Origin of the sequence: Pseudomonas sp. IT-P74, assembly GCF_949768175.1 — a bacterium.
Classification (GTDB): Bacteria; Pseudomonadota; Gammaproteobacteria; order Pseudomonadales; family Pseudomonadaceae; genus Aquipseudomonas.
This window is the reverse complement of sequence record NZ_CATKQD010000006.1, coordinates 1-112,146: the sequence shown is the minus strand read 5'-3', so window position 1 is coordinate 112,146 and position 112,146 is coordinate 1. Positions and strand designations below refer to the sequence as shown.

The following is a 112,146-nucleotide window of genomic DNA, read 5'->3' as shown; positions in this document are numbered from 1 at the left end:
CTTGCCCGACGCCTGATGCCCGCCGCACCGAACCACAAGCTCGGCACCCTCACCACGTTTGCCAACCTGCCGCACACCGGCAAGGCCCACCGGGCCATGGCCGATGCCGAGATGGCGGCCAACCTGACCGCGCACCTCGCTGACGAACTGCGGCAGAAGCATGGCTTGCGCGAGTTGTCCCATGACTTGTTGTGCAAGTTGCAGAAAGTGCCTGCGGCGAAAGTGGGCGAACACCTAAAGCGCTATCGCTGATCCCGAAAACACCACAAGTCCCCTGTAGGAGCGAGCCTGCTCGCGATGAACCCGAGAACGGTGCGGGGTGTCAGGTTTCTCGCGTTATCGTTGGCGACCATCGCGAGCAGGCTCGCTCCTACAGGTTCCGCGTTCGATCAAAGCTTGCCGTTGCCTTCGATATGTCCCAACGGCACCCGCTTCTCGATGGCGCTGGACAACACAATCGACGTCTTGCTGAACCCGAACGTGGCGATCCGGTTGATCAGTTCTTCCAGTTCCGGCATCGAGCCCACCGCCGCTTGCATGATCACGCACGGGTCGCCGGTCACCCGATGGCATTCGGTCAATTGCGGGATTTTGATCAGGTCGTCGTAGGCTTTCTGGTTGCCGTGCTGGTTCAGGCGCAATTCGATCACGCACTGGATCGGCAGGCCGAGCTTGGCCATGTCGACCTTTGCCTGATAACCGGTGATCACGCCGCTGGCTTCGAGCTTGGCCACGCGCTCGGCCACGGCCGGGGCAGACAGGTTGACCTTGCGCGCCAGGTCCGCGTAGGACGCGCGACCGTTTTCCAGCAGGGCGCTGAGCAGCATGCGGTCGTACTTGTCCATCGGGGTGACTCCTGAAAATGGCCGACTTTCGAAAACACGGTTTATAGCGCTGAACTCCGTGTTTTGAAAAGTGTACTGGCGCTTTAAACAGGTTTTGTAACTTATTTTCCGACGCCAGCCTTTCTAGAATAGCCGTTCACTTGTCTTTGCCTGTGAGCTGCCCCCATGTCCGGCCTTCGTCGCTTTCCCTTACCCTTGATCGCTGCCTTCTTTGCCTTGTACGTGATTTGGGGCTCGACTTACCTGGTGATCCGCATCGGCGTGGAGTCCTGGCCGCCGTTGCTGCTTGCCGGCATCCGCTTCGTGATCGCCGGAACCTTGATGTATGCCTTCCTGCGCTGGCGCGGAGCGCCGGCGCCGACCTGGGCGCAGTGGAAAGCCGCCGGGATCATTGGGATTCTGCTGTTGGCGTGCGGCAACGGCGCGGTGAGCGTGGCCGAGCACACGGGCGTGGCCTCCGGGGTGGCGGCGTTGGCGGTGGCGACGGTGCCGCTGTTTACTTTGCTCTGCGGCTATTTCTGGGGCACGCGTAATACCCGTCTGGAATGGGCCGGGATCGTGCTCGGGCTGATTGGCATCGGCATGCTCAACCTCGGTTCCAACCTGCAATCGAGTCCATTGGGTGCGGCGTTGCTGATTTTTGCAGCGGCGACCTGGGCCTTTGGCTCTGTTTGGAGCAAACACCTGCCGTTGCCTCAGGGCGCGATGGCCAGCGCTGTGGAAATGCTGGTGGGCGGTGTGGTGTTGCTGATTGCCAGCGCAGTCAGCGGTGAGCATCTGGAAAAGGTGCCACCAATCGAAGGCTGGGCCGCGTTGGCGTATCTGACCGTGTTCGGTTCGATCATCGCCTTCAACGCCTACATGTACTTGTTGAAGCACGTGCGTCCGGCTGCTGCCACGAGCTATGCCTACGTCAACCCGGCGGTGGCGGTGTTGCTGGGGATCGTGTTCGTCGGCGAAACCATCGGTATCGAGGAAGCCCTGGCGATGGCGGTGATCATCAGTGCCGTGGTGTTGATCGGCTTGCCACAATGGCGCCGCACGCCAGAGCGGCCAGTGGTAACGACGGCAGTACCGACAGAATCCCGTGTGAATTAGGGTAAACTGCGCGGCATTGCATCTTGTATTGCACACTTGTTTTGAACAACCCGCGCTGAATTTTCCTACGGTACTCCCATGACTTTCGCCACCCTTGGCCTGATCGAACCCTTGCTGCGCTCCCTCGAGACGCTCGGCTACCAGACTCCGACGCCGGTTCAGGCGCAAGCCATTCCGGCGGTGCTGGCCGGTCGTGACCTGATGGCCGCCGCCCAGACCGGCACCGGCAAGACCGCCGGTTTCGCCCTGCCGCTGTTGCAACTGCTGGCCATGGAAGGGCCGAAAGTCACCGCCAACTCGGTCCGCGTGCTGATCCTGGTACCGACCCGCGAGCTGGCCGAGCAGGTTCACGAAGCCGTGCGCCAGTACGCCGAAAACCTGCCGCTGCGCACCTACGCGGTATATGGCGGCGTCAGCATCAACCCGCAGATGATGAAGCTGCGCAGCGGTGTCGACCTGTTGGTGGCGACCCCGGGCCGCTTGCTCGACCTGTTCCGCCAGAACGCGCTGAAGTTCAACCAGTTGCAAACCCTGGTGCTGGACGAAGCCGACCGTATGCTCGACCTGGGCTTTTCCGAGGAACTGGCGAACATTTACCGCGCGCTCCCTAAGAAACGTCAGACGCTGTTGTTCTCCGCAACCTTCTCCGATGACATCCGCCTGCTGGCCGGGCAGATGCTCAACGATCCGCTGACCATCGAAGTCAGCCCGCGCAACGTCGCGGCCAATACGGTCAAGCAATGGATCGTGACGGTGGACAAGAAGCGCAAGCCGGAGCTGTTCGTTCACCTGATGCGCAAGGGCAAGTGGAAGCAGGTGCTGGTGTTCGCCAAGACCCGCAACGGCGTGGATGCGCTGGTGGATAAACTTCAGGGTCTGGGCATCAATGCCGACGGCATCCACGGCGACAAACCCCAGGCGACCCGCCAGCGTGCGCTCGACCGCTTCAAGGCGAGTGAAGTGCAGATTCTGGTCGCCACCGACGTGGCGGCTCGTGGTCTGGATATCGAAGATCTGCCGATGGTGGTCAACTTCGATTTGCCGATAGTCGCTGAGGACTACATCCACCGTATCGGTCGTACTGGCCGTGCGGGTTCGACCGGCGAGGCGATTTCCCTGGTCTGCGCCGATGAAGTGAATCTGCTGTCGGCCATCGAGATGCTGACCCGCCAGACCTTGAAGCGGCAGAACGAGCCGGACTTCGAACCGGAGCACCGCGTGCCGGACACCGATGCCAGCGGCCAGGTCGTGAAGAAGCCGAAGAAACCGAAGAAGCCCAAGGCTTCCGGTGGTGGCGGTGGTAAACGCAATCTGGGCAAGTGGGTGGATAGCGGGGAAGTTGCGCCGGCGGAGCCTTCGATCAAGCCTGTGCGCAAGGTGCCGGTGTTCAATACCGGGCCGCGTAAGCGCAAGCCTTGATTACGCACTGCGTCCGTTAGGCCGTCATCGCCAGCAGGCTGGCTCCCACAGGTTTTTTGTGAGCGACACAAATCCCGTGTGGGAGCCAGCCTGCTGGCGATGGGAGCTGCGCGGTCATCAACCCTTGCGCCGCAACCACTCTACCATCCCCAACCCCGCCGCCCGCCCGCTGGCGAAACACGCGGTCAGCAGATAGCCGCCGGTCGGCGCCTCCCAATCGAGCATTTCCCCGGCGCAAAACACGCCAGGCAGTTGCTTGAGCATCAATCGCTCATCCATCGCTTCGAACAACACACCGCCAGCGCTGCTGATGGCCTCGTCCAGTGGACGGGTTTTCACCAATGTCAGTGGTAATGCCTTGATCGATTGGGCCAGCAGGCTCGGGTCGGTAAACGCTTCGACAGGCGTGAGTTCACGCAATAGCGCCGCTTTTACGCCATCGATGCCCAACTGACTGTGCAGGTGTTTGGCCATGGATCGCGATCCCCGTGGCTTGCTCAACGCTGCTTGAATTTTATCCACAGGCCGGCCGGGCAACAGGTCCAGATGAATGGTTGCCGAGCCGTGCCGGTTGATCGCCTCGCGGATCGGTGCCGACAGGGCGTAGATCAAACTGCCTTCGATTCCGGTGGCAGTAATCACACATTCGCCTAGTCGCGGAACGTCATCATTAAGACCGATGGCGATATTTTTCAGCGGGGCGCCGGCGAATTTGCTGACCATCAATTCGCTCCAGGCCTGCACCTCGAAGCCGCAATTACTGGGTTGCAACGGCGCCAGTCCTACACCGTGCTGCTCCAGTGGCAGCATCCACGCGCCATCCGAACCCAGTCGCGACCAACTGCCGCCACCGAGGGCGAGCAGGGTGGCATCGGCTTGCACGGTCTTTTCGCCTTCCGGACTGTCGATGCGCAAATCGCCACGCTCGTCCCAGCCGAGCCAGCGGTGGCGGGTGTGGATAACTACGCCGCTGTCGCGCAGGCGCTTGAGCCAGGCGCGCAGCAATGGCGCGGCCTTCATGTCGGTGGGGAATACCCGGCCGGAGCTGCCGACGAAGGTATCGATGCCCAGGTCATGAATCCACCGGCACAACGCTTCGGCGCCGAAGCCGCGCAGCAGCGGGGCGATCTGCGGGGCGCGTTCGGCGTAGCGCGAGAGAAACGCCGGATAGGCTTCGGAGTGCGTGATGTTCATGCCGCCGACGCCGGCCAGGAGGAATTTTCGTCCGACCGAGGGCATGCCGTCGTACAGGTCGACCTTGATCCCGGCCTGGCTCAACACTTCGGCCGCCATCAGTCCGGCGGGGCCGCCGCCGATGATGGCGACGTGAGGGGGAAGGGCTGGCGAAGATTGGGTCATGGGATGCGCTGTGGTCTGGCGGGATAAGCCGGGCATTCTACCAGCCCCGCCCCCTGTAGGAGCGAGCCTGCTCGCGATGGCGGCGGTACATTCAACATCTGTGGGCCTGACAGACCGCTATCGCGAGCAGGCTCACTCCTACAGGGTTTAGAGGTGTCTTTGAAGGGTGGTTAAAAAACAGTCAGTGTTCTGTAGCCTATACGCCGTGTGGGCTGTAGGCCCTTTCACTCAGGTTATCCACAGGCAGTTCCACAGGCATTGTGGGTAAAGCATCCACAGTTCAGTGACAACCTGATGACTGCCAGACGCGCTGCGCGCTGTGATGGAGGATGCCGTGACGGCGGGCCAGGGCCTGGCGGTCCTTGCTGTAGCCGCCGCCGATTACCCCGACGAGCGGAATGTCACGGCCCAGGCAATGGCGCATCACGCTTTCATCGCGGGCAGCGACGCCTTCGTCTGTCAGTTGCAGATAACCCAGGGCGTCGTCCTTATGCACATCGACCCCGGCGTCATACAGCACCAGGTCCGGTTGGTAGAGCGGCAGCAGGTAGTTGAGTGCATCGTCCACGACCTTCAGGTAATCGGCATCGCCCATGCCGTTGGGCAGTGGAATGTCCCAGTCGCTTTCGGCCTTGCGTGCGGGAAAATTCTTTTCGCAGTGCAGGGAAACGGTCACTGCTTCCGGGGTGTTGTGCAGTATTCGTGCAGTCCCGTCGCCCTGATGCACGTCGCAATCGAAGATCAGCACCCGGTTCACCCTTCCACTTTCCAGCAGGTAATGGCTGATCACCGCCAGGTCATTGAAGATGCAAAATCCGGCCGGATAGTCGTAGTGCGCGTGGTGGGTACCGCCCGCCAGGTGACAGGCCAGGCCATACTCCAGCGCCTTTTCGGCCGCCAGCAACGAACCGCCGACCGCCCGCACCGTACGTCGGGCCAGGGCTTCGTTCCAGGGCAGGCCGAGGCGGCGCTGGTCTTCGCGGGATAATTCGCCACTCATGTAGCGCTCGATGTACGAAGGGTCATGGGCGAGGGCGAGAATATCTGCCGGACACAGATCCGGGCGCAGCAAGTCGACGTCGCGGGTCAGACCGCTGTCCACCAGGTGATCGCGCAACAGGCGGAACTTGTCCATGGGAAAGCGGTGATCCGCCGGAAACTCGGGGCTGTAGTCTTCGTGATAAATCAGCGGCAGTGGCATGGTCATTTCATGTAGGAATGAGAGAGGGATCCTACCAGCGTTGTAGACTTGCAGCATGCAAACGGAGGGGCGGTGAGCAATGGAGCCAATACTGGAACTTGAAAGCGCTCGGCTGCTGTTGCGCCAGTGGCGCGATGAAGATTTAGCGGACTTTGCCGCGATGTGTGCCGATCCGCAGGTGATGCGCTATTTCCCGGCAACCTTGAGCCGGCTGGAAAGCGCATCATTGATCGGGCGAATCCGTGGTCATTTCGCCGAGCATGGTTATGGTCTCTGGGCTTTGCAGCGCAAGGATTCTGGCCAGTTCATCGGGTTTACCGGGCTTGGCGTGGTCGGTTTCGACGCACCCTTTACCCCGGCCACGGAAATCGGCTGGCGCCTGGCCCGCGAGCACTGGGGCTTGGGTTACGCCAGCGAAGCGGCGTGGACTGTTCTGCGCTGCGGGTTCGACCGCTTGTTGCTGCAAGAGGTCGTGGCCTTCACGACGCAAACCAATCTGCCGTCAGAGAAAGTCATGCAGGCCATCGGCATGCACCATGATCCGGAAAATGACTTCGATCACCCGCGACTCGAGGCCGATCACCCGTTGCGTCGGCATGTGTTGTATCGCATCAGCCGCGAGCAATGGCTGCAAACCTTGCATGGATAACCTGACACGGACGTTTACAATGGCCCTCATGGGCAGAGTCCCGAAACTGAATCGACCGTAGCAGCCAAGGCTGCGCGGCCATGTTTTGCCTGAGGAGCATCTGAATGAGCCAAGTGTTGGATGATCTGGTCGACCTGCTGACCCTGGAACCGATCGAAGAAAACCTGTTCCGTGGTCGTAGCCAGGACCTGGGGTTTCGTCAGCTGTTCGGTGGTCAGGTGCTCGGCCAGTCGCTGTCGGCGGCCAGTCAGACGGTTGAAGAGGCGCGCCATGTGCATTCGATGCACGGCTATTTCCTGCGTCCGGGCGATGCCGGATTACCGGTGGTGTATCAGGTTGACCGGGTGCGTGACGGTGGCAGTTTCAGCACGCGCCGGGTGACGGCGATCCAGAAGGGCCACCCGATCTTCACCTGCAGTGCGTCGTTCCAGTACGACGAAGAAGGCTTTCAGCACCAGACCGAAATGCCGCAAGTGGTCGGTCCGGAAAACCTGCCATCGGAGCTGGAGATCACCCAGCAGCGCGCGCACCTGATCCCTGAGAAAATGCGCGAAAAACTGCTGTGCCCGAAGCCGATCGAATTTCGACCGGTGACCGAGAAGGATCCTTACAACCCGCTGCCCTCCGATCCGGTCAAGTACGTCTGGTTCCGCGCCGACGGGGCGTTGGCCGATTCGCCGGCGCTGCATAAATACCTGCTGGCCTACGCCTCGGACTTCGGTCTGCTGGTCACCTCGATGCAGCCCCACGGCAAAACGGTCTGGAACAAGGACATGCAGGTGGCCAGCCTCGATCACGCGCTGTGGTTCCATCAGGACCTGCGTGCCGATGACTGGTTGCTCTACGCGATGGACAGTCCGTGGGCCGGCAACTCCCGTGGATTCTCCCGTGGCAGCGTGTTCAACCGCGCGGGGCAACTGGTGGCCTCGGTCACCCAGGAAGGCTTGATCCGTCACCGCAAGGATTGGGCATGAGCCTGGCCGACGTGCGTCACTGGGTGTTCGACATGGACGGCACCCTGACGGTGGCTGTGCACGACTTCGCGGCGATTCGCGTGGCGTTGGCGATCCCTGCCGAACACGACATCCTGACCCACCTCGCCGCGCTGCCAGCCGATGAGGCCGCAGCCAAACATGCCTGGCTGCTGGAGCATGAGCGGGACCTGGCCCTCGGTTCGCAACCGGCACCGGGTGCGGTGGAACTGGTGCGCGAGCTGGCCGGGCGCGGTTATCGCCTGGGCATTCTCACGCGCAATGCCCGGGAGCTGGCACATGTCACGCTGGAGGCCATTGGCCTGGCCGACTGCTTTGCGCTGGAGGATGTGCTGGGTCGCGATGATGCGCCGCCCAAACCGCATCCGGGCGGGTTGCTGAAACTGGCCGAAGCGTGGAAGGTGCCGGCGAGCGAGATGGTGATGGTCGGTGATTACCGCTTCGATCTCGATTGCGGGCGAGCGGCGGGGGCGCGGACTGTGTTGGTGAATTTGCCGGATAATCCATGGCCGGAATTGACCGATTGGCATGCAGCGGATTGTGTTGAGTTGCGGCAGATGCTGTTGGCTTGAGTGCTTCGTTGCCTGGTCAACCGCCATCGCGAGCAGGCTCGCTCCCACATGTGATCTCTGGTGTCCACAAATGATGTGTTCACCGCAAAATCCTTGTGGGAGCGAGCCTGCTCGCGATGGCGTCAGTTCAAGCCCCGGAAATCTTACTGACCAAACAAAGCCTTCTGCCCCTGCGGCGATGTAAACATCCCATCCCCGTCATGCCCGACCCCGGGTACTTCTATCAGCTGCTGCTTCAACCCTTGCGGTTGCAGCCGCTTCAGATAATCGAAGTAAAAACGCCCACGGGTCAATCGAGACGGCCCTTGCGCCCTGGCCTCACAACTCTTGTCCAGCGCCGGATGATTCGGGTCAGTATCCTGCTGCCCCAGCAGATAAACGACTTCACGCTTGAGGTAACTTTCCTGCAACTGCGCCGCGGTTTGTCCTTCGGCATAGGTCGGTAAATCTGCCAGCCCGTACTTCCAGCGATTGAATTGCGGGCAACCGGCGTGGCTGAACGCCACGGGCCGGCGCTCATCGAAATAAGCGTAGGAGGACGGATTGGCAATCACATAGCGCACCTGCACGCCGGCCGCATCGAGCTCTGACTGCGCGTGACCGAGCAATGCATAGCGCTGAACCACCTGCGCGCCACCGGAATGCCCGGCGATGACGATTTGCTTCACCTCTGGAAACTGCTGACGGTCACCCACGCGGGCGATGATTTCGTCGAGCGCCGCGTAGGAACTCAGCCGAAACGGTGCCGTGGATTCTCCGCCGGCCATCCATTCATTGCCTTGCCAGCGCAAAACGGTGTCGGCCACCGGATGGACCGCAACATCGGTTTCATTGAGAAATTGCGGGGCGATCACCAGGGTCGTTGCGCTTTGCCCGGCCAGTTCGGCCGCGTGCTCACCGCTCTGCAGATAGGTTTGCGCATTGCGCAAGCGACCGTGGAGGATGATCAGCACCCGTTCGATTTTTGCCGGGGCGGGGCTGATGCCCACCGCGATTTCACCTGATTTCAACAGCAGGCGCCCCGAGCTGAGGTCTTTGACCCCCTGCTCGGCGGCCTGGGACGTTGCGCAAGTAAACAGAACAACCAACAACCACTTCTTCATTTACAGATTTTTCGCCGCAAAGGTATCGCACTGGCCAACCTGGCCTTGGGCGAAACCGGTTTTGAACCAGCGCACCCGTTGCGCCGACGTACCATGGGTGAACGAGTCCGGGACCACACGGCCCTGACCCTGTTGCTGCAAACGATCGTCGCCGATGGCGTTCGCTGCGTTCAATGCTTCTTCGATGTCGCCCGGTTCCAGCCAGTTCAGGCGCTTCTGCGCATTGTTGGCCCAGACACCGGCCAGGCAGTCGGCCTGAAGTTCCTGGCGAACCAGCAAACCACCGTCGCCCTCCATCTGCCGACCCTGCTGGCGCGCTGCCTGAATTTTTGCGGACACCCCAAGCAGGGTCTGCACATGGTGTCCGACTTCGTGGGCGATCACGTAGGCCTGGGCGAAGTCGCCCGCGGCGGAAAAACGTTGGGACATCTCCTGGAAGAACGCCATGTCCAGGTAGACCTTCTGGTCGGCCGGGCAATAGAAGGGGCCGGTCGCCGAGGTGGCCAGACCGCAGGCCGAATTCACGCGGTTGCTGAACAGCACCAGGGTCGGGTCCTTATATTGGCGGCCGACCTGCTGGAAAATCGCACCCCAAGTGTCCTCGGTATCGCCAAGGATTGAACGCACGAACTCCGCGCTTTCATCATTGACCGGCGGTGCCTTGCGACTCTGGTGGGTGGCGGGCGCCGATTGCTGGTCCATTTGCCCGGCCAGTTGTCCGAGGATCTGCAGCGGATCCTGGCCGGTGATCCAGCCGATGCCGACGATCAGGAGGATCGCCGTCAGGCTCAGGCCCTTGCCACCGCCAAAACGCATGCCGCCGCCACCGCCGCCAACATCATCGCCACGGGCGTCGACCACGTTGTCGCTGCGTCGGCCTTTTTTCCATAGCATGTGGGAATCCTCTTCTGTTCCGGGTAAAGCTCCGTGCGATGAGTGTTGCTGCCAAGTGGGAGCGGCGCCAGTCCGGCCGTCCGTCTTTTTTCCGCGCACAGGTTGATTCCCGGCTACCCGTGAAGGGCTGCCGAGAAGGTTTCAGGCTTGTATTGAACACGGATAACCCATCGAATTCCGTCGGGTGATGGTTTTTTATCGTGAGGGCGATCGCCGGTCTCGCGGATTATTCATAAGCAGTGACGCCTGCGATATGGCGCGCGGCGATGTAGCCGAAGGTCAGCGCCGGGCCGAGATTGATGCCGCCAGCGGGGTAGTGGCCGCCCATGATGCTGGCCATGTCACCGCCCGCGGCGTACAGGCCGGTGATGGGTTGCGCCGCGCCATCCAGGACCTGGGCATGTTGGTTGACCTTGAGCCCGGCGAAGGTGCCGAAGCAGCCCGGCTGGACTTTCACGGCATAGAAGGGGCCCTGGTCGATCGGCGCGACGCATGGGTTGGGTCGTTGCAGTGCGTCACCCTGCTTGCGGTTGTAGGGCGTGGAGCCACGACCGAACTGCGGATCCTCGCCGTTGCGCGCGTGGCGGTTGTAGTCCGATACGGTGCTGAGCAAGCCAATCGGGTCGATGCCGCAGGCTGCCGCCAATTCCTCAAGAGTGTTGCCGGTTTTCAGATAGCCGCTTCGGATGAAGGATGACAGTGGCACCGGAAATGGCCGAGAGATGCCCAAGCCATAACGACGTTGAAAGCCATGGGTGCAGATCAGCCACGACACTACTTCTTCACCCGGCGGGGCAGCGGCGACCATGGCTGTGACGTAGTCGTAGTAGCCGTTGGCTTCATTGACGAAACGCTGGCCGTTGCTCAGCACACCGATGATGCCGGGTTTGCCCCGCTCGATGATGTGCGGGAAGTGTCCCGTGCTGCCGTCGCTGTGCGGCACCTGCGAGACCGGCGCCCAGGCGACGGCGGACGCCATGTCGCTATTGATCCGGGCGCCGGCACTTTCGCCCAGGCGCAGGCCATCGCCGCAAACGCCGAGGGGCGGCAGGGCCAGATGCTCATGCCCGGTCGGTGTGCGGGGGAACAGTGCCTTGCGGCGTTGGACGTCATTGGCGAAACCACCTGCGGCGAGCACCACGGCCTTGCGTGCATGGATGCGCACAGAGCCTTTGGCGGTGCTGATCACCGCACCTCGTACCTGATCATTCTCGCGCAGCAATCGGGTCACGGGCGCTGATTCCCAGAGCAACACGCCGAGGTCATCGGCGGATTTCGCCAGGCGCGCCACCAAGGCCACACCGTTGACCAGTTGCATCGCCCGGCCATGCATGGCGAGGTCTAACAGATGACGGCTGAAACGCCGCGTAACGTGCCAGGCCGCCGACAGCGAGCGGGTCAGGTTGAGGAATGCCGTGAGGTCCGCCCCCGCCATGATCGGCATGCCCATGAACGAAGTTTCCCGCATGGTTTTGCGCAGACGCTTGAGCAGTGTTCCGACTTTTCGTGCGTCGTAAGGGGCGGCGATCACCGAGCGTCCACCGGTGCCTGCCCCGGGCGTGTCGCCATGAATGTCGGCAATGGCGTTGCCGTCGGCGAATTGCAGCGAGGTGTGCTGCTCGAAGAACGACACCATCCGCGGGCCGGCTTCCAGGAATGCGTCGATCATCGCCGGATCAAAGCGCTCGCCCAGTTCGTTTTTCAGGTAAGTGCGGGGCAGTTCAACGTCTTCGACGATGCCCGCGCGCCGGGCCAGCGGGTTGCAAGGCACCCAGGCCCAGCCACCGGACCAGGCCGTGGCACCGCCGAACACCGGGTCCTTTTCCACCACTATGACTTTCAGCCCGTGCCACGCGGCGGTCACGGCCGCCGACAGTCCCGCCGCACCGGAGCCTACGATCAGCACATCGCAGTCGATGTCGGGAAGAACGTGCGCTTGGGCAGGCATTGTTTGAGCTCCGGTGTTTTATTGTTTTGGAATCTGGTTCCAAAAAATATAAGAATCAAGTGGAGCCGTACAAGTCTGGAGGGCGTAAAGCGGGCGGTTATCGAACGCTCAGTTCCAGATTTCGCATTCGTGCGGTTGTCTTCTAGAATCGAGCAAATTTTGCGTGGAAGCGACCATGGCCGGCAGTCAGATCGAACGTGTTTTCAGTGTGCTCGAAAGCCTCACCAGCGATCCCCGTGGCCTGCCGATGCAGACCCTGGCGGAGCAACTGGACATCCCCAAGAGCGCGACCCATCGCCTACTGGCCGAGCTGATTCGCCTCGGTTACGTGCGGCAGAATCCGGATAATTTGCGTTATCACCTCTCGACCAAACTGGTGGCGATGGGCTTCCGTTACCTGTCGAGCAGCGGTGCCGATATCGTGCAGCCGGTGCTTGACCGCCTGGCTCAGGAAACCGGCGAACTGGTGCGTCTCGGGGTGATCGACGGTGAGCGTCAGACCTGGATCGCCAAATCCCAGGGCGCGCGTTCCGGTCTGCGTTACGACCCGGACATGGGCCGCGATGCGCCGTTGTTCTACACCGCCTCGGGGCATGCGTGGCTGGCGTGCATGAGCGATGCCGAAGCCTTGTCGCTGGTGGAACGGCAGGGTGCGCAGGTGCCGGAACATGTGGGGCCGAACGCGCCGCGCTCGAACATCGAATTGCTCGAACGCCTGCGTCTGGCGCGGGAGCAGGGCTACGCCTGGGTCGAGGAGAGCTCGGCGGTAGGCACTTCGGCGATTGCGGCCGTGGTGCGCCATCCCGCCGATGGGCGGGTGATCGGCGTGCTCAGCATCGCCGGGCCTAGCGCGCGGATGCCGGGGGTGCGGCTGCATGAGCTGGCGCCGTTGTTGCTGGCGTACACCGAGGAGTTGAGTGCCGCGAGCCTGGCGTCGGAGTTGTTCAGTTAAGGCCACTGCAAATCCCTTGTGGGAGCGAGCCTGCTCGCGAATGCGGTGTGTCATGCGATCTGGATGGCGACTGACACACCCTCTTCGCGAGCAGGCTCGCTCCCACATTTTGAACTGCGTTCAACTTGAGAAGCTGTGCGCTGTTCGAACACTTTCAGGACAGGTCTGTGTAAGAATCTGGAACCAGGTTCTAAATTATTGGAGATTCATCGCTCCAATAATATTCACAAGAGGACCGCACCTTGAATTCGCCACTTCGCATCGCCCTGATCGGTGCTGGCAACATGGGCCAGCAGCATTACCAGCATCTGCAATCCCTGACTGAAGCGACGTTATGTGCCGTGGCCGATCCGGGACCGCAGGCGGCCAGCCTTGCGGCTCAATGGGGCGTAGCCTGTTTCGCCGATCATCGTCAGATGCTGGAGCAGGCGAAGCCGGACGCCGTGATAGTCGCCAACCCGAACACGCAGCACGTCAACACGGCTCTCGATTGCCTCGCGGCCGGTGTGCCGGTGCTGCTGGAAAAACCGGTGGGCGTGCACCTGGATGAAGCCCGGGAGCTGGTGGCTACCTCGAAGGCGAGTGGCGTTCCGGTACTGGTCGGACATCACCGCCGGCACAATCCGCTGATCGTCCGCGCCCACGAACTTGTCCACAGCGGCGCATTGGGTCGGTTGACCACGGTCACGGCGCTCTGGCAGTTGCGCAAGCCCGACAGTTATTTTGAAACACCCTGGCGTCGCGAGGCCGGTGCCGGGATGCTGTTGACCAACCTGATCCACGACCTCGATCTTCTGCGGCACTTGTGCGGTGAAGTGCGTCAGGTTCAGGCCATCACCAGCAATGCCATTCGCGGGTTTGCCAACGAGGATTGCGCGGCGGTGTTGCTGCAATTCGACAACGGCGCACTGGGCAGCCTGACCGGCTCCGATGCGGTGGCCGCGCCTTGGAGCTGGGAGCTGGATTCGGGGGAGAACTCGGTGTATCCGCGCCATCCTGATCAACCGTGTTACTTGCTGGCCGGGACAGGTGGGGCGCTGAGCATTCCGCAGCTTAAACACTGGCACTACAACGAAGTCGACGGAGGCTGGCATCAACCGTTGCTGGCAACCCAGGAAAGCTTCAGTACTGATGAAGCCCTGCGTTTGCAGTTGCAGCACTTCGCGCGAGTTGTGCGTCGGGAGGTCGAGCCGCTGGTGAGTGCCGCCGATGCCGCGCGTACGTTGGCGCTGATCGAAGCCATCCGCGAAGCCGCCGAAACCGGGCGTGCCTGCGCGCCATCCTTGATCGAGGGTTGAGCATGAGCGAGCGTATTTTCTCCCTGGCCAGCCTGACCGTGCTGGAGTTGTCGCCGCCCGATATGGTCGAGGTCGCCGCGCGGGCCGGCTACAGCCATGTCGGCTTGCGCTTGGTGCCGGCGACTCCTGAGGAGCACCATTTTGCCCTGGTGGGCGACCATCAATTGCGGCGCCAGACCCTGGCGCGTCTGCGCGATACCGGAATTCGGGTGCTGGACGTCGAAATCCTGCGGCTCAAGCCGGAAACCGTCGTCGCCGATTTCGAGCAAATCCTGGCAGTGGGTGCCGAGTTCGGCGCCAGTGAGTTGCTGGTGGCCGGTAACGATCCTGACGAACAGCGGCTGACGCAGCATTTTGCCGAACTCTGTGATCTGGCTGCAGCCTATGGGCTGCACCCGCACCTGGAGTTCATGCCCTGGACCGATGCGCGCAATCTTCAACAAGCCGCGCGAATCGTGGAAAACGCCGGGCGTGAAAACGGCGGCGTACTGGTGGACGCCTTTCACTTCGACCGCTCTGGATCGCGGTTGGAAGAACTGGTCAAAGTTGCCCCCTCACGGTTACGGTATGCACAGTTGTGTGACGTCGCAGGACCACGACCGTCCGATATGGCGGAGATCTTGCGTCAGGCACGTAACGAACGGCGTTTTCCCGGCGATGGCGATTGTGATCTGCAGGGGTTGTTGCGCGGTTTGCCGGCTGACATTCCATTGAGTCTGGAGATTCCCACCGTGCAGTTGCTGGAGCAGGGCGTGAGTGGATTGGACCGGGCGCAGATGGCGCTGGATAAAACCCGGGAATTGTTGGCGCGGCTGTAATCGGTGCTGCGCACCTTTCGCTTGTAGGAGCGAGCTTGCTCGCGAGGGACGTGAGGGCGCCGTGTTTATCCAGGCGGCCATCATCATCGTTGACGACCATCGCGAGCAAGCTCGCTCCTGCATGTGATGCTTTTGACTTCAGTAAGGAAACCCCATGACCGTCAGCACCCCGCTTTCCGGCGTCAATCAGCCCTTCAAAGGGATCCTGCTGATCGTTGTCGCAACCTTCCTGTTTTCCAGCCACGACGCCTTTTCCAAATACCTCTCCGGTTTCTATCCCATCGTCATGGTGGTCTGGGCGCGTTACGTGGTTCACACCTTGCTGATGGCCGGGATTTTCCTGCCGCAGTCCGGGCTGCGGGTGCTGCGTACCAAACGGCCATTGCTGCAGGTGATCCGGGCGCTGTGCCTGCTGGGCACCAGTCTGTTTTTCACCACGGGGCTGATGTACATCCCGCTGGCCGAGGCGACGTCGGTCAACTTCCTCGCGCCGGTACTGGTCACCGCGCTGTCGGTACCGCTGCTTGGCGAGCGGGTGACCCGGGGGCAATGGCTGGCGGTGATTTTCGGTTTCAGCGGGGTGCTGATCATCGTTCACCCCGGTGGTGATCTGTTTACCCCGGCGGTGTTGCTGCCGTTCTGCTCGGCGCTGTTTTTCTGCTTCTATCAACTGCTGACGCGCAAGCTCAGCGAGATCGACAGCCCGACCACCAGCAACTTCTTTGCAGGCTTGTGCAATACGCTGGTGATGAGTGCGCTGGTGCCGTTCTTCTGGCAGACGCCGAACCTGGTGCATGGCGCGATGATGCTGGCGCTGGGGGCCTGCGGGATGACGGCACACCTGTTCCTGACCCAGGCGTTCCGCCTCGCGGCACCGGCACTGCTGGCACCGTTCAGCTATTGCCAGATCATCTTCGCCGGCCTCTTGGGCTGGCTGCTGTTTTCCCATACACCGACACTGACCACCGTGCTCGGCATTGCCGTGATCTGCTGCAGCGGGTTGGCGGCCGCGTGGCAACAAAGCCGCCGGTAAAAGCCCAAAGAGAAACGACCTGTAGGAGCGAGCCTGCTCGCGGTGTTCGTCAACGATGACACGGGTTGTCTGGATACCCGCGTCGCTCTCAGGTTTTTCGCGAGCCTGCTCGCTCCTACAGGGGGTAGTGCGGCGATCTTTAGTCAGTGACGGTCGGAATCTTGCGCGGTGCCATGAAGTACATCCAGGTCAGCGCAATGAAGTACATCGCCGGAATCATGGTGAACAGCACGGTGTAGTTGTTGTTGGTAATGGTCAGGATGTGGCCGACCAGTTGGGTCATGAACATCCCGCCAATCGCCGCACACATGCCGCCGAAGCCGAACACCGTACTCATCATGTGCTTGGGCGTGTAGTCCATTACCAGGCTCCAGATGTTCGCGGTCCAGGCCTGGTGCGCGCCGATGGCCAGGGAGATGGCGAACACCGCGACCCACAGGTTGCTGGAGCCGGCCGCCATGATCACGCCGATGATGCAGCAGGCGAACAGGAACATGGACATCAGTCGCGCCTTGATCGGGTTGACGCCGCGACCGATCAGGAACGAGGAGAGGATGCCGCCGCCAACGCTACCGAAGTCGGCAGTGAGGTAGATGATGATCAGCGGGATACCCATCTGGGTGACATTGATGCCCAGGTTGTATTGCTGGTTGAGGAACGGAGGCAGCCAGTACAGGTAGAACCAGAACACTGGCGCTGTGATCGAGTAGGCGAGGGCGAAGGCCCAGGTGCCACGCATGCGCAGGATTTTCGAGAACGGTACGCGGGTTTGTTCCGGTTCGACTTCGTTCTGGATGTAGTCCAGCTCCGACTGTTTGACGCTCGGGTGATCTTCCGGGTTGAAGTACTTCAGGCCCCAGAACAGCAGCCAGATCCCGCCCAGTGCCGACATGCACAGGAACGCGGCCTGCCAGCCCCAAACGTGCAGGATCAGCGGCAGCAGCATCGGGGTGAACATCGCGCCGACGTTGGTGCCAGCGTTGAAAATGCCAGTAGCCACGGCGCGCTCGCCGGCCGGGAACCACAGGCGGGTGGTTTTCACGCAGGCCGGGTAGTTGGCAGCTTCGGTGAGGCCGAGGATGAATCGGCAAACCATGAAGCCGACCGCCGAAGTGGCCAGGCCATGGGCGCCGGTCGCCAGGCTCCAGAGCAATACCGCGCAGAAGAACACGCGCTTGACGCCGACCCGGTCGATCAAGCGGCCTTGCAGCACGAAGCCGATGGCGTAACCGACCTGGAACCAGAAGTTGATGTTGGCGTAGTCCATCGCCGTCCAACTCATTTCCTTGGCCAGGATCGGCTGCATCACGCCCAGGGCGGCGCGGTCGATGTAGTTCAGGGTGGTGGCGAAAAACACCAGTGCCAGCATCCCCCAACGGGTTTTGCCGACAGCCATGGCGCCGCGAATTTTGTCGCCGATGCCACCGGCAGTGACGTTCATGGCCGGAGCCATGCGTGAGCTTTGGGAAGGAATCATGTGTACCACCCGTTTTTTGAATTTGTTATTTGGTGTTTTGGACATCGCGACCGGTGTTGCGTGTCCGGACTTAATGTGAGGACGATGTTGGGCAGTGGACAAAAAATCGTCAATTCGCTAATCACCATTATGTTCGATAATCGAACACAAAACTAACTGGGTAGTACACTTTAAATTGCTCAATGCACCAACCGCCTCAATAATCCCCTCACTCTTTTAAAAGCGGCGCAAATTCCCTGTAGCCGAAGCCTCCACCGGGAGCCGAAACATGCAGCGTTCCATTGCCACTGTATCCTTGAGCGGTACCCTGCCGGAAAAGCTCGAAGCCATTGCCGCCGCCGGTTTCGACGGCGTCGAGATTTTCGAGAACGACCTTCTCTACTACGACGGTAGTCCGCGGGAAATTAAACAGATGTGCGCCGATCTCGGGATCGCCATCACCCTGTTTCAACCGTTCCGTGATTTCGAAGGCTGTCGGCGTGATCGATTGTCGCGCAATCTGGAACGCGCCGAGCGCAAATTCGACCTGATGCAGGAGCTGGGCACTGACCTGGTGCTGGTGTGCAGCAACGCCTCGGCCGAGTCCATCGGTGATGAACAGATTCTGGTCGACGATTTGCGGCTGCTGGCTGAACATGCTGGGGCACGCGACCTGCGCATCGGTTATGAAGCGCTGGCCTGGGGTCGGCATGTGAACACATATCAACAGGTGTGGAACATCGTGCGGCAGGCCGATCACCCAAGCCTCGGCGTGTTGCTGGACAGCTTTCACACCTTGTCGCTCAAGGGCGATCCGAGCGCTATCGCCGAGATTCCAGGCGACAAGATTTTCTTCGTGCAAATGGCCGACGCGCCGATCCTGGCCATGGACGTGCTGGAGTGGAGCCGGCATTTTCGCTGCTTCCCGGGCCAGGGTGAATTCGATTTGCCGGGGTTCCTCGCGCCGATCATCAAGAGTGGGTACACCGGGCCTTTGTCACTGGAAATCTTCAACGATGGTTTCCGCGCCGCGCCTCCACGGGCCAACGCCGCCGACGGCTTGCGCTCGTTGTTGTACCTGGAAGAGAAAACCCGCGAGCGTCTGGCGCAGGAAGCCAAGCCTGCGGCCAACCCCGGGATTCTGTTCGAAACGCCCAAGGCCAGCGAGTACGACGGCATCGAGTTTCTTGAATTCGCCGTGGACGAAAGCCTCGGCGCCAAGCTCGCCCATTGGCTGGCGCGACTGGGTTTCGTCAAGGCCGGGCAGCATCGCTCCAAGAGCGTCAGCCTGATGCGTCAGGGCGATATCAACCTGATCCTCAACTCAGAGCCTTACTCCTTCGGCCACAGCTTTTTCGAAGCCCACGGCCCTTCGTTATGCGCGACCGCCGTGCGGGTCAAGGACAGCGCCAGTGCGCTGGCCCGAGCCGTGGCCTACAAGGGCCAGCCCTATCGCGGGCTGGTGGGCCCCAATGAATTGGAACTGGCGGCGGTGCGTGCGCCGGATGGCAGCCTGATCTATCTGGTGGACCAGGATGCCGACGTCTACGGCACCGACTTCAATCTGTTGGCGGATGCGCCGGTCAGCGGTGGCCTCAAGCGCATCGACCACATGGCCATGGCGCTGCCGGCCGACAGCCTCGACAGCTGGGTGCTGTTCTATAAGAGCCTGCTGGATTTCGAGGCGGACGATGAAGTCGTGCTGCCGGATCCTTATGGTCTGGTGAAGAGCCGTGCCTTGCGCAGTCGCGACAGTTCGATCCGCCTGCCACTGAACATTTCCGAGAACCGCAACACCGCGATCTCACACGCGCTGTCGAGTTATCGCGGCTCCGGTGTGCATCACATCGCGTTTGATTGCGATGACATCTTTGCCCAGGTCAGCCGTGCCAAAGAGGCGGGCGTGCCGCTGCTGGATATCCCGCTCAACTACTACGATGACCTGGCGGCGCGGTTCGATTTCGACGACGAGTTCCTGAGCGAACTGGCCTACTACAATGTGTTGTACGATCGCGACGCCCAGGGCGGTGAACTGTTTCATGTGTACACCGAGCCGTTCGAGGGGCGATTCTTCTTCGAAATCATCCAGCGTAAAAACGGTTATGCCGGCTACGGCGCGGCCAACGTCGCGGTGCGCCTGGCGGCCATGGCCAAATCCCGTAGCGGCGCATTGCGCCAGGCGAAGTTGTAGGTAATTCGTAAACGCGGGATTAAACGTGGGCCGCGCGGCTTCCTTCACCGTGCCGCGCAGCCCATAATCGCCAGCCTGTGCAGTGATGGCCGTGAGCCCGCAATGACAATGACTTCAGAACTCCCCGCAGCCTCCGTAGAACCTGGTGCCGAGCCGCGCAAGAGTCGCAAGAACAACCCGGAAAAGACCCGCGAAAACATCTTGCAGGAGGCGATTGTCGAATTCGTCCAGCAGGGGCTTTCCGGGGCTCGCGTCGATGCAATCGCCGAGCGCATCCACACCTCCAAACGCATGATCTATTACTACTTCGGCAGTAAGGAGCAGCTCTACGTCGAGGTGCTGGAGAAGCTCTACGGCGATATCCGCAACACCGAAAACCGCCTGCACCTGGCGGAACTGGCGCCGGTCGAAGCCATTCGGCGGCTGGTGGAGTTCACCTTCGATCACCATGATCGCAACGTCGATTTCGTGCGCATCGTCAGCATCGAGAACATTCACAACGCCGAGTACGTGAAGCGCTCCGATGCGATCAAGGCGATGAACAACACTATCCTCGATTCACTGGGCGAGATTCTGCGCCGCGGCGCCGAGCAAGGGCTGTTCCGTACCGGTCTTGATCCGCTGGATGTGCATCTGCTGATCAGTTCGTTCTGCTTCTATCGCGTCTCGAACCGCCACACCTTTGGTGAGATTTTCCAGATCGACCTGCCGGACGAACGCATCAAGCAGCGTCATCGGGAGATGATTTGCGAGTCGGTCCTGCGGTACCTGCAAGCCTGAATCCATCGCGGGCAAACACCGATCCTGTGGGAGCGTGGCTTGCCCGCGAAGCTTTTCAGTCATTCATGCTCTGGAAATGCTCAAGCATCCGCTGGGCATCCGGCACCACGCCGCTGAACAACTCGAATGCCTTCACCGCCTGAAACACCGCCATGTTGCCGCCGTCCAGCGTCCGGCAACCGAGGGCGCGGGCGTTGCGCAGCAGTTCGGTTTCCAGCGGGAAGTAGACGATCTCCGCCACCCACATTTCGGCCCGCAGCAACTCCACCGGCACCGGCATGCCCGGCAGCTTTTTCATGCCCATCGGCGTGGTGTTCACCAGGCCGTCAGCCTGGGCCATGGCGCTGGGCAGGTCATACCCGGCTACCGCCCGACTGACGCCGAAATGCTGATTGAGGTTGTCAGCCAGATCCTGGGCGCGGCGGATGTCCACGTCAAAAATGCTTAGCTGTTGTACGCCTTCGCTCAGCAACGCGTGGGCCACCGCCGCACCTGCGCCGCCGGCACCCATTTGTACGACACGCTCAACGGCAACGCCTTTCAAACCCCGGCGAAAACCCTCGGCAAAGCCCAGGCAATCGGTGTTGTGGCCGATGCGTTTGCCGTCCTTGAGCACCACCGTGTTGACCGCACCGATACCGCGGGCCTCCGGCGAGAGTTCGTCGAGCAGCGGGATGATCGCCTGCTTGCAGGGAAAGGTGATGTTCAACCCGGTGTAGTTCATGCGCTCGGCGGCCATCAACAGGTCGGGCAGGGCGTTGATGTCGAGCTTCAACTGATCAAGATCAATCAGGCGATACAGGTAGCGCAGCCCCTGGGCATCGCCTTCATGCTCGTGCATGGCCGGTGTGCGGGACGCCTGGATGCCGGCGCCAATCAGCCCGGCCAGTATCACGTGGTTCTGAGTCAAGGCGATCACCCCTTCAAACGATGACTGAAGTGTTCCAGCGCCAGGCGATAGCCATGACTGCCAAAACCGGCCATCACCGCCGTTGCAATGGCGGAGACGAACGAGTGGTGGCGAAAGGGCTCGCGGGCGTGCACGTTGGACAGGTGGACTTCGATCACCGGTAGTTCGCTGGCGACCAAGGCGTCGCGGATGGCAACGGAGGTGTGGGTCCACGCGGCAGGATTGATGACGATCCCGGCGCAGCGACCGCGGGCGGCGTGAATCCAGTCGAGCAATTCGCCTTCATGGTTGGTCTGGCGAAACTCAACTGCCAGGCCGAACTCTTCGGCGGTACGTGCGCACAAGGCCGAGATGTCTGCCAGGGTTTCGTGGCCGTAAGTCGCTGGTTCACGGGTGCCGAGCAGGTTCAGGTTCGGGCCGTTGAGCACCAGAACGATAGGGGACATCGGAATCTCTCCACTTATTATTTTTGGAATCGGCCGAGGATCCCGGCCTGTGGAGATAAATTGTACTAACTGGTTAATTTGGTCAATTGAAGTGAAGGCACACTGGCGGTTTGTGTGCGGTGATCGGACACTTTTGCAGTTCAGCGCGGCAAATGCTCCACCAGAAAATCAATGAACGCCCTCAAGCGCAGTGGTACATGGCGACTTTGCGGATACAGCAAGGTAAACGGCCGCGAGCGCCCGCCATAGGGTTTGAGCACTTCCACCAGCGAGCCGTCGGCCAGTTCCTTTTCCACGATAAAACGATAGGTCTGAAACAACCCCGCCCCATGTTTGGCCAAGGTGACACCGCCCAGCACATCGTCGGAACAGCTTAGGCTGCCCTCGGCCAGAATCTCCCTGGGCACGCCTTCATCGTTGAACAACCAGGCAATGCGCCGGCCGCTGCTGGGCAGTTCGTACTGAATGCACTCGTGCTTTTCGAGATCGTCGAGGGTTTGCGGAGTACCGGCCTGTTTCAGGTAATCAGGGCTGGCGATCATTACCAGGGCGGCATCTTCCAGCGGTCGGGCGATCAGGCCGGAATCCGGGATGGCTCGCACGCGAATCGCCATGTCGTAGCCTTCGCCGACGAAATCGATGTTGCGATTGCTGATGTGCGACTCGACCTTCACCGCCGGATAGCGCGCCCGAAATTCTGGCAGCAACGGCAAGATTCGATGATGTGCGTAGGTGGTCGGAATACTGATGCGCAAGGTACCGGATGGCACTTGCTGCTGGCCCATCACCTCACGCTGGGCCTCGATCAGTTGTGCCAGGGCCAGGCGACACTCCTCGTAATAGCGGCGGCCACTGTCGGTCAGCTTCACGCTGCGGGTGGTGCGTGCAAACAGACGCACGCCCAGGCGTTCTTCCATGCGCGACACCGAACGGCTCACGGCAGCGGGAGTGACACCCGCCACCAGCGCCGCGGCAGTAAAACTGCCGGCCTCGGCGGCCAGGCAAAACAGCTCGATGCTGCCCAACTGAAGATCGTCGAACTGTCGCTGCATGATTGATTACACCGGGGATCAGATGAAGTACTCGACCCAGTATTTATCAGTCTCCCGTGCACGAATACAAAAAAACCGTCACGAGGACGGCTTTTTGTGGTGGCGTTTGAAATCAACGCCGGGTCAGCATCACCCCGGATTCCATGTGATGGGTCCACGGGAACTGGTCGAACATCGCGCATCGGGAGATGCGGTGGGTGTCGTGCAGTTGGGCGATGTTGGCTGCCAGGGTCTCCGGATTGCAGGAGATGTACAGGATGTTGTCGAAGCGTCGGGTCAGCTCGCAGGTGTCCGGGTCCATGCCGGCGCGGGGCGGATCGACGAACACGCTACCAAACTCGTAGCTCTTGAGGTCAATGCCGTGCAGGCGACGGAACGGACGCACCTCGTTCAGGGCTTCGGTCAGCTCTTCGGCGGACAAGCGCACCAGGGTGACGTTATCCACAGCGTTTTCGCTGAGATTGCTCAGCGCCGCGTTGACCGAGGTCTTGCTGATTTCGGTGGCCAGCACCTTGCGCACGCGGGTGGCGAGGGGCAGGGTGAAGTTGCCGTTGCCGCAATACAGCTCCAGCAAATCATCGGAGCGATCGCCAAGCGCATCGTATGCCCAGTTGAGCATCTTCTGGTTCACCGTGCCGTTGGGCTGGGTGAACGCGCCTTCAGGTTGGCGATAGCTGAAGGTGCGACCGCCGACTTCCAGCTTCTCGACCACATAATCGTGACCGATAACTTCGCGTTTGCCCTTGGAGCGGCCGATGATGCTGACGTTCAGCTCGGTTGCCAGTTTCGACGCCGCCGCACGCCAGTGCTCGTCCAGCGGGCGGTGATAGCACAGGGTGATCATCGCGTCGCCGGCCAGAGTGGTCAGGAACTCCACCTGGAACAACTTGTGGCTCAGGGGCGCACTGGCTTGCCATGCTGCCTTCAGCCGCGGCATCAACTGGTTGATGCGCAGGCTGGCAATCGGGAACTCTTCGATCAGGATTGGCGTGCGTTTGTCTTCCTGGGAAAACATCGCGTAGTGACGCTCGCCGGCCTCGCGCCACAGGCGGAACTCGGCGCGCAGGCGGAAGTTTTTCAGTGGCGAATCGAAAACGGCTGGCTCCGGTGCATCGAACGGAGCCAGCAGGTCACGCAGACGCGTGACCTTTTCTTCGAGCTGAACGGCGTAGGCCTGGGAATCAAAAGTCATGCGTTGAACCAACCCAGCTTGATCACGAACAGAATCGACAGGATCACCAGTGCCGGATTCAGCTCACGACCACGACCGGACATCAGCTTGATGGCGGTCCAGGAAATGAAACCGAAGGCGATGCCATTGGCGATGGAGTAAGTGAACGGCATTGCCAGCGCGGTGATCACCACCGGCGCGGCGACGGTAATGTCGTCCCAGTCTATTTCGGCCAGGCCGGATGTCATCAGCACGGCGACGAACAGCAGTGCCGGTGCGGTGGCGAAGGCCGGAACGCTGGCGGCCAGGGGCGAGAAGAACAGCGCCAGCAGGAACAGGAACGCCACTACGATGGCGGTCAGGCCGGTGCGGCCACCGGCACTCACGCCGGCGGCGGATTCGATGTAGCTGGTGGTGGTCGAAGTGCCCAGCAGGGAACCGGCCATGGCGGCGGTGCTGTCGGCGATCAGCGCGCGGCCCATTTTCGGCATGTGGCCGTCTTTGCGCATCAGACCGGCGCGCTTCGCCACACCGATCAGAGTGCCGGAGTTGTCGAACAGATCGACGAACAGGAAGGCGAAGATCACGCTGACCAGACCGATGTCCAGCGCACCCTTGATGTCCAGTTGCAGGAAAGTCGGGGCCAGGGACGGCGGCATCGACATCACGCCGCCGAACGGGGTGAAGCCCATCACGATGGAAATGATGGTCACCACCAGAATGCCGATCAGCACCGCACCGCGCACGGCAAGGGCTTCGAGGGCGACGATCAGGGCAAAACCGAGGGTAGCGAGGATCGGGGCCGGTTGTTTCAGGTCACCGAGGCCGACCATGGTCGCCGGGTTGCTGACCACGATGCCGGCGTTGTGCAGGGCGATCAGTGCCAGGAACAGGCCGATGCCGGCGGCAATCGCCGAGCGCAGCGGCAGCGGGATGCTGTTGATGATCCATTCACGGATGCGGAAGATCGACAGCAGGAAGAAACACACCGCCGAGATGAACACCGCGCCCAGCGCCACTTGCCAGGTATGGCCCATGTGCAGGACCACGGTGTAGGTAAAGAAGGCGTTCAGGCCCATGCCCGGTGCGAGGGCGATCGGGTAGTTGGCGATCAGGCCCATGGTTGTCGAGCCGATGGCGGCGGCCAGGCAGGTGGCGACGAACACCGCGCCCTTGTCCATGCCGGTCTCGCCGAGGATGCTCGGGTTGACGAACAGAATGTAGGCCATGGCCAGGAAGGTCGTGACGCCCGCCAGAATCTCGGTCCGCACGTTGGTGTTGTGTGCCTTGAGTTGAAACAGCCTTTCCAGCATGTCTGCTCCCCGTGGCGCGCCGGGCGCCGTGAATGTATCGACCTCAACAGCAAAGCACAGGCAGCAGAACGCGCCTGGAAATTACTGTGGGCCGGAAAAAGCCGCGCATCATACCAGTAGCTTGGGAATATGGCTGCTTTGGCGGTGATCGTCGTCGATGTTTTGCGACAAAGCCAAGTGCGCCATACTGCGCGCTGGTTTTTTGGGGGGATGAGTACTGCATGAAAAAGCGTCTGGTTGCCGCCTTCGGAGTAGGGATGGCGTTGTTTCTCGGGGCTCAAACGGCCGTGGCGGCCTCGGCTCCACCGCTGACGCAATTGAAAGTGCTCAAGGTCGCGTCGCCGTCCTGTGGTGTCGAGAATATCGACGAGGGGCAAGCCCGGACGCGCTGCGATCACAATGGCCCGAACATCATGGTGTACGTGCTGGAAGTGGGTTACGGGCGTGAGGCCCATGTCGCCCTGGACGGTTTCGAAGTGAACGGTACACGGACGCCGGTTTGCGCGTTCAAGAACGGCAACCTGACCAGTTGCACCCCCGGGGAAAAAACCGTCGGCTACGTGTATGCCCTCGATCTGGCGGGCAAGCAGGAAGGAACGCTGACCTTCAGCAACACCTCGATCAATGCGCCCGGCAACACGATGTCGACGCAGCTTTACATCAAGTAACCACGGCTCTCGAACAAGGGTCGGGAAAGCTGACTACGCTTAAAAGATCATTCCGTGGACAGTCCCTGATGACCTTTAGAGCCTTGATTGCCCTCGCCGAGGGTACCGATGACCTGCAAACCGTCACCCTGATAGACGTACTGCGCCGCGCCAAAGTGGAAGTGGTGGTGGCCAGCATCGAAGGGCGACGCATGCTCACCTGCGCCCGCGGCACTCGCCTGACGTCCGATGCGATGCTGGTGGACCTGTTGGCGCAACCCTTCGACCTGATTGCCTTGCCCGGTGGCGCGGTGGGTTCGCAGCACCTGGCAGCCCACCAACCCCTGCAACAATTGATCAAGGATCAGGCGGCGGCCGGTCGTCTGTTCGCCGGCATCGCCGAAGCGCCTGCCGTGGCGCTGCAGGCCTTTGGCGTATTGCGTCAACGACGCATGACCTGTCTGCCATCGGCCAGCCATCAACTGTTGGGCTGTAACTTCGTCGATCAACCGGTAGTGGTCGATGGCAACTGCATCACCGCCCAAGGCTCGGCTGCCGCGTTGGCATTTGCCCTGGCGCTGGTGGAACAACTCTGCGGAAAACCCACACGTGCGGCGGTGGCGGGGGAGTTGTTGGTTTAGATTGCTTAGACTTTCGCCTCTTCCGTCTCTTCATCTTTAGCCATGTGCATGCGATCGCGGCGCGCCAGTGTCGGGAACAGTTTGACCCACACCCCGGTCACCACCAGCGTGCCGATCCCGCCCATGACCACGGCTGGCACGGTGCCGAACCAGTGGGCGGTCAGACCCGATTCGAATTCGCCCAACTGGTTCGAGGCACCGATGAACAGACCATTCACGGCGCTGACCCGGCCACGCATTTCGTCCGGGGTTTCCAGTTGCACGAACGAGGCGCGGATCACCATGCTGATCATGTCTGCCGCGCCCAGCACCACCAACACTGCCAGGGAAAACCAGAACGAGGTCGACAGGCCGAAGGCGATGGTTGCCACACCGAAGATGCCCACGGCGGTGAACATCACTCGCCCGACGTTGCGCTCCACGGCAAACCGCGCCAGGAACAGCGACATCAGCAGCGCGCCCACCGCCGGTGCCGAACGCAGCAGGCCAAGCCCCCACGGGCCGGTCAGCAGAATGTCCTTGGCGAACACCGGCAGCAGCGCCGTGGCGCCACCCAATAGCACCGCAAACAGATCGAGGGAAATCGCCCCGAGAATGTCCGGACGACTGCGGATGAAGCGAATGCCCGCCAGAAGCGAATCCAGAGTGGCCTTGCCCTTGTTCAACGGGGTTTGCCGGGCCGGCAGATTGAGCATCAGCGAACAGGCGATGACATACAGCAGTACCGTCGGGCCATACACCCAGACGCTGCCGAAGGCGTAGAGCAAACCGCCGAGGGCCGGGGCGACGATGGTGGCCGATTGCTGGGCCGATTGCGCGGCGGCGACCGCACGGGGAAACAGCGCGCTGGGCACGATACTGGGCAGCAGGGCCTGGGTGGTGGGCATTTCAAAGGAGCGAGCGGCACCGAGCAGGAAGGCCAGGATAAAGATCATTTCCCGGGTGACATGATCAGTCGCGCTGCCGATGGCCAACGACAGGGCGATCAATGCCTGCAAAGACTGGCAGATCGCCGCGACCTTGCGCCTGTCATAGCGGTCGGCGACGTGCCCTGTGTGCAGCATGAACAGTACACGCGGGGCGAACTCGACCAGGCCGACCAGACCCAGGTCGAGCACGTTGCCGGTCAATTGGTACAGGTTCCAGCCGATGGCCACGGTGAGCATCTGGAAGCCGCTGGCGGTAAATACCCGGGCCAGCCAGAACGCGAGAAAAGGGCGATGGTGACGTAACAGCAAGGGCTCTTGGCTGGGCATCTGCGGGGAAGTCTGGGGGAGAGGGGAACGGCGAGATTATCACCAACCTGTAACAGAAAGTTGCCGTGACAAAAATTTTAGTTAGCCAGACATCGATTTTCTCCAGGTTCCCACAGGGAATGTGTTGCTGAGGATGACAAAAGCCGTGAGGCAACTTGTCACGCGGCAAAAGACCACGCGGTTCATCCCCGAAATTGGGACTACTCTTTCAACGTTGATTGATCCAGGTCAAAACCCACAAAAGGATTTGATCCGGCGGCCGCAAGGCCAGACTCCCTGCGTTGCGATGCGTGCAAAAAAAAAGAACAAACAGAGATTCGCCACACTCCATATCCGTGGGGGCCGTGGGTGCAGGCCTTAAGCCGGCAGCCGTACTACCTGACAGAGGAAGACTTATGTTCGGTTTAGAGGCACTTGATCTCGCCCGAATTCAGTTCGCATTCACCATCTCGTTCCACATCCTGTTTCCGGCCATCACCATCGGCCTGGCGAGTTACCTGGCGGTACTCGAAGGCCTGTGGCTGAAAACCCATAACGACACCTACCGTGACCTCTACCATTTCTGGTCGAAGATCTTTGCCGTCAACTTCGGCATGGGGGTGGTTTCCGGTCTGGTAATGGCCTATCAGTTCGGCACCAACTGGAGCCGTTTCTCGGACTTCGCCGGTTCCGTGACCGGGCCGTTGCTGACCTATGAAGTACTCACGGCATTCTTCCTCGAAGCCGGGTTCCTGGGCGTCATGCTGTTTGGCTGGAACAAGGTCGGGCGTGGCCTGCACTTCTTCGCCACCGTGATGGTGGCCATCGGCACGTTGATCTCCACGTTCTGGATTCTCGCTTCCAATAGCTGGATGCAGACCCCGCAGGGCTTCGAGATCGTCAACGGTCAGGTCATACCCACCGACTGGCTGGCGGTTATCTTCAACCCGTCGTTCCCGTATCGCCTGATGCACATGGCTACGGCGGCGTTCGTCGCCACGGCCTTCTTCGTCGGTTCTTCCGCGGCCTGGCATTTGCTGCGCGGCAAGGACAACCCGGCGATTCGCAAAATGCTCTCGATGGCCATGTGGATGGCATTGATCGTTGCGCCGATCCAGGCGGTCATCGGTGATTTCCACGGTCTCAATACGCTCAAGCATCAGCCGGCGAAAATCGCCGCTATCGAAGGCCACTGGGAAAACAAGGGCGACGAGGCGACCCCGCTGATCCTGTTCGGCTGGCCGGACATGAAGGAAGAAAAAACCAGATTCGCCGTCGAGATCCCGTATCTGGGCAGCCTGATCCTCACGCACTCACTGGACAAGCAGGTGCCGGCACTCAAGGAGTTCCCACCTGAAGACCGGCCGAATTCGACCATCGTGTTCTGGTCGTTCCGGATCATGGTGGGCCTGGGCATGCTGATGATCTTCACCGGTTTGTGGAGCCTGTGGCTGCGCAAGCGCGACACCCTCTACACCTCGCGGCCGTTCCTGTACCTGGCGCTGTGGATGGGGCCGTCCGGCCTGATCGCGATCCTCGCCGGCTGGTTCACCACGGAAATCGGCCGTCAGCCATGGGTGGTCTATGGCCTGATGCGTACGGCGGATGCCTCGTCCAATCACAGCTTCATGCAGATGAGCATCACCCTGATCCTGTTTGTCGTGGTTTATTTCGCTCTGTTTGGTGCCGGTCTTGGCTACATGATGCGCCTGGTGCGCAAGGGGCCGAAGACCGACGAAGGCAAGGAAACCAACGACGGTGGCCCCGGCCAGAAACGCACGCCGGCCCGGCCGTTTTCCGCAGCCGACGACGATCACACCGACGCCGATCACAGCCTGACCAAGGAGATTTGAATCATGGGTATTGATCTTCCGCTGATCTGGGCCGTGATCATCATCTTCGGCATCATGATGTACGTGGTCATGGACGGTTTCGACCTGGGCATCGGCATTCTCTTCCCGTTCATTCCGGGCAAGACCGATCGCGATGTGATGATGAACACCGTCGCCCCGGTGTGGGACGGCAACGAGACCTGGCTGGTGTTGGGTGGTGCGGCGTTGTTCGGCGCGTTTCCGCTGGCCTATTCGGTGGTGCTCTCGGCGCTGTACCTGCCGCTGATCCTGATGTTGATCGGGCTGATCTTCCGCGGCGTGGCCTTCGAGTTCCGCTTCAAGGCCAGAGACGACAAGCGTCACCTGTGGGACAAGGCGTTCATCGGTGGCTCGGTCACCGCGACATTCTTCCAGGGCGTTGCGCTTGGCGCGTTCATCGACGGGCTGCCGGTGGTCAACCGGCAGTTCGCCGGTGGTTCACTGGACTGGCTGACACCGTTCACGATGTTCTGTGGTGCGGCGCTGGTGGTGGCGTATGCCTTGCTCGGTTGCACCTGGCTGATCATGAAGACCGAAGGCAAGTTACAGGAACAGATGCATGATCTGGCACGGCCATTGGCTTTCGTGCTGCTGGCGGTGATCGGCATCGTCAGCATCTGGACCCCGTTGGCCCACACGGATATCGCCGCTCGCTGGTTCACCATGCCGAACCTGTTCTGGTTCATGCCGGTGCCGATTCTGGTGCTGGTGACGATGTACGGCCTGATCCGTGCCGTGGCCCGCAACGCGCACTACACGCCGTTCCTGCTGACCCTGGTGCTGATCTTCCTCGGTTACAGCGGATTGGGCATCAGCCTGTGGCCGAACATCATCCCGCCGTCGATCTCGATCTGGGATGCCGCCGCGCCGCCGCAAAGCCAGGGCTTCATGCTGGTGGGCACGCTGTTCATCATCCCGTTCATCCTGGGCTACACCTTCTGGAGCTACTACGTGTTCCGCGGCAAGGTCACCCATGAAGACGGCTATCACTAGTCCTGTGCACCACGAACCTTTGTAGGAGCGAGCCTGCTCGCGATGGCGTCCTCACAGACGCCATCCACCTTAAACGGAGTAATGAGCCATGTCCGGTAAACACACCCTGCACGACATTGAAGAAGCCGAAAAAAAGCCGCTATGGCAGCGGCTCGGCTGGTTGGCCTTGATCTGGGTCGGCAGCGTGGGCGCCCTGTTCATCGTCGCCAGCCTGATGCGCCTGTTCATGAACGCGGCCGGCCTGACCACGCACTGACATCTCTCCCGTGGCCTCAGGGCACGGATTTACGACCCTCCGACCGGAGGGTTTTTTTTCTGTTACTTGCGTGCCTTGAGGATCACGAATTTCGGATTGGCCGCCACTTGCTCGACGCCACGGAACAACCGCGCCAGCTTGCTGTGGTAACCCAGGTGACGATTGCCGACGATGTACAGCGCGCCGCCCACGACCAGCGCTTCGCGGGCCTGCTGGAACATCCGCCAGGCCAGGAAGTCGCCCACCACCTGTTGTTGGTGAAACGGTGGATTGCACAGCACGACGTCAAGCGATTGCGGTTCCTGGCCGGCCAGGCCGTCACCGGCGCGTACGATCACTTCCCGTTCACCCAAGGCTGCGCGCCAGTTCTCGGACGCCGATTGCACGGCCATGAACGACTCGTCCACCAGCGTGTAGTGGGCCTCGGGGTTTTGCAGGGCGCTGGCGATGGCCAGGACGCCGTTGCCGCAACCGAGGTCGGCGACCCGCGCCGAGCCGAGGTTTTTCGGCAGGTGTGGCAAAAATGCCCGGGTGCCGATGTCCAGGCCTTCGCGGCAAAACACATTGGCGTGGTTGAGCAGTTCGATAGCCGGTTCGTCGAGTCTGTATCGCGTTGGGTAAGGCGACACCGCTGGCGTTTTGTCCTGAGCCGTGGCAATCAACAGCCGCGCCTTCTTCACCGCCAACGAGGCTTGCACGGGGCCGATGTAACGCTCCAGCAAGTCGCCCGCCGCCCGGGGCAGATGCTTGATCATGGCGGCGGCAACCACTTGGGCGCCGGGAGCCAGTTGGCCTTGCAGGCGGATCAGTTGCTCTTCCAGCAGTGCCAGGGTTTTCGGTACACGGATGAGTACGCAGTCGAACGGCCCGGCTGGGGTTTCGCTGGCGGGTACGCCCGGCACCGCATCAAACGCCAGGCCGTTGCGCACCAGGTTCTTTTCCAGACCCTGCAAGGCCAGGAACGAATCACCGCTGCTGACCACCCGCACCTTGCCCGCGAGGCTGGCCGCCAATGCGCCGAAACTGTCATTGAGCACCAATACCCGGGTGCCCGATGCCGGCTGCTGTTCGGCCAGATGATTGAGCAGGTATTCATCGGCTGCATCGAAAGCTTGCAGCGGTTCGTTCTGCTGTTCGGGCTGGCGGATCAGGTCAAGGCTGGCGAAGGGTGTTTCGAGCAATGGCATGGGGCGGGGCTCTGGGTAATCAACGGATGTCCCGCTGCCCGAAGGCGTTGGAGCGGGCGGAGCCGTCCGAGTGTACTGCGTCGTGAAGGTCTACACGCCATCACTCAGGAGGGACCGCAAATGGTACGTTTTTTTTGCCTGGATTACCCGCGGGTTTTCCCGCAGTCGGGCGCTCTCAGATGGCTCCGGACCGGGCCGCGGCGATGACTGCCGCAATCTTGTTGTTGACGCCGAACTTCTCGATAGCCCTGTGCACATGAAAATTGACCGTGCGCTCACTCAAATTGAGGATCCTGGCAATTTCATAGGCCGTCTTGCCATCGGCCGACAGTTTCAATACTTCGAGTTCCCGTCGTGACAAGGGGGGCGCTTGGGGGCGGACCGTTTTTTTCGGTTGCATCCCGAGCGCCAGAGCGTGCAAATGGCGGCTGATGAACACCGAGAACCCAAGATGCTCGTACAACTCATAGGCTGAAATCGGGCAGTGGCTTCTGGCCAGGCTGAGGATACTGCACAGACCGGTTTCCTCATCGTGTACCGCCTGGGACCAGCCATGCTGCAAACCTTGTTGCCGCAGCAACTGCCATAGCCATGGCGTCCTGGCAAAAAGCTCTTCACTCCAGAGAACAGGCAATGTTGAGTGATTGCAATGCGCTACTATCGGGTCTATTTGCGTAGCGTTGTTTTTTTCATATTGATCGTTCCACTCATGGGGAAAATTGTTCAGGTTCACTGAACTGGCGCGGGCCCCGACTGAGTTCGAAGTAATTGAAAAGCCACAAAATTTATACCCAAGGTTTCTAGCGAAGTTGAGCGCGATTCGATAGGCCGTATTGATCTCTTGCGTGTGCGCCAAGTGTTTGAGCTGTGACTCTTTCCAGATCTCCATACGGTGATCTCCATATGCTTGTTGTCCTTGTGCAATATTGGATCCGAAATCCGACACGTCACGAAGTGTAGGACAGTTCCTACGCTAGGGGTTCGACAATTTTGTTCTTTTGGCTGTTGAAAAAGTGTGGTTCAGGTTCTTAGGCGATAGATGAGTTATGAAATGCCATATGTCATTTTATAATCATGGTTGTATGCCGCATCTAATAAACGATCAGTAGTGCTTGTTAATACCACTACAATTTGTCGGTGGTTACGCTGCTTTCTTTGCGGGACACTGGGGTGTCTTTCGATTGGAGCCTTCCATGTCCGTCAGTGAAGAAAAATTTACCCGTCAGACCTTGTTCGAGGTTCATCCGCTGACCCCGAACCTGTTTACCTTGCGTGCCACCCGGGATGCAGGGTTTCGTTTTCGGGCGGGGCAGTTTGCCCGGCTGGGCGTCACCAAGGCTGACGGCAGCACGGTATGGCGCGCCTATTCCATGGTGTCCTCGCCCTTTGACGAGTTCCTCGAGTTCTTTTCCATTGTCGTACCGGGCGGTGAGTTCACCAGCGAGCTGAGTCGGCTAGGGGTTGATGATGCATTGCTGGTCGACCGCCAGGCCTTCGGTTACCTGACGCTGGACCGGTTTGTCGATGGGCGCGATCTGTGGTTGTTATCCACAGGCACGGGCATCGCGCCGTTCCTGTCGATACTTCAGGATTTCGAAGTCTGGGAGCGATTCGAGCGGATCATCCTGGTCTACAGCGTTCGCGAAGCCCGGGAACTGGCTTATCAGGAGCTGATCGCTGGGCTGGCCAAGCGTGAGTATCTGGCGGAGTACGCCCATAAACTGCGGTTGATCACCACGGTCACTCGTGAACGGCATCCCGGCTCGTTGAACGGGCGGATCACCACGCTGATTGAGAACGGCGAGCTGGAGCGCACCGCGGGTGTTGCGCTGACGCCCGAGCACTCACGGGTCATGCTGTGCGGCAATCCGCAGATGATCGATGACACGCGCAAGCTGCTTAAGCAGCGGGACATGCACTTGAGCCTCAGCCGGCGGCCCGGTCAGGTGGCGGTGGAAAACTTCTGGTAAGAAAAACGGCGCCTCGTAGGCGCCGTTTTTTTGCTAATGCCGTCAAGGCCGGTTGTTCTGGGCCTTGAGCAAGTCGCGGATTTCGCCCAGCAACTCTTCTTCCTTGGTTGGAACCGGCGGCAGGCTAGGGGCCACGGCCTCTTCGCGCTTCAGGCGGTTAATGGCCTTGACGCCCATGAAGATCGCGAAGGCGACAATGACAAAGTCGATGATGGTCTGGATGAATTTGCCATAGGCCAGCACCACCGCCGGAGCGGCGCCCTCCGCTGCCTTGAGCGTTATGGCCAGATCACTGAAGTCCACGCCACCGATCAGCATCCCGATGGGAGGCATGACCAGGTCACCGACAAACGAGGTGACGATCTTGCCGAAGGCCGCGCCGATGATGATGCCGACAGCCATGTCGACCACGTTGCCTTTGACCGCGAAGGCCTTGAACTCATTTAGCACGCCCATAGGTTATTTCCTTGTTACAGATGAGGTTGATGAACGCAGTGTAAATCAGCAAGTCGCATTTTGCTCGAATCAACGGGCCTGCCGTGCTTGCCTGCAATCGCCAGCGGATGGTGTCGAAAAATTCGCCGATTGATCCCGTCTGTGGGCAGTCAGGCCTTGCGCAGTGTTTTGCATGCGATGTTTTTTCAGCGAAATGGCTTTGTTTGTGTGAGCGAGCCAAGGTTGCGGTCGGGGACGTTAAAGTTGGTCAGGCAGTTGTAGCGACATGAACTGTTTCGTTAATTTTTTGGGGTGTCTAACAGGTGCCGAGTTTCCCTGAATTAATCACTGTGCTGTGTGTACGTGTTTTCGGAGTTGTGCATTAAGTATGTAAATGAACAAAGTTTGTATAAGTTTTCAGGATTTCAGTCGGGCATGTCTTTGGAGTTTGTTGGTCATGTTGAGCGGAAAACTTATACAAGGTTTTGTTTGGTGGGTGAACATCAATATACATGTTTTTGTTGGGGGTATTTGAAGTCATCAAAAAGGGTTGAGAAGTATCTGGCTGCACTCGTGCGCTTCAGCTGAGCTATCATCGCGTTTTTTTCCGGGAGTTCCGATGGCCAAGGCCAAGCGCATGTACGGCTGCACCGAGTGCGGCTCAACCTTCCCCAAATGGGCCGGCCAGTGCGGTGAGTGCGGGGCCTGGAACACGCTCACCGAAACCATGGTGGAAAGCGGCGGGGCAGCCGCCCCCAGCGGTCGTACCGGCTGGGTCGGCCAGCAGGCGCAGATCAAGACCCTGGCCGAAGTCAGCGTCGAAGAAATTCCACGCTTCTCCACCGCTTCCAGCGAGCTCGACCGGGTTCTGGGGGGCGGTCTGGTGGATGGCTCGGTGGTGCTGATCGGTGGCGACCCCGGCATTGGCAAGTCGACCATTCTGTTGCAAACCTTGTGCAACCTCGCCAAGAGCATGCCGGCGCTGTACGTCACCGGTGAGGAATCCCAGCAGCAAGTGGCCATGCGTGCGCGGCGCCTGGGGTTGCCTCAGGATCAACTGCGGGTCATGACTGAAACCTGCATCGAAGCCATCATCGCCACGGCCCGTCAGGAAAAGCCCAAGGTGATGGTGATCGACTCGATCCAGACGATCTTTACCGAGCAACTGCAATCGGCACCGGGCGGTGTATCCCAGGTTCGAGAAAGCGCGGCGTTGCTGGTGCGTTATGCCAAACAGAGCGGCACGGCGATTTTCCTGGTGGGCCACGTCACCAAGGAAGGCGCGCTGGCTGGCCCTCGGGTGCTGGAGCACATGGTCGATACCGTGCTGTATTTCGAAGGCGAGTCCGACGGGCGCCTGCGCCTGCTGCGAGCGGTGAAGAACCGTTTCGGTGCAGTCAATGAACTGGGCGTGTTCGGCATGACCGACAAGGGCCTGAAAGAAGTCTCCAACCCTTCGGCGATTTTTCTGACCCGTGCCCAGGAAGAAGTCCCGGGTAGCGTAGTGATGGCAACCTGGGAAGGCACGCGGCCGATGCTGGTGGAGGTACAGGCGCTGGTGGACGACAGTCACCTGGCCAACCCCCGTCGGGTCACACTGGGGCTGGATCAGAACCGGCTGGCAATGTTGCTGGCGGTGCTGCACCGTCACGGCGGCATTCCGACCCATGACCAGGACGTGTTTCTCAACGTGGTCGGCGGGGTCAAGGTGCTGGAAACGGCGTCCGACCTGGCGTTGATGGCGGCGGTGATGTCCAGTTTGCGCAACCGGCCGTTACCCCACGATCTGCTGGTATTCGGAGAGGTCGGACTTTCCGGCGAGGTGCGCCCGGTGCCGAGCGGTCAGGAACGCTTGAAAGAAGCTGCCAAGCACGGCTTCAAGCGGGCCATCGTACCCAAGGGCAATGCGCCGAAGGAGGCGCCAGCTGGCTTGCAGATCATTGCTGTCACGCGTCTGGAGCAGGCACTGGACGCGCTATTCGAGTGACTAACAGACGAAACACAAACCCTGTAGGAGTGAGCCTGCTCGCGATTTCGGTGTGTCAGCCAGCAGTAATGTGACTGTCAGATTGCAATCGCGAGCAGGCTCGCTCCTACAGGGGAATTCGATGATGGCTAGATTTCGATCAGGGCGCCCAGCTCTCGCTCGAGCTCAGCCTCATCCGCCAGGTTGAGCTCGATCAATCGCCGCAGGCGCTCGATGGACTCCAGGCTGATGTGCAGGCAGACAAACCCGAGTTGACCATGGTCGTCGTGGGCCAGTTGCACATCCATGGTGATGTCGGCCTCTTCGCTCAGATGAATGTCGACCAGGAAATCCTGCTGCGGATTGCCCCGCCACGGATCGGGTCGCTCGATCAGCAAGCCCTTTAGCGACAGATCAATCAACTTCACCGTCCAAGTGGACTCGCCCTGACTCAGCTCGGTTCGGGCATCGAACGCAATACGTTTGAAGCGGCGACGTTCGGCAGGGTGCTCGCTCATGGCGCGATCCTCGGAAATGTACGCTGACTATAGACCCGCATGATCAGAGGCTGCCAGCGCGTGCAGGTGTCTAGACCAATGTCGGGGTATGGTCTTTGCCGTCAGGAGCGCTAAACTCGGGGTGGCTGTCTTTCTTGTCCACTCTGGCTGGAATAATAAAATGAAAAATAATAATAGCCCGCTACGCCATTTGCCTTGGCTGGTGCTGGCAATCGTAGGTGCGTGCGCCCTGGGTGTAGTGGCATTGCGCCGAGGCGAGGCAATCAACGCCTTGTGGATTGTGGTCGCTGCCGTGGCCATCTATCTGGTCGCCTACCGCTACTACAGTCTGTTCATCGCTAACAATGTCATGCAACTCGATGCGCGGCGGGCCACTCCCGCTGTGCTCAATAATGACGGTCTGGACTACGTTCCAACCAACAAGCACATCCTGTTCGGTCACCACTTCGCCGCCATCGCCGGCGCGGGGCCTTTGGTCGGTCCGGTGTTGGCGGCGCAGATGGGCTACCTGCCCGGCACGCTGTGGCTGATTGCCGGCGTGGTGCTGGCCGGTGCAGTTCAGGACTTCATGGTCCTGTTCATGTCCACCCGCCGCAACGGTCGTTCCCTGGGCGACATGGTCCGCGAAGAAATGGGCCGCATCCCCGGCACCATCGCGCTGTTCGGCTGCTTCCTGATCATGATCATCATCCTTGCGGTGCTGGCGCTGATCGTGGTGAAAGCCCTGGCCGAGAGCCCGTGGGGGATTTTCACGGTGATGGCGACCATCCCGATCGCGATGTTCATGGGCATCTACATGCGCTACATCCGCCCGGGCCGCATCGGCGAAATTTCGGTGATCGGCGTGCTGTTGCTGCTCGGTTCGATCTGGCTCGGCGGGCAGATTGCCGCGGATCCGGTGTGGGCCAAGGCGTTCAGCTTTACCGGTATCCAGATCACCTGGATGTTGATCGGTTACGGTTTTGTTGCAGCGGTGTTGCCGGTGTGGCTGATCCTGGCGCCCCGTGACTACCTCTCCACCTTCCTGAAAATCGGCACCATCGTCGCCCTGGCCATCGGCATCCTGGTGACCATGCCCGAGCTGAAAATGCCGGCCCTGACCCAGTTCGTCGACGGCACCGGTCCGGTATGGAAGGGCGGTCTGTTCCCGTTCCTGTTCATCACCATCGCCTGTGGCGCGGTATCGGGTTTCCATGCGCTGATCTCCTCCGGGACCACGCCGAAACTGCTGGATAACGAAACCAACGCCCGCTACATCGGTTACGGCGGCATGCTGATGGAGTCCTTCGTGGCGATCATGGCCATGGTTGCCGCTTCGGTGATTGAGCCTGGCGTGTACTTCGCCATGAACAGCCCGGCGGCCGTGGTCGGCGGTGATGTGGTGGCGGTTGCGACAGCCGTCAGCAACTGGGGCTTCGCCATTACCCCGGAAGCGCTGCAAGCGGTGGCCCACGACATCGGTGAAACCACCATTCTGGCCCGTGCCGGTGGTGCGCCGACCCTGGCAGTCGGTATCGCGCAGATCCTGCACAGCGTTCTGCCGGGCGAGAACACCATGGCGTTCTGGTACCACTTCGCGATCCTGTTCGAAGCGCTGTTCATCCTGACCGCGGTCGACGCCGGTACACGTGCCGGGCGTTTCATGCTGCAGGACTTGCTCGGCTCCTTCGTCCCGGCGCTGAAACGTACCGAATCCTGGACCGCCAACCTGATTGCCACCGCCGGTTGTGTGGCCATGTGGGGCTGGTTGCTGTACCAGGGCGTGATCGATCCATTGGGTGGCATCAACACCCTGTGGCCGCTGTTCGGTATCTCTAACCAGATGCTGGCCGGTATCGCGTTGATGCTCGGCACCGTCGTGCTGATCAAGATGAAGCGCCAGCGGTATGTCTGGGTCACCATGTTGCCGGCGGTGTGGCTGTTGATCTGCACCACGACAGCGGGCTTCATCAAGCTGTTCGACGCCAACCCGGCGATCGGCTTCCTGGCCCTTGCGGAGAAATACAGCGATGCGCTGGCCAACGGCCAGATCCTCGCCCCGGCCAAGGACATCACCCAGATGCAGCACGTGATCTTCAACGCCTACACCAACGCGACGCTGACCGCGCTGTTCCTGTTCGTGGTGTTCAGCATCCTGTTCTATGCACTCAAGGTCGGTATTGCCGCCTGGGGTAAAAAAGAGCGTACGGATAAAGAATCGCCATTCCAGGCGCTGCCGGATGCGTAATCAGAGGATTGCAGCATGTTCAATGACCTGAGTCGCCTCGGTAAATACCTCGGTCAGGCCGCGCGCCTGATGGTCGGCATGCCCGACTACGACAACTACGTCGAGCATATGCAGACCAAACACCCGGACAAACCGGTGATGGACTACGAGGCGTTCTTCCGCGAGCGTCAGGAAGCCCGTTACGGTGGCAAGGGTGGGCCCAAGTGCTGTTGATCCGGTTGTCGGATTAACAGCAATACCTGTGGGAGCGAGCTTGCTCGCGATGGCGGACTGTCAATCAACAGTGATGTTGAATGTTAAGCCGCTATCGCGAGCAAGCTCGCTCCCACATTTGTTTTGTGTTGTTTATCAGTTTTGTGAAACAGGAGATCAATTTTGTCCTCTCCCATCCCGGTCACGATCCTCAGCGGCTTCCTCGGCGCCGGCAAGACCACCCTGTTGCGTCATCTGCTCAAGGCCGAGCACGGTCTGAAAATTGCGGTGATCGAGAACGAATTCAGCGATGCCGGTATCGATACCCAGCTGTTGGGCGATGAGCCGGTACAGGTGATGACACTGTCCAATGGCTGTGTCTGTTGCACCATCCACACGGACCTGACCAAAGCGCTTTATCTGTTGCTCGAGCGTCTGGACCAGGGCGACATCGCCTTCGACCGCCTGGTGATCGAATGCACCGGCCTGGCCGATCCGGCACCGGTGGCACAAACCTTTTTCATCGACGAAGAGCTGCGTGAGCGCTATATCCTCGACGGCATCATCACCCTGGTGGACGCGGCACATGCCGACTTGCACCTGACCCAGACCATCGCCCAGGCGCAGGTCGGATTCGCCGACCGCTTGCTGGTGAGCAAACGCGACCTGGTGGACGAGCCGACCTTCACCGCGTTGAGCGAACGCCTGACCCGTATCAACCGCCGTGCGCCGATCCGCGTGGTCGACCACGGCAAGATCGACCTGGCCGAGTTACTCGATGTGCGCGGCTTCAACCTCAACGCCGACCTCGGTGGCGGCGTGAGTTTGCGCCCGGTCAGCCGGGCCCCATCCATCGACCGCATTTCCAGCCTGGTGCTGCGCACTGAAAAGCCGCTGGATATCGACAGGCTCAGCGAGTTCATGAATGAACTGCTGGAAGACCATGGCAAGCAACTGCTGCGCTACAAAGGCGTGTTGAATATCCTCGGCGAATCGCGTCGCATGGTGTTTCAGGGGGTGCTGAAACTTTATGGTTTCGACTGGGATACCGAGTGGGCGGAAGACGACGTGCGCGAGAGTGTGATCGTGTTCATTGCCGATGATTTGCCGGAAGAGAAGATTCGCGCGGGTTTTGCTCGGGTGGCGGCGGATTAAAGTCAGACATTGCAGTGAGCCTTGAGTCGCATCGCGAGCAGGCTCGCTCCCACATTTGAAGTGCAGTTCCCTATGGGGGCGATCCTGCTCGCGAAAGCGGTTTAACCTGCGGCACAGTTTTGGCCCAGTGCCGATGCAGGGTTCAACAACAAATCTTCCAGATAGTCCAGATGCCGATTGAGCACGACTTGCGCCGTCGCGGCATCTCCTCGCTCCAGCGCATCCAGCATCTCCATGTGCTCCACGTAATAATCCTTCTGCTGCAGGTCAAACTGCGCAATCGCCAACGAAGTCAGCGGTACCAGGCTCTCAAGAAAATGCGCTAGCGGTGCATTTCCCGCCATTTGTGCCAACTGCAAATGAAACTCTACCGACAAGCGAATCGCCCGGCCACGTTCGGCGCATTGACGCTCGTTGTCGACCAGTGTCCGCAGGCGCTTCAAGCCTTGCGCGCAGGGTCGCTGGCAGGCCAACCGCACCAGCATGACCTCGGCCAGGCGCCGGGCATGCAGTGTTTGCCGGGTCTGCTCGACATCAAGTTCAGCGACGCGGGGACGATGGTTGACGCGAAGGATGATGACCTGCTGATGGGACAGTCGCGTCAGCACGTCACGCATGTCGCTGCGCCTTGCACCGAACATCTGCGCCAGGCTTTCTTCGGTAAAGCGGCTGGCCGAATGGATGCGCTGTTCGAAAATGGCGTCCAGGACCCGCGAATACAGATCATCCACCGAAGGGCGGACGGGCAGGGTAGCGAGCGTTTGTGGCGAGGCGTAGTTGTTCATGGCCAATCTCCAGTTCGAAGAGGTTTCAACTGCCGAGGTTGTCTTCCGGAATGTTCAGTTCGATGCCCATGCGCTGGCCTTCGCGCAAAATGTGCCGACGCATCTCGACGCTGGCCTGAGCGCTGTTCTTGCTGCGGATCGCCCGCACCACGGCTTCGTTTTCTTCTAGGCGTTCAGCCAGATGCTCCGGGGAGTTGCGCAACACTTCGGCGCTTTGCTTGAGGGCATTGCTGGTTTGCTGGACCACGCTCTGGAAGATCGGGTTCGACGTCAGCGTGAACAGCTCTTCGTGGAACGCGATGTAGGCGCTGACGCCGGCTTCACTGTCATTGGCCTCCAGGGCTTCGCGCATGTCCATCAGGGTCAGGCGCAGTTGCCCGACTTCCTTGCTGCTGATGGACTGGGCCACGAGACCGACTATGAACGGCTCCAGGGTGTAGCGCAGTTGCAGCACGTCTTCCAGGCTCGCTGCGGCCACCGCGCTGTCGTGGGACTGGCCATCGCTGAGACTGGCCTCGAGCACGACGACGCCTTTGCCCGGCATCGAACGCACCAGGCCAAGGGTTTCCAGGACGATGACCGCCTCACGCAGGCTCGGGCGGCTGATACCCAGTTGTTCGGCCAGTTCACGTTGCCCCGGCAGCATTTCGCCGGAGCGCCACTGACCTCGGGCCAAAGCGGCCCGAAGTTTTTCCACGACTGAAGTTACAACGGTCGACGAGGTAATCACTGTTCGCTCCATGAGCATCTAAAAGGGGTGAAGGTGTGCCGGCCAAGGCGAGGCCGGCACACCGTTGATTCAGAATTCCTGCTGATGCGCCGGTGCGACCGGTTTTCTCGGCTGGAAGGTATAACCCGCCTGGCCCGAAAGTACCTTGTTCGCCCGCTGCACATCGATGTCCTTTTCCCACCGCGCAATGGCGACGGTCGCCACACAGTTGCCGATCAGGTTGGTCAGGGCCCGGCCGATGCCCATGAACCAGTCCACGGCCAGTACCAGCACCAGACCCACCACCGGAATGGCCGGAATGGCCGTCAGGGTGGCCGCCAGAATCACCAGCGCCGAGCCCGGAATGCCGTGGGCCCCCTTGGAGGTGATCAACGATACCAACAGAATCGTCAGCAGGTCGGTCATTGCCAGCGGCGTGCCGGTGGCATTGGCGATGAACACGATGGCCAGGGTCAGGTAGATCGAGAAACCGTCGAGGTTGAACGAGTAACCCGTTGGAATCACCAGACCGACCGTCGAGCTGCCGATGCCCAGATGCTCAAGCTTGCGCATGATTTGTGGCAGCACGGCGTCGGACGAAGCGGTGCCCATGACGATCAGCAGTTCTTCGCGCAGGTATTTGAGCAATGGCCACATCTTCAGGCCGGAGAGGCGCATCACCAGACCGAGAATCAGCGTCACGAAAGCCACGCAGGTCAGGTAGAAGAGGCCGACCAGGCTGCCCAGGTGCTGCAGCGAGTCCAGGCCATATTTGCTGGTGGTGAAGGCGATCGCACCGAACACACCGATCGGCGCCAGGCGCACGATCATGCCCATGATGCGGAAAATCACGTGGCTGAGTTCATTGATCAGCCGCGAAATACCCGATGCCGCCTCGCCCACCAGATTCAGCGCACTGCCGAACAGCACGGAGAACAGCAGGACCTGCAGGATGTTGTTATCGGCAAAGGCTCCGATCACCGACGTCGGTATCAGGTCCATCAGGAACTGCGTGGTGGTGTGCATGTGCTGGCCGCGCTGGGCAATGTCGCCCATGTCGGCTGCGGAAAGCTGCTCCAGGTGAATGTTCGCGCCGCTTCCGATGCCGGTGCTGAAGGCGAACACCAGGCCGATCACCAGGGCGATGGTGGTCAGCACTTCGAAGTAGATCACCGATTTGAGGCCGATACGGCCGACCTTCTTCAGGTCGCCAGCACCGCTGATGCCGCTGACCACTACGCAAAACACAATCAAGCCAATGAGCATTTTGATCAGCTTGATAAAACCGTCACCGAGCGGTTTGAGCTGAGCGGAGTATTCGGGAAGGGTCAGCCCGCAGACGATGCCGAGCACCAGTCCGAGAACCACTTGGAGGAAGATTGAACGCGAGCACCATCTGAGCATGGGAGGAATCCTGGTCGGTGTCCTGGCTGCCGTGTGCGGAACACATCAGATTCAGGACTTAATTATTGTGGTCTTACCGGTATGTCCAGTGCAGGCGCAGTCTACGCTCGGTTTTTTCCGAAATACAAGTGAAAATCTAAAAATTGGCATGACCGGTCTGACCAGTTGCGCGATGCATCACGATCCAGTGAAAAATACGGATGAAAAAAGCCCAGCCATTACTGGCCAGGCTTTCTCGTGCTACGGGCAGACTGGTTAACCATGATGCGCAGGCGGTATTCGCGCAGCGACTTCCCCTAATAAGGCACATTGCGTTGAAGGATGTTCAGTTTGAAGTCCAGGATGCTCGAGCTGCGGGTTGCGTTGGTCCGAATGAATGTCCCGACCTTGGGGTCATATTTATTGCGGCTCAGACCCGCCCGCAGAAGGTGACCCCCTCGCGTCTGTATCCTGATGGTGGGTGTGTCGTTATCGAGTTGATCCAGCGTGATGATTTTGCCTCTTGCATCCAGCAAGTTGAAAGTCGTCTGGTCGCCATCGTTCGTTGCATAAGCATTCAAGAAATCTTTCTCCTCTCTACTTACTGTCATGTAGTAATACTCGCCTGGAGTGAATATATAGAGGGTGTAATAGTCGTCGAGACACCTGAAGTAAAATTTCAGTGCGTCGCTGGGGATGCCAGGCTTCAAGAAGAGGTAGTTGGAAACATCGATATAATGAGAGAACGTAAACGCTTCGTAGTCAGGGCGTGGAGTTGTGATTTTTTTGCGGTACGTCAACTTTGGAAAATGAGGGCGGCCATAGCGAGTGCTGAGAGTTGCAATGAATGATTTTTCCTGGTCAGTGCTCATGTTTGTACCTGAAGGTTTTGAGTATTGGTGGATAGGCGCTGTTCCTGCAGCGGGAATAACGTGCGAGCGATGTTTGTGCTGTGTGTCAGACTTCGTTCGGATCACTCAGGAACGATGCATTGCGCTCGATGATTCGCAACTTGAATACCATGCCTTTATCATCAATTTCGGCCAGATAGCTATAAGGCGCCCCCCTGCGACGGATGCTGCCGATTTTCTTCGAGTGACGAACCTTGAGCCGGAGTCGCTGGATATCACTGCCCATGTCTTCCAGGGTGATGATCCGGTTTTCCAGGTTCAGGAGGTTGAACGATGTGGTGTCGCTGCCAGCGGGAAGAAATGCACCTAGAACCCCGGCAAAATCCTTGCTCACGCAATGCCCTGTGTAAGTGGTATGGGAGCGGATATAAAGGTGGTAGTAATCATCTGTACAACGAAAGTAAATCGTGATCGGCACAGCGTTGTGGACTTCCTGTACAGGACGACGGCCTAGCAGATGAGAATCGTCCCGTGGTGTTGGTGCTCCGGTGTAAAAACCGCCAGAGAACAATGAGTCGTTGCGTATGGCGGGCGTGCCATGTAATGAACCTAGGAAGTCAACATGTTGATTGTCCAGTTCCAATGTTGCTATGAAAGACTTTTGTCTGTTTGTAGTCATTAATTCATCCTTGAATTTTATGAGTTGTTTTTTAGCGTGGGGTGTTGCTTTCGATATTGTCAGTGCAACCAGGTGCGTGTGGGAAGTTGTGAGTCAGGGCAAATATAGTTGGTTGGTTATTTTGTTGTTGTTTTTGTGAGCTAACAGTAACAGTTAATTATCTGTTTCAGGCAGTTTTTTGGAGGGGGTTATTGTTTCAGGTTTTGAGTGTTGAACGCAGAACAACGGCACCAGATATATTTCCGGCGTGTGAGGACATTAGTGCAGACGAAAAAAAACCGGCCAATCAATTGGCCGGTTTTTCATGCTGCGGATTTAGCGGGGCTGATTAAGCGCCGTATACCGGCAGCTTCTTGCAGATGGCCTTGACCTTCTCACGAACGGCATCGATCACCGCTTCGTTATTCAGGTCAGCCAGGATGTCGCAGATCCAGCCGGCCAGTTCCTTGCACTCTGCTTCCTTGAAGCCACGAGTGGTCACTGCCGGGGTGCCGAAGCGCAGGCCGGAGGTGACGAACGGGGAGCGTGGATCGTTTGGCACGGAGTTCTTGTTCACGGTGATGAACGCTTTGCCCAGCGCGGCATCGGCGTCTTTACCGGAGATTTCCTGCTTGATCAGCGACAGCAGGAACAGGTGGTTCTGAGTACCACCGGAAACCACGTCGAAACCGCGCTCGATGAACACGCTGGCCATGGCCTGGGCGTTCTTCACCACTTGTTGCTGGTAAGCCTTGAACTCAGGCTGCAGCGCTTCCTTGAAGCAGATCGCCTTGGCCGCGATCACGTGCTCCAGCGGGCCGCCCTGGGCGCCCGGGAATACGGCGGAGTTCAGCTTCTTCTCGATGTCGGCGTTGGCGCGAGCCAGGATCAGGCCGCCACGAGGACCGCGCAGGGTCTTGTGGGTGGTGGTGGTCACGACGTCAGCGAATGGAACCGGGTTCGGGTAGACACCAGCGGCGACCAGGCCGGCCACGTGGGCCATGTCGACGAACAGGTAGGCACCTACCTTGTCGGCGATTGCACGGAAGCGCGGGAAGTCGAGGATCTGCGAGTAGGCAGAGAAACCGGCCACGATCATTTTCGGCTTGTGCTCAACGGCCAGGCGCTCGACTTCGTCGTAGTCGATCAGGCCGTTGGCGTCGATGCCGTACTGGATGGCGTTGTACAGCTTGCCCGAAGACGAAACGCTGGCACCGTGGGTCAGGTGACCACCGTGGGCCAGGCTCATGCCCAGGATGGTGTCGCCAGCCGACAGCAGGGCCAGGTAAACGGCGCTGTTGGCTTGCGAACCGGCGTGCGGCTGAACGTTGGCGTAGTCGGCACCGAACAGCTCTTTTGCTCGATCAATTGCAAGCTGCTCGACGACGTCGACGTACTCGCAACCACCGTAGTAGCGCTTGCCCGGGTAGCCTTCGGCGTACTTGTTGGTCAGTACCGAGCCTTGAGCTTCCATCACCGCTGGGCTGGTGTAGTTTTCCGAAGCGATCAGCTCGATGTGTTCTTCCTGGCGCTGAGCTTCTTGCTCCATGGCGGCAAAAAGGTCGGCGTCGTACTTGGCAATAGTCAAATCACGGCTGAACATGGCGGTCCTCAAGGATCGGGGGCGGAAAAGGGAGGCATTCTAACCCAATGGGTTTTAGATGGCATATGAAACGGCATCATGTCGCAGACAAGTGGCATTCACGGTGCGCGGCTGAATATTCGGACACAAATTATCCCTGAAGCGCGGAGCCGAGATGGGCATCCTTGTTTTTTTGCGGGGCACACCCTGTTCTGGAAGCCTGGATGAAGACTTGAGCTGACGAACGTCTTGCCCCTGAACGCTGGACAGGAGGCCGATGGATGATGCCCGTGACCGATCAGATGCCTACCACGCCTGTTTCCGCGCAGGCTTGCCCATGTCGTTGGATAGCCCTTGTATGGGCCATCGTGTTGGCTTGCATGATGCCCGGCTCGACGTACGCCTTGGCTAATGCCCCTGTGCTGCTGGACAGTTCCGTCGGGCAGTTTGCAATTGAGCCGGCCACGTTGGCCATTTCGCTCACGACTTCACAAGGCAAGCGCCTGGCGCTGGCGTCCCCGGCGTTCAGCGGCGGCACGGTGGAGCGGCTGTCGGATCGCGAATGGCAAGTGGTTGCAGGTGCGGCCCGGTACAAGGTCACGGCCAGTATCGAGCTTGGTGCGTTGCGGGTGTCAGTCCGGTCACGAAGTCCATCGGTCTTGAACTGGCCTCGGACTGCGGATCCCGGGGCCATCAAGGCCTACGCATTTCCTTTTGGCGAGGGCAGTTATGTGCCGGCGGACGACCCCGGGTGGCTTGACTGGATGGTGCGTCGTTACGAGCCGGAAAGTGTGCTGAGTATTCTTTCCATGCCGTTCTGGACGGAGCTGCGAGAGGGGCTTTCCGTGACCTGGCTGTTGGAGACACCCCTGGATACAACGTTTGATGTCGAACGCAGGGCTGATCGGGCACGACCTGGCTTTACTCACCGTTTCTCCTCTCTATCCCCTGATGCCGCTTATACCCTGCGATTTGTGCCCGGCCCGCCGGACCCGTTGTCGGGGGCGCGTGGATACCGGCAGTGGCTGCAGGCAAACGGCCAGTTTGTCTCCTTGAACGACAAGATTGCCGCGACGCCCGAGGTCGCCCGGTTAGGAGGGGCGTCCCATATCTATCTATGGGGCAACGATCCGCTGAAAGTCGCGGACATCGTTCAATGGCGAGCGTTTCTGGAACAGTTCCAGCGTCAGCAAGGCGATGACACGCAACTGGCGGGGCGTCTGTGGAAGGCGCTTGATGATGAAAAGCGCAAAGCCGTCGAGAAGGCGTTCAAGGCGGCTGCCAGGAACCCGGGTGATATTGAGCCATGGCTGAAAAGAGAGGTGGTTCGAGCGCTCAACGCGGCACTGTTGAAGGTGATTGCCCGTCCCGAAGTGACACCGCTGTCGGGCGGGCATGACCCAGGTGGTGAAGTGGCGTGGGCACGGGATATGAGCGTCGCCATGGAGCAGGCCTTCGGTCCGCTGTTGGCCCCCGCCCGACGTTGGGGAGGCGGTCTGTCGACCGACCTGGTCAGCGCGCTGCAATCGGCTGGATTGCGCCGTGCCTGGCTGGGTGTCAGTGAGTGGCGAACGGCGCTTTGGCACCCTGAAGCCATTGAACAAGCCAAGGCGGCGGGTTACCTGGTCGGCGTCTACGACAGCTATGGCAGCGCCCACCCCTCAAAACTTACGGCAACCTGGTCTACCGCGCAGATGGGCGATGAGTTGGCGAATGCCGGTTACCGGGATCAAAACGGCCAACCCGCCATCGGTTTTGCCGGACGTGGGGTGTATGTCAGTGCTCGTGCAGCCCATGACTATGCTCGAAAACGCATCGATGCGATTGCAGAAAACGCTGGGCTCAACAGCTATTTCCTGGATGTGGATGGCGCCGGCCCACCGCGCGAGGACTATACGCCCGGCCGCGAGACCAGTGAATCGCAGGACAGTCAGAGTGTGCGCCAGAGGCTCGCTTATCCTGCCCGGGCATTTGGCCTGGTGACCGGAACGGAAGGCGGGTTGTCCTGGTACGCCCCGCAGTTCGCGTTTGCCCAGGGCATGACGACGCAGCCCTTCGCCTGGATGGATCCTGATATGAAGGATTCACGCTCGCCGTACTATCGAGGCCGTTACTGGCCCGACGAAACGCCCAGTCTTTACTTCAAGCCTGTACCGCTCAAGCCTTCGATCGCCCGTTATGTGCGCTCGCCACGGTTTCGCCTGCCGCTTTATCAGATCGCCTTGCATGACAGCGTCGTGACAACCCATCACTGGGAGTACGGCTCATTGAAGTTCAGCAATGACTGGGAGGCGACGGCGCTCCTGCAATTGTTGTACATGGTGCCGCCGCTTTATCACCTCGCCGATGAAGTGCTCGATCGTGATCTGCCGGTGATCGCAGCCTATGACCGAATCTTCCGCCCGCTGCACGAGCGACTGTTCAGAGTGGCGATAGCGGACTTCAAGGTGTTGTCGACAGATCGCGCGCTCCAGCAATCAAGCTATGCGGATGGAACGCGCATCACCGTGAACTTCAGCAGCGGGCCGATGGTGGCGCAAGGTACGACGCTGCCTGCGCTCTCTGCCCGTGTCGAAGAACCTGGGCGGCCGGTGCGAGTGCATGAAATGAGTACGGTGTTCAAGGCGCGTTGAGCTGGTTGGGCAGCGTTCAATCAAACATGAACAATGCATCGTTACTGTATTGGGCCTCGAACCGATTGGCCGGCATCGGCCGTCCGAACAGGTAACCCTGCACCTCGTCGCAACCGTGTTCCCTCAGGAAATCCAGCTGCTCATGGGTTTCCACGCCTTCAGCGATCACCGCCAGGTTGAGGCTGTGGGCCATGGCAATGATTGCCCGGGCAATTTGTGCATCTTGCTCGCCGCTGGGCAGGCCATCGACAAAGGTGCGGTCGATCTTCAGAACGTCGATCGGGAATTGCTTGAGGTAATTGAGCGATGAATAACCGGTACCGAAATCGTCGACTGCAATGCTCAGGCCGAGGTTTTTCAGGCCGTCGAGGATCTGCATCGCCTCGCTGACTTCGCGCATCAGGATACTTTCGGTCAGTTCCAGTTCCAGGCATGCCGGCGGCAGGCCGGTTTCCTTGAGGATGGTGGCAATTCGTGTGCCGAGCTGACCATCGGAGAACTGCCGCGCCGAGATGTTCACCGACACCTTCGGCACCCGTACCCTGGCCTGATGCCAGGCCTTGAGTTGGCGGCAGGCTTCGCTGATCACCCAGTCGCCGACATCCACCACCAGTCCGAGCTCTTCGAGCACCGGGATGAAATCCCCTGGCGGCACCAGCCCGCGGCGTGGATGACGCCAGCGCAACAGCGCCTCGGCGCCGGTCAGGCGCTTGCCGTCACCGCTGAACTGCGGCTGGTAATACAGCACGAATTCGTTCTGTTCCAGGGCATGGCGCAAGTCGCTTTCCAGCTCCAGTCGCTCCAGCGCACTGGCGTTCATGTCCGCCTGATAGAACTGGAAGTTGTTCTTGCCACGCTCCTTGGCGTGGTACATCGCGGTGTCGGCGTTCTTCATCAACTGGCTGAGTTCGTTGCCGTCCTGCGGACTCAGGGCGATGCCGATACTGGCCGTGACGAAGAACTCGCGACCTTCGAGTACGAAGGGTTTCACCAGGCTGGCAAGAATCTGTTCGGCCACATGGATCGCCCGGTTCAGGGCGATTTCACGGTTGGCTCGCGGTTGCAGGAGCAAGGTGAATTCGTCACCGCCCATGCGCGCCACGGTGTCGTCATCGGCGACGCAACCGAGCAGGCGCGTGGCCATTTCCTTGAGCATGCGGTCGCCGGCGGCGTGGCCCAGGGAGTCGTTGATCGGCTTGAAGCGGTCGAGGTCGAGGAACATCAGCACCACCCACGACTTCTGCCGTTCGGCCGATTGCAGTGCCGTGTGCAGGCGATCCTGGAACAGCGAACGGTTGGGCAGGTGGGTCAGGGCATCGTAGTAGGCGAGGCGGTGAATCCGCTGCTCGCTGGCCTTGCGCTCACTGATGTCGCTGAAGAAACACACATAACTGGCCAGGTCGCCTTCATCGTCGAGCACGGCGGTGATCCCGACCCAGGCCGGGTAATGCTCGCCATTACGGCGCTTGAGCCAGACTTCGCCTTCCCAGGTGCTGTGCTGGCCCAATTGCTTGAGCACGTAACGCAGATGGGCTTCCTGCTGGTCGTCGACCGTCAGCATGTTCGGCAACTGGTCGAGGACCTGCTCCATGGCGTAACCGCTGACACGACTGAAGGCTTCGTTGGCCTGGACGATGTAGCCGGCCGGGTCGGTGATCAGGATCGCCGAGGTCGAGTGTTCGAATACCGTGGCGGCCATGCGCAGGTCTTTTTCGGCCCGGCGTTGCTGGCTGATGTCGCGGCCGACGCCGAGCACGCCTTCGAACGTGCCGTGTTCGTCCCAGACCAATACCAGGCGCAGTTCGATCGGGATCTTGCGCCCGTCGGCCCGCAGGCAATCGAACAGGAACAGCTGGGTTTGCACCTGGCTGCGCAGCAACGCCAGTTGGTCCGGTTGATCCAGCGCTTTGCTGACCCGGTCCATCAGGTGGTAGATGCCGGTCAGTTGTTGCGGGTTGGCGATGGTCGATTGCCAGCCGTTCTGGAAAATCCACTCGGCGTCGTAACCCAGCACCGCTTGCACCGAAGGGCTGACGTAATTGAGGTTGAGGCGGCTGTCGGTGGAGAAGATCACGTCGCTGATGCTTTCGGCGAGCATCCGGTAGCGCTGCTCGCTGTCGCGCAGGGACTCGCTGGCTTCGATCTGGTCGGTGATGTCCTTGGCCACGCCGATGATCCGCGTGACCTGGTCGTTCTTGTCCCGGGCCAGTGCCTGCTCGCGAATCTCGAAGCGTCGCCACTGGCCGTCCCGATGGCGGAAGCGCAACTGGCACTGCATCAATTGGCGATAACCGGCCTGACGCTGGATCTGGCGGGAGCGATGGTAGTAGTCGGCGTCTTCGGGATGCAGGAGGATTTCCCAGAAGTACTCGCCCATCTGGTGCAGTTCGGTGCGGTTGTAACCCAGGGTCTGGCCCAGGTGATGGTTGCTGTAGATCATGCGCTGGCTGATCACATCCTGCACATACAGGTGATCCGGCACAGTGCGCACCACGTCCGACCAGAAACCTTCGCGCTCCTGCAGCGACAGTTCGATGAGCTTGCGGCTAGTGATGTCGGTGATGCTCAGGATCACTGCTTTATAGTCGTCCGGGGTTTGCGGCAGGCGCAGCACCAGCCACAGGTGCTGGTCGCGACCACTGGCGTCCTGGAGCTTGATTTCCAGCTCGAGCTGTTGCTGCTGGTTGAGCATCGCATCGAGCACCTGGTCGCCGATGGTGGTGCCGTCTTGTGGATTACCGTCGATCAGCAGTTTCCAGGCTTTGTCGGCGCTATCGACATTAAGCAGTTGCAGCGCTACCTGGTTGACCTCTGTGATCCGCAGTTCCTTGAGCAATGGCCGGCGTTGCTCCGGGATCGCCAGCCACGCTTGCAGTTGCTCGCTGCCCTGCAGCTGTGCCTTGTCGAAAAAGACCTTGAGCCCGGACATGTCGAGGACGCACAAGGCCACGCCGGTGCCTTCGAAAATGTCCTGGTAGCGCCGGCGGCCTTCATTCAGCTGGCGTTGACGCCGGCGCGTGTTGAGCAAGGCGAGGAACGGCAGCATGGAAAACGCCAGGCCCAGCAGGCATTTGCCGATGAATGCCGGCAGCAGCTCTTCCAGCACGCGCTGGCGGTCGAACAAGCCGCGCAGTTGCCAATCGCTGCTGCTCAGCGCAACGGTCAGCACGCTGTTGGCGACATCGTCCGCGGTCAGCGTGCCCGGATTGACCGAGGGCAGCGCTTCGTCACGGCTGATGATCTGATGATTGATGCGGTTCTCCACCAGCCACAACGGGCGGCCGCCGGCCTCGCGTTGCTTGGTCAGGGACGAAAAGAAGGTGGGTGTCAGGCGCAAGACCCAATAGCCTCGGGAACTGCCGCTGGCCTGATGCAACAATAAATGCACCACGGAACCGTCGGTGGCGTTGCTGAAATAGTGCGCCTGGGCGTGGCTGCGGCGTACCAGTTCACCCAGGTAGTCGCTGTCATCGCTGACGGGAGCGCTGTCGCTGATGACTCTTCCCGAGGGGCTGAGCAACGCCAGGCTGCGCAGATCAGGCAGCGACTGTTGCAACTTGCGCAACAGGGCCTGCAGTTCATCGGCGTCCCGCGGTTGCTCGACGATCGGTAACAGGTTGAGGGCGATCTGTGCGTTGAGCGCCATGTTCAGGCTGACCTGCGCGGCCAGATCGGCGGTGTAGTCGATGGTGTACTGGCGCTGGTTCTTCTGGGTTTCCCGCAGTTGGTCGAGCAACTGCCAGAACAGCAGGGCCAGCAGCAACAATACGAGTGTCGCCAAGGTGCCCTTCAAGGTTCCGCGCAGGGGGGAGCCGGGCGCTGTGGCCGGCGCACTGGAAGTCAGAGGCGGAGGGACAATGGACAAGCTGTAATCCTGCGGTATGGCTGGACTGGCGCGACGTGCACTATAAGCCGGACGCCCGAAGGGCGGCTAGCATGCCTTGAGTTGTGGCGAAGTGCCAGCCCCTGCCCGTCGGCTGGACTGCCACCGGTCATTCAGGTAGCTTTGCCGGTTACGCGGGAGCCCAGACACTGCTAAAACTACTGCTCTCGGAAATACTGCGTTGAAAACAGGCTCGGACTGCTCATTTACAACTCGTAAACTCCGCGTCCTCGCCTGTTTTCGCCTTGTCTTTCCTTCGCTCGTTACATTTTAACAGCGTCTGGACCAGCTCCTAGACTCAGACTTTTTCAGCGTCGCCTCTTACGGACGACGCGCACGGTCTGGCCCGGGCATCGCCTGCGCTCCAATCATTCATCTGTCACTGACCCAAGGTTCTCCATGGCTCAATACGTATTCACCATGCATCGGCTGGGCAAAGTTGTTCCGCCGAAGCGGGAAATCCTGAAAAACATTTCTCTGTCGTTCTTCCCCGGCGCCAAGATCGGCGTACTCGGCCTCAACGGTTCGGGTAAGTCCACGCTGCTGAAAATCATGGCCGGCGTCGACACCGAGTTCGAGGGCGAAGCCCGTCCGATGCCGGAGCTGAATATCGGTTATCTGCCGCAAGAGCCGATCCTGGACCCGACCAAGACCGTGCGTGAAGTGGTCGAGGAAGCGGTCAGCGTGATCAAGAACGCCCAGGCTCGCCTGGATGAGGTCTACGCGGCTTACGCTGAAGAAGACGCCGACTTCGACAAACTGGCTGCCGAACAGGCCAAGCTCGAAGCGATCCTGCAGGCCAGTGACGGTCACAACCTCGATCGTCAACTGGAAGTCGCCGCCGACGCGCTGCGTCTGCCGGCCTGGGACGCCAAGGTTGAAGTCCTGTCCGGTGGTGAGAAGCGTCGTGTGGCCCTGTGCCGCCTGCTGCTGTCCGCCCCGGACATGCTGCTGCTCGACGAACCGACCAACCACCTGGACGCCGACTCCGTTGCGTGGCTTGAGCACTTCCTGCACGACTTCCCGGGCACCGTGGTCGCGATCACGCACGACCGTTACTTCCTGGACAACGTTGCCGGCTGGATCCTGGAGCTCGACCGCGGCGCGGGCATTCCTTACGAGGGTAACTATTCGGGTTGGCTGGAAGCCAAGTCCGATCGTCTGGCTGCCGAATCCAAGCAGCAGTCGGCCCACGAAAAAGCCATGAAGGAAGAACTGGAGTGGGTGCGCAAAGGCGCCAAGGCCCGCCAGTCGAAATCCAAGGCTCGTCTGCAACGCTTCGAAGAAATGCAGTCGCAGGAATTCCAGAAACGCAGCGAAACCAACGAGATCTACATCCCGGCCGGTCCGCGCCTGGGCGACAAGGTCATCGAATTCAAGAACGTCACCAAGGGCTATGGCGACCGCGTGCTGATCGACAACCTGTCGTTCTCCATGCCTAAAGGCGCCATCGTTGGCGTGATCGGCGGTAACGGTGCCGGTAAGTCGACACTGTTCCGCATGCTGATGGGCAAGGAAACGCCGGATTCGGGCAGCATCGAAGTCGGTGAAACCGTGCAGCTTGCTTGTGTGGATCAGAGCCGCGAGGACCTGGACGGCAGCAAGACCGTGTTCCAGCAGATCTCCGACGGTTCCGACCAGATTCGCATCGGCAACTACGAGATCCCGTCGCGTACCTATGTCGGTCGCTTCAACTTCAAGGGCGGCGACCAGCAGAAGTTCGTCAAGGACCTGTCCGGTGGTGAGCGCGGTCGCTTGCACCTGGCCCTGACCCTGAAGGAGGGCGGCAACGTCCTGCTGCTCGACGAACCGTCCAACGACCTCGACGTCGAAACTCTGCGTTCCCTGGAAGAAGCCCTGCTGGACTTCCCGGGCGCCGCCATTGTGATCTCCCACGACCGGTGGTTCCTGGACCGCGTCGCGACTCACATCCTGGCGTACGAAGACGACTCGCAAGCGGTGTTCTTCGAAGGCAACTACACCGAGTACGAAGCCGATCGTAGAAAACGCCTCGGCGAAGCGGCTGCACAGCCGCACCGTGTACGGCACAAGAAACTGGCCTGATTTCGGGTTGGTTGCATAAGGAGCGGAGCCTTCGGGCTCCGTTTTTTTGTGCTTTTTTTCAGCGATACCGCGGCGCATTCATCGCGAGCAAGCTCGCTCCCACAGGGTTTTGTGGAGGCCACAAATCCCAATCCAGCATACATCCCTTGTGGGAGCGAGCCTGCTCGCGATGGCGGTGTACCTGATGGTGCAAGACTTGAATTGTGAATCCCCATTCAGGTGCAAGAATGGTCAAAAAACCAGGTTAATTTATATCCTGTGCACCATTTAATTTCATAATCGCGACATTTTGCGCTGTTCCTGTGCGCGAATCGTTTGTTACAGTCCGGCTCAATCACCTCCAACGACAATAAATTTGCCGAGACTTTTCCATGATCGAATCCGTCGAATCCTTCCTTGCGCGCTTGAAAAAACGCGACCCGGACCAACCCGAATTTCACCAGGCTGTCGAAGAAGTCCTGCGTACCCTGTGGCCGTTTCTTGAAGCCAATCCGCATTACCTGACCTCCGGCATCCTGGAACGCATCTGCGAGCCGGAGCGGGCGGTGGTGTTTCGCGTGTCGTGGGTCGACGATCAGGGCAAGGTCCAGGTCAATCGTGGCTTCCGCATCCAGATGAACAGCGCGATCGGGCCGTACAAGGGTGGCCTGCGTTTCCATCCGTCGGTGAACATGGGCGTCCTGAAATTCCTCGCCTTCGAGCAGACCTTCAAAAACTCCCTGACGTCATTGCCCATGGGCGGCGGCAAGGGCGGTTCGGACTTCGACCCCAAAGGCAAAAGCGACGCGGAAGTCATGCGCTTCTGCCAGGCCTTCATGAGCGAGTTGTACCGCCACATCGGTGCTGACGTCGACGTACCGGCCGGTGATATCGGTGTCGGCGCGCGGGAAATCGGTTTCCTGTTTGGCCAGTACAAGCGCCTGAGCAACCAGTTCACCAGCGTGCTGACCGGCAAAGGCCCAAGCTACGGCGGCAGCCTGATTCGCCCGGAAGCCACCGGTTTCGGTTGCGTGTACTTCGCCGAAGAAATGCTCAAGCGTCGCGGCCTGGCCGTTGAAGGTAAACGCGTAGCGATCTCCGGCTCCGGCAACGTTGCGCAATACGCAGCGCGCAAGGTCATGGATCTGGGCGGTAAAGTGATTTCGCTGTCCGACTCCGAAGGCACCTTGTATTGCGAAAGCGGTTTGACCGAGGAGCAATGGCTGGCGGTACTGGAACTGAAAAATGTACAGCGCGGGCGCATCCGTGAACTGGCCGGTCGCTTTGGCCTGGAGTTCCGCGCCGGTGAGCTGCCATGGAGTCTGAGCTGCGACATCGCGCTGCCGTGCGCGACGCAAAACGAACTGGATGCCGAAGCCGCTCGCACCTTGCTGCGCAACGGCTGCATCTGCGTGGCCGAAGGCGCGAACATGCCGACCACTCTCGAGGCGGTGGACCTGTTCATCGAAGCCGACATTCTGTTCGCGCCGGGCAAGGCGTCCAACGCCGGTGGTGTAGCGGTGAGCGGGCTGGAAATGTCGCAGAACGCCATGCGCCTGGCATGGACCGGCGGCGAAGTGGACAGCAAGCTGCACGCGATCATGCAGTCGATTCACCACGCTTGCGTGCATTACGGTGAGGAGGACGGCCGGGTCAACTACGTCAAGGGCGCAAACATTGCCGGCTTCGTCAAGGTCGCCGATGCCATGCTGGCCCAGGGCGTTGTCTAAGCCGGTTCGATACGGATCACCTCAATCAGTTGATCCCCGGCAGGGCGCTGCCACAGCACTTCATCGTTGAGTCGCGCACCGAGCAGTGCCCGTCCCAGTGGTGAACCCCAATTGATCAGGCCGTGGGCGGCATCGGCCTGATCTTCGCCCACCAGTTGTACCCGGCGCTCGGTGGCGTGCTCATCGGCGTAGGTCACCCAACTGCCGATCTGCACTTTCTCGGTCGACGTCGCGGTGGGTACTACCTGAGCGCTGCCCAGGCGCTGCTTGAAGTAACGCAGATCACGTTCGAGATCCGCCAGGCGCTGCTTGTCGGCCTGCTCGCCTTTTGCCGATTGTTCGGCGTGCAGGGTTTGCAGTTCGGTGACTTTTCCCTGCAACAGGTTCAGGCCTTGCGGCGTGACGTAATTGGGCTGCGCGCTGATCTGCCGTTCGACTGGCTGATCGGCTTGCGCGGCGGCGTTATCTTCATTGACGAAGGCACGGCTCATGGAATTCTCCCGGTATAGGATTTGGGCCATGGTCGCAGGCATTTGGTTTCACTGGATGTCTGAAAGCGACTTATGGCGAGTGACAGGCCCGGGCGGCGGCCTGATCCTTCTGCTGCTGCCAGGCTTTAAAGCAAGCCATCCCACATACCACCACGTCTCACTCTCCCAAGCCGATACGCGACTCATAGATAAAGTCTAGAAGTGGATTCGTCGGGGGGGGTGAAAGGTGTGCATGCATTTTGTTGAACGCCACATAACCCCTGTGGGAGCGAGTGGTGTGTCAGGTCAGTAGTGATACCACTTCAGCTCAAGCATCACTTCGTTCTCGGCCGTCGCCAAATGGCTGAACTCGCGCTGGGCGCTCAGGCGCAGTCCGAGGTTGCGGGATATTTCCCATTGCTGATTCAGGCTCAGGCTACGGCGCACTTCTCCATTGGCGAAAAAGTCGCCCTTGGCTTCCAGGCTCAGGTTGCCCAGCGGGTTTTTCCACAGCACACCCGTGTTGAAGCCAGCGGCCGGAACAATGAACGCGGCGAAGTCGTTGTTGTGCTCGATACGTACCGTGCCCAAGGCAAAGCCGAGCATGTCATCGCCCAGTTGCCATGTGCCACCACCACCGCCGTTGGCGTGGCTGACCAGGGTCTGGTCATCGTGCTTGCCCGGCACTCGCTCCAGACCGCCGGTGACTTGCCATGACAGCGGTTGCAGCAGCTCGTTACGCGGAGTCATGGAGCGAATGGTGGCCAGGTCCAGTTGCTGCACTTGCCAGTCATTGCCTTCGTACTGGCGCAGTTTCAATTGGAGGATTTCGATCTGCGCGCCGAGGGGAAAGCTTTCATTGTTGTCATTGAGGTCGTGATAAGCCATGCGCAAGCCATATTCGCCAAAGGCTTTATCGCCACGGGTGCCGAGGCCGAGCTGCCAGGTGCGCGACTCGTGACCGTCCTCAGGCAGGCCTGGTTGCGGGATATCCAGTTCCGGCGCCGGGTTCTGGTTGATTGCCCGCAGCAGTTCAAAGCTGCGCTGGGCGCGCGCGGGATCGCGTTCCTGGCCGTTGGCGCGGTAACGCTCCAGACGATAGGCCGCATCGATGATCAGCGCCTGACGGTCGCGGGGTTGCGCCTTGAACGCCGGGTCTTGCAATTGTTTCTGATCGGCGCTGACTTTCAGCACCCATTGCTGTTCTTCAGGATTCAACGGCTCGGCGCGGCTGAGCAGTTCGCGCTCACGGGACGGACGATACTGGATGGACTCCACCAGTCCGGCATTTTTCACGGCTTTGACGGTGTCGGTCGGGATGGCCGTGAGCGGGAATTGCTCGGTCAGGCGCAGGCCCGGGCGGGCCACTTGCAGCAGTTCCAGCAAGCGGTATGAGCAGTTTTCGTCGAAGAAGAAATAGTCGAACTTGATCTGTTTCAGCTCCCAGACATGCTCGACCATGCGCGCGGTTTCCTGTTGGGTCAGGTTCAGGCGGTACTCCCACAGGTCGCGGTTTTCCAGGCTGCGGTATTCCGAGAGCTTTTCCTGATAGGGCACCATCGCGAACAGGCCGGGATAGCCGCCCATCAGGCCTTTCCAGGCATAGATGATGCTGTTGTCCGAGCCCTCGATGTAGGCGCCGAAGTTGATCGCGTAACTGAGCAGAGAAGTCTTGTCGCTCTTCACTTCGGCCTGGTCGATGCGCAACAGGGTATGGCCGAACATCGAGGACGGGCTGTTCAGGTAAGCCGCCGGGAAGATCATCACCGCGCTGTCGGGCGAGACGTCCTTGAACCATTGCTTGAACCCGGCGCAGTCCGGCGTTGGCAGGCCGGTCAGGCCGAGTTGTTCTTTCAGCCAGCGGGTGCGGGCCGGGTAGACGCATTGAGCGTGTGTTTCACCGGCACTGGGCGGGGCGTACAAGGCTTGTACGGTCGCCGCCAGTTCATGGTCCGGATGTTCATTGCCGTCAGGGGCGAGGAAGAACCTGCGGTCACTGACATAGCTGCGCCAGCCGCCGAGCTTGGCGGTTTCGTAATGGCCCAGGGATATCCAGAAAGGGTCGTTGGCCAGTTGCTGCAAACGTTGTGGGTCGATGTTAGGCGAGGCGGACAGCGGGGCGCAGACACACAGCGCCAGCCAGGCAAGGCGTTTGAGCATAGAAGGCAACTTAACTCGAAATAAATAAAGACCCGGCGCGGTTGATGCTTTCCCCTGTAGGAGCTGGCTTGCCAGCGATGGTCTCTAAGGCGCCGCGTTTATCCAGCAGACACGCGTCATCGTTAACGACCATCGCTGGCAAGCCAGCTCCTACAGTACGCAGGCATCACCCAAAGAGGGGCAGGTCCAAAAAATAAAACCCGCTTCCCGAAAGAAGCGGGGGCGGGTCGAGCTTAAGCTTGAGTCGCGTACTTGGCCAGACGAGGGTCGGCTTTGAGCACGGCCAGGGTATTGGTATGCACGTCTTCTGCGGTCACGTCAGCTTTGCTGAAGATCTGCTGGAAGTGCTCGTGAGTGACGGCGGCGAAGTGCGCACGGTCTTCCGGTGCCACGCCCAGTACCACGGCATAGGTGGTCAGCGCTTCGCCCTGCCCCTTGGCCATGTCTTCGGACAGTTCGTTCATCATGCCATTCATGGCAAACCAGGATTTGCCGCCATAGGTCAGCGCCGAATTGGTTGCGCAACCGTTGGTGCCGGAGGTCATGCCGAAGGTTGCGTTGCCGGAGGTGCCGTTGGTGGTGGATGCCAGGAAGTGAGCCGGAGTACCACGCTGGCCTTCGAACAGCATGTTGCCCCAACCGCAATCCGGGCCGCCTGGCGCTTGCGCCATGGCATTGATGGATACAGCGGTGAAGAGAGTACCAAGAAGAATCCGTTTCATAGCTTTGTTCTCTTTGTGTGCATACCAATAGACAAGGGATTCTGGCCCCAGCTCTGCACGCAAACTGCCTGCGCGACGATCATACTGCGTTGAAAGCAGGCTCGGAATGCTCATGTAGGTCCCTACACTCCGCTTCCTCGCCTGCTTTCGCCTTGCCTGATCGCCGCTCGGCGAGTTTTCCTGCAGACCCTTCCGGTGCCAGTGGGCCGGGCATTAGCCCAGCCGCGCAGTTTGGAGTTTAGGCGCGATCACGGGGTTCCGTGATTTTTTGCAAAACATTCATGGGAAACACCGGCGCAAGCCCGGCCCGCCTGGGGTTGGCCGATTGACGATGCTCAGGCCTGCGGCGCTCCTTGCCAGTCGGGCATGGGCAGCGCCAGAATGCTGCCATCTGCCCCGCCTGATTGTAAGGAAGCCCGATGCCTGATCCTGTTGCTGCCAGCTTGCGTCTAGCGCCCGAAGCGCTGACCCGTCCGTTTTCCGCTGAACAGTTCAGCTTCTCTACCACCAATGATCTGGAGCCCTTTCGCGGTGTGCTTGGCCAGGAACGCGCGGTCGAAGCCTTGCAGTTCGGTGTGGCCATGCCACGCCCCGGTTACAACGTATTCGTCATGGGCGAGCCCGGCACTGGCCGGTTCTCGTTCGTCAAACGCTACCTCAAGGCCGAAGGCAAGCGCCTGCAGACCCCGGCGGACTGGGTCTACGTCAACAACTTCGATGAACCGCGCGAACCACGTGCCCTGGAGTTGCCGTCGGGCACTGCCGGTAACTTCATTGGTGATATCAACGTGTTGATCGACAACCTGCTGGCGACATTTCCGGCAGTCTTCGAGCATCCGTCCTACCAGCAGAAGAAAAGCGGCATCGACCGCGCCTTCAACCAGCGCTACGACAAGGCCCTGGACGTCATCGAGCGTCTGGCCCTGGAAAAGGACGTCGCGCTGTACCGCGACGCCAGCAATATCGCCTTCACCCCAATGGGCGACGGCAAGGCGTTGGACGAAGCTGAGTTTGCCCAGTTGCCGGAAGCCGAGCGCGACCGCTTTCACGAGGATATTTCGGCACTGGAGGAGCGCCTGAACGAAGAACTCGCCAGCCTGCCACAATGGAAGCGCGAGTCGAGCAATCAGCTGCGTCATCTGAACGAAGAAACCATCACCCTGGCCTTGCAGCCATTGTTGTCGCCATTGTCGGAGAAGTACGCCGAGAACGCGGCGGTATGCGGTTATCTGCAAGCGATGCAGGTGTACTTGCTCAAGACCGTGGTCGAGCAGTTGGTAGATGACAGCAAGACCGACGCAGTCGCCCGCAAATTGCTGGAAGAACAATACGCGCCGAGCCTGGTGGTCGGTCACTCGGCCAGCGGCGGTGCGCCGGTGGTGTTCGAGCCGCACCCGACCTACGAAAACCTTTTCGGGCGCATCGAATACAGCACCGATCAGGGCGCGCTGTACACCACCTATCGCCAACTGCGGCCGGGTGCCTTGCACCGGGCCAACGGCGGTTTCCTGATCCTTGAAGCGGACAAAATGCTCAGCGAGCCATTCGTGTGGGATGCGCTGAAACGAGCCCTGCAATCGCGCAAGCTGAAAATGGAATCGCCACTCGGTGAGCTGGGTCGTCTGGCCACCGTCACCCTGACCCCGCAACACATTCCGTTGCAGGTCAAGGTCGTCATCATCGGGGCCCGTCAGCTGTATTACACGCTGCAAGACCTCGATCCGGACTTCCAGGAGATGTTCCGCGTCCTGGTGGATTTCGACGAAGACATCCCGATGGTCGACGAGAGCCTGGAGCAGTTCGCCCAGTTGCTCAAGACCCGCACTTCCGAAGAAGGCATGGCACCTCTGACCGCCGATGCGGTGGCACGCCTGGCGACCTATAGTGCGCGTCTGGCGGAGCACCAGGGGCGCTTGTCGGCGCGTATCGGTGATTTGTTCCAGCTGGTCAGCGAGGCGGATTTCATTCGTCACCTGGCTGGCGATGAAATGACCGACGCGGGGCACATCGAGCGCGCGCTCAAGGCCAAGGCCACGCGGACCGGGCGGGTGTCGGCGCGGATTCTCGACGACATGCTGGCCGGGATCATCCTGATCGACACCGCTGGCGCAGCGGTCGGCAAGTGCAACGGCTTGACCGTGCTGGAAGTCGGCGACTCGGCTTTCGGTGTGCCGGCGCGGATTTCCGCCACGGTGTACCCGGGTGGCAGCGGTATCGTCGATATCGAGCGCGAGGTCAACCTCGGCCAGCCAATCCACTCCAAAGGCGTGATGATCCTTACCGGTTATCTGGGCAGCCGCTACGCCCAGGAGTTTCCCCTGGCGATTTCCGCGAGCATCGCCCTGGAGCAATCCTACGGTTATGTCGATGGCGACAGTGCTTCCCTTGGCGAGGCTTGCACCCTGATTTCGGCCTTGTCGAAAACCCCGCTCAAGCAGTGCTTTGCCATCACAGGTTCCATCAACCAGTTCGGCGAAGTGCAGGCGGTCGGCGGGGTCAACGAGAAGATCGAGGGCTTCTTCCGGCTGTGCGAAGCCCGCGGGTTGACCGGTGAGCAGGGAGCAATCATTCCTCATGCCAACGTCGCCACGCTGATGCTTGACGAGAAGGTGCTGGCGGCTGTGCGTGCGGGGCAGTTCCATGTCTACGCGGTCCGTCAGGCCGACGAAGCCTTGAGCTTGTTGGTCGGTGAGCCGGCCGGCGAGCCGGACGAGAATGGCGAGTTCCCTGAAGGCAGCGTGAACGCGCGGGTCGTGGAGCGTCTGCGGGTTATCGCGGAAATGATCAGCGAAGATGATCTGAAGGAAGCCGAGAAGGAGTTGGCGCAAGAGGCATTGGCGGAAACCAAACCGGCTTGATGCACACTTGAGCTAACTCACACCGCTCTACTGTGGGAGCGAGCCTGCTCGCGATGAGGGACTGACATTCAACCCATGTGTTGAATGACGGTCCGCTTTCGCGAGCAGGCTCGCTCCCACATTTTTATGTATGGATTACTGGAAAAGTGTCGTCGAAATGACGTCAATATTCACACTATGACCATTCGGCGCCTTTCGGTCCTGCTCCGGTCTGCAAGCCAGACTTTTCTTCTATTCTCTGCTCAAGGATGTCGACAGTAATCACAGGATCGAAACAGCCTTCCCATGGGGGCTGAATACCGGATCTACCGAGGGTCGCCGCCATGTCGCGCAACCTCTGCCTCACCCGTCAATGCCTGGGCCTTGTGACCCGTATCGAATGTGCCATCCGTCCATTGGCGGGAGATACGGGCATGTGGACTCTGCTGTTCGCCGCCGGAATGGCCGGTGAACAACCTTCGGCCATCAAGGCCCAAGGCCCGTTTCATGGTCCGTTCGTCGCTGAATCAATCCTCGACACCATCGTTGAAAGCCTGACCCTGCATGGCTACGAGTTGGCCGACGATCCGCAAATCTGGTGCCTGCATCTGCAAGCGCAACTGCGGGAAATCAACGGCGGTCGCTGCCGGAACATGGGCGGCTTCGAGTTCCACCCCGAGCACTGAGTGGCACTATTGATCAAGGCGTGTCATGTCGGCCTTGTCGAGTTTGACTTCGAAACCATATTGCACGGTGGCGAGGTCAGTGCGCTGGTAGGTTTCCAGGCGCGTAGGCTGCCCGTAGAAGTAATGCACGGCAAACTGCGCCGGACCCTGTGCGCTCGCGCCATGGCTGACCGATAGAATCTCCTTCAAGTAATTCCCGCTGTCGTCCTTGGCGAAAAAGCGCCAGTCCTGGGCGGGAAATGCCTTCAGGTCCACCACCAGTGCATTGTCTTTGAGCGCGAGGCCCTTGGGCAGTTGACGGGCTTCGACGGTTTGCTTGTCGACCGTGGCCAGGAACAGCGGCATCGAGCCCACCGCATAGGCCGGGGTTTGCGGAAACAGATTCAGGTCGTAAGTGATGATGCCGCGCAGGGGATCGATCTGGTACGCCTCGGACGGCAGTTCGATCGGCTCGTCGCGTTTGCCAAGCGTGTCTTCGGTAAAGAAGCTCACCGGACTTTCACCGGGGTTGAACGATGTGCCGAGCAGTTCATCGTTGAAGGTGCGCAGGTGAGTGAATTCGATTCGCGCAGCGCTGGGGTCGTCGACCGACTGACTGATGCTGACGTTCTTTTTCAGCTGATCCTCGCTCAGCGTTGCCCCTTTCAGCCAGCCCGCCGCCTGGTCGTCATAGACCACCACGGACAGGTTCAAGGGCTGGATGGACTTGTCCGTGGTATTGGCATCGAAGCGCCGGATCGGCAGGTCGAGGTCCTTTCGGGTGACCGTGACGGCGGAAAAATCCAGCAGGCTGACTTCGAGGGTTTCGATCGTCCCGTTGAAGTACACCTTCGAATAATGCCGAGCCTGCTGTTTCTCAAAGTTGCGTTGTTCTTCGTCGAGTTGTTTTTCCAGGGCCTCGCTCCAGCTTTTTTGCTGCTGCATCTTGGCCAGCTGTTGCTGATAGAAGGCAATTTGTACCGAGGTTTCGTTGATTGAGCCGGCGCGCGCAATGAGTTGCCCGGTGCTGTCCCTGGCCTGGACGATCAGCGGGTTGAGCGGCGTTTCACTGAGCTCGGGGGCCAGTGGCGCGCTGTTGTTGTATTCGATTTCCGCGTAGTTGTTCGTCAATGAGAGCAGGGTGACGCTCAGGTTGTCATTGGTGCGGGTCTGGCCTACGTCCTTTTTCGTCAGGTCGAAGCTGTAGAGACGGCGTGGCGCGATGACTTCGACTTTGCCTTGCAGGCTTACCGGTTGCGGTTGCTGCGTCCTGTCGATGTCGAGGCCTTCGATGAAGGGGTAGGCCACGGTCAGGTCATCGGGGTTGGTCAGGTTGGAGCTCGATGGGCTGAGCTGAATGCCGGGGTCGGTTTCCGACCACTCCGGCTGGAAGGGGATCACCCGTTTGTTGCTTAGCGTGACCGACTGCCATTCCAGGCCATGGGGAAACAAAAAAGCGGCAGGAACGCTGAAAGTGAAAGGGAACACTGGCTGCAAATCGGTCAGGTAGTCGGAACCGGAGTCCTTTTGCAACACGAATAACCCGTTGATGTAGGTGTCGACCAAGGCCTGCGGGCTCGGGTAGTGCTTGAGCATGGCGAGGGCGTCTTCGCCGTATTCGGTTTCCACCGGCTTGCTGTCGAGCTTGAGTTGCGCGCGTTCGAGCAGCAGCAGTGAGCCGCCCAGCTCCGACACGGCATCCTTGAGTTTCGGATCCTGGATGGCGTCCAGCGACTTTTCGAACTGCGCGGTTTTTTCTTCGAGACTGACCTGGCGTTTTTCGTCGCTGGGCGAGCAGCCGCTCAGCAGCAGCGCCAGGCAAATTCCGGCACTCGTCAAAGGCAATCGCACATCCATTTCCAGTCTTCCTGTCCGACATCACTGAGCAGCCAATGATTTGGACACTAGCAGAAAAACTTTGATACACCGGCGCAGGTGATGGATTTTTCGACGGTTTCTGGCAGCTTCTGGCTATAGACGGGTGGCTGGTATACTCGCGCCGTTTTCAGCCCAACATGTGAGATTCAATGGAACGCTTTATCGAAAATGCAATGTACGCCTCGCGCTGGCTGTTGGCGCCGATCTATTTCGGTCTGTCTCTCGGGCTGTTGGCGCTGGCACTGAAATTCTTTCAGGAAGTCTTCCACGTCATCCCGAACGTGTTTTCGATGGCCGAATCGGACTTGATCCTGGTACTGCTGTCTCTGATCGACATGGCCCTGGTGGGCGGTCTGCTGGTGATGGTGATGATTTCCGGCTACGAGAACTTCGTCTCGCAACTGGACATCGACGACAGCAAGGAAAAGCTCAACTGGCTGGGCACCATGGACTCTTCGTCGCTGAAGATGAAGGTAGCCGCATCGATCGTGGCGATCTCGTCCATTCACCTGCTGCGCATCTTCATGGACGCCAAGAACGTCGATCCTGAACATTTGCAGTGGTACGTGATCATCCACATGACCTTCGTGGTCTCGGCATTTGCCATGGGTTACCTGGATAAAGTCACCAAGCACTGATCCATTGCCGGCCCCATGAAACACGCCGCCCGTCTGTTGCAAAACAGACGGGCGGCGTCGTTTGTGGCTTGTGCTTTGATGCGCCGAAGCCTATCCCTGTAAAGAGGCTCGTTACTGCGTGAGGTGCGCTCATGAACCTGCAAGAGTTGAATGCGTATGCCGTCGCCGGGAAGGTCGATGAGCTGAACCTGATCTCGATGGAGGGCGGCATCTATCTGCTGGAGGCGCGGATGCACGGCACGGCGTATCCCTTGAGCGATACGCACGGGCATATGATGAGCCTGCGTTCGGTGGAGCATGCCCGTGATGTGCTGCGCTCCTTTCCCAAGTTGCACTTCAACCTCGTGCACACGGTCGTGCATGACGAAATGTGCGGTCTGGTTGCCGATGTGGAGGAAAACCTGAAGGTGCCGATCGCCTGAGGTCCCTCATCAATGGCATGACATCTGTGCTAGTCTGCTGGCCCTTTTGGTTCCGGGCGCTCCGGGACGCGCTGTGCACGCATGGCAAGTTCCCGAGCCGTCCGCACAGCGGAGCAGTGTCATGTCCGAAGTAAATCTGTCCACCGACGAAACCCGCGTCAGCTACGGTATTGGCCGTCAGCTGGGCGACCAACTGCGCGACAACCCGCCACCGGGCGTAAGCCTGGACGCGATCCTGGCAGGTCTGACCGACGCATTCGCCGGCAAGCCAAGCCGTGTGGGTCAGGAAGAAATGTCCGCCAGCTTCAAAGTCATCCGTGAAATCATGCAGGCCGAAGCTGCAGCCAAGGCTGAAGCGGCTGCTGGCGAAGGCCTGGCCTTCCTGGCTGAAAACGCCAAGCGTGACGGCATCACCACTCTGGCTTCCGGCCTGCAGTTCGAAGTCCTGACCGCTGGCGAAGGCGCCAAGCCATCCCGTGAAGACTCCGTGCGTACTCACTACCACGGCACTCTGATCGACGGCACTGTGTTCGACAGCTCCTACGAGCGCGGCGAGCCTGCGGAATTCCCGGTTGGCGGCGTGATCGCCGGCTGGACCGAAGCCCTGCAACTGATGAACGCCGGCAGCAAATGGCGTCTGTACGTGCCGAGCGAACTGGCTTACGGCGCTCAAGGCGTTGGCAGCATCCCGCCGCACAGCGTACTGGTATTCGACGTCGAGTTGCTCGACGTTCTGTAATACCCGGCCTGTCTGCATGACAGGCTGATGTGGGAGCCAGCCTGCTGGCGATAGGGGCGACCGGTTTTTTCTTCAAGACCGCGTTGATACCATCGCCAGCAGGCTGGCTCCCACAGTTTTTTGGGTGTCGCTCATAGTTCGATCTTGTTGTGCAATTCACTCGTCGGGCGCAACGCCCGGGCATAGCAGAACAGAAACAGATTACGCACCAGTTCCTTGAGCACCACCGGCTCGCTGGAACTCAGGCCATTGAGGTCAAGATCACCCTGGTCCTGCAGTTCGCTCAAGGCTTCTTCTTCAAGCACCGCACAGACTTCCCCGGTTTCCCGATGCAGGATCCGAAGGTAAGGGTGTGGGCGGTCCAGCCAGGCATCGATCAAATAAGTCATGGTTCTCATCTCCATTGAAGGTTTGATGAGAATAATTCTTATTAATCAAATAGCAAGGGTCTATTGGTTGTTTGCGTTGTTTTTCGGGTAAAGATTGCGTCAGGTCAAATCGACTGGCGTTTGGCTATTGCGAGAATTTACTGGGTGATGCGGGGAGGGTGAGGCGCCATCCCACGCCGGGCGCGGGATGGATAACAGCAGGCTCAGACTTTTCTGACGAACTCGGACTTGAGCTTCATCGGGCCGATGCCGTCGATCTTGCAATCGATGTCGTGATCGCCATCGCACAGGCGGATGTTCTTGACCTTGGTGCCGACCTTGACCACCAAAGACGTGCCCTTGACCTTGAGGTCCTTGATCACGGTGATGGTGTCTCCGTCCTGCAGTACGTTGCCGACCGAATCCTTTTTCACGGCGTCATCGGACACTGCTTCGGTTTCGCCGCTGGCGGACCATTCGTGGGCGCACTCGGGGCAGATCAGCTGCGCGCCGTCTTCATAGGTGTATTCGGAATTGCATTTTGGGCAGGGTGGCAACGTGCTCACTAAGGCTCCTTGGATTCAGGATCGCTAAAAAGCGCACATTGTATAGGGTTTTAGGCGGGAGAGGGCACAACGCAGATAAACCTGTGGGGAACAAACCTGTGGGAGCAAGCTCGCTCCCACAGGGTTTTGCAGTGCTGTCAGTGCGTGCGGGCTACCGCGAACTCACTCAGTTCAACCAGCGCATCGCGGTATTCGCTGGCAGGCAGCGCTTCGAGGCACTTGATTGCGCGGGCCACGTAATCTCGGGCCAGTTGCGCGGTGTACTCCAGCGAGCCCGAGGCTTCCACGGCTTCGCGGATGCTTTCCAGGTCTTCGATTCCGCCTTTCTGGATCGCCTTGCGCACCAGGGCGGCCTGTTCCGGCGTACCTTCGCGCATGGTGTAGATCAGCGGCAGGGTCGGCTTGCCTTCGGCCAGGTCGTCACCGACGTTCTTGCCCAGGGTTTCGGCGTCGCCTTTGTAGTCGAGCAGGTCGTCGACCAACTGGAAGGCCACGCCCAGGTGATCACCGAAAGTACGCAAGGCTTCGGCCTGTTCCGGCGAGGCCTGGCACAGGGCGGCGGCGCTGTGGGTCGAGGCTTCGAAGAGCATCGCGGTCTTGCCGCGGATGACTTCCATGTAGGTTTCTTCGGTGGTGCTGGCGTCACGAACCTTCGACAGCTGCAACACTTCGCCCTCGGCGATGATGCGCGTGGCTTGCGAAAGGATCTTCATCACCGGCATCGAGCCCAGTTCGACCATCATTTCAAATGAGCGCGAATACAGGAAGTCGCCGACCAGTACGCTTGGCGCGTTGCCCCACATGGCGTTGGCGGTCGAGCGGCCACGGCGCATGCCGGACATGTCGACCACGTCGTCATGCAGCAGGGTAGCGGTGTGCAGGAACTCGATGGTGGCGGCCAGCAGACGCAATTCGTCGCCTTCGCGCCCCAGGGCCTTGCCACACAGCAACACTAATAAAGGACGCAGGCGTTTGCCGCCGGCCGAGGTAATGTAATCGCCGATTTTCGATACCAGCGGCACTCGAGAAGTCAGCTGCTTCTTGATGATGCCGTCGACGGCGCTAAAATCGTCCGCCACCGCGCGGTAGAAAGCTTGGGGTTGCATCAGCGACAGTCGCTCCAGAAGGGTTGCGCGGCATGCTAGGACCCACGCTTGCAGGTGTCAAGGCGCGATGGACGGCCCCTTGCAAGGCGCTCGTGCCTTGCGTACAATCGCGCACCCTGAACTTCCTGGGCAGCACCTGCCTTACGCAATTGCAAGCGGGCCTCCAGCCCCATGCAGCCATGCCAGCCAATACCTCTTCTTATAAAGAGCTGGGTGAGCAGGATTATCGGAGAAATACCATGTCTTATGCAGTAATCGTTACTGGCGGCAAGCAGTACAAAGTCGCCCCAGGTGAATACCTGAAGATCGAAAAACTGGAAGTCGCTACCGGCGAATCCGTTACCTTTGATCGCGTTCTGTTGGTTGCCAACGGTGACGACGTGAATATCGGCGCTCCAGTTGTTGCTGGCGCTACCGTTGTGGCTGAAGTGATCTCCCAAGGTCGTCACGATAAAGTCCGCATCATCAAGTTCCGTCGCCGTAAGCACCACATGAAGCGTATGGGCCACCGCCAGTGGTACACCGAGATCAAAATCACCGGTATTCAGGCTTAATTACAGCCTAATTCCTCACTAGGAGAATTGAACTCATGGCACACAAAAAAGCTGGTGGTAGTACCCGTAACGGTCGCGACTCAGAAGCCAAACGCCTTGGCGTGAAGATGTATGGCGGCCAGGCTATCAAAGCAGGCAACATCATCGTGCGTCAGCGCGGCACCCAATTCCACGCTGGCTACGGCGTTGGCATGGGTAAAGATCACACCCTCTTCGCTAAAGTCGAAGGCGTGATCAAGTTCGAAGTAAAAGGCGCCTTCGGTCGTCGTTACGTGAGCGTAGTCGCAGCTTAATTGCGCGATCGCTGGAAAAGCCCTGTCTCGCGACGGGGCTTTTTCGTTTGTGGGGTGAGTCTCTTGCAAAGCTGTTTGTATGGGCTGTCGGCGTACGATGTAGGTGTCGTGGTTTAGGGTCGCTGCGCTCATTTTTGCAAGAGTCTTATGTCTTGATTGTTTTTCGGCTCGTCCGTATGGCGAGAGGCGTTTGTTATGAAGTTTGTTGATGAAGTATCGATTCGCGTAAAGGCTGGTGACGGCGGCAATGGCGCCATGAGTTTCCGTCGGGAAAAATTTATCGAGAACGGTGGCCCGAACGGCGGTGATGGCGGTGACGGCGGTTCCATCTACATGATGGCCGACGAAAACCTCAACACCCTGGTGGACTACCGCTACACCCGGCACTTCGATGCCGAGCGTGGCTCCAACGGCGGCAGCACCGACTGCACCGGCAAGAAGGGTGAAGACCTGATCCTGCGCGTTCCGGTCGGCACCACGGTGATCGACTCCGCGACTCAGGAAGTCATCGGCGACCTGACCAAGGCCGGTCAGAAATTGATGGTGGTCCAGGGCGGCTGGCACGGTCTGGGCAACACCCGTTTCAAATCCAGTACCAACCGTGCGCCGCGCCAGACCACTCCGGGCAAGCCGGGTGAGCAGCGCGACCTGAAGCTGGAAATGAAAGTACTGGCTGACGTCGGTTTGCTGGGCTTGCCGAACGCCGGCAAAAGCACCTTTATCCGTTCGGTTTCGGCTGCCAAGCCGAAAGTTGCCGACTACCCGTTCACCACGCTGGTGCCGAACCTGGGTGTGGTCAGTGTCGATCGCTGGAAAAGCTTCGTCATTGCCGATATTCCGGGTCTGATCGAGGGCGCTTCCGAAGGCGCTGGTCTGGGTATTCGCTTCCTCAAGCACTTGGCGCGTACGCGTCTGCTGCTGCACCTCGTGGACATGGCGCCGCTGGATGACGCCAGCGCACCGGATGCCGCTGAAGTGATCGTCAACGAGCTGATCAAGTTCAGCCCGTCCCTGGCGGAGCGTGATCGCTGGCTGGTCCTGAACAAGTGCGACCAGATCCTTGATGAAGAGCACGATGCTCGCGTCAAGGAAATCGTTGATCGCCTGGAATGGACAGGCCCGGTCTACGTGATCTCGGCCATCTCCAAGCTCGGTACCGAGCGTCTGTGCCACGACATCATGCGTTACATGGAAGATCGTGCTGATCGCCTGGCCAATGACCCGGCCTACAAGGAAGAGTTGGCCGATCTCGATCAGCGCATCGAAGACGAGGCCCGCGCGCAACTGCAGGCGCTGGATGACAAGCGTGCCCTGCGTCGCAGTGGCGTGAAGTCGGTCCACGACATCGGTGACGATGATTGGGACGAAGAAGATGTGGATGACGAAGACGGTCCGGAAATCATTTACGTGCGTGACTGATTCGTTGCGATAAACTTAAGCGCCGCTCAATCGAGCGGCGTTTTGGTATCTGGAAATCGATCGTTGGTCACGAATAACCACGAATAACGTCACGGGCAGTGCCAGGTCGCGGTGCCCTCAAGCTAAGGTTGAAGATGATGCGGAGCAAGGTGACAGGTGCGCAGCGTTGGGTCGTGAAGATCGGCAGCGCTTTGCTGACGGCGGACGGCAAAGGCCTGGATCGCGCGGCAATGGGTGTCTGGGTTGAGCAGATGGTGGCCTTGCATGAGGCGGGTGTCGAGCTGGTGTTGGTGTCCTCCGGGGCGGTGGCGGCCGGTATGAGCCGTTTGGGCTGGACCTCGCGACCCAGTGCGATGCACGAACTTCAGGCTGCCGCCGCAATCGGTCAGATGGGGTTGGTGCAGGCCTGGGAGTCGAGCTTTGCCGAGCATGGCCGGCATACCGCGCAGATTCTCCTGACTCACGACGACTTGTCCGATCGCAAGCGCTACCTGAATGCTCGCAGTACCTTGCGCGCACTGGTCGAACTGAAAGTCATTCCGGTGATCAACGAGAATGACACCGTGGTCACCGACGAAATCCGTTTTGGCGACAACGACACCCTGGCGGCGCTGGTGGCCAACCTGGTCGAGGCTGACTTGCTGGTGATCCTCACGGATCGCGACGGCATGTACGATGCCGATCCGCGCAACAATCCGGATGCTCAGCTGATTTACGAGGCACGTGCCGATGATCCGGCCCTCGACGCAGTGGCGGGCGGCACCGGTGGGGCTCTGGGGCGTGGTGGCATGCAGACCAAATTGCGTGCTGCGCGACTTGCTGCGCGTTCCGGTGCTCATACCATCATCGTTGGCGGGCGCATTGATCGCGTGCTGGATCGCCTCAAGGCGGGCGAGCGCATCGGCACGTTGCTGTCGCCGGAGCGCGGCATGCTGGCGGCGCGCAAGCAGTGGCTGGCCGGTCATCTGCAAACCCGCGGCACTCTGGTGCTGGATGCGGGTGCGGTGGCGGCGTTGTCTCAAGGCAACAAAAGTTTGCTGCCGGTTGGCGTCAAATTGGTTCAGGGCAGTTTCCGTCGCGGCGAAATGGTCGTGTGCGTGGCGCCGGACGGTCGCGAGATTGCCCGTGGCCTGGCCAACTACAGTGCGCTGGAGGCGCAAAAAATCATCGGTCAGTCGTCCGAGGCGATTGTCGGTCTGTTGGGTTACATGGCGGAACCGGAACTGGTTCACCGCGATAACCTGATCCTGGTCTGAAGGAATACCTGAATGCGCGTGGCAAAAGGATTGTTGGGATTGCTGGTGGTGATGCCGCTGCTGGCGTCGGCCGAAGAGATCGGTCAGGTGTCGACGGTGTTCAAGTTCGTCGGGCCAAATGACCGGATCGTGGTCGAGGCCTTTGATGATCCCAAGGTCGATGGTGTGACCTGCTATCTGTCGCGCGCCAAGACCGGTGGGGTGAAAGGTGGTCTTGGTTTGGCCGAGGATCGTGCTGAAGCGTCTATCGCTTGCCGGCAGGTCGGACCCATCAGCTTCAAGGGTGAGCTCAAGGATGGCGACGAGGTGTTCAAGGAGCGCACGTCCCTGGTGTTCAAGACCATGCAGGTGGTGCGCTTCCTCGACAAGAAGCGCAATACACTGGTGTATCTGGTGTACAGCGATCGCTTGATCGAGGGCAGTCCGCAAAATGCGGTGACGGCGATTCCGATTTTGCCGTGGGCGCACGCTCAATAATTTCACGCAAATCAAACTGTGGGAGCGAGCCTGCTCGCGATAGCGGATATCCAGCCAGCACAAATGCTGAATGTTAATCCGTCATCGCGAGCAGGCTCGCTCCCACAGTTTTTGTGTGTCCGCTAAATCGCAGGCAATAAAAAACCGACCCTGAGGTCGGTTTTTTAATGAACGAGTCGCTTAGGCAGCAGCGGCAACGTTCAGGGCCTTAACGTGGCCATTCAGGCGGCTCTTATGACGAGCGGCCTTGTTCTTGTGGATGATGCCTTTATCGGCCATGCGGTCGATAACTGGCACAGCCAGAACGTAAGCAGCTTGAGCTTTGGCAGCGTCTTTTGCGTCGATGGCCTTAACTACATTCTTGATGTAGGTACGAACCATGGAACGCAGGCTGGCGTTGTGGCTGCGACGCTTCTCAGCCTGTTTTGCACGTTTTTTGGCGGAAGGTGAGTTGGCCACCGTCGAGCTCCTCGAAAGACTTTTTAGGAAATAGCAAACAAAATAGGCCGCGAATCATGCCGATGAGTTGAAGTCTTGTCAAGGGCGCTTGAAACGTTCCGCTAAGTGGTAGGGGTAGCGCGACGGGATATTTCTTTCCGGCGTGTGACCTGTAAACTCGCGAGCTTTGGCTCTGTGCTGTTGCGGCGCGGAGTATCGCATAAGTAGGCGCGTAGTTCGCCTGCTGTTTATCGACAGGCACAAACTCTTTCAATGAATCTGCTCAAATCGTTGGCCGCCGTCAGCTCTATCACGATGCTTTCCCGGGTTCTGGGGTTTGTTCGTGACACCCTCATTGCGCGCACATTTGGCGCGGGAATGGCGACCGACGCCTTCTTTATCGCCTTCAAACTGCCCAATCTGCTGCGGCGGATCTTTGCCGAGGGGGCGTTTTCCCAGGCATTCGTGCCGATTCTTGCCGAATACAAAAGCCAGCAGGGTGAAGAGGCGACCCGCACATTTATCGCCTACGTCTCGGGCCTGCTGACGCTGGTGCTGGCGCTGGTCACGGTGTTGGGCATGCTGGCCGCACCCTGGGTCATCTGGGTGACGGCGCCGGGTTTCACCGATACCCCGGAAAAATTCGAGCTCACTTCCAACCTGTTGCGGGTGACCTTTCCTTACATATTGCTGATTTCCCTGTCGTCGCTGGCGGGCGCGATCCTCAACACCTGGAACCGTTTTTCGGTCCCGGCATTCGTGCCGACGCTGCTCAACGTCAGCATGATTATTTTTGCGTTGTTCCTGACACCGTACTTCGATCCGCCCGTAATGGCGCTCGGCTGGGCGGTTCTGGTGGGCGGGCTGGCGCAGTTGCTCTACCAGCTGCCGCACCTGAAAAAGATCGGCATGCTGGTGCTGCCGCGCCTGAATCTGCGTGATAGCGGGGTCTGGCGGGTGATGAAACAGATGTTGCCGGCGATCCTCGGGGTGTCGGTGAGCCAGATTTCGCTGATCATCAACACCATTTTCGCTTCGTTCCTGGTCGCAGGTTCCGTGTCGTGGATGTACTACGCCGACCGTTTGATGGAGCTGCCGTCCGGCGTGTTGGGTGTGGCACTGGGGACGATTCTGCTGCCGACCCTGGCCAAGACCTACGCCAACAAGGATCGTCACGAGTATTCGCGCATCCTCGACTGGGGCCTGCGCCTGTGCTTCGTACTGGTGCTGCCTTGCGCCCTGGCGCTGGGGATTCTGGCCGAGCCGCTGACGGTTTCGCTGTTCCAGTACGGCCAGTTCGATGCCCATGACGCGGCCATGACCCAGCGCGCGTTGATCGCTTATTCTGTCGGCTTGCTCGGGATTATCGTGATCAAAGTGTTGGCGCCGGGCTTTTATGCGCAACAAAACATCCGCACGCCGGTAAAAATCGCGATTTTCACCCTGGTGGTCACCCAGCTGTTCAACCTGATGCTGATCGGTCCGCTGGCTCACGCGGGGCTGGCGCTCGCCATCAGCGCCGGCGCCTGCCTCAATGCAGGGTTGCTCTTCTATCAGCTGCGGAAACAGCAGATGTACCAGCCGCAACCGGGCTGGGCAAAGTTCGGCTTCAAGCTGGTGATTGCGGTCGGGGTGATGTCTGGCGTGTTGCTGGCAGGGATGCATTTCATGCCGGCCTGGGGTGAGGGGCAGATGCTTGAGCGTTTCCTGCGTCTGGGTGCCTTGGTGGTTGCCGGTGTGGTGGCTTATTTCGGCATGTTAGTGTTGATGGGCTTCCGTTTGCGCGACTTCAATCGCAAGACGCTGGGCTGAGGTTCTGGCCTCGATAAACACGGGCGAGTCGGCGGTTTTGTCGGCTCGATCACTTTGGGTTACGGTGTTGCCTGTCGTCGGCCGCCGGGTGTGGTTATAATCGACCACTTTATGAGCAAGAAGCGCGTTATGCAGCTGGTTCGAGGCCTCCACAATCTGCGCCCCCAGCATCGGGGCTGTGTCGCCACTATTGGCAACTTTGACGGTGTACACCGCGGCCACCAGGCTATTCTGGCGCGCCTGCGTGAGCGTGCGCTCGAGTTGGGCGTGCCCAGCTGCGTGGTGATTTTCGAGCCGCAGCCGCGGGAGTTTTTCGCTCCGGACACCGCGCCGGCTCGTCTGGCACGCCTGCGGGACAAGCTGCAATTGTTGGCCGCCGAAGGCGTCGACCGTGTTCTGTGCCTGGCTTTCAACCAGCGCCTGAGCAAGCTCAGCGCCAGTGAGTTCGTCGATACCATTCTGGTGGATGGCCTTGGCGTGCAGCACCTTGAAGTCGGAGACGACTTCCGGTTCGGCTGCGACCGCGTAGGGGATTTCGATTTCCTGCAACAGGCCGGCATCGTTCAGGGCTTTACCGTCGAGGCAGCGCAAACCGTTGAGCTGGACGGTATTCGCGTCAGCAGCACTCAGGTCCGCAATGCCCTGGCCGCAGCTGATTTTGCCTTGGCCGAGCGACTGCTAGGCCGGCCGTTCCAGATTACCGGGCGGGTGCTGCACGGCCAGAAGCTGGCTCGCCAGTTGGGCACGCCCACGGCCAACATACAACTCAAGCGCCGTCGCGTTCCGCTTTCCGGGGTTTACCTGGTGGACGTCAAGATCGACGGCAAGACCTGGCCCGGCGTCGCCAATATCGGCGTGCGGCCCACGGTTCAAGGTGATGGCAAGGCCCACCTGGAAGTGCATCTTTTAGATTTTGCCGGCGATCTGTATGACCGGCGTTTAACGGTGGTTTTCCACCACAAGCTGCGTGAAGAGCAGCGTTTCGCCTCTCTGGAGGCGTTGAAAACGGCGATCAACGCGGATGTCGCCGCCGCCCGTGCACTAGCCGCACCTAGCGCCCATCGCTAATGAAGAGCCTTAAATGACCGACTATAAAGCCACGCTAAACCTTCCGGACACCGCCTTCCCAATGAAGGCCGGCCTGCCACAGCGCGAACCGCAGATCCTGCAGCGCTGGGACAGTATTGGCCTGTACGGAAAGTTGCGCGAGATTGGCAAGGATCGTCCGAAGTTCGTATTGCACGACGGCCCTCCGTACGCCAACGGCTCGATTCACATCGGTCATGCGCTGAACAAGATTCTCAAGGACATGATCATCCGTTCGAAGACCCTGTCGGGCTTCGACGCGCCTTATGTTCCTGGCTGGGACTGCCACGGCCTGCCGATCGAGCACAAGGTCGAAGTAACCCACGGCAAGAACCTGGGCGCGGACAAGACCCGCGAACTGTGCCGGGCCTATGCCACCGAGCAGATCGAAGGGCAGAAGTCCGAGTTCATTCGCCTCGGTGTGCTGGGCGACTTCGCCAACCCGTACAAGACCATGGACTTCAAGAACGAGGCCGGTGAAATCCGTGCCTTGGCCGAAATCGTCAAGGGCGGTTTCGTGTTCAAGGGCCTGAAGCCTGTGAACTGGTGCTTCGACTGTGGTTCGGCGCTGGCCGAGGCGGAAGTCGAGTACGAGAACAAGAAGTCCTCGACCATCGACGTGGCGTTCCCGATTGCCGATGAAGCCCAACTGGCTGCCGCCTTCGGACTGCCAACCCTGGCCAAGCCTGCTTCGATCGTGATCTGGACCACCACCCCGTGGACCATCCCGGCCAACCAGGCGCTGAACGTCCACCCGGAATTCAACTACGCCCTGGTCGACGTCGGCGACAAGCTGCTGGTACTGGCTGAAGAGCTGGTCGAGTCGTGCCTGGCGCGCTACTCGCTGGAAGGTTCAGTCATTGCGACCACCACCGGTAAAGCGCTGGAGCTGATCAACTTCCGTCACCCGTTCTACGACCGTCTGTCGCCGGTTTACCTGGCCGACTACGTTGAACTGGGCGCCGGTACCGGTGTGGTTCACTCCGCTCCGGCCTATGGCGTGGACGACTTCGTGACCTGCAAGAAATACGGCATGGTCAACGACGACATCCTCAATCCGGTTCAAAGCAACGGCGTGTATGCAACCTCGCTGGAATTCTTCGGCGGCCAGTTCATCTGGAAGGCCAACCCGGCCATCGTCGACAAGCTGACCGAAGTCGGCGCGCTGCTGCATACCACCATCATCGAACACAGCTACATGCACTGCTGGCGCCACAAAACCCCGCTGATCTACCGTGCCACCGCGCAGTGGTTCATCGGCATGGACAAGCAGCCGACCACCGGCGACACCCTGCGTCAGCGCTCGCTCAAAGCCATCGAAGAGACCCAGTTCGTTCCGGCCTGGGGCCAGGCGCGCCTGCATTCGATGATCGCCAACCGTCCCGACTGGTGCATTTCCCGTCAGCGCAACTGGGGCGTGCCGATCCCGTTCTTCCTGAACAAGGAAAGCGGCGAGCTGCACCCACGCACCGTCGAGCTGATGGAAGAAGTTGCCAAGCGCGTTGAAGGTGAGGGCATCGAGGCCTGGTTCAAGCTGGACGCCGCCGAGCTGCTGGGCGATGAAGCCCCGCTGTATGACAAGATCAGCGACACCCTGGACGTCTGGTTCGATTCGGGCACCACGCACTGGCACGTCCTGCGCGGTTCGCACCCGATGGGCCACGAAACCGGCCCGCGCGCCGACCTGTACCTGGAAGGCTCGGACCAACACCGTGGCTGGTTCCACTCGTCGCTGCTGACCGGTTGCGCCATCGACAACCACGCGCCGTACCGCGAGCTGCTGACCCACGGTTTCACTGTGGACGAGTCCGGCCGCAAGATGTCCAAGTCGTTGGGCAACGTGATCGCGCCGCAGAAAGTCAACGACACCCTGGGCGCCGACATCATGCGTCTGTGGGTCGCTTCGACCGACTACTCCGGCGAAATGGCTGTTTCCGAGCAGATCCTGCAGCGCAGCGCGGACGCCTACCGGCGTATCCGTAACACCGCGCGTTTCCTGCTTTCCAACCTGACCGGCTTCAACCCGGCCACCGACCTGCTGCCGGCCGAAGAAATGCTGGCTCTGGACCGTTGGGCCGTGGATCGCACCCTGCTGCTGCAACGCGAGCTGCAAGAGCACTACGGCGAATACCGCTTCTGGAACGTGTACTCGAAGATCCACAACTTCTGCGTGCAGGAGCTGGGCGGCTTCTACCTCGACATCATCAAGGACCGTCAGTACACCACTGGCGCCGACAGCAAGGCCCGCCGTTCGTGCCAGACCGCGCTGTTCCACATCTCCGAGGCGCTGGTGCGCTGGATCGCGCCGATCCTGGCGTTCACCGCCGACGAACTGTGGCAATACCTGCCGGGCGAGCGTAACGAGTCCGTCATGCTCAACACCTGGTACGAAGGCCTGAGCGAACTGCCGGAAGGCATCGAGCTGGATCGCGCTTACTGGGACCGGATCATGGCGGTCAAGGTCGCGGTCAACAAGGAAATGGAGATCCAGCGCGCAGCCAAGGCTGTCGGTGGCAATCTGCAGGCCGAAGTGACGCTGTTCGCCGAAGATGCGCTGACCGCCGACCTGGCCAGGTTGAGCAACGAACTGCGTTTCGTACTGATCACGTCGACCGCCAGTGTTGCACCATTGGTGCAGGCGCCGGCCGATGCCGTGGTCACCGAAGTCAGCGGCCTGAAGCTGAAGATCGTCAAGTCGAGCCATGCCAAGTGCGCCCGTTGCTGGCACTGCCGTGAAGACGTCGGCGTGAACCCGGAGCATCCGGAAATCTGCGGCCGTTGCGTCGACAACATCAGCGGCGCTGGCGAGGTCCGTCACTATGCCTAATGCCGTTGGCCGTTTCGGACGGCTGAGCTGGCTCTGGTTGAGTTTGCTGGTCCTGGTCATCGACCAGGCCAGCAAGTTCTACTTCGAAGGCAAGCTCCAGATGTACCAGCAGATCGTAATCATCCCCGATTACTTCAGCTGGACCCTGGCTTACAACACGGGTGCGGCGTTCAGCTTCCTGGCTGACAGCTCCGGCTGGCAGCGCTGGCTGTTTGCGTTGATCGCGGTCGTGGTCAGTGCGGTGCTGGTGGTGTGGCTCAAGCGTCTGGGGCGCAACGAGACCTGGCTGGCGATTGCGCTGGCACTGGTGCTCGGCGGCGCGCTGGGCAATCTGTATGACCGCATTGCCTTGGGCCATGTGATCGATTTCATCCTGGTGCATTGGCAGAACCGCTGGTATTTCCCGGCGTTCAACTTTGCCGACAGTGCCATCACTGTCGGTGCCATCATGCTGGCACTGGATATGTTCAAAAGTAAAAAGACCGGAGAAACCGTTCATGACTGAACAGGTATTGGCTGAGCAACGCATCGGCCAGAACACGGAAGTCACCTTGCATTTTGCATTGCGCCTGGAGAACGGCGACACGGTGGACAGCACCTTCGACAAGGCCCCGGCGACCTTCAAGGTCGGTGACGGCAACCTGTTGCCAGGCTTCGAAGCCGCGCTGTTCGGTTTCAAGGCCGGTGACAAGCGGACGCTGAGCATCGAGCCGGAAAACGCTTTCGGCCAGCCCAACCCGCAAAACGTGCAGATCATCCCGCGCTCCCAGTTCCAGGACATGGAACTGTCGCCTGGCTTGCTGGTGATCTTCAACGATGCGGCCAATACTGAATTGCCGGGCGTGGTCAAAGAGTTCGATGACGCGCAAGTGACCATCGACTTCAACCACCCGCTGGCGGGCAAGACGTTGACCTTTGACGTGGAAATCATTTCCGTCAAAGCGCTGTAACTTGTGGGAGCGAGCCTGCTCGCGATGAGGGCCTGTCATCAACATTGATGGCGGCTGACACTCTGCTATCGCGAGCAGGCTCGCTCCTACAGTGTTTTTCATTGTTTTCGCGCGCAAGACACGAGGCTCAGCATGCAAATCAAACTCGCCAACCCCCGTGGCTTCTGCGCCGGCGTGGACCGGGCGATCGAAATCGTCAACCGCGCCCTGGAAGTCTTCGGGCCGCCGATCTATGTGCGCCACGAAGTGGTTCACAACAAATTTGTCGTCGAAGACTTGCGCTCCCGTGGTGCGATCTTCGTCGAAGAGCTGGATCAGGTGCCGGACGACGTCATCGTGATCTTCAGTGCCCACGGCGTTTCCCAGGCCGTGCGCAGCGAAGCGGCTGGCCGTGGGCTGAAAGTGTTCGACGCTACGTGCCCGCTGGTGACCAAGGTCCACATCGAAGTGGCGCGCTACAGCCGTGACGGCCGAGAGTGCATTCTCATCGGCCACGCCGGTCACCCGGAAGTCGAAGGCACCATGGGCCAGTACGATGCTGGTAATGGCGGCGCGATCTATCTGGTCGAAGACGAGAAGGATGTCGCCGCACTGCAGGTGAACAACCCTGAAAAGCTCGCCTTCGTGACCCAGACCACACTGTCGATGGACGATACCAGCCGCGTTATCGATGCCCTGCGTTCGCGCTTCCCGGCCATCGGTGGACCGCGCAAGGACGATATTTGCTACGCCACGCAAAACCGTCAGGACGCGGTCAAGCAACTGGCCGACGAGTGCGACGTGGTGCTTGTGGTCGGCAGCCCGAACAGCTCCAACTCCAATCGCTTGCGCGAATTGGCAGAACGCATGTCCACTCCTGCCTACCTGATCGACGGTGCTGAAGACCTGCAAAAGAGCTGGTTCGACGGCGTTGAGCGTATCGGCATCACCGCGGGTGCATCCGCCCCGGAAGTCCTGGTGCGCGGTGTGATCCAGCAGTTGCAGGCCTGGGGTGCCACCGGTGCCGATGAGCTGGCCGGTCGCGAGGAGAACATTACGTTCTCGATGCCTAAAGAACTGCGCGTTCGCTCGTTGACCTGAGTTGTCTCCTTTTTTTGCATAACGGATGCTCAGCCTTGTCGCTACGCAGGCTGACGCGACCGGTCCGGGCCAACACCACTTGATGTTGGCTGACTGGTTCGCGAACAGCGCAAACGTGTAACGTCCCTCCAAACAGTGACTCGCCCTGACCTCTGAAGCGTATTGAGTTTTCGACCGTACTGTTCCCCACAATCGACAGGCGTGCTCTGCTCTGGCGTTCGGCCAGCAGTGGATTGTCGCTGTCCATCTCCCCCTTGCCGCTGATATCCAGAATGATCCTCCAGCCTTGGCTCCAATCGCCATTGATGCCGTGAATCACCACGGCCTGGTTGCGGACGATGGCTTCGCTGCGGGCAGTGCGAATACTGCTGGAAAGAGCCTCTGCCGCTTGTTGTCTTTGGTTCGACTCGACCAGCGTTTCGAACGCCGGACTGACCAAATGCAGAACAATTGCGGTAATTGCCAGTCCCATGAGCAGTTCGATCAGGCTGAAGCCTTGTTGCCGCATGACATTTCCCTCCGTGGCGTGCTGTGGCTCGCGCAATCCCTGCGCGAGAAATGGCAACGCAAACGCACCGCATCGCTCGAATGTGGTGCCGCGCAAGAGCAGGTATAGCCGAAGGAATCAGAAGGCCCCGATGGATCATCCTACAAAAGGTTTCACGCTGATCGAGTTGCTGGTCGCGATCGCGATCCTTCTGATGCTGCTGACTCTGGGTGTCCCGGCGTTTACCCGCTCGACGCAAACAACCAGGGCTGATACTGAGATCGCTGACCTGCGACGAACCCTGAATTTTGCCCGACTCGAAGCCATCGATCGGGGCAATACCACACGGGTGCGCCCGACGGCCGGTGGGGATGTCTGGAGTGGGGAACTGGCGATTTACGGCGGTACTGGCGCTTTGGCCAATGTATTACGGGTTGTTCCGGCGATGAGCAGCGGCGCAACTCTGGCGCTAACCTCTGGCGTCACCGCCATCGATTTCAACAGTATGGGCGGATTGTCATCACCGTCCTCAGAGGTGGTGATCAGCTATGAGCGGGGCGCACAAAGCAGGACGCTGACTGTGTGTTTGAACGGACGAATTCAATTGGGTGGAAATTGCGGATGAGGGCAGGGAGGCAAGGCAAGCAGAATGGCATGACGCTGGTCGAAGTCCTGGTGGCGTTAGTCATTCTGGGCGTGGGCCTGTTGGGGGCGGCGGCGTTTCAGCTCAATGCGCTGAAGTACACGGACAGCGCGCGCATGACCAGTCAGGCCAGTTTTATCGCCTACGACCTGATGGACCGCATTCGCGCCAACGCTGCTGCGGACTACACCGTTGCGCCGCCGGCTTCGGGCAATCCGGACGTTACCCGGGATCAGGACCTGTTTGACTTTAACGCCAACATTGTCAGTTCCCTCGGTGCCTCCGCGACGGGCAGTGTTGCCGTCAACCAGAAGGTGTACACCATCACGATTACCTGGGATGACTCACGGGCTACGAATACTGCCGACTCGCGACGCAGCTTCGTCCTGAACAGTCGCGCGGCCATTGATCCGACGGTGATCCCGTGAGCCGCCTAAGTAGAGGTTTTAGCCTGGTCGAATTGCTGATCGCCCTGTCATTGAGCCTGATCGTGGTGCTGGGCGTGGTGCAGGTTTTCATCGCGGCCAAGAACACCTATCTCAGCCAGAATGCCGCCGCGAACATGCAGGAGGACGCACGTTTCGTGTTGAGCAAAATGATTCAGGAAGTTCGCATGGTCGGGATGTTCGGTTGTCTGGAAAAGATCACCGATTCAAGTAAGAAAGGTGATTTTCATGCCAGTCAGCTAGTACCGATCCGCTGGGACAACGGTGGCCGCAAGTTGACGCTGGTTACGACGGATGTCGGTGGTAATGGCGGCCAGCCGGACTGGACTGTGCTGTCCGATTGTCGAACCCATTCGACGGCCTACAGTGAAGGGCGGATGCCAGTGGCAGGGCAACTGGCCTTTCCGGTCCGGCGGCTGATTTACAGCTTCAGCAACAACCAACTGCTGATGAAAGGCGGGGCCGCACCAGACCAGGTACTGGTGGACAACGTCAGCGCTTTCGACGTGAGCTTCGGCCTGGCCAGCACCGCCACTGATCTGGCTGCTTCGCGCTACAGCAGCAACCCGCCGGACCCCGCGCTGATTCGAAGCGTTCGCCTGAGCCTGACTCTCTTCGATCCGCACCACCGGGTGGCCGATCAAACCTTCAACGTGGTTGCCGCTCTGCGCAACCGCCTGCCATGAGGGAGCGCCAATGAACCGTGCTCCCAAGACGTATGACGCCCAACGCGGCATGGCGCTGCTGGTCAGTCTGGTGTTCTTGCTCTTACTCACGTTGATTGGTCTTTCATCGATGCAGAGCGCGACCCTGCAGGAAAAAATGGCCGGTAGCGTTGCCCTGCGCAACCAGTCGTTCCAGAGTGCCGAAGCCGCATTGCGGGTGGGTGAGGGTACAGTGCAGCGGGACAGTTATGCGCTACCTGTTTGCAGCGCCATCGTTCAATGTGCGCCACCGTCCGAGTCTTCGACTATTACCGCTGCCGGTTTCAACGCCTCTTCCGGTGTGACCTGGATTGCATCGGGCAAGGGCTTTTATGGCGTGCAAAACATCGGTGTCAGCCAAAATGCGGTGAATGTGCCAATCAATACCCCAGCGACGTTATATCGGGTTACGGCAGTCGGCATCGCGGGGCATTCGCGCAGTGTTGTGGAGAGCATCTATGCGAAGTACTGAGCGAGCTGTCAGGTTATGGTCACAACTGTTCGGTGTCGTCGTCGCGCTTGGCCTGTCGGTGTCGGCGCACGCTGCCACATCAGCGGATGCGCCAGCGCTGAACCGGCCAACCTGTCTGGCCAATGGCAACTGGTACGGTTTTTATCACGGCAATCTGGGGTTGAAGGCCGTCTGCCTGAAGCTGCCCGAGGCGATCAGCGTTAAGATGCTCGACAGCAACGCCGATGGAGTGGTCGACAACAGCGACACGCTATCCGATGGCGTGATCTTTATCGGTGAGCATTCGACCCAGGACGCCAGCGACAATGGCGGGGCCGTGAACGATTCCACTGGCGACGGTACTGCGGGGATGGAAAAATCCGGCGGTAGCCGTCGCATCATGTGGCGACAAATACAGTGACTGAGAATTGATGCATGCGTAGTTCCAACCGCGGTTTTACCCTGATCGAAATCATGATCGTGATTGCGATCATCGGTATTGTCATGACCATTGCTGCCCCGAGTCTCACCGAATACCTGAACAAGGGCCGTCGCGCAGAAGTAGCCGGTCTGCTCTCGGAGCAGGCGCAACTACTGGAGCGCTTCTACTCGCAGAAAAATGCCTACACCGATGCGACGGGCCTCAGTGCCGGCAATGATTACTACAGCATCACGCCGACCCTGACCGACCAGGCCTTTCTGCTGACGGCGGTGCGCAGGGCTGACTCGAGCATGGCCACTGACAAGTGCGGTGATCTGACTATCACCAATACCGGTGTGCTCGGTATGGTCAACGCGAAATCCGGCCTGACCAGCAAAGACTGCTGGGGGCGCTGAGTTTCTTTTTCGGGTGCCTTTTGTACCCTCTGTCTATTTAACGATGGGATCAGAACATGACCAGGCAACAGCAAGTGGTGATTGTCGGCGGTGGGGTGATTGGATTGCTGACGGCCTTCAATCTCGCCTCCGAAGTGCAAAGCGTTGTGCTGCTGGATCGCTCGAGCGTCGGCCAGGAGTCGTCCTGGGCCGGTGGCGGCATCGTTTCGCCGCTTTACCCGTGGCGCTACAGCCCGGCGGTCACCGCGTTGGCTCACTGGTCCCAGGATTTTTATCCACAGCTGGGCGAGCGCTTGTTTGCCGCCACTGGTGTTGATCCGCAAGTGCACACCACCGGTCTGTACTGGCTGGACCTGGATGACGAGGCTGAAGCCCTGGCATGGGCCGCCCGGGAAAATCGCCCGCTCAGCGCGGTGGATATTTCGGCGGCACACGATGCCGTGCCGGTGCTGGGCAGTGGTTTTTCCCGGGCGATCTACATGGCTGACGTTGCCAACGTGCGCAATCCTCGACTGGTGAAGTCACTCAAGGCCGCGTTGCTGGCGCTGCCGAACGTGACGATCCATGAGCAGTGCGAAGTCAGCGGGTTTGTTTGTGACGGCACCAAAGTGGTCGGCGTACAGACCTCCACAGGTATTGTCTCGGGTGATCAAGTTGTCCTGACGGCGGGGGCCTGGAGCGGTGATTTGCTCAAGCTTCTTGATCTGACGCTGCCGGTCGAGCCGGTGAAAGGGCAGATGATTCTCTACAAGTGTGCGGCGGATTTCCTGCCGAGCATGGTCCTGGCCAAGGGCCGTTATGCGATTCCCCGGCGCGACGGGCACATATTGATCGGCAGTACGCTGGAGCATGAGGGCTATGACAAGACGCCGACCGGGTCGGCACTGGAAAGCCTGAAGGCGTCCGCGGTGGAGTTGATCCCGGCGCTGGCCGATGCCGAAGTAGTGGGGCATTGGGCCGGATTGCGCCCGGGATCACCCGAGGGCATTCCTTACATCGGCCCGGTGCCAGGGGTTGACGGGCTCTGGCTCAACTGCGGGCATTACCGAAACGGGCTGGTGCTGGCGCCGGCGTCATGCCAGCTGTTTGCCGATGTGATGCTGGGCCGGGCGCCGATTATCGATCCGGCGCCTTATGCGCCTGCCGGAAGACTTTAAAGCCTCAATCCAGTCCCAGCTTCTTGAGCCGGTAACGCATCGACCTGAATGACAGGTTCAACCGCTGAGCCGCCGCCGTACGGTTCCAGCGGGTTTCCTCCAAGGCCTGGAGCAGCAGTTGGCGTTCGATGTTTTCCAGATAGGCTTCCAGATTGTCGATCCGGGTCAGGTCCGGCACGCCCCCCTCAGCCCCACGGTTGCTTTCAGCCAGGCGCAGGTCGCCGGCTTCGATCTGATTGTTCTCACACAAGGTGTGCGCCCGTTCGAGCGTGTTTTCCAGTTCCCGCACATTGCCCGGGAAGCGATAGCTTTTGAGCGCCTCAAGGGCTTGGGAGTGGAGACTTGCGGCAGGCTGACCGCTATCGGCGGCCAGGCGCTTGAGTATGTGGCTGGCAAGCATTTCGATATCGTCGCGACGCTCGCGCAAGGGCGGCACCCGGAGTTCGATCACGTTCAAACGGTAGTAAAGGTCGTGACGAAATCGTCCGGCGGCGACTTCGGCGCCAAGGTCCTTGTGTGTGGCGCAGAGAATACGCACATCCACCGCCACTTCCTGCTGCCCGCCGACGCAGCGTACGGATTTCTCCTGAATCGCGCGCAGCAGTTTGACCTGCATGGCCAGCGGCAGGTCGGCCACTTCGTCGAGGAGCAGGGTGCCGCCGTGAGCTGCCTGGAACAGGCCGGGTTTGTCTTCGATGGCACCGCTGAAACTGCCTTTGCGATGGCCGAAAAACTCACTCTCCAGCAGCTCCGAGGGAATCGCCGCGCAGTTGATCGCGATGAACGGCTGATTGGCGCGGGGGCTTTGATCATGGATCAGGCGCGCGACCAACTCCTTGCCGCTGCCGGACTCTCCGCTGATGTATACCGTCGCATGGCTGCTGGCCAGCTTGGTGATGTGCTTGCGCAGGTTGCGCATGGGCAATGAGTCGCCCAGCAAGCGTCGATTGATGCCGACCCCGCGGGCAGGAACCAGCAGGGCGCTGGTGACCAGTTCACGCAAGCGCGTAAGGTCCACCGGTTTGGTCAGGAAGTCGAATGCCCCGGCCTTGAGCACATTGATCGCGTTTTCGAGGCTGTCATAGGCAGTGATCATCGCCACCTGGACCTGAGGGTGGCGCTGCTGGATGTGCTGGACCAGCTCAAGGCCGGTACCGTCCGACAATTGCATGTCGGTCAGGCATAGATCGAAGGTTTCGCGTTTGAGCAGGGATTGCGCTTCGCCGACGTTGCGGGCATTGAACGTCTCCAGCTTCATCCTTCCCAGGGTGATTTCCAGGAGTTCTCGAATGTCCGGTTCGTCATCGACGATCAGGACTTTTTGTCGTGGTCTCGTGTTCAACGTGGGTCCCGTCCGTGTGCATAGGTCATGCAAAAGCAGCCGCTTTCCTGGCGTGCCTTGAAGTCTAGGCGGGACGGAATGCTTTCGCCCGGCTGGCCGGACAGATAAAGCCCCAGGCCCATGATATGGGGGGCTGGGGCTTCATTATCGAGTATTTCCAGTGATTTCAGGTCGAGCCGTAATGGCGGCATTAGCTCGCGGCGTTGCAGATGCAATACGTTTTCGATTACCCGGTTCATTCGCAGAGAGAGGTCTTGAATAATCTGCGTCAGACGTCGATCAACAGCTTTCAGTTCCTTGGGCGCGCGCGATAGTCCCTAAACGGCTGCCATTTCTGCTGAGGTGTCAGTGGCCACTGGAGCCCTTGCCTTGCTCGAGATGAGCCTGGCTGCAATACCATTGCTGGTCGAGGCTCAGCGCGCGGTCACGCGGCAGGTGAACGCCGCAATGGGCGCAACGGACCATGGGCGCGGCTTCCCGCTCGGCAGGGGATCTGGGGGGGGAGGCCTGACCCTTGAACTTGCGCCAGAACCACACTGCAGCGGCAATCAGGGCAATCCAGAACAATAAACGAAGCATGGTGAGCTGCTTTTCGACTGATGATCCGGCAGTTTAGCCAAGGACATGGCCGGCGCACAGCCCAATAGCTTATGTAGGAGCGAGCTTGCTCGCGATGGTCTCAAGGACGACGCGTTTATTCAGACAAAGCGCGTTAACGTTAACGTCCATCGCGAGCAAGCTCGCTCCTAGAAGTCTCCCTTTTGCACAACCCGGGGTGTCAGTCGAACACGCCGAAAGTCATGTAGCTGAACCACGAACGGTCGCTGTTGTTGCCTTGCGCTTCGTGATTTTCTTCTTCGACCGCGTCGCCATTGTCGTCTTTAGGCTTGAGCTCGCTCGGGATCGCGTCCTTGGCGTCCTGGAATTGCTTCTGCACGTCCTGGTTGGCGCGGGTTTCGCCCGGTGGCAGTGGCGGACGGGACTCGATAAAGCCCAGGGTCACCTTGCTCAGCCACGAACGGTTGTCAGCTTCGGCCACGGTCGGTACGAACTGACCGTCTACCAGCGTCGGGTGGTTCGGGTAGTTGAGCTTCAGGGTTTCCAGGCTGGTGGCAGCCAGTTCGTCCAGGTGCAGGCGCTGGTAGGCCTCGGTCATCACCGCCAGGCCATCGCCGACCGAAGGGGTTTCCTGGAAGTTTTCCACCACGTAACGACCGCGGTTCGCGGCGGCAACATAGGCCTGACGGGTCAGGTAGTAGTCGGCCACGTGAATTTCGTAGGCGGCCAGCAGGTTGCGCAGATAGATCATGCGCTGCTTGGCGTCCGGCGCGTAGCGGCTGTTCGGGAAGCGGCTGGTCAGTTGGGCGAACTCGTTATAGGAGTCGCGGGCGGCGCCCGGGTCACGCTTGGTCATGTCCAGCGGTAGGAAACGCGCCAGCAGGCCGACGTCCTGGTCGAAAGAAGTCAGGCCCTTGAGGTAGTAGGCATAATCGACGTTCGGATGCTGTGGGTGCAAGCGAATGAAGCGTTCCGCAGCGGACTTGGCCGCTTCTGGCTCGGTGTTCTTGTAGTTGGCGTAGATGAGCTCGAGTTGCGCCTGGTCGGCATAGCGGCCGAACGGATAACGCGATTCCAGAGCCTTCAGCTTGGCGATGGCGCTGGTGTAGCTACTGTTGTCCAGGTCATTTTGAGCCTGTTGGTACAGCTCGACTTCACTGAGGTTTTCGTCTACGACTTCCTTCGATGAGCAAGCAGCGGTCAATGCGAGGATGGCGATCAGCAGCAGGTGTTTCACTTGCATGGCGGCTTGCGTCCCTATGACGGCCGCTGTCTTGGGCGTGGCCGTCCTGTTATGATGAGCGCCCCGTTGAATAGCCTCGGGGCAAAAGACGCCGTATTTAACCACAAGCGCGCAGCCGAAACCAAAGGCTGTGCCGACGCCTAGTCTGAGCATGTCCGATAAAATTGAACTTCGCGCAGAGGTGCCGTCCGAATTGGGCGGCCAACGCCTCGATCAAGTCGCCGCACAATTATTCGCTGAGCACTCGCGCTCGCGCCTTTCCGCCTGGATCAAAGACGGCCGCCTGACTGTGGATGGGGCGATTATCCGCCCGCGAGACATCGTCCACGGCGGCGCCATCCTTGAGTTGACTGCCGAGCAGGAAGCTCAGGGCGAATGGGTCGCTCAAGACATTGCCCTGGATATCGTCTACGAAGACGACGATATCCTGGTGATCAACAAGCCTGCGGGCCTGGTGGTGCACCCGGCTGCCGGTCATGCCGACGGCACCTTGCTCAACGCCTTGCTGCACCACGTGCCGGACATCATCAATGTGCCCCGCGCCGGTATCGTGCATCGCCTGGACAAGGACACCACCGGTCTGATGGTGGTGGCCAAGACCATTCAAGCGCAGACGCAGCTGGTTACACAGTTGCAGAGCCGCAGCGTCAGCCGGATCTACGAGTGCATCGTGATCGGTGTGGTGACAGCCGGTGGCAAGATCAACGCGCCGATCGGTCGTCACGGCCAGCAACGCCAGCGCATGGCCGTGATGGAAGGTGGCAAGCAAGCCGTCAGCCATTACCGCGTGCTCGAGCGCTTCCGCTCCCACACTCACGTGCGGGTGAAGCTGGAAACCGGTCGTACGCACCAGATTCGCGTGCATATGGCGCACATCAACTACCCGTTGGTCGGAGATCCTGCCTACGGCGGTCGTTTCCGTATTCCGCCGGCCGCCAACCCGACCATGGTCGAGTCGCTGAAAAACTTCCCGCGTCAGGCGCTGCATGCGCGTTTCCTGGAACTGGATCATCCGACCACCGGTCAGCGCATGAGCTGGGAATCGCCGTTGCCGGAAGATTTCGTCTGGTTGCTGACCCTGCTCAAGCAAGACCGTGAGGCGTTCATCGGATGAGTGACTGGCTGAATCCTGACTGGCCCGCGCCGGCCGGGGTCAAAGCCTGCGTCACCACCCGTGCGGGCGGCGTCAGTCTGGCGCCGTTCGATAGCCTCAACCTCGGCGATCACGTCGACGACAGCCCTGAAGCTGTTGCCGAGAATCGCCGGCGTCTTACCGATCATTTCTCCATTCAACCGGCCTGGCTGCAGCAGGTCCACGGCATTGTCGTGGCCCATGCCGATCCTGGCCGGGTGGATACAGCTGATGCCAGTTGGACATCAACGCCGGGCGTCGCCTGCGCGGCGATGACCGCCGATTGTCTGCCTGCGCTGTTTTGCGACCGTGCCGGCACCCGCGTTGCTGCAGCCCATGCCGGTTGGCGCGGGTTGGCGGCGGGCGTGCTGGAAGCCACCCTCGACAGTCTGGCGGTGCCACCGGCCGAAGTATTGGTCTGGCTCGGCCCGGCCATTGGCCCGCAAGCCTTTGAAGTCGGCCCGGAAGTACGCGAAACCTTTGTGCAGCAGTTGCCGCAAGCGGCAGAAGCCTTTGTACCGAGCCAAAACCCCGGCAAGTTCATGGCCGACATCTATAAGCTTGCGCGTCTGCGCCTGGCCGCTCGCGGCGTCACCGCTGTCTACGGTGGCGGTTTCTGCACCGTGACCGACCCACGTTTCTTTTCTTACCGCCGTGCCCCTCGCACCGGTCGCTTTGCCTCCCTGATCTGGCTCGCCCGCTAAGCTTCTCTGATCTGTATCAATGTCTTGATGCTTGAAACTCCCAGAATCGACCGCATCTATAACGGTATCTGGCAGGTTTCTTCATTCAGGATGTTTTATAGGTCCGGCCTGCTCAAAAGGAAGGTGACCCATGCGTATAGACCGTTTAACCAGCAAATTGCAGTTAGCGTTGTCCGATGCCCAATCCCTGGCTGTCGGCCACGATCATCCGGCCATCGAGCCGGCGCACTTGATGCAAGCCTTGCTCGAACAGCAGGGTGGCTCGATCAAGCCCCTGCTGATGCAGGTGGGCTTCGACGTCAACAGCCTGCGTAAAGAGCTGACCAAAGAGCTCGACCAGCTACCGAAAATCCAGAACCCGACCGGCGACGTGAACATGTCGCAGGATCTGGCGCGCCTGCTCAACCAGGCCGACCGTCTGGCCCAGCAGAAGGGCGACCAGTTCATCTCAAGCGAACTGGTGCTGCTCGCCGCCATGGACGAGAACAGCAAGCTCGGCAAGCTGTTGCTCGGCCAGGGCGTGAGCAAGAAAGCCCTGGAAAACGCGATCAACAACCTGCGTGGTGGCGAGGCCGTCAATGACCCGAACCACGAAGAAGCGCGACAGGCGCTGGATAAATACACCGTCGACCTGACCAAGCGCGCCGAAGACGGCAAGCTTGACCCGGTGATCGGCCGAGACGACGAAATTCGCCGCACAATCCAGGTGCTGCAACGTCGTACCAAGAACAATCCGGTGCTGATCGGTGAGCCTGGCGTGGGTAAAACCGCCATCGCCGAAGGCCTGGCCCAGCGCATCATCAATGGCGAAGTGCCGGACGGCCTCAAGGGCAAGCGCCTGTTGTCCCTGGACATGGGGGCGCTGATTGCCGGTGCCAAGTATCGCGGCGAGTTCGAAGAACGGCTCAAGGCCTTGCTCAATGAACTGTCGAAGCAGGAAGGGCAGATCATTCTGTTCATCGACGAACTGCACACCATGGTCGGCGCCGGTAAAGGTGAGGGCTCGATGGATGCGGGCAACATGCTCAAGCCGGCCCTGGCCCGCGGTGAGCTGCACTGTGTAGGTGCCACAACGCTCAACGAGTACCGCCAATATATCGAGAAGGACGCCGCCCTCGAGCGACGCTTCCAGAAAGTGCTGGTGGACGAGCCGAGCGAAGAAGACACCATCGCCATCCTGCGTGGCCTCAAGGAGCGTTATGAGGTTCACCACAAGGTGGCGATCACCGACGGCGCGATCATTGCCGCGGCCAAGCTCAGTCATCGTTACATCACTGACCGGCAGTTGCCCGACAAGGCCATCGACCTGATCGACGAAGCCGCCAGCCGCATCCGCATGGAGATCGACTCCAAGCCGGAAGTGCTGGACCGTCTGGAGCGTCGCCTGATTCAGCTGAAGGTGGAATCCCAGGCGCTGAAGAAAGAAAGCGATGACGCAGCGAAGAAGCGTCTGGAGAAATTGCAGGAAGAAATCGCTCGGCATGAGCGTGAGTACTCGGATCTCGAAGAAATCTGGAACTCGGAGAAAGCCGAAGTCCAGGGTTCGGCGCAGATCCAGCAGAAAATCGAGCAATCCCGTCAGGAACTGGAAGCGGCCCGCCGCAAAGGCGACCTGAACCGCATGGCGGAGTTGCAGTACGGGGTGATCCCGGACCTGGAGCGCAGCCTGCAAATGGTCGACCAGCACGGCAAAGCCGAAAACCAGTTGCTGCGCAGCAAGGTGACTGAAGAAGAGATCGCCGAAGTCGTGTCGAAGTGGACCGGTATCCCGGTGTCGAAGATGCTCGAGGGCGAGCGCGAAAAACTGATGAAGATGGAAAGCCTGTTGCACCAGCGTGTGATCGGCCAGGAAGAGGCGGTGGTCGCGGTGTCCAACGCAGTGCGGCGTTCCCGCGCCGGATTGTCCGACCCGAATCGCCCAAGCGGCTCGTTCATGTTCCTCGGCCCGACCGGTGTCGGTAAAACCGAGCTGTGCAAGGCGCTGGCCGAGTTCCTCTTCGACACTGAAGAAGCGATGGTGCGGATCGACATGTCCGAGTTCATGGAGAAACATTCCGTGGCGCGCTTGATCGGTGCGCCACCAGGCTACGTGGGCTATGAAGAGGGCGGTTATCTGACCGAGGCCGTACGTCGCAAGCCGTATTCGGTGATCCTCATGGACGAAGTCGAGAAGGCGCACCCGGATGTGTTCAACATTTTGCTGCAAGTGCTCGAGGATGGTCGTCTGACCGACAGCCATGGCCGCACGGTGGATTTCAAGAACACCGTGATTGTCATGACCTCCAACCTGGGGTCGGTGCAGATCCAGGAACTGGTCGGTGATCGTGAGGCGCAGCGTGCAGCGGTGATGGATGCGATTTCCACCCACTTCCGGCCGGAGTTCATCAATCGGGTCGACGAAGTGGTGATCTTCGAGCCGTTGGCGCGGGATCAGATCGCCGGCATTACCGAGATCCAGTTGGGTCGTCTGCGCAGCCGCCTGACCGAGCGCGAGCTGAAGCTTGAGCTCAGCCCTGAGGCGATGGACAAGCTGATCGCGGTCGGTTACGACCCGGTGTATGGCGCTCGGCCGCTCAAGCGCGCTATCCAGCGCTGGATCGAGAACCCGCTGGCGCAGTTGATTCTGTCCGGTCGATTCATGCCGGGCGATACCGCTCACGGCGTGGTGGAGAACGACGAAATCGTATTCGTCTGATCCATAACCGCGGCAAAATCGAAAAGGCCTCGCATAACGAGGCCTTTTTTTCGTTAGGCTGTTGAACTCAAAGGAAAAGGCTTGTAAAGTGCGCCCCGCAGTCAGTCACCCACCAGGGTTTCCGCTCCCCAAGCAGGAATCCAAAATAAGTTGCAAATCATTAACTTGAAAGCAATTTAGGGGGTTGACAGAGGTGCTGAAGATTGTAGAATAGCGCGCCTCAGACACACGAACGCAGCGATGCGAACGGGTTGAAGAGAACGCAGTAAAGCTTCAAAGTTGTAAATTGAAATGTGTAGTTCCGTGATAGCTCAGTCGGTAGAGCAAATGACTGTTAATCATTGGGTCCCAGGTTCGAGTCCTGGTCACGGAGCCAATTTCAAACCGGGGTATAGCGCAGTCCGGTAGCGCGCCTGCTTTGGGAGCAGGATGTCAGGAGTTCGAATCCCCTTACCCCGACCATTTTTGGGTCGTTAGCTCAGTTGGTAGAGCAGTTGGCTTTTAACCAATTGGTCGTAGGTTCGAATCCCACACGACCCACCATTTTTGAAACCAGTTAGCGCTGGAATCGAATCTTAAGATCAGAGGCCAAAAGCGCTGATCGAGGAAGGCGCCTTCAAGGGTGCCTTTTTTTACCGGGGTATAGCGCAGTCCGGTAGCGCGCCTGCTTTGGGAGCAGGATGTCAGGAGTTCGAATCCCCTTACCCCGACCATATTAAAAATCCTCGTATCGAAAGATACGGGGATTTTTTTTGTCTGTTAATTGCTTGCCGCGGATCAATTGTAGGAGCGAGCTTGCTCGCGAAGATCGTTAACGAAAACGCAGCGTTTCTGGTTTAACGCGGCGCTCTCAGGTTCTTCGCGAGCAAGCTCGCTCCTACAGGTGTTAGTGCAACTTGAGCCGTGGCTCGGTACCACGTCCGATCTTGCTGCCCAGCATCAGCATCGCCGTGCGGAACGGCCCGTACAGCGCCATCTGGTGCATGCGGTACAGCGACACGTAGAACATCCGCGCGAGCCAGCCTTCGAGCATCACGCTGCCGGTGAGGTTGCCCATCAAGTTACCCACAGCCGAAAAACGCGACAGCGAGATCAGCGAGCCGTAGTCGGTGTACTTGTACTCTGGCAGGGCCTTGCCTTCGATGCGCAGTTTCAGTGATTTGGCCAGCAACGAAGCCTGTTGGTGAGCGGCCTGGGCGCGTGGCGGCACGTTGCGGTCGCTGCCCGGTTGCGGGCAGGCGGCGCAGTCACCGAACGCGAAGATGTTCTCGTCGCGGGTGGTTTGCAGGGTCGGCAGCACTTGCAGCTGATTGATGCGGTTGGTTTCCAGGCCATCGATGTCCTTGAGGAAACCCGGTGCACGAATCCCTGCGGCCCAGACTTTCAGGCTGGCGTTGATCACGTTACCGTCCGCGGTAATCAGGCTGTCGGCGGTCACTTCGCTGACCGCTGCATTGGTCATCACGTTGACCCCGAGTTTCTCCAGGGTTTTATGCACAGGCCCGCCAATCCGCTCCGGCAGCGCCGGCAGCACCCGTGGACCGGCTTCGATCAGGGTGATGTGCATGTTTTCCGGTTTGATCCGGTCCAGGCCATAGGCTGCCAATTCGTGGGCGGCGTTGTGCAGTTCGGCGGCCAGTTCGACCCCGGTGGCACCGGCGCCGACGATGGCTACGCTGATTTGCTCGATCGTGTCGGTCTGACCGGCGTGAGCGCGCAAATAGTGATTGAGCAATTGCTGGTGGAAACGCTCGGCCTGTTTGCGGGTGTCGAGGAACAGGCAGTGTTGCGCCGCGCCCTGGGTGCCGAAATCGTTGGTGGTACTGCCGACGGAGATCACCAGCGAGTCGTAAGGCACTTCACGGGCCGGCACCAGCTCCAGACCGGCTTCGTCATAGGTGGCGGCCAGCTGGATTTTCTTGCTCGCACGATCGAGACCGCTCATGCGTCCCAGCTGGAACTCGAAGTGGTTCCATTTGGCCTGGGCGACATAGTTGAGTTCGTCTTCGGAAGAGTTCAGGGAACCGGCCGCCACTTCGTGCAACAACGGTTTCCAGATGTGGGTCAGGTTCGCGTCGACCAGCATCACACTGGCTGTGCCGCGCTTGCCCAGAGTCTTACCCAGACGGGTAGCCAACTCCAGACCGCCGGCGCCGCCGCCGACAATGACAATACGATGGGACATGGGGATAACTCGCAAGGCTAAAAGAAATCGGTACGGTTACCCAAGCGAGCGCAAGGCAGCTCATAGCGTCAGATAACTGATAAGTCGGCTCAGCAGGCCCAGACCAATGGTCACTGCCAATACCAGCACAAGGAGCATCCACGGCCGAAAAGGCCGGCGCTCGACTTGATGCTGGGACAACTGCAGGTACTCTTCGACATGCTTTTGGTCGTCGGGGTTCAGGCGGCTGGTCATATCGGGCCTCGTCAGGAGTAGACGTTGCTGAATGTCTGGAAGCTACAGGGAAATTATTCAGCTGTGAACGGAGCTTAGCTGCTGAGCGGAGAAAGGCTCGAGTCTCACAGACTGATCCCGACATCAAAAACAATGCTGCGCCCCAGGTTGCTGCGCAAGAAGTCCGGAGCATCCGGGTGAGCGAACAGTACACGGGCGAAGGTCGGCCCGACCAGCGACAGCGAGCGCCAGCCCTGGCGCAGGTATTCGGTCGGTGGCGGGAAATGGCTGTTGAGGTCCAGCACTTCGCGTTTGAGGCTGGCGAAGGCAATGATGTCCAGCTCACCCAGATCCATACCGCGTTCTTTGTAGTTGTGCGCTTTTTTGCGCAAAGTCGGCGCCAATCGCAGCAAGAACTCGTTGGCGGGGATGCGCCGTGGCTTGGCCTCGCGGCGTACCAGTTGGCTCAGGGAAAACGCGCTGCGCCGACGTTGCAGTTCATCGCGCCATTCATCGTTGAGGCGCCGACCCTCGTCGAGCACGAAGAACACCTCGAAACTGGCATCGCGAAACAACACATCCGGCGGCTCCCCGGCGGGGGCGAACTCGTCGGCGCGATAGGGAATGTTCAAGCCTTGCAGCAGGCGCTGGCACACCCAACGCTCACGCTCCCATTTGCGGGCATTGGACAGGAATGCGTTGGCTTGCTCGGCCGCGATGGTCAGCAGGCGTAAATAATCTGAGTCATCCATAGGCCCAAGCTTAGCGTTCAAATGTGTTCGCAAAGAAGACAATTTATCGGCGAGGCCCATCGCCTCCCGTTCCCACGCCCGTTCCAGGGCTCTGCACAAAACGGATAGTGATCTGCGCTCACTGGCTATTGCCACGTATCGGGCAGCTCTACCCTCGGCTGTACGGACGTAAGCCGTGTTACCGACGCTCTAAAAAAACAACAACAAGAGATATATGCCATGCGCAAGATCGACGTACATGAGGTTATCGACAACGCTCGTTTCAACCGCTTTCACTGGATGGTGCTGTTCTGGTGTGCCCTGATCATCATCTTCGACGGTTACGATCTGGTGATCTACGGCGTGGTCTTGCCGATGCTGATGAAAGAGTGGGGGCTCAGTCCTCTGCAAGCCGGTGCACTGGGCAGTTATGCACTGTTCGGCATGATGTTCGGCGCGCTGTTCTTCGGTCCGTTGTCGGACAGGATCGGCCGCAAGAAAGCCATCACGATCTGCGTGATGCTCTTCAGCGGCTTCACCGTGCTCAACGGTTTTGCCCGCAACCCCACCGAGTTCGGCCTCTGTCGCTTCATTGCCGGGCTCGGCATTGGCGGCGTGATGCCTAACGTCGTGGCACTGATGAACGAGTACGCACCGAAAAAAATCCGCAGCACGCTGGTCGCGATCATGTTCAGCGGTTACTCGGTGGGCGGCATGCTGTCTGCTGGGCTGGGCATCGTGCTGATCCCGAGTTTCGGCTGGCAGTCGGTGTTTTACGTGGCGATCCTGCCATTGCTGCTGTTGCCGCTGATCATGTATTTCCTGCCTGAATCGGTGGGCTTCATGTTGCGTCAGGGGCGTAATGAAGAGGCGCGCAACATTCTTGAACGCATCGATCCGGCCTACGTCGCGCAAACGTCCGATCAATTGCACATGGCCGAAGTGAAAGGTACGGGCACCCCGGTGTTGCAGTTGTTCCGTGAAGGCCGTGCGCTGCGCACGCTGATGTTGTGGCTGGCGTTTTTCTGCTGTCTGTTGATGGTGTACGCGCTGAGTTCCTGGCTGCCGAAACTGATGGCCAACGCTGGTTACAGCCTGGGTTCGAGCCTGTCGTTCCTGCTGGTGTTGAACTTCGGGGCGATCTTCGGTGCGGTCGGTGGCGGGGTGTTGGGTGACAAACTCAATCTGCCGAGAGTGCTGGCAGTGTTTTTCGCCATGGCGGCGGTGTCGATCACCCTGTTGGGCTTCAACAGCCCGATGCCGGTGTTGTACCTGCTGATCGCGATTGCGGGTGCCACCACCATTGGCTCGCAGATTCTTTTGTACGCCTGCGCCGCGCAGTTTTACTCCATGACGATTCGTTCTACCGGTCTGGGCTGGGCGTCGGGCATCGGGCGCAACGGGGCCATCGTCGGTCCGCTGCTGGGCGGTGCCTTGCTCGGGATCAGCCTGCCCCTGCAACTGAACTTCATGGCGTTTGCCTTGCCCGGCGCGGTAGCGGCCCTGGCCATGACCGTGTTCGCCATCAGCAGCCGACGCAGCGCTGCTGGCGTCAACCCCGTGTTGTCAGCGACCGGTGCCTGAATCATGAAAGCGTTTTTCCAGGACTTCTCATTGTCGGCCGCCGTGGCTGGATTCATTGCCACGGTGATTTCTTACGCCGGGCCGTTGGTGATCATCTTTCAGGCGGCAGAAGCGGCACAGCTTTCGCGGGAAGTGTTGTCGTCCTGGATCTGGGCGATCTCCATTGGCAGCGCCGTGCTCGGGATCGGTTTGAGCCTGCGCTACCGAGTTCCGGTGATCATCGCCTGGTCGGCGCCGGGCTCGGCGCTGCTGGTGGCGCTGTTGCCGGAGATTTCCATGGCAGAGGCGGTGGGCGCTTACCTGGTCAGCAGCCTGATTATTTTCGTGGTCGGGATCTCGGGGGCGTTTGACCGGATCATCAGCAAACTGCCGGCAGCCATCGCGGCGGCAATGCTGGCGGGCATCCTGTTCAGTTTCGGCACCGGGTTGTTCGTGTCGATGCAGCGCAAGCCGTTGCTGGTCCTGGCGATGTTTGCCACGTACCTGATCTGCAAGCGGGTGATGCCGCGTTATGCAGTGATGATGGTGCTGCTGGTGGGCTGTTCGATTGCCGCGTTCACCGGTGATTTGCACCGTGAAGCGCTGGTGATCGGCCTGGCCACGCCGGTGTGGATCACGCCCGAGTTCAGCCTGGGCGCGATCCTGAACATCGCCTTGCCGCTGGTGATGGTGGCGTTGACCGGTCAGTCCGTGCCCGGCATGGCGGTGCTGCGCGCCAGTGGATATCCAACGCCGGCGAGCCCGATCATCGCCAGCAGCGCGCTGGGCACGGCATTGCTGGCGCCGTTTGGTTGCCATGGACTGAATCTGGCGGCGATCACCGCAGCGATCTGCACCGGCCGCGAAGCCCACGAAGATCCTCGCAAACGCTACGTGGCCGGGGTCGTCGGCGGGCTGTGTTACCTGCTGCTGGGGATCTTCGGCGCCACGCTGGTCTCGCTGTTTTCAGCGTTCCCCAAAGAGCTGATCGCGGCGCTGGCCGGGCTGGCCCTGTTCGCCGCCATTGCCGGCGCGTTAACGGGCGCGATGGCGGTGCCGAGCGATCGTGAAGCCGCGCTGGTGACCTTTCTGGTCACGGCTTCGGGCATGTCGTTGTTCGGTTTGTCCGCGGCGTTCTGGGGGCTGATTTTCGGCATGGTCACCCATGTGCTGTTGAGCGCCCGTCGTTCCGTTCCCCGTCGAAAATCCACTGCAACTGAAGTCCTTCAACCCGTCGATCAATAACAATAAGAGAAAAACGATGAAACAGATTCTCCCAACCACCGGTTCGGCGTTGTCCCTGGCTGTCGTCTCGAGTTTCTCCACAGGCGCGATGGCCGCTGAAAAAGGCTTTGTCGAAGACACCACCGCGACGTTGCAGGCGCGCAATTACTACTTCAGCCGCGACTATTCCGACATCGTCGGCGCCAATCAGCAATCGAAGGCTGAAGAGTGGGCCCAGGGTTTCATTCTCAACGTGAAGTCCGGTTACACCCAGGGCACCGTCGGGTTTGGGGTGGACGTCATCGGCTTGCTCGGCCTCAAGCTCGACAGCGCCCCGGACCGGACCAATACCGGTTTGCTGCCGGTGCAGAGCGACGGCCGCGCGGCGGACAACTACAGCCGTCTGGAAGGCGCGTTGAAGATGCGCTACTCAAAAACCGAGCTGAAAGTCGGTGAGCTGCAACCCAATCTGCCGGTGTTGGCCTTCAGCGATATTCGCCTGCTGCCACCGAGTTATCAGGGCGCAAGCATCACCTCCAACGAGATCAACGGCCTGACGCTGCAGGGTGGTCACTTGAGTTCAACCAGCCTGCGCAACGAGGCTGGCGACGAAAAGATGCAAGCGATGCTGGGGCACGTGCCGCAGCGCCAGGTCAGCAGTGACGGTTTCAATTTTGCCGGCGCCGATTATGTCTTCAACGACAAGCGCAGCTCGGTCAGCGCCTGGTACGGGCAACTGGAAGATATCTACAACCAGCGTTTTCTGGGTTTGAAGCACAGTGAGCCGATGGGTGACTGGATCCTCGGCGCCAACCTCGGTTACTACGATTCGCGCGAAGACGGCAAAAAACTGCTGGGCAACATCGACAACCAGGCGTTCTTCTCGTTGCTGTCGGCCAAGCGTGGCGGCCATACGTTTTACGTCGGCTATCAGGGCATGTTCGGAGACAGTGCGTTCCCACGGGTGTTTGCCAACATCTCACCACTGGGCAACGAAGTGCCGACCTACGAGTTCGCCTTCACCGATGAGCGTTCCTGGCAGGCGCGCTACGACTACGACTTCGCGGCGCTCGGCGTACCGGGGCTGACCAGCACCGTGCGCTACATCAGCGGCAATAACGTCGATACCGGCAAGGGCTATGAAGGCAAGGACCGCGAGCGTGACCTGGATATCGGCTATGTATTGCAGAGCGGCAGCCTCAAAGGCCTTGGCATCCGTGTGCGCAACGCGATGGCGCGTTCCAATTACCGAAGTGATATCGACGAGAACCGCTTGATCCTCAGCTACACGTGGACCTTGTTGTGAGCCATTGATCACAGGTTGTTGGTGCAATCACCGATGACGTTGTAGGTCACACGGTGGGTCTGGCCCTGATGATCGACATACTCCATGGTCGCCGGTACAACCCCGCATGCGGTCGCGGTGTCCGACACAGAAACCACGCTGGCGATGTCCAGTGGCTGCGCCGGGTTATACAGGACCGCGAGGGGTTCGTTGTCGGCGGCCATGGCCGAGGTGGCGATGACGGTCAGCAAGAGGCTGATCAACGTTTTCATGTTGGCGTGCTCCGTGTCGGTTCTGATGTCTGAATTTTAGTCTTTGCCACCGACGGATAAAGGGGCGAACGGCGGATGCAGCCTTACATAAAACGTAACAGTCATCGCCCGAGGGGGGCTTATGGATGTGCTTAACAACTTGCGTGTGTTCATCCGGGTGGTGGACTGCGCCAGTTTCACCGGGGCTGCCGATGCGCTGGATCTGTCGACCGCGCAGGTATCCCGATTGGTGGCGGATCTGGAGGAGCATGTACAGGCGCGTCTGCTGCAACGCACCACGCGGCGCTTGAGCCTGACCGACGCTGGCGAGCGCTTCCTGCTGCGCAGCCGGCAAATCGTCGATGCCATGGATGAGGCGACGGCCGAGGCCCGTGGCGCTCATACCAATCCGGCCGGACGCCTGCGGGTGCACAGCATGAACGGCCTGGGTGTGCTGCTCACGCCGTTGATCGCCCGCTACAGCGAGCTTTATCCCGATGTGGTGTTCGAACTGACCTTGTCGCAACGCAATCCAGACCCGCTGGAGGAGGGGCACGATGTGGTGATTTCGATCGCTCCTGAACTGGCCGACTCGCAAATGGTTGCGCAGGCCGTCGGGCAGATCTACAGCGTGCCCTGTGCCTCCCCGGCTTACCTGCAACGCCGGGGTGTGCCGCAGCAGCCGCTGGCGCTGAACGATCATCAATGCCTGCGCATGCTCGACCCGCTGTACAGCGATCAATGGCTTTTCCAGGACGAGCACGGCAAGCACGCCGTCAGCCCGGCCAAGACCTTTCAGTGCAATGTTGCCGAGTCGATGGTCAAGGCTTCGGAGGCGGGCATGGGTATCAGCCTGCTGCCGTTCTACACCGCGATGCGGCCCTTGAGCGACGGCACTTTGCTACGCGTGTTACCGGCATGGCGTCTGCGCGAACGCAATGTGTACGCGCTGTATCCTTCGCGACGCTTTCTCGATGCCAAGGTCCGCACCTGGGTGGACTTTCTCAAGTCTGAGCTACCGAAACTATTCGCCGAGCATGATGCAGTGGTGAACGATCCGCGGCATTGGGCCTGAAGTCGAAGGGCGGGAGAGCGGCGGTGTAGACTGAGTGCCTGTTGTTCTTCGCCTGGGAGGCGCGCGTAGCCATGATCGGTGCCGAGTTGCTGTCATCGCAAACCCTTGCGGTCGGCTGGCTGATCTATGTGCCGGTGTTGATCTGGGCGATCTGTCGCGCGCCGTGGGTTGAACTGTTCACCGACAGCCGTCGTCAGCATCTGCTGTTTGGAACGGTGTTTGCGCTGTTTCTGTTGTGGCTGGTGCGGCGCGACTTTGATACCGGCGTGTCTTACCACTTCATCGGCATGACAGCGGTGACGCTACTGCTGGACTGGCCGCTGGCGCTGGTCGGCGGGTTGGTTGCGCAAACGGGGCTGGTGTTACTCGACCGACAGGACCTGGCGGCTGTCGGGGTCAATGGCGCGCTGTTGATTGCGCTGCCGGTGCTGGTCACCGAGTGCTGCGCGATCCTGGTGGAGCGGGCGCAGCCACGAAATCCCTTTGTGTATATCTTCGTTTCCGGATTCTTTGCCGCCGCGCTGTCGGCGTTGCTGTGTCTGCTGCTGGCGCTATGGTTGCTATGGTTCGACGAGCGTTTCGAGATGCCGTACTGGCTGGAAGATTTTGTCGGATATCTGTGGCTGATCATTTTTCCCGAAGCGTTTATCAACGGCATGATCGTCAGTGCGCTGGTGGTGTTTTGTCCGGAGTGGCTTGAGACGTTCAACCGCACCCGCTATCTCTCGGCTCCCTGGAAGGACGACGATCCCAAGTCCTGATCCGCATCAAGACCTGGAATCGCCCATTCGATGGATCAGTGACGCGGGTCGAAGTCACCGCTGAACATTTCGTCCTCGGCATCGGGAGCCACTGGAATCTTGTGCTCTTCGGACGCCCAGGCACCCAGGTCGATCAGTTTGCAGCGGTCGGAGCAGAATGGCCGGAATTTGCTCTCGGCGGTCCATTCCACAGGGGCGCCACAGGTTGGGCATTCGACGGTTGTTGGTTGGCTCATGACTGGCCTCCACGCAAAGAAAGATAAAAGTGATGCAGGCGTTCAACCTCGCTATGCAGCCAGGCAAGGTCGCGGTCATTGACCACGACGTCGTCGGCATGGCTCACGCGATCCTGGCGGCTGGACTGAGCCTTGAGGATCGCCTGGACTTGCTGCTCGCTGGTCTGGTCACGTTGCAGGGTACGTTCGATCTGCAATTGTTCGGGGGCATCGATCACCAATACCCGTTGGGTCATGGCGTATTGCCCGGACTCGATCAGCAGCGGCGAAACCAGAATCGCATAAGGCGATTTTGCCAGCGCCAGGTGGTGAGCGATCTCCTCGCCGATCAGCGGATGCAAGAGGGCCTCCAGCCAGCGGCGTTCTTCAGGCACCTCGAAGATCAATTTGCGTAGCGCGGCACGGTCCAGTTGCCCGTCGGCCTGCAACACGCCAGGGCCGAAGTGTTCGGCGATTTGTGCCAGTGCCGGGCGACCGGGTTCCACTACCCAGCGAGCGGCATGATCGGCGTCGACCACATGCACACCCAGGTCGATGAAGTGTTGGGCGGCCGCACTTTTGCCGCTGCCAATGCCGCCGGTCAGGCCGAGAATCCAGGGTTTTTCCACAGGGCTATTCATTTCAAACCGACAAGCTGCCAATAGAGGTCGGTTATTTGACCACCCCAGAGCAACGCAATCCAGCCGGCAATGGCCAGATAGGGGCCGAAAGGGATTGGCGTCGAGGTTTTTGCATTGCGCCAGCGCAGCAGGATCAGCCCGATAATGGCACCCGCCAGCGAGGACAGCAGGATGGTCAGCGGTAAAATCTGCCAGCCACCCCAAGCGCCCAGCATCGCCAGCAGCTTGAAATCACCGTAGCCCATGCCCTCCTTGCCGGTGATCAACTTGAACAGCCAGAACGCCGACCACAGCAGGCCGTAGCCGGCGATCGCTCCCCAAAGCGCGTCGTGCAACGACACGAACAGGCCGAAACTGTTGACGATCAACCCCAGCCATATCAGCGGCAGCACCAGTACATCGGGCAAAATCTGATGTTCGGCGTCGATCAGGCTCATCGCCAGCAACCCCCAGCTCAGGATCAGCATCAGGCCGGCCGGCCAACCGAAGCCGAAGTGCCAGGCAACAAACGCCGACAACAGCCCGCAGGCCAGTTCGGTCAACGGATAGCGCGGGCTGATCGCTGCCGCACAGGCTGAACAGCGGCCGCGCAAAAAAACGTAGCTGAGCAGCGGGATGTTTTCCCAGGCGCGGATTCGGTGACCGCAGTGCGGGCACTGGGAGTGGGGCAGCAACAGGTTGTAGGTCGGCAGCGGTGTTTCGCCAGGCAGCCCGAGGATGTCATGGGCCTGCTCACGCCAGTCGCGTTCGAGCATTTTCGGCAGGCGCCAGATCACGACATTGAGGAAACTGCCGACCAGCAGGCCAGTGATGCCTGCGAGAAGGACAAAGGCCAGCGCAGAGTGAATCAGGATTTCATTCAAGGGCATGTCAGATCGCTGAGCCAAGTTGGAAGATGGGCAGGTACATGGCAACTACCAGTCCACCGACGATAACACCCAGCACCACCATGATGAACGGTTCCATCAGGCTGGTGAGGTTATCGACCATGTTATCGACGTTGTCTTCGTAGAACCCCGCGACTTTATCGAGCATAGCGTCCAGGGTGCCGGACTCTTCGCCGATGGCGGTCATTTGTATCGCCATGTTCGGAAAGACGCCGCAGGTGCGCATGGCGAAATGCAATTGCATGCCGGTCGAGATGTCCTGCCGGATGCGTAATACCGCGCGCTTGAACACGCTATTGCCGGTCGCACCGGCCACTGATTCCAGGGCCTCCACCAGCGGCACGCCGGCAGCGAAAGTGGTCGACAGTGTACGGGCGAACCGGGCCACGGCGGACTTGTGCATCAGGGTGCCCACCAGCGGCAGTTTCAGCAGCCAGGTGTCCATCCGGTCGCGGAAGGCCGGGGATGTCCTGAGGGCGTGGCGCACGCCGAAGGCCGTTGTGATCAGCGCGCCAAGGACCACCCACCACCAGGCCTGCATGAATTGCGACAGGCCAATGACCATCACGGTGAAGGCCGGCAGTTCGGCACCAAAGCCTTTGAACACCGATTCGAACTGCGGCACGACATTGACCAGCAGAATCCCGGTGACAATCGCAGCGACGAACACCACCACCAGCGGGTAGGTCATGGCTTTCCTGATCCTGGCCTTGAGGCTTTCGCTCTTTTCCTTGTAGGTCGCGACCCGCTCCAAAAGGGTGTCGAGGGCACCGGCCTGTTCGCCGGCATCCACCAGGTTGCAATACAGCTCATCGAAATACCGGGGCTTCTTGCGCAGGGCGGCGGCGAAGCTGCTGCCTGCTGCAACTTCCTGTTTCAGTTCGTCCACCAGTTTGCGCATGGCCGGATTGTCGAAGCCTTCGCCGATGATGTCGAAGGACTGCAACAACGGCACGCCAGCCTTCATCATCGTCGCTATTTGCCGGGTGAACAGGGCAATGTCCTGGGCCTTGATGCGCTTGCCCATGTTGAAAACCGAAGGGTTTTTTTTGCGGACTTTGCCGGGAGTGATGCCTTGCTTGCGCAGCTTCGCCTTGATCAGCGCCGGGTTTTGAGCGCTGAGTTCGCCGGTCACTTTTGTGCCTTTGCGGTCGATGCCTTCCCATGCATACACGCTGATTTTCGCTGCCTTGACCGCCATGTTCAGTCCTGGGTATTCCGATTGAATTGCTCTTATAGCCTAGTCAGGGGACGGGGCCAAACCCGGAAGGGTGAGGTGACAAAAAACGTCAGATAGTGCTGATCCAGGTAGTAGGTGAGGGCTTTGCTGTCACCATATCCCCTGCCAACAGGGGCTTCTGGCCTTGGCACAGGCTGTGCTGCCATGGGGCAGGTCATGAGCCTTCGACTCATGCATGGAGCTTGTACATGAACAATCAGAAAGGTTTTACCCTGATCGAGTTGCTCGTCGTAGTGGCGATCATCGGGATCCTGGCAACACTGGGTCTGCCGATGTATTCCAAGTACCAGGCGCGGGCCAAGGTCACGGCGGCGATGGCCGAGCTGACTGCAATGAAGGTGCCGTTCGAGGATGTGATCAGCCAGGGGGAAACCCCGACAATTGCCAACGTGGCGCCCGCCGGCGAGACATCGACCAACCATTGCGCCCTGTCTGTGACGGGCACAACGCAGGCGGGAGGGGGATCAATCGTTTGTACGTTGCACAATGCCCCTGGGGTGGTCCAGGGCAAAACCGTCACCCTGACACGGGACGAAGACAAAGGCTGGTCATGTAAGAGCAGCGTTTCCCAGGACTACTTGCCTAAAGGGTGTACCGGTTCTGCGGCATGAATTGCTGAATCAAGTCCCCGCTTTTGCGGGGATTTTCCTGTTTGTCGACCTGTCGTCAAATGCCGCAGATAAAGCTCGGAAATTCAGCATCTTAGGAACTTTCCACAAACCCGCAACTTGCATGCAGTGATTGTGCTTCTCGTGCATTTTGCATGATTCCGAAAATTGGCTGATTTTCTAACTTGTTGATTAATATGTATTTACTCTCTGTTTCAGAGTTGGCACAGCGTTCGCAATATTCCAGGTAACTTTCCGAAAAACAGGAGTTACTCGTATGAAGAAGTTCGCTATCACTGCCGCTGCTGCTACCGCGCTGACCCTGACCATGGCCAACGTTGCGTTTGCTCAAACCACCCAGGCAACCCAGTCGCCAATGGTGCTGGCTGCCGGTGAAATGACCGAAGCGAAAGAAGCTACTTCCGATACCTGGATCACCACCAAAGTCAAAGCTGACCTGATGACCGAAAAGGGCATTCCAGGTAGCGACATCAAGGTTGAAACAAACAAAGGCGTGGTATCGCTGTCGTCGACCACCGCTGTGACCGATTCGCAAAAAGAGATGGCTGTGGCCATCACCAAGAAAATCAAAGGGGTCAAGGCGGTCTCCGCTGACGGCCTCAAAGCCGAGTAAGGCAAGACTTCTCGCCTGGACCGGGAGAAGGCGCGACAGACGGGCCGAGTCTTACGTCTGTTGCCACCTGAGTGTTCATGCGAAGGGCCATAAGGATGTGGCCGTCACAGGCCCCGTGCATTTTTGCCGGGGCCTGTTCTATGTGTAGCGCTGAAAATCAATTTGCAGGAGTGAGCCTGCTCCGGGCGGCGTTCCGACGATGACAGCCTTTCAGGCGACATCGATGTCGACTGTTTTGTCGCCATCGCGAGCAGACTCCAGCCGGCGATTCATCACTCGGCATCCAGATGCATCTGTGTTACCACGCGGCCATCACTTTGCGCCTCGCCCAGATTGGCGTCGATGAAGTACACCCGGTCATCTTCCAGTTGGGCCTTGTCGACCAGGTAATCCTTGATACTGCTGGCGCGTTCCTGGCCCAGTTGACGCAACAGCACGTCGCTGGTGCTCCAGAACTTGATCACCTCGGCGCGCATTTTCGCTGTGCGTTCTTCCTTGCCCAGATCCTTCCATTCGGCAGGGGGCTGGGTTTTCAGGCGAGTGCGGTAGATACCTTCAAGCAGGGGGCCTTTTTCGTCGTCAGGCACTTCCAGTAACGAAGCCTGGGCCGGGACCTTGTCACCGCGGCGCTGGAGCATTTTGTAGTAGTTGTATTGGTATTCACGTTCCAGGCGTTGTTCGGCGATCAGCGGGCCATCGCTGCTCTGGGCGGCGGTGCCTTCGATTTCCAGGCGCAGGGCCGGGCGTTCCTTGAGCGCCTTGGACAGTTTGTCCAAGGCACCTTCGGCGTCCTTGCTCAGGTCGCTGGAGCCCGCAGCGAATGAAACGCTGCCCAGGTCTTCCGAACCACCACCGTTGACCAACCCGCCAATGAGTTTGAACGGTGCTGCCGCGGCTTTGACGACCAGGTTACGCAGGGTCTGCCAGATAATCGGCATGACGCTGAACTGAGGGTTGTTCAGGTCGCCGGTGACCGGCAGTTCGATGGAGATCTTGCCGTCGACGTCCTTGAGCAAGGCAATGGCCAGTTTCAGCGGCAGGCTCACGGCATCCGGGCTGTCGACTTTTTCACCCAGTTGCAGTTGTTCCACCACCACTTTGTTTTCGGCTTTGAGCTGACCCTTGGTGATCTGGTAGTGCAAGTCGAGATTGAGCCGGCCCTTGCGGATACGGTAGCCGGCGAACTTGCCGGAATAGGGCGTCAACGTGGTCAGTTCCACACGTTTGAAGCTGGTGGCGATGTCGAGGCTGGCCATCGGGTCGAACGGATTGACCGAGCCCTTGATGGTCACCGGTGCGTAGCGATCGACCTTGCCCTTGACGTCGACACCGGCCGGTTTCTGCTGACGGCTGTCGATGGTGCCGATCTGCCCGTTGAGTTGCTGGATGGCGGTGGCGAAGTTCGGCGTCAGGCTGAAGTCGGCGAAGTTGGCCGAACCGTCATTGATGAAAATGCCACCGATGTGGATGCCCAGCGGTTTCTCGTTGCCGGCGGATTTGCTTACCGCCGGTTTTGCCCCGGAGTCCGCCGGTTGGGGAATCAGCAGGTCATCGATGTTGGTGGTGCGATCATCGTTGATCATGAAGCGCGCGTAGGGCTGGAACAGGTTGATCTTGTCGATCGACAGGCTGTCCCCATGCTGATAGTTCAGACCTTCGACCACGACCTGTTGCCACTTGAGGAAGTCGCGGGTTTTCAGGGTGTCCAGGGTATGCAACTGATCGACCTGGGCGCGGCCGGTGACGTTGAACGCCAGGGGCTCGGTGCTTTTCAGGTCGACCGCCAGATCGCTGCCGAGCATGCCGCTGCGCAATTCCAGGCGAATGAATGGCGTGATGTAGGACTGGGCAACCCGCAGGTCGATGTCCCTGGTCTGTACCTTCAGCCTGGCGCTGACCGAGGCCAGGTTGACCTCGCCGTCGGCCATGATCTTGCCTTGCTTGCCCACGCCGGTATCGAGCTTGAGGGTAAAGGGAGAACCGTTGAGGCTGTCGAAGTTTTGCAGGTCGAGGTTCAGCGGAGCCAGATCCAGGGCGACGGGAGGCTGTGCCTTTCGGTCAGCCAGATGCACCTGGTAATCGCGCAACTGTACGTCCTTGAGCAGCACCTGCCAGGGTTTGCCTGGGGCGGCCGGTTCGGGCTTCGGTGAGTCTGCCGCCGCCGGAGTGCGGGCCGGTTCGGCATCTGCCTTGGCTTTGGCGGTGGTTTTTGACGGTTGGCTGGCGAACAGTTTCTGCCAGTCGAGTTGGCCGTCCGATTCCAGCGCGGCCCAGGTTTCCAGTTTGTGGCTGCGGATCTTGCCGACCACCACTTGCTGTTTGGCCAGGTCCACGGTGGTTTCGCTGACGTCCAGGCGCTCGAGCTTCACCAGCGGCCGGCCATCCGGGGCCTTGATCGCGAAGGGTGCAATGTTGACCGCTACATTGCTCAGCAACAGCTCGGTTTCCTTGGCCAGGCTGAATTTGTAGTCGGTACTGATGCTCATGACGCCGTTTTCGAGGTCCAGTGGCACGGCGTCGCGCACATAGGGCCAAAAGGCTTTCATCTTGCCATCAGTGATTTTCAGCTTTCCTTCGGAGGCGATCGGGATCAGGCTGAAGTTGCCGGTCCAGTCGATTTGTCCGCCATTGGGGCCGACGGCCACCAGGGTCATGTCGGCGCTGTCATCGGGCAGGGTGCTGAGGTTCTTCAACTCGAAATCGAGTGTGTCGTAGAGAAACTCGATGGGCTCGCTGGGCCGGGCATCTTCAAAGTGCACGGCGCCGCCCGCCAGTTTGATCCGCTCGATGCGCAGCGGAAACGGCTTGGCATCCGGGTCGGCGGGTGTGGGCTCGCTCGCTGGCAGTTTGAACAGCCCGAGCAGATTGAGTTTGCCATCCTTGCTGAACAGGATTTCGGTCTTGGGCTTGTCCAGTTCGACATTGGACAGGTGCACCGCCCTGGTCCACAGGCTGTCGAGTTGCAGATTGGCATACAGGCGTTCGAAACCGACCTGCTCTTTGCCGGGCTCGCCGATGTTCAAGCCCCAAAGGGTCAGTTCAAGGCTGAACGGATTGAATTCGATCCGCTGGATGGTCGCGGGTGTGGTGGCGTAGTTAGCCAGTTGCTGGTTGGCAACGCGTAACGCGACACCCGGTAAAATCAGAAAACCCAGCAAGCTGTAGAGGGCCAGAGCAGTCAACAAGGCGCCAATGGCGCGAATCAATCCTTTGTACATGTGCGGCTTCATCTGTCTGGGTCGGAGTGCCTTGGAGTATGGCACGCGTTTCCGGTTCCCAAGTGATTGGCCTGATCAGTAAGTTTCAGATTTTTCCCACAGCGGTCAAAGCTGCAGAATCAGGGTTTTCAGCGGTGGTTGCTGATCCATCGACGGGAAGTCGGCGCCCGGTTTCATCACGGTCCATTCACGCACCGGCCGTCCGGCCTTCTCTGCGCAACGCAAAACCTGCTCGCGCCAGTCATCCATGCTGACTTTTGCCAGGTTGTTGCAGCAGATCAGTACGCCATTGTCGGCGGTGGTCAACAAGGCCGGTTTGAGCAGGCTCTGGTAGTCGCGCAGCAGGTCGACGGTGCCGAATGCGCTCTTGGCCCACGCCGGAGGGTCGAGCAGCACCAGATCGTACTGGCGCTGTTCCAGGCGCTGATAGCTCGGCAGTTTTTGCCCGCGGCGCTGGCTGATCGGCAGGCCGGCCAGTTGGCGAATGGCCGGGAAGTAGTCGGACTGGATAAATTCCATGGTCGGCAACTGCGGGTTGAGTTGGCCGTTCTCCCGACCGACCGCCAGGTTGCCTTCGGCGAAGTCCAGGTTGCACACCTCCCGCGCGCCACCGGCGGCGGCACTGAGGCCGACACCGCAGGTGTAGGCGAACAGGTTCAGCACGCTTTTGTTCTTGCTGTGGTCCTTGACCCAGCCGCGAGTGTTGCGCAGGTCGAGGAACAGCAGCGGGTCCTGTCCGGCATGGCGACCGCGCACCCGATAGTTCAGGCCCCATTCGTGGCCGACCAGGTCTTGCAGGGCGGCTTCGTCGGCGCGGTAGACGATGTCTTCGCGATCGATGCGCGAATTGCCACGGGAGCGGTCGTTGTAGACCAGCAGGGTTTCAAAACCCAAGTGTTGATTGATTGCTTCGTGCAGTTGCAGCAGTGTCTCGCGTTCCAGTGCCTGGTGGAAACTTTGCACCAGCAGTTGCGGGCCGTAGCGGTCGATGGTCAAGCCACCGGCGCCTTCCTGGCTGCCGTGGAACAGGCGATAGCAATCGGTACCTTGCTGGTGCAGTTCGGCGAGCAGGTCCTGGCGTTGATCGAGGGCGGCGCGCAGCGCCTGATTCAAGGAAGACATGCTGGGCGCCTTGCAGGAGGGAATTGGGCGCGGGAGTTTAACAGTTTTGGCTCGGGATCGAGGCGCTGCCTTCGCGAGCAG

The 112,146-nt window shown here is 59.8% G+C and carries 104 protein-coding genes, 4 tRNA genes and 1 pseudogene (1 of these 109 only partly in view); 62 read left to right on the top strand and 47 right to left on the bottom strand.

Annotated elements, in window-relative coordinates:
- Window positions 1-252 carry the final stretch of a PolC-type DNA polymerase III gene (locus ACM6J5_RS06100; protein ID WP_414928012.1) on the top strand. The gene continues 354 nt to the left of window position 1, outside the view, so 252 of the gene's 606 nt are visible here — the last part of the coding sequence; the start codon falls outside the window, past its left edge; its stop codon occupies window positions 250-252.
- A gap of 137 nt (window positions 253-389) precedes the next feature.
- Here ACM6J5_RS06100 and ACM6J5_RS06095 read toward each other — a convergent pair whose 3' ends face one another.
- Window positions 390-845, bottom strand: coding sequence for an Lrp/AsnC family transcriptional regulator (locus ACM6J5_RS06095; RefSeq protein ID WP_007994028.1), 456 nt, complete (start codon window positions 843-845; stop codon window positions 390-392).
- Window positions 846-1,010: 165 nt separating this feature from the next.
- Here ACM6J5_RS06095 and yedA point away from each other — a divergent pair, with 165 nt between their 5' ends.
- Together yedA and ACM6J5_RS06085 are read left to right on the top strand one after the other, a co-directional pair.
- Window positions 1,011-1,943, top strand: coding sequence for a drug/metabolite exporter YedA (yedA, locus tag ACM6J5_RS06090; protein WP_414928011.1), 933 nt, complete (start codon window positions 1,011-1,013; stop codon window positions 1,941-1,943).
- 78 nt (window positions 1,944-2,021) lie between these two features.
- A complete protein-coding gene (locus ACM6J5_RS06085) occupies window positions 2,022-3,362 on the top strand; it encodes a DEAD/DEAH box helicase (protein WP_414928010.1) in 1,341 nt (446 codons plus the stop codon).
- A gap of 117 nt (window positions 3,363-3,479) precedes the next feature.
- Here the strand turns inward: ACM6J5_RS06085 and ACM6J5_RS06080 are convergent, their stop codons facing one another.
- Window positions 3,480-4,721, bottom strand: a complete 1,242-nt coding sequence (locus ACM6J5_RS06080) for a TIGR03862 family flavoprotein (RefSeq protein WP_414928009.1) — start codon at window positions 4,719-4,721, stop codon at window positions 3,480-3,482.
- A gap of 280 nt (window positions 4,722-5,001) precedes the next feature.
- The gene (locus ACM6J5_RS06075) at window positions 5,002-5,922 is read right to left on the bottom strand and encodes a histone deacetylase (protein WP_414928008.1); all 921 of its coding nucleotides are present in this window, start codon (window positions 5,920-5,922) and stop codon (window positions 5,002-5,004) included.
- Between the two features lie 79 nt (window positions 5,923-6,001).
- On the opposite strand from ACM6J5_RS06075, the gene ACM6J5_RS06070 reads away from it, so the two are divergent.
- From ACM6J5_RS06070 to ACM6J5_RS06060, 3 genes are all read left to right on the top strand, one after another.
- A complete protein-coding gene (locus ACM6J5_RS06070; RefSeq protein ID WP_150672697.1) occupies window positions 6,002-6,571 on the top strand; it encodes a GNAT family N-acetyltransferase in 570 nt (189 codons plus the stop codon).
- A 104-nt stretch (window positions 6,572-6,675) separates the two neighbouring features.
- Window positions 6,676-7,545 carry an acyl-CoA thioesterase II gene (gene tesB, locus ACM6J5_RS06065; protein ID WP_095942026.1) on the top strand — a complete coding sequence of 290 codons (870 nt, stop codon included), beginning with the start codon at window positions 6,676-6,678 and terminating at the stop codon, window positions 7,543-7,545.
- Entirely contained in the window at window positions 7,542-8,135 is a 594-nt protein-coding gene (locus ACM6J5_RS06060; RefSeq protein WP_095942027.1) for an HAD family hydrolase, read from the top strand. Before tesB ends, ACM6J5_RS06060 begins: the two co-directional genes overlap by 4 nt.
- A gap of 143 nt (window positions 8,136-8,278) precedes the next feature.
- On the opposite strand, the gene ACM6J5_RS06055 is transcribed toward ACM6J5_RS06060, so the two are convergent.
- The 3 genes from ACM6J5_RS06055 to ACM6J5_RS06045 form a co-directional block, all read right to left on the bottom strand.
- Window positions 8,279-9,238: an alpha/beta hydrolase gene (locus ACM6J5_RS06055; RefSeq protein WP_414928007.1), complete on the bottom strand. Its 960-nt coding sequence runs from the start codon at window positions 9,236-9,238 to the stop codon at window positions 8,279-8,281.
- Window positions 9,239-10,132, bottom strand: coding sequence for a neutral zinc metallopeptidase (locus tag ACM6J5_RS06050; protein ID WP_095942029.1), 894 nt, complete (start codon window positions 10,130-10,132; stop codon window positions 9,239-9,241). It abuts the gene before it with no gap.
- Between the two features lie 226 nt (window positions 10,133-10,358).
- The gene (locus ACM6J5_RS06045; protein WP_414928006.1) at window positions 10,359-12,080 is read right to left on the bottom strand and encodes an FAD-dependent oxidoreductase; all 1,722 of its coding nucleotides are present in this window, start codon (window positions 12,078-12,080) and stop codon (window positions 10,359-10,361) included.
- 175 nt (window positions 12,081-12,255) lie between these two features.
- On the opposite strand from ACM6J5_RS06045, the gene ACM6J5_RS06040 reads away from it, so the two are divergent.
- From ACM6J5_RS06040 to ACM6J5_RS06025, 4 genes are all read left to right on the top strand, one after another.
- The gene (locus ACM6J5_RS06040; RefSeq protein ID WP_095942031.1) at window positions 12,256-13,032 is read left to right on the top strand and encodes an IclR family transcriptional regulator; all 777 of its coding nucleotides are present in this window, start codon (window positions 12,256-12,258) and stop codon (window positions 13,030-13,032) included.
- A 242-nt stretch (window positions 13,033-13,274) separates the two neighbouring features.
- Window positions 13,275-14,330, top strand: a complete 1,056-nt coding sequence (locus ACM6J5_RS06035; RefSeq protein WP_414928005.1) for a Gfo/Idh/MocA family protein — start codon at window positions 13,275-13,277, stop codon at window positions 14,328-14,330.
- A gap of 2 nt (window positions 14,331-14,332) precedes the next feature.
- Window positions 14,333-15,148: a sugar phosphate isomerase/epimerase family protein gene (locus ACM6J5_RS06030; protein WP_414928004.1), complete on the top strand. Its 816-nt coding sequence runs from the start codon at window positions 14,333-14,335 to the stop codon at window positions 15,146-15,148.
- Between the two features lie 154 nt (window positions 15,149-15,302).
- Window positions 15,303-16,181 (top strand): DMT family transporter, encoded by an 879-nt coding sequence (locus ACM6J5_RS06025; protein ID WP_008052441.1) that lies wholly within the window; start codon window positions 15,303-15,305, stop codon window positions 16,179-16,181.
- A gap of 139 nt (window positions 16,182-16,320) precedes the next feature.
- On the opposite strand, the gene ACM6J5_RS06020 is transcribed toward ACM6J5_RS06025, so the two are convergent.
- The gene (locus ACM6J5_RS06020; RefSeq protein ID WP_414928003.1) at window positions 16,321-17,658 is read right to left on the bottom strand and encodes an MFS transporter; all 1,338 of its coding nucleotides are present in this window, start codon (window positions 17,656-17,658) and stop codon (window positions 16,321-16,323) included.
- Between the two features lie 268 nt (window positions 17,659-17,926).
- Between ACM6J5_RS06020 and quiC the strand changes: the two genes are divergently transcribed.
- A complete protein-coding gene (gene quiC, locus ACM6J5_RS06015; protein ID WP_414928002.1) occupies window positions 17,927-19,828 on the top strand; it encodes a 3-dehydroshikimate dehydratase QuiC in 1,902 nt (633 codons plus the stop codon).
- Between the two features lie 102 nt (window positions 19,829-19,930).
- Entirely contained in the window at window positions 19,931-20,608 is a 678-nt protein-coding gene (locus ACM6J5_RS06010; protein ID WP_057713206.1) for a TetR family transcriptional regulator, read from the top strand.
- A 55-nt stretch (window positions 20,609-20,663) separates the two neighbouring features.
- Here ACM6J5_RS06010 and ACM6J5_RS06005 read toward each other — a convergent pair whose 3' ends face one another.
- The 5 genes from ACM6J5_RS06005 to ACM6J5_RS05985 form a co-directional block, all read right to left on the bottom strand.
- Window positions 20,664-21,518 carry a shikimate dehydrogenase gene (locus ACM6J5_RS06005; protein ID WP_095942070.1) on the bottom strand — a complete coding sequence of 285 codons (855 nt, stop codon included), beginning with the start codon at window positions 21,516-21,518 and terminating at the stop codon, window positions 20,664-20,666.
- A gap of 5 nt (window positions 21,519-21,523) precedes the next feature.
- Window positions 21,524-21,964, bottom strand: a complete 441-nt coding sequence (gene aroQ, locus ACM6J5_RS06000; protein WP_414928001.1) for a type II 3-dehydroquinate dehydratase — start codon at window positions 21,962-21,964, stop codon at window positions 21,524-21,526.
- A 140-nt stretch (window positions 21,965-22,104) separates the two neighbouring features.
- Window positions 22,105-23,016 carry a LysR family transcriptional regulator gene (locus ACM6J5_RS05995; protein WP_150672703.1) on the bottom strand — a complete coding sequence of 304 codons (912 nt, stop codon included), beginning with the start codon at window positions 23,014-23,016 and terminating at the stop codon, window positions 22,105-22,107.
- A gap of 112 nt (window positions 23,017-23,128) precedes the next feature.
- Window positions 23,129-24,208, bottom strand: coding sequence for a tRNA (uridine(54)-C5)-methyltransferase TrmA (gene trmA, locus ACM6J5_RS05990; protein ID WP_414928000.1), 1,080 nt, complete (start codon window positions 24,206-24,208; stop codon window positions 23,129-23,131).
- The gene (locus ACM6J5_RS05985; protein WP_008050771.1) at window positions 24,205-25,500 is read right to left on the bottom strand and encodes an NCS2 family permease; all 1,296 of its coding nucleotides are present in this window, start codon (window positions 25,498-25,500) and stop codon (window positions 24,205-24,207) included. The genes trmA and ACM6J5_RS05985 overlap by 4 nt, the downstream gene beginning before the upstream one ends.
- 221 nt (window positions 25,501-25,721) lie before the next feature.
- Here ACM6J5_RS05985 and ACM6J5_RS05980 point away from each other — a divergent pair, with 221 nt between their 5' ends.
- Both ACM6J5_RS05980 and ACM6J5_RS05975 read left to right on the top strand, forming a co-directional pair.
- On the top strand, window positions 25,722-26,168 hold the full coding sequence (locus ACM6J5_RS05980; protein ID WP_150672705.1) for a DUF4879 domain-containing protein: 447 nt from the start codon (window positions 25,722-25,724) through the stop codon (window positions 26,166-26,168).
- A 68-nt stretch (window positions 26,169-26,236) separates the two neighbouring features.
- Window positions 26,237-26,788, top strand: a complete 552-nt coding sequence (locus ACM6J5_RS05975; protein ID WP_095942041.1) for a DJ-1 family glyoxalase III — start codon at window positions 26,237-26,239, stop codon at window positions 26,786-26,788.
- 5 nt (window positions 26,789-26,793) lie between these two features.
- On the opposite strand, the gene ACM6J5_RS05970 is transcribed toward ACM6J5_RS05975, so the two are convergent.
- Entirely contained in the window at window positions 26,794-28,044 is a 1,251-nt protein-coding gene (locus tag ACM6J5_RS05970; RefSeq protein WP_095942042.1) for an MFS transporter, read from the bottom strand.
- 395 nt (window positions 28,045-28,439) lie between these two features.
- Between ACM6J5_RS05970 and ACM6J5_RS05965 the strand changes: the two genes are divergently transcribed.
- The 3 genes from ACM6J5_RS05965 to ACM6J5_RS05955 all read left to right on the top strand — a co-directional run bounded on the left by ACM6J5_RS05965 (window position 28,440) and on the right by ACM6J5_RS05955 (window position 31,143).
- Window positions 28,440-29,876 (top strand): cytochrome ubiquinol oxidase subunit I, encoded by a 1,437-nt coding sequence (locus tag ACM6J5_RS05965; RefSeq protein ID WP_095942043.1) that lies wholly within the window; start codon window positions 28,440-28,442, stop codon window positions 29,874-29,876.
- A gap of 3 nt (window positions 29,877-29,879) precedes the next feature.
- A complete protein-coding gene (gene cydB / locus ACM6J5_RS05960) occupies window positions 29,880-30,887 on the top strand; it encodes a cytochrome d ubiquinol oxidase subunit II (RefSeq protein ID WP_056728750.1) in 1,008 nt (335 codons plus the stop codon).
- Between the two features lie 88 nt (window positions 30,888-30,975).
- Window positions 30,976-31,143 carry a DUF2474 domain-containing protein gene (locus ACM6J5_RS05955; protein WP_095942044.1) on the top strand — a complete coding sequence of 56 codons (168 nt, stop codon included), beginning with the start codon at window positions 30,976-30,978 and terminating at the stop codon, window positions 31,141-31,143.
- Between the two features lie 62 nt (window positions 31,144-31,205).
- On the opposite strand, the gene ACM6J5_RS05950 is transcribed toward ACM6J5_RS05955, so the two are convergent.
- Window positions 31,206-32,330 carry a methyltransferase gene (locus ACM6J5_RS05950; protein WP_095942045.1) on the bottom strand — a complete coding sequence of 375 codons (1,125 nt, stop codon included), beginning with the start codon at window positions 32,328-32,330 and terminating at the stop codon, window positions 31,206-31,208.
- A 175-nt stretch (window positions 32,331-32,505) separates the two neighbouring features.
- A complete protein-coding gene (locus ACM6J5_RS05945) occupies window positions 32,506-33,219 on the bottom strand; it encodes an autoinducer binding domain-containing protein (protein ID WP_095942046.1) in 714 nt (237 codons plus the stop codon).
- A 304-nt stretch (window positions 33,220-33,523) separates the two neighbouring features.
- Here ACM6J5_RS05945 and ACM6J5_RS05940 point away from each other — a divergent pair, with 304 nt between their 5' ends.
- Window positions 33,524-34,300, top strand: a complete 777-nt coding sequence (locus ACM6J5_RS05940) for a ferredoxin--NADP reductase (RefSeq protein WP_095942047.1) — start codon at window positions 33,524-33,526, stop codon at window positions 34,298-34,300.
- 42 nt (window positions 34,301-34,342) lie between these two features.
- On the opposite strand, the gene mscL is transcribed toward ACM6J5_RS05940, so the two are convergent.
- Window positions 34,343-34,756, bottom strand: a complete 414-nt coding sequence (gene mscL / locus ACM6J5_RS05935) for a large-conductance mechanosensitive channel protein MscL (protein ID WP_095942048.1) — start codon at window positions 34,754-34,756, stop codon at window positions 34,343-34,345.
- A 598-nt stretch (window positions 34,757-35,354) separates the two neighbouring features.
- Here mscL and radA point away from each other — a divergent pair.
- Window positions 35,355-36,722, top strand: coding sequence for a DNA repair protein RadA (gene radA, locus ACM6J5_RS05930; protein WP_414927999.1), 1,368 nt, complete (start codon window positions 35,355-35,357; stop codon window positions 36,720-36,722).
- A 128-nt stretch (window positions 36,723-36,850) separates the two neighbouring features.
- On the opposite strand, the gene ACM6J5_RS05925 is transcribed toward radA, so the two are convergent.
- On the bottom strand, window positions 36,851-37,219 hold the full coding sequence (locus ACM6J5_RS05925; protein WP_414927998.1) for a PilZ domain-containing protein: 369 nt from the start codon (window positions 37,217-37,219) through the stop codon (window positions 36,851-36,853).
- 160 nt (window positions 37,220-37,379) lie between these two features.
- On the opposite strand from ACM6J5_RS05925, the gene ACM6J5_RS05920 reads away from it, so the two are divergent.
- The 3 genes from ACM6J5_RS05920 to yjiA all read left to right on the top strand — a co-directional run bounded on the left by ACM6J5_RS05920 (window position 37,380) and on the right by yjiA (window position 40,793).
- Window positions 37,380-39,446: a carbon starvation CstA family protein gene (locus ACM6J5_RS05920; protein WP_150672709.1), complete on the top strand. Its 2,067-nt coding sequence runs from the start codon at window positions 37,380-37,382 to the stop codon at window positions 39,444-39,446.
- A gap of 15 nt (window positions 39,447-39,461) precedes the next feature.
- Window positions 39,462-39,659, top strand: coding sequence for a YbdD/YjiX family protein (locus tag ACM6J5_RS05915; protein WP_008371622.1), 198 nt, complete (start codon window positions 39,462-39,464; stop codon window positions 39,657-39,659).
- Between the two features lie 162 nt (window positions 39,660-39,821).
- Window positions 39,822-40,793, top strand: a complete 972-nt coding sequence (gene yjiA / locus ACM6J5_RS05910) for a GTPase (RefSeq protein WP_095942050.1) — start codon at window positions 39,822-39,824, stop codon at window positions 40,791-40,793.
- Between the two features lie 101 nt (window positions 40,794-40,894).
- Here yjiA and ACM6J5_RS05905 read toward each other — a convergent pair whose 3' ends face one another.
- The 6 genes from ACM6J5_RS05905 to glyA all read right to left on the bottom strand — a co-directional run bounded on the left by ACM6J5_RS05905 (window position 40,895) and on the right by glyA (window position 46,782).
- Entirely contained in the window at window positions 40,895-41,578 is a 684-nt protein-coding gene (locus ACM6J5_RS05905) for a GntR family transcriptional regulator (RefSeq protein ID WP_150672711.1), read from the bottom strand.
- 25 nt (window positions 41,579-41,603) lie between these two features.
- Window positions 41,604-42,308: a FadR/GntR family transcriptional regulator gene (locus ACM6J5_RS05900; RefSeq protein WP_095942052.1), complete on the bottom strand. Its 705-nt coding sequence runs from the start codon at window positions 42,306-42,308 to the stop codon at window positions 41,604-41,606.
- A gap of 69 nt (window positions 42,309-42,377) precedes the next feature.
- On the bottom strand, window positions 42,378-43,691 hold the full coding sequence (locus ACM6J5_RS05895) for a C4-dicarboxylate transporter DctA (RefSeq protein WP_095942053.1): 1,314 nt from the start codon (window positions 43,689-43,691) through the stop codon (window positions 42,378-42,380).
- Between the two features lie 296 nt (window positions 43,692-43,987).
- Window positions 43,988-44,542 (bottom strand): hypothetical protein, encoded by a 555-nt coding sequence (locus tag ACM6J5_RS05890; protein ID WP_095942054.1) that lies wholly within the window; start codon window positions 44,540-44,542, stop codon window positions 43,988-43,990.
- An 85-nt stretch (window positions 44,543-44,627) separates the two neighbouring features.
- Window positions 44,628-45,200, bottom strand: a complete 573-nt coding sequence (locus tag ACM6J5_RS05885) for a hypothetical protein (RefSeq protein WP_141249982.1) — start codon at window positions 45,198-45,200, stop codon at window positions 44,628-44,630.
- Window positions 45,201-45,528: 328 nt separating this feature from the next.
- The gene (gene glyA, locus ACM6J5_RS05880) at window positions 45,529-46,782 is read right to left on the bottom strand and encodes a serine hydroxymethyltransferase (RefSeq protein WP_095942056.1); all 1,254 of its coding nucleotides are present in this window, start codon (window positions 46,780-46,782) and stop codon (window positions 45,529-45,531) included.
- A 260-nt stretch (window positions 46,783-47,042) separates the two neighbouring features.
- Here glyA and ACM6J5_RS05875 point away from each other — a divergent pair, with 260 nt between their 5' ends.
- Window positions 47,043-49,394, top strand: a complete 2,352-nt coding sequence (locus tag ACM6J5_RS05875) for a glycoside hydrolase (RefSeq protein ID WP_414927997.1) — start codon at window positions 47,043-47,045, stop codon at window positions 49,392-49,394.
- 16 nt (window positions 49,395-49,410) lie between these two features.
- Here the strand turns inward: ACM6J5_RS05875 and ACM6J5_RS05870 are convergent, their stop codons facing one another.
- Window positions 49,411-53,259, bottom strand: coding sequence for an EAL domain-containing protein (locus tag ACM6J5_RS05870; RefSeq protein ID WP_414927996.1), 3,849 nt, complete (start codon window positions 53,257-53,259; stop codon window positions 49,411-49,413).
- 417 nt (window positions 53,260-53,676) lie between these two features.
- Here ACM6J5_RS05870 and ettA point away from each other — a divergent pair, with 417 nt between their 5' ends.
- Together ettA and gdhA are read left to right on the top strand one after the other, a co-directional pair.
- Window positions 53,677-55,341, top strand: coding sequence for an energy-dependent translational throttle protein EttA (gene ettA / locus ACM6J5_RS05865; RefSeq protein WP_095942058.1), 1,665 nt, complete (start codon window positions 53,677-53,679; stop codon window positions 55,339-55,341).
- Between the two features lie 371 nt (window positions 55,342-55,712).
- The gene (gdhA, locus tag ACM6J5_RS05860; RefSeq protein ID WP_414927995.1) at window positions 55,713-57,050 is read left to right on the top strand and encodes an NADP-specific glutamate dehydrogenase; all 1,338 of its coding nucleotides are present in this window, start codon (window positions 55,713-55,715) and stop codon (window positions 57,048-57,050) included.
- Here the strand turns inward: gdhA and ACM6J5_RS05855 are convergent.
- The 3 genes from ACM6J5_RS05855 to ACM6J5_RS05845 all read right to left on the bottom strand — a co-directional run bounded on the left by ACM6J5_RS05855 (window position 57,047) and on the right by ACM6J5_RS05845 (window position 60,402).
- A complete protein-coding gene (locus ACM6J5_RS05855; protein WP_095942060.1) occupies window positions 57,047-57,541 on the bottom strand; it encodes a GreA/GreB family elongation factor in 495 nt (164 codons plus the stop codon). The two genes, gdhA and ACM6J5_RS05855, sit on opposite strands and share 4 nt — an antisense overlap.
- A 285-nt stretch (window positions 57,542-57,826) precedes the next feature.
- Window positions 57,827-59,680 (bottom strand): DUF4105 domain-containing protein, encoded by a 1,854-nt coding sequence (locus tag ACM6J5_RS05850; protein ID WP_414927994.1) that lies wholly within the window; start codon window positions 59,678-59,680, stop codon window positions 57,827-57,829.
- A 233-nt stretch (window positions 59,681-59,913) separates the two neighbouring features.
- Complete coding sequence (locus ACM6J5_RS05845; protein ID WP_008052053.1) at window positions 59,914-60,402, bottom strand: DUF3015 domain-containing protein; 489 nt, start codon at window positions 60,400-60,402, stop codon at window positions 59,914-59,916.
- 419 nt (window positions 60,403-60,821) lie between these two features.
- Here ACM6J5_RS05845 and ACM6J5_RS05840 point away from each other — a divergent pair, with 419 nt between their 5' ends.
- Both ACM6J5_RS05840 and ACM6J5_RS05835 read left to right on the top strand, forming a co-directional pair.
- Window positions 60,822-63,260 carry a Lon protease family protein gene (locus ACM6J5_RS05840; protein ID WP_095942063.1) on the top strand — a complete coding sequence of 813 codons (2,439 nt, stop codon included), beginning with the start codon at window positions 60,822-60,824 and terminating at the stop codon, window positions 63,258-63,260.
- 323 nt (window positions 63,261-63,583) lie between these two features.
- The gene (locus ACM6J5_RS05835; protein WP_008052055.1) at window positions 63,584-63,925 is read left to right on the top strand and encodes a hypothetical protein; all 342 of its coding nucleotides are present in this window, start codon (window positions 63,584-63,586) and stop codon (window positions 63,923-63,925) included.
- A gap of 6 nt (window positions 63,926-63,931) precedes the next feature.
- Here the strand turns inward: ACM6J5_RS05835 and ACM6J5_RS05830 are convergent, their stop codons facing one another.
- On the bottom strand, window positions 63,932-65,761 hold the full coding sequence (locus ACM6J5_RS05830; protein ID WP_414927993.1) for a hypothetical protein: 1,830 nt from the start codon (window positions 65,759-65,761) through the stop codon (window positions 63,932-63,934).
- A 170-nt stretch (window positions 65,762-65,931) separates the two neighbouring features.
- Here ACM6J5_RS05830 and ACM6J5_RS05825 point away from each other — a divergent pair, with 170 nt between their 5' ends.
- The 3 genes from ACM6J5_RS05825 (at window position 65,932) to ACM6J5_RS05815 (ending at window position 67,581) form a co-directional block, all read left to right on the top strand.
- Window positions 65,932-66,420: a TIGR00645 family protein gene (locus tag ACM6J5_RS05825; RefSeq protein ID WP_007970904.1), complete on the top strand. Its 489-nt coding sequence runs from the start codon at window positions 65,932-65,934 to the stop codon at window positions 66,418-66,420.
- 131 nt (window positions 66,421-66,551) lie between these two features.
- Entirely contained in the window at window positions 66,552-66,842 is a 291-nt protein-coding gene (locus ACM6J5_RS05820) for a DUF6482 family protein (protein ID WP_046041769.1), read from the top strand.
- A gap of 121 nt (window positions 66,843-66,963) precedes the next feature.
- On the top strand, window positions 66,964-67,581 hold the full coding sequence (locus ACM6J5_RS05815) for an FKBP-type peptidyl-prolyl cis-trans isomerase (protein ID WP_008052058.1): 618 nt from the start codon (window positions 66,964-66,966) through the stop codon (window positions 67,579-67,581).
- Window positions 67,582-67,712: 131 nt separating this feature from the next.
- Here ACM6J5_RS05815 and ACM6J5_RS05810 read toward each other — a convergent pair whose 3' ends face one another.
- The 3 genes from ACM6J5_RS05810 to ACM6J5_RS05800 all read right to left on the bottom strand — a co-directional run bounded on the left by ACM6J5_RS05810 (window position 67,713) and on the right by ACM6J5_RS05800 (window position 69,621).
- Window positions 67,713-67,970: a hypothetical protein gene (locus ACM6J5_RS05810; protein ID WP_150727029.1), complete on the bottom strand. Its 258-nt coding sequence runs from the start codon at window positions 67,968-67,970 to the stop codon at window positions 67,713-67,715.
- 203 nt (window positions 67,971-68,173) lie between these two features.
- Entirely contained in the window at window positions 68,174-68,515 is a 342-nt protein-coding gene (locus ACM6J5_RS05805; protein WP_095946014.1) for a zinc ribbon domain-containing protein YjdM, read from the bottom strand.
- 137 nt (window positions 68,516-68,652) lie between these two features.
- The gene (locus ACM6J5_RS05800; protein ID WP_008052062.1) at window positions 68,653-69,621 is read right to left on the bottom strand and encodes a polyprenyl synthetase family protein; all 969 of its coding nucleotides are present in this window, start codon (window positions 69,619-69,621) and stop codon (window positions 68,653-68,655) included.
- A gap of 239 nt (window positions 69,622-69,860) precedes the next feature.
- On the opposite strand from ACM6J5_RS05800, the gene rplU reads away from it, so the two are divergent.
- The 5 genes from rplU to ACM6J5_RS05775 all read left to right on the top strand — a co-directional run bounded on the left by rplU (window position 69,861) and on the right by ACM6J5_RS05775 (window position 73,620).
- The gene (gene rplU, locus ACM6J5_RS05795; protein WP_007950961.1) at window positions 69,861-70,175 is read left to right on the top strand and encodes a 50S ribosomal protein L21; all 315 of its coding nucleotides are present in this window, start codon (window positions 69,861-69,863) and stop codon (window positions 70,173-70,175) included.
- Between the two features lie 35 nt (window positions 70,176-70,210).
- Window positions 70,211-70,468 (top strand): 50S ribosomal protein L27, encoded by a 258-nt coding sequence (rpmA, locus tag ACM6J5_RS05790; protein WP_003281574.1) that lies wholly within the window; start codon window positions 70,211-70,213, stop codon window positions 70,466-70,468.
- Between the two features lie 195 nt (window positions 70,469-70,663).
- Window positions 70,664-71,887, top strand: a complete 1,224-nt coding sequence (gene cgtA / locus ACM6J5_RS05785; RefSeq protein ID WP_008052064.1) for an Obg family GTPase CgtA — start codon at window positions 70,664-70,666, stop codon at window positions 71,885-71,887.
- Between the two features lie 137 nt (window positions 71,888-72,024).
- Window positions 72,025-73,143: a glutamate 5-kinase gene (gene proB, locus ACM6J5_RS05780; protein ID WP_095946015.1), complete on the top strand. Its 1,119-nt coding sequence runs from the start codon at window positions 72,025-72,027 to the stop codon at window positions 73,141-73,143.
- A 12-nt stretch (window positions 73,144-73,155) separates the two neighbouring features.
- Window positions 73,156-73,620, top strand: a complete 465-nt coding sequence (locus ACM6J5_RS05775) for a CreA family protein (RefSeq protein WP_095946016.1) — start codon at window positions 73,156-73,158, stop codon at window positions 73,618-73,620.
- A gap of 180 nt (window positions 73,621-73,800) precedes the next feature.
- Here the strand turns inward: ACM6J5_RS05775 and rpsT are convergent, their stop codons facing one another.
- Entirely contained in the window at window positions 73,801-74,079 is a 279-nt protein-coding gene (rpsT, locus tag ACM6J5_RS05770; protein WP_007970922.1) for a 30S ribosomal protein S20, read from the bottom strand.
- Window positions 74,080-74,331: 252 nt separating this feature from the next.
- On the opposite strand from rpsT, the gene murJ reads away from it, so the two are divergent.
- The 6 genes from murJ to ispH all read left to right on the top strand — a co-directional run bounded on the left by murJ (window position 74,332) and on the right by ispH (window position 81,813).
- Entirely contained in the window at window positions 74,332-75,870 is a 1,539-nt protein-coding gene (gene murJ, locus ACM6J5_RS05765; RefSeq protein ID WP_414927992.1) for a murein biosynthesis integral membrane protein MurJ, read from the top strand.
- A 129-nt stretch (window positions 75,871-75,999) separates the two neighbouring features.
- On the top strand, window positions 76,000-76,938 hold the full coding sequence (gene ribF, locus ACM6J5_RS05760; RefSeq protein WP_172435402.1) for a bifunctional riboflavin kinase/FAD synthetase: 939 nt from the start codon (window positions 76,000-76,002) through the stop codon (window positions 76,936-76,938).
- Window positions 76,939-76,951: 13 nt separating this feature from the next.
- A complete protein-coding gene (gene ileS / locus ACM6J5_RS05755) occupies window positions 76,952-79,783 on the top strand; it encodes an isoleucine--tRNA ligase (RefSeq protein WP_150672717.1) in 2,832 nt (943 codons plus the stop codon).
- Window positions 79,776-80,288 (top strand): signal peptidase II, encoded by a 513-nt coding sequence (lspA, locus tag ACM6J5_RS05750; protein WP_095946020.1) that lies wholly within the window; start codon window positions 79,776-79,778, stop codon window positions 80,286-80,288. The genes ileS and lspA overlap by 8 nt, the downstream gene beginning before the upstream one ends.
- Before the next feature lie 7 nt (window positions 80,289-80,295).
- Entirely contained in the window at window positions 80,296-80,733 is a 438-nt protein-coding gene (gene fkpB / locus ACM6J5_RS05745; RefSeq protein WP_172435403.1) for an FKBP-type peptidyl-prolyl cis-trans isomerase, read from the top strand.
- A 132-nt stretch (window positions 80,734-80,865) separates the two neighbouring features.
- A complete protein-coding gene (gene ispH / locus ACM6J5_RS05740) occupies window positions 80,866-81,813 on the top strand; it encodes a 4-hydroxy-3-methylbut-2-enyl diphosphate reductase (RefSeq protein WP_095946021.1) in 948 nt (315 codons plus the stop codon).
- On the opposite strand, the gene ACM6J5_RS05735 is transcribed toward ispH, so the two are convergent.
- Window positions 81,782-82,321, bottom strand: a complete 540-nt coding sequence (locus tag ACM6J5_RS05735) for a GspH/FimT family pseudopilin (RefSeq protein WP_095946022.1) — start codon at window positions 82,319-82,321, stop codon at window positions 81,782-81,784. The two genes, ispH and ACM6J5_RS05735, sit on opposite strands and share 32 nt — an antisense overlap.
- Window positions 82,322-82,451: 130 nt before the next feature.
- On the opposite strand from ACM6J5_RS05735, the gene ACM6J5_RS05730 reads away from it, so the two are divergent.
- Genes ACM6J5_RS05730 through thiO form a run of 7 tightly spaced genes read left to right on the top strand, consistent with a single transcriptional unit; the run spans window position 82,452 to window position 86,538 of the window.
- Window positions 82,452-82,925, top strand: a complete 474-nt coding sequence (locus tag ACM6J5_RS05730) for a GspH/FimT family pseudopilin (protein WP_095946023.1) — start codon at window positions 82,452-82,454, stop codon at window positions 82,923-82,925.
- A complete protein-coding gene (gene pilV / locus ACM6J5_RS05725) occupies window positions 82,922-83,371 on the top strand; it encodes a type IV pilus modification protein PilV (protein WP_095946024.1) in 450 nt (149 codons plus the stop codon). Before ACM6J5_RS05730 ends, pilV begins: the two co-directional genes overlap by 4 nt.
- A complete protein-coding gene (locus tag ACM6J5_RS05720; RefSeq protein ID WP_095946025.1) occupies window positions 83,368-84,075 on the top strand; it encodes a PilW family protein in 708 nt (235 codons plus the stop codon). The genes pilV and ACM6J5_RS05720 overlap by 4 nt, the downstream gene beginning before the upstream one ends.
- 10 nt (window positions 84,076-84,085) lie before the next feature.
- Complete coding sequence (locus ACM6J5_RS05715; RefSeq protein WP_095946026.1) at window positions 84,086-84,565, top strand: PilX N-terminal domain-containing pilus assembly protein; 480 nt, start codon at window positions 84,086-84,088, stop codon at window positions 84,563-84,565.
- Window positions 84,552-84,965 carry a hypothetical protein gene (locus ACM6J5_RS05710; protein WP_095946027.1) on the top strand — a complete coding sequence of 138 codons (414 nt, stop codon included), beginning with the start codon at window positions 84,552-84,554 and terminating at the stop codon, window positions 84,963-84,965. The genes ACM6J5_RS05715 and ACM6J5_RS05710 overlap by 14 nt, the downstream gene beginning before the upstream one ends.
- 14 nt (window positions 84,966-84,979) lie before the next feature.
- Window positions 84,980-85,381: a type IV pilin protein gene (locus ACM6J5_RS05705; RefSeq protein ID WP_150672720.1), complete on the top strand. Its 402-nt coding sequence runs from the start codon at window positions 84,980-84,982 to the stop codon at window positions 85,379-85,381.
- Between the two features lie 56 nt (window positions 85,382-85,437).
- Complete coding sequence (gene thiO, locus ACM6J5_RS05700) at window positions 85,438-86,538, top strand: glycine oxidase ThiO (RefSeq protein ID WP_414927991.1); 1,101 nt, start codon at window positions 85,438-85,440, stop codon at window positions 86,536-86,538.
- Between the two features lie 4 nt (window positions 86,539-86,542).
- On the opposite strand, the gene ACM6J5_RS05695 is transcribed toward thiO, so the two are convergent.
- The 4 genes and pseudogenes from ACM6J5_RS05695 to ACM6J5_RS05680 all read right to left on the bottom strand — a co-directional run bounded on the left by ACM6J5_RS05695 (window position 86,543) and on the right by ACM6J5_RS05680 (window position 89,681).
- Window positions 86,543-87,880, bottom strand: a complete 1,338-nt coding sequence (locus ACM6J5_RS05695) for a sigma-54-dependent transcriptional regulator (protein WP_095946030.1) — start codon at window positions 87,878-87,880, stop codon at window positions 86,543-86,545.
- Window positions 87,877-88,194 (bottom strand): annotated as a pseudogene (locus tag ACM6J5_RS05690) (hypothetical protein); the annotation flags it as partial. The gene ACM6J5_RS05695 and the pseudogene ACM6J5_RS05690, both read right to left, overlap by 4 nt.
- A 31-nt stretch (window positions 88,195-88,225) precedes the next feature.
- Window positions 88,226-88,459 (bottom strand): PP0621 family protein, encoded by a 234-nt coding sequence (locus tag ACM6J5_RS05685; protein ID WP_080925333.1) that lies wholly within the window; start codon window positions 88,457-88,459, stop codon window positions 88,226-88,228.
- A 199-nt stretch (window positions 88,460-88,658) separates the two neighbouring features.
- A complete protein-coding gene (locus ACM6J5_RS05680) occupies window positions 88,659-89,681 on the bottom strand; it encodes an outer membrane protein assembly factor BamD (protein WP_095946032.1) in 1,023 nt (340 codons plus the stop codon).
- 151 nt (window positions 89,682-89,832) lie between these two features.
- Between ACM6J5_RS05680 and rluD the strand changes: the two genes are divergently transcribed.
- From rluD to ACM6J5_RS05645, 7 genes are all read left to right on the top strand, one after another.
- Window positions 89,833-90,795: a 23S rRNA pseudouridine(1911/1915/1917) synthase RluD gene (gene rluD, locus ACM6J5_RS05675; protein WP_095946033.1), complete on the top strand. Its 963-nt coding sequence runs from the start codon at window positions 89,833-89,835 to the stop codon at window positions 90,793-90,795.
- On the top strand, window positions 90,792-91,517 hold the full coding sequence (gene pgeF / locus ACM6J5_RS05670) for a peptidoglycan editing factor PgeF (protein WP_414927990.1): 726 nt from the start codon (window positions 90,792-90,794) through the stop codon (window positions 91,515-91,517). Before rluD ends, pgeF begins: the two co-directional genes overlap by 4 nt.
- Window positions 91,518-91,647: 130 nt before the next feature.
- Window positions 91,648-94,212, top strand: coding sequence for an ATP-dependent chaperone ClpB (clpB, locus tag ACM6J5_RS05665; RefSeq protein ID WP_414927989.1), 2,565 nt, complete (start codon window positions 91,648-91,650; stop codon window positions 94,210-94,212).
- A 300-nt stretch (window positions 94,213-94,512) separates the two neighbouring features.
- A tRNA-Asn gene (locus tag ACM6J5_RS05660) sits at window positions 94,513-94,588 on the top strand.
- 9 nt (window positions 94,589-94,597) lie between these two features.
- Window positions 94,598-94,674 (top strand) — tRNA-Pro (locus tag ACM6J5_RS05655).
- A gap of 5 nt (window positions 94,675-94,679) precedes the next feature.
- Window positions 94,680-94,755, top strand: a tRNA-Lys gene (locus ACM6J5_RS05650).
- 93 nt (window positions 94,756-94,848) lie between these two features.
- Window positions 94,849-94,925, top strand: a tRNA-Pro gene (locus tag ACM6J5_RS05645).
- 173 nt (window positions 94,926-95,098) lie between these two features.
- Here ACM6J5_RS05645 and ACM6J5_RS05640 read toward each other — a convergent pair.
- From ACM6J5_RS05640 to ACM6J5_RS05630, 3 genes are all read right to left on the bottom strand, one after another.
- On the bottom strand, window positions 95,099-96,397 hold the full coding sequence (locus tag ACM6J5_RS05640; protein ID WP_150672722.1) for an NAD(P)/FAD-dependent oxidoreductase: 1,299 nt from the start codon (window positions 96,395-96,397) through the stop codon (window positions 95,099-95,101).
- 60 nt (window positions 96,398-96,457) lie between these two features.
- Complete coding sequence (locus ACM6J5_RS05635) at window positions 96,458-96,631, bottom strand: DUF3094 domain-containing protein (RefSeq protein WP_007970531.1); 174 nt, start codon at window positions 96,629-96,631, stop codon at window positions 96,458-96,460.
- A gap of 104 nt (window positions 96,632-96,735) precedes the next feature.
- Entirely contained in the window at window positions 96,736-97,362 is a 627-nt protein-coding gene (locus ACM6J5_RS05630) for a DUF1780 domain-containing protein (RefSeq protein ID WP_007970534.1), read from the bottom strand.
- 219 nt (window positions 97,363-97,581) lie between these two features.
- Between ACM6J5_RS05630 and ACM6J5_RS05625 the strand changes: the two genes are divergently transcribed.
- From ACM6J5_RS05625 to ACM6J5_RS05615, 3 genes are read left to right on the top strand one after another with little or no spacing between them, the layout of a single operon-like run.
- A complete protein-coding gene (locus tag ACM6J5_RS05625) occupies window positions 97,582-98,925 on the top strand; it encodes an aromatic acid/H+ symport family MFS transporter (RefSeq protein WP_414927988.1) in 1,344 nt (447 codons plus the stop codon).
- Window positions 98,926-98,928: 3 nt separating this feature from the next.
- The gene (locus ACM6J5_RS05620; protein ID WP_414927987.1) at window positions 98,929-100,149 is read left to right on the top strand and encodes a benzoate/H(+) symporter BenE family transporter; all 1,221 of its coding nucleotides are present in this window, start codon (window positions 98,929-98,931) and stop codon (window positions 100,147-100,149) included.
- 16 nt (window positions 100,150-100,165) lie between these two features.
- Window positions 100,166-101,434 (top strand): OprD family porin, encoded by a 1,269-nt coding sequence (locus ACM6J5_RS05615; RefSeq protein ID WP_414927986.1) that lies wholly within the window; start codon window positions 100,166-100,168, stop codon window positions 101,432-101,434.
- Between the two features lie 8 nt (window positions 101,435-101,442).
- Here ACM6J5_RS05615 and ACM6J5_RS05610 read toward each other — a convergent pair whose 3' ends face one another.
- Window positions 101,443-101,685 (bottom strand): DUF2790 domain-containing protein, encoded by a 243-nt coding sequence (locus ACM6J5_RS05610; RefSeq protein WP_095945524.1) that lies wholly within the window; start codon window positions 101,683-101,685, stop codon window positions 101,443-101,445.
- A gap of 121 nt (window positions 101,686-101,806) precedes the next feature.
- Between ACM6J5_RS05610 and ACM6J5_RS05605 the strand changes: the two genes are divergently transcribed.
- Both ACM6J5_RS05605 and ACM6J5_RS05600 read left to right on the top strand, forming a co-directional pair.
- Window positions 101,807-102,739 carry a LysR family transcriptional regulator gene (locus ACM6J5_RS05605; RefSeq protein WP_095945523.1) on the top strand — a complete coding sequence of 311 codons (933 nt, stop codon included), beginning with the start codon at window positions 101,807-101,809 and terminating at the stop codon, window positions 102,737-102,739.
- Between the two features lie 71 nt (window positions 102,740-102,810).
- Window positions 102,811-103,500, top strand: coding sequence for an energy-coupling factor ABC transporter permease (locus ACM6J5_RS05600; RefSeq protein WP_095945530.1), 690 nt, complete (start codon window positions 102,811-102,813; stop codon window positions 103,498-103,500).
- Window positions 103,501-103,535: 35 nt separating this feature from the next.
- On the opposite strand, the gene yacG is transcribed toward ACM6J5_RS05600, so the two are convergent.
- The 4 genes from yacG to ACM6J5_RS05580 are packed head-to-tail and all read right to left on the bottom strand — an operon-like array spanning window position 103,536 to window position 106,444.
- On the bottom strand, window positions 103,536-103,736 hold the full coding sequence (gene yacG / locus ACM6J5_RS05595; RefSeq protein WP_007970539.1) for a DNA gyrase inhibitor YacG: 201 nt from the start codon (window positions 103,734-103,736) through the stop codon (window positions 103,536-103,538).
- On the bottom strand, window positions 103,733-104,356 hold the full coding sequence (coaE, locus tag ACM6J5_RS05590; protein ID WP_046041800.1) for a dephospho-CoA kinase: 624 nt from the start codon (window positions 104,354-104,356) through the stop codon (window positions 103,733-103,735). Before coaE ends, yacG begins: the two co-directional genes overlap by 4 nt.
- Entirely contained in the window at window positions 104,353-105,225 is an 873-nt protein-coding gene (locus ACM6J5_RS05585) for a prepilin peptidase (RefSeq protein WP_414927985.1), read from the bottom strand. The genes coaE and ACM6J5_RS05585 overlap by 4 nt, the downstream gene beginning before the upstream one ends.
- A 1-nt stretch (window position 105,226) precedes the next feature.
- Window positions 105,227-106,444 (bottom strand): type II secretion system F family protein, encoded by a 1,218-nt coding sequence (locus tag ACM6J5_RS05580; protein WP_414927984.1) that lies wholly within the window; start codon window positions 106,442-106,444, stop codon window positions 105,227-105,229.
- 227 nt (window positions 106,445-106,671) lie between these two features.
- Between ACM6J5_RS05580 and ACM6J5_RS05575 the strand changes: the two genes are divergently transcribed.
- Both ACM6J5_RS05575 and ACM6J5_RS05570 read left to right on the top strand, forming a co-directional pair.
- The gene (locus ACM6J5_RS05575; RefSeq protein ID WP_095945519.1) at window positions 106,672-107,094 is read left to right on the top strand and encodes a pilin; all 423 of its coding nucleotides are present in this window, start codon (window positions 106,672-106,674) and stop codon (window positions 107,092-107,094) included.
- 274 nt (window positions 107,095-107,368) lie between these two features.
- Window positions 107,369-107,725, top strand: a complete 357-nt coding sequence (locus ACM6J5_RS05570) for a BON domain-containing protein (RefSeq protein ID WP_095945518.1) — start codon at window positions 107,369-107,371, stop codon at window positions 107,723-107,725.
- A 272-nt stretch (window positions 107,726-107,997) separates the two neighbouring features.
- Here the strand turns inward: ACM6J5_RS05570 and ACM6J5_RS05565 are convergent, their stop codons facing one another.
- Entirely contained in the window at window positions 107,998-110,955 is a 2,958-nt protein-coding gene (locus tag ACM6J5_RS05565) for a DUF748 domain-containing protein (RefSeq protein ID WP_414927983.1), read from the bottom strand.
- Between the two features lie 93 nt (window positions 110,956-111,048).
- Entirely contained in the window at window positions 111,049-112,065 is a 1,017-nt protein-coding gene (locus ACM6J5_RS05560; RefSeq protein WP_414927982.1) for a class I SAM-dependent rRNA methyltransferase, read from the bottom strand.
- Window positions 112,066-112,146: the final 81 nt, after the last annotated feature.

Excerpts from the sequence above, each read along its gene's own strand:
- ACM6J5_RS06095 (WP_007994028.1), bottom strand. The coding sequence starts at position 845 with ATGGACAAGTACGACCGCATGCTGCTCAGCGCCCTGCTGGAAAACGGT.
- yedA (WP_414928011.1), top strand. The coding sequence starts at position 1,011 with ATGTCCGGCCTTCGTCGCTTTCCCTTACCCTTGATCGCTGCCTTCTTT.
- ACM6J5_RS06085 (WP_414928010.1), top strand. The coding sequence starts at position 2,022 with ATGACTTTCGCCACCCTTGGCCTGATCGAACCCTTGCTGCGCTCCCTC.
- ACM6J5_RS06080 (WP_414928009.1), bottom strand. The coding sequence starts at position 4,721 with ATGACCCAATCTTCGCCAGCCCTTCCCCCTCACGTCGCCATCATCGGC.
- ACM6J5_RS06075 (WP_414928008.1), bottom strand. The coding sequence starts at position 5,922 with ATGCCACTGCCGCTGATTTATCACGAAGACTACAGCCCCGAGTTTCCG.
- ACM6J5_RS06070 (WP_150672697.1), top strand. The coding sequence starts at position 6,002 with ATGGAGCCAATACTGGAACTTGAAAGCGCTCGGCTGCTGTTGCGCCAG.
- tesB (WP_095942026.1), top strand. The coding sequence starts at position 6,676 with ATGAGCCAAGTGTTGGATGATCTGGTCGACCTGCTGACCCTGGAACCG.
- ACM6J5_RS06060 (WP_095942027.1), top strand. The coding sequence starts at position 7,542 with ATGAGCCTGGCCGACGTGCGTCACTGGGTGTTCGACATGGACGGCACC.
- ACM6J5_RS06055 (WP_414928007.1), bottom strand. The coding sequence starts at position 9,238 with ATGAAGAAGTGGTTGTTGGTTGTTCTGTTTACTTGCGCAACGTCCCAG.
- ACM6J5_RS06050 (WP_095942029.1), bottom strand. The coding sequence starts at position 10,132 with ATGCTATGGAAAAAAGGCCGACGCAGCGACAACGTGGTCGACGCCCGT.
- ACM6J5_RS06045 (WP_414928006.1), bottom strand. The coding sequence starts at position 12,080 with ATGCCTGCCCAAGCGCACGTTCTTCCCGACATCGACTGCGATGTGCTG.
- ACM6J5_RS06040 (WP_095942031.1), top strand. The coding sequence starts at position 12,256 with ATGGCCGGCAGTCAGATCGAACGTGTTTTCAGTGTGCTCGAAAGCCTC.
- ACM6J5_RS06030 (WP_414928004.1), top strand. The coding sequence starts at position 14,333 with ATGAGCGAGCGTATTTTCTCCCTGGCCAGCCTGACCGTGCTGGAGTTG.
- ACM6J5_RS06025 (WP_008052441.1), top strand. The coding sequence starts at position 15,303 with ATGACCGTCAGCACCCCGCTTTCCGGCGTCAATCAGCCCTTCAAAGGG.
- ACM6J5_RS06020 (WP_414928003.1), bottom strand. The coding sequence starts at position 17,658 with ATGATTCCTTCCCAAAGCTCACGCATGGCTCCGGCCATGAACGTCACT.
- quiC (WP_414928002.1), top strand. The coding sequence starts at position 17,927 with ATGCAGCGTTCCATTGCCACTGTATCCTTGAGCGGTACCCTGCCGGAA.
- ACM6J5_RS06010 (WP_057713206.1), top strand. The coding sequence starts at position 19,931 with ATGACAATGACTTCAGAACTCCCCGCAGCCTCCGTAGAACCTGGTGCC.
- aroQ (WP_414928001.1), bottom strand. The coding sequence starts at position 21,964 with ATGTCCCCTATCGTTCTGGTGCTCAACGGCCCGAACCTGAACCTGCTC.
- ACM6J5_RS05995 (WP_150672703.1), bottom strand. The coding sequence starts at position 23,016 with ATGCAGCGACAGTTCGACGATCTTCAGTTGGGCAGCATCGAGCTGTTT.
- trmA (WP_414928000.1), bottom strand. The coding sequence starts at position 24,208 with ATGACTTTTGATTCCCAGGCCTACGCCGTTCAGCTCGAAGAAAAGGTC.
- ACM6J5_RS05985 (WP_008050771.1), bottom strand. The coding sequence starts at position 25,500 with ATGCTGGAAAGGCTGTTTCAACTCAAGGCACACAACACCAACGTGCGG.
- ACM6J5_RS05980 (WP_150672705.1), top strand. The coding sequence starts at position 25,722 with ATGAAAAAGCGTCTGGTTGCCGCCTTCGGAGTAGGGATGGCGTTGTTT.
- ACM6J5_RS05975 (WP_095942041.1), top strand. The coding sequence starts at position 26,237 with ATGACCTTTAGAGCCTTGATTGCCCTCGCCGAGGGTACCGATGACCTG.
- ACM6J5_RS05970 (WP_095942042.1), bottom strand. The coding sequence starts at position 28,044 with ATGCCCAGCCAAGAGCCCTTGCTGTTACGTCACCATCGCCCTTTTCTC.
- ACM6J5_RS05965 (WP_095942043.1), top strand. The coding sequence starts at position 28,440 with ATGTTCGGTTTAGAGGCACTTGATCTCGCCCGAATTCAGTTCGCATTC.
- cydB (WP_056728750.1), top strand. The coding sequence starts at position 29,880 with ATGGGTATTGATCTTCCGCTGATCTGGGCCGTGATCATCATCTTCGGC.
- ACM6J5_RS05955 (WP_095942044.1), top strand. The coding sequence starts at position 30,976 with ATGTCCGGTAAACACACCCTGCACGACATTGAAGAAGCCGAAAAAAAG.
- ACM6J5_RS05950 (WP_095942045.1), bottom strand. The coding sequence starts at position 32,330 with ATGCCATTGCTCGAAACACCCTTCGCCAGCCTTGACCTGATCCGCCAG.
- ACM6J5_RS05945 (WP_095942046.1), bottom strand. The coding sequence starts at position 33,219 with ATGGAGATCTGGAAAGAGTCACAGCTCAAACACTTGGCGCACACGCAA.
- ACM6J5_RS05940 (WP_095942047.1), top strand. The coding sequence starts at position 33,524 with ATGTCCGTCAGTGAAGAAAAATTTACCCGTCAGACCTTGTTCGAGGTT.
- mscL (WP_095942048.1), bottom strand. The coding sequence starts at position 34,756 with ATGGGCGTGCTAAATGAGTTCAAGGCCTTCGCGGTCAAAGGCAACGTG.
- radA (WP_414927999.1), top strand. The coding sequence starts at position 35,355 with ATGGCCAAGGCCAAGCGCATGTACGGCTGCACCGAGTGCGGCTCAACC.
- ACM6J5_RS05925 (WP_414927998.1), bottom strand. The coding sequence starts at position 37,219 with ATGAGCGAGCACCCTGCCGAACGTCGCCGCTTCAAACGTATTGCGTTC.
- ACM6J5_RS05920 (WP_150672709.1), top strand. The coding sequence starts at position 37,380 with ATGAAAAATAATAATAGCCCGCTACGCCATTTGCCTTGGCTGGTGCTG.
- ACM6J5_RS05915 (WP_008371622.1), top strand. The coding sequence starts at position 39,462 with ATGTTCAATGACCTGAGTCGCCTCGGTAAATACCTCGGTCAGGCCGCG.
- ACM6J5_RS05905 (WP_150672711.1), bottom strand. The coding sequence starts at position 41,578 with ATGAACAACTACGCCTCGCCACAAACGCTCGCTACCCTGCCCGTCCGC.
- ACM6J5_RS05895 (WP_095942053.1), bottom strand. The coding sequence starts at position 43,691 with ATGCTCAGATGGTGCTCGCGTTCAATCTTCCTCCAAGTGGTTCTCGGA.
- ACM6J5_RS05890 (WP_095942054.1), bottom strand. The coding sequence starts at position 44,542 with ATGAGCACTGACCAGGAAAAATCATTCATTGCAACTCTCAGCACTCGC.
- ACM6J5_RS05885 (WP_141249982.1), bottom strand. The coding sequence starts at position 45,200 with ATGACTACAAACAGACAAAAGTCTTTCATAGCAACATTGGAACTGGAC.
- glyA (WP_095942056.1), bottom strand. The coding sequence starts at position 46,782 with ATGTTCAGCCGTGATTTGACTATTGCCAAGTACGACGCCGACCTTTTT.
- ACM6J5_RS05875 (WP_414927997.1), top strand. The coding sequence starts at position 47,043 with ATGATGCCCGTGACCGATCAGATGCCTACCACGCCTGTTTCCGCGCAG.
- ettA (WP_095942058.1), top strand. The coding sequence starts at position 53,677 with ATGGCTCAATACGTATTCACCATGCATCGGCTGGGCAAAGTTGTTCCG.
- gdhA (WP_414927995.1), top strand. The coding sequence starts at position 55,713 with ATGATCGAATCCGTCGAATCCTTCCTTGCGCGCTTGAAAAAACGCGAC.
- ACM6J5_RS05855 (WP_095942060.1), bottom strand. The coding sequence starts at position 57,541 with ATGAGCCGTGCCTTCGTCAATGAAGATAACGCCGCCGCGCAAGCCGAT.
- ACM6J5_RS05850 (WP_414927994.1), bottom strand. The coding sequence starts at position 59,680 with ATGCTCAAACGCCTTGCCTGGCTGGCGCTGTGTGTCTGCGCCCCGCTG.
- ACM6J5_RS05845 (WP_008052053.1), bottom strand. The coding sequence starts at position 60,402 with ATGAAACGGATTCTTCTTGGTACTCTCTTCACCGCTGTATCCATCAAT.
- ACM6J5_RS05840 (WP_095942063.1), top strand. The coding sequence starts at position 60,822 with ATGCCTGATCCTGTTGCTGCCAGCTTGCGTCTAGCGCCCGAAGCGCTG.
- ACM6J5_RS05835 (WP_008052055.1), top strand. The coding sequence starts at position 63,584 with ATGTCGCGCAACCTCTGCCTCACCCGTCAATGCCTGGGCCTTGTGACC.
- ACM6J5_RS05830 (WP_414927993.1), bottom strand. The coding sequence starts at position 65,761 with ATGGATGTGCGATTGCCTTTGACGAGTGCCGGAATTTGCCTGGCGCTG.
- ACM6J5_RS05825 (WP_007970904.1), top strand. The coding sequence starts at position 65,932 with ATGGAACGCTTTATCGAAAATGCAATGTACGCCTCGCGCTGGCTGTTG.
- ACM6J5_RS05820 (WP_046041769.1), top strand. The coding sequence starts at position 66,552 with ATGAACCTGCAAGAGTTGAATGCGTATGCCGTCGCCGGGAAGGTCGAT.
- ACM6J5_RS05815 (WP_008052058.1), top strand. The coding sequence starts at position 66,964 with ATGTCCGAAGTAAATCTGTCCACCGACGAAACCCGCGTCAGCTACGGT.
- ACM6J5_RS05810 (WP_150727029.1), bottom strand. The coding sequence starts at position 67,970 with ATGACTTATTTGATCGATGCCTGGCTGGACCGCCCACACCCTTACCTT.
- ACM6J5_RS05800 (WP_008052062.1), bottom strand. The coding sequence starts at position 69,621 with ATGCAACCCCAAGCTTTCTACCGCGCGGTGGCGGACGATTTTAGCGCC.
- rplU (WP_007950961.1), top strand. The coding sequence starts at position 69,861 with ATGTCTTATGCAGTAATCGTTACTGGCGGCAAGCAGTACAAAGTCGCC.
- rpmA (WP_003281574.1), top strand. The coding sequence starts at position 70,211 with ATGGCACACAAAAAAGCTGGTGGTAGTACCCGTAACGGTCGCGACTCA.
- cgtA (WP_008052064.1), top strand. The coding sequence starts at position 70,664 with ATGAAGTTTGTTGATGAAGTATCGATTCGCGTAAAGGCTGGTGACGGC.
- proB (WP_095946015.1), top strand. The coding sequence starts at position 72,025 with ATGCGGAGCAAGGTGACAGGTGCGCAGCGTTGGGTCGTGAAGATCGGC.
- ACM6J5_RS05775 (WP_095946016.1), top strand. The coding sequence starts at position 73,156 with ATGCGCGTGGCAAAAGGATTGTTGGGATTGCTGGTGGTGATGCCGCTG.
- murJ (WP_414927992.1), top strand. The coding sequence starts at position 74,332 with ATGAATCTGCTCAAATCGTTGGCCGCCGTCAGCTCTATCACGATGCTT.
- ribF (WP_172435402.1), top strand. The coding sequence starts at position 76,000 with ATGCAGCTGGTTCGAGGCCTCCACAATCTGCGCCCCCAGCATCGGGGC.
- ileS (WP_150672717.1), top strand. The coding sequence starts at position 76,952 with ATGACCGACTATAAAGCCACGCTAAACCTTCCGGACACCGCCTTCCCA.
- lspA (WP_095946020.1), top strand. The coding sequence starts at position 79,776 with ATGCCTAATGCCGTTGGCCGTTTCGGACGGCTGAGCTGGCTCTGGTTG.
- ispH (WP_095946021.1), top strand. The coding sequence starts at position 80,866 with ATGCAAATCAAACTCGCCAACCCCCGTGGCTTCTGCGCCGGCGTGGAC.
- ACM6J5_RS05735 (WP_095946022.1), bottom strand. The coding sequence starts at position 82,321 with ATGCGGCAACAAGGCTTCAGCCTGATCGAACTGCTCATGGGACTGGCA.
- ACM6J5_RS05730 (WP_095946023.1), top strand. The coding sequence starts at position 82,452 with ATGGATCATCCTACAAAAGGTTTCACGCTGATCGAGTTGCTGGTCGCG.
- pilV (WP_095946024.1), top strand. The coding sequence starts at position 82,922 with ATGAGGGCAGGGAGGCAAGGCAAGCAGAATGGCATGACGCTGGTCGAA.
- ACM6J5_RS05715 (WP_095946026.1), top strand. The coding sequence starts at position 84,086 with ATGAACCGTGCTCCCAAGACGTATGACGCCCAACGCGGCATGGCGCTG.
- ACM6J5_RS05710 (WP_095946027.1), top strand. The coding sequence starts at position 84,552 with ATGCGAAGTACTGAGCGAGCTGTCAGGTTATGGTCACAACTGTTCGGT.
- ACM6J5_RS05705 (WP_150672720.1), top strand. The coding sequence starts at position 84,980 with ATGCGTAGTTCCAACCGCGGTTTTACCCTGATCGAAATCATGATCGTG.
- thiO (WP_414927991.1), top strand. The coding sequence starts at position 85,438 with ATGACCAGGCAACAGCAAGTGGTGATTGTCGGCGGTGGGGTGATTGGA.
- ACM6J5_RS05685 (WP_080925333.1), bottom strand. The coding sequence starts at position 88,459 with ATGCTTCGTTTATTGTTCTGGATTGCCCTGATTGCCGCTGCAGTGTGG.
- ACM6J5_RS05680 (WP_095946032.1), bottom strand. The coding sequence starts at position 89,681 with ATGCAAGTGAAACACCTGCTGCTGATCGCCATCCTCGCATTGACCGCT.
- rluD (WP_095946033.1), top strand. The coding sequence starts at position 89,833 with ATGTCCGATAAAATTGAACTTCGCGCAGAGGTGCCGTCCGAATTGGGC.
- pgeF (WP_414927990.1), top strand. The coding sequence starts at position 90,792 with ATGAGTGACTGGCTGAATCCTGACTGGCCCGCGCCGGCCGGGGTCAAA.
- clpB (WP_414927989.1), top strand. The coding sequence starts at position 91,648 with ATGCGTATAGACCGTTTAACCAGCAAATTGCAGTTAGCGTTGTCCGAT.
- ACM6J5_RS05640 (WP_150672722.1), bottom strand. The coding sequence starts at position 96,397 with ATGTCCCATCGTATTGTCATTGTCGGCGGCGGCGCCGGCGGTCTGGAG.
- ACM6J5_RS05635 (WP_007970531.1), bottom strand. The coding sequence starts at position 96,631 with ATGACCAGCCGCCTGAACCCCGACGACCAAAAGCATGTCGAAGAGTAC.
- ACM6J5_RS05630 (WP_007970534.1), bottom strand. The coding sequence starts at position 97,362 with ATGGATGACTCAGATTATTTACGCCTGCTGACCATCGCGGCCGAGCAA.
- ACM6J5_RS05625 (WP_414927988.1), top strand. The coding sequence starts at position 97,582 with ATGCGCAAGATCGACGTACATGAGGTTATCGACAACGCTCGTTTCAAC.
- ACM6J5_RS05620 (WP_414927987.1), top strand. The coding sequence starts at position 98,929 with ATGAAAGCGTTTTTCCAGGACTTCTCATTGTCGGCCGCCGTGGCTGGA.
- ACM6J5_RS05615 (WP_414927986.1), top strand. The coding sequence starts at position 100,166 with ATGAAACAGATTCTCCCAACCACCGGTTCGGCGTTGTCCCTGGCTGTC.
- ACM6J5_RS05610 (WP_095945524.1), bottom strand. The coding sequence starts at position 101,685 with ATGAAAACGTTGATCAGCCTCTTGCTGACCGTCATCGCCACCTCGGCC.
- ACM6J5_RS05605 (WP_095945523.1), top strand. The coding sequence starts at position 101,807 with ATGGATGTGCTTAACAACTTGCGTGTGTTCATCCGGGTGGTGGACTGC.
- ACM6J5_RS05600 (WP_095945530.1), top strand. The coding sequence starts at position 102,811 with ATGATCGGTGCCGAGTTGCTGTCATCGCAAACCCTTGCGGTCGGCTGG.
- yacG (WP_007970539.1), bottom strand. The coding sequence starts at position 103,736 with ATGAGCCAACCAACAACCGTCGAATGCCCAACCTGTGGCGCCCCTGTG.
- coaE (WP_046041800.1), bottom strand. The coding sequence starts at position 104,356 with ATGAATAGCCCTGTGGAAAAACCCTGGATTCTCGGCCTGACCGGCGGC.
- ACM6J5_RS05585 (WP_414927985.1), bottom strand. The coding sequence starts at position 105,225 with ATGCCCTTGAATGAAATCCTGATTCACTCTGCGCTGGCCTTTGTCCTT.
- ACM6J5_RS05580 (WP_414927984.1), bottom strand. The coding sequence starts at position 106,444 with ATGGCGGTCAAGGCAGCGAAAATCAGCGTGTATGCATGGGAAGGCATC.
- ACM6J5_RS05575 (WP_095945519.1), top strand. The coding sequence starts at position 106,672 with ATGAACAATCAGAAAGGTTTTACCCTGATCGAGTTGCTCGTCGTAGTG.
- ACM6J5_RS05570 (WP_095945518.1), top strand. The coding sequence starts at position 107,369 with ATGAAGAAGTTCGCTATCACTGCCGCTGCTGCTACCGCGCTGACCCTG.
- ACM6J5_RS05565 (WP_414927983.1), bottom strand. The coding sequence starts at position 110,955 with ATGAAGCCGCACATGTACAAAGGATTGATTCGCGCCATTGGCGCCTTG.
- ACM6J5_RS05560 (WP_414927982.1), bottom strand. The coding sequence starts at position 112,065 with ATGTCTTCCTTGAATCAGGCGCTGCGCGCCGCCCTCGATCAACGCCAG.